General features: G+C 53.1%; 102 protein-coding genes (1 of these 102 running past the window's edge). 63 read left to right on the plus strand and 39 right to left on the minus strand.

The features are described 5' to 3' along the window. Positions 1-540 precede the first annotated feature (540 nt). Complete coding sequence (gene ilvA / locus QT230_RS17545; protein WP_308323453.1) at positions 541-2,055, minus strand: threonine ammonia-lyase, biosynthetic; 1,515 nt, start codon at positions 2,053-2,055, stop codon at positions 541-543. Positions 2,056-2,221: 166 nt separating this feature from the next. Between ilvA and rpiA the strand changes: the two genes are divergently transcribed. Further along, complete coding sequence (gene rpiA / locus QT230_RS17550; protein ID WP_308323454.1) at positions 2,222-2,896, plus strand: ribose-5-phosphate isomerase RpiA; 675 nt, start codon at positions 2,222-2,224, stop codon at positions 2,894-2,896. A gap of 13 nt (positions 2,897-2,909) precedes the next feature. Here the strand turns inward: rpiA and waaA are convergent, their stop codons facing one another. From waaA to QT230_RS17565, 3 genes are read right to left on the minus strand one after another with little or no spacing between them, the layout of a single operon-like run. Next, positions 2,910-4,202, minus strand: a complete 1,293-nt coding sequence (gene waaA / locus QT230_RS17555) for a lipid IV(A) 3-deoxy-D-manno-octulosonic acid transferase (RefSeq protein WP_308323455.1) — start codon at positions 4,200-4,202, stop codon at positions 2,910-2,912. Then, complete coding sequence (gene hldE, locus QT230_RS17560; RefSeq protein ID WP_308323456.1) at positions 4,202-5,632, minus strand: bifunctional D-glycero-beta-D-manno-heptose-7-phosphate kinase/D-glycero-beta-D-manno-heptose 1-phosphate adenylyltransferase HldE; 1,431 nt, start codon at positions 5,630-5,632, stop codon at positions 4,202-4,204. Before hldE ends, waaA begins: the two co-directional genes overlap by 1 nt. Beyond that, the gene (locus tag QT230_RS17565; RefSeq protein WP_308323457.1) at positions 5,622-6,719 is read right to left on the minus strand and encodes a glycosyltransferase family 9 protein; all 1,098 of its coding nucleotides are present in this window, start codon (positions 6,717-6,719) and stop codon (positions 5,622-5,624) included. The genes hldE and QT230_RS17565 overlap by 11 nt, the downstream gene beginning before the upstream one ends. Between QT230_RS17565 and QT230_RS17570 the strand changes: the two genes are divergently transcribed. Together QT230_RS17570 and QT230_RS17575 are read left to right on the plus strand one after the other, a co-directional pair. Further along, complete coding sequence (locus QT230_RS17570; protein ID WP_308323458.1) at positions 6,718-7,431, plus strand: 3-deoxy-D-manno-octulosonic acid kinase; 714 nt, start codon at positions 6,718-6,720, stop codon at positions 7,429-7,431. The genes QT230_RS17565 and QT230_RS17570 overlap by 2 nt on opposite strands. A 99-nt stretch (positions 7,432-7,530) precedes the next feature. Further along, entirely contained in the window at positions 7,531-7,935 is a 405-nt protein-coding gene (locus QT230_RS17575) for a DUF6165 family protein (RefSeq protein WP_308323459.1), read from the plus strand. Between the two features lie 9 nt (positions 7,936-7,944). Here QT230_RS17575 and QT230_RS17580 read toward each other — a convergent pair whose 3' ends face one another. The 3 genes from QT230_RS17580 to QT230_RS17590 all read right to left on the minus strand — a co-directional run bounded on the left by QT230_RS17580 (position 7,945) and on the right by QT230_RS17590 (position 11,152). Then, on the minus strand, positions 7,945-9,009 hold the full coding sequence (locus tag QT230_RS17580; RefSeq protein ID WP_308323461.1) for a glycosyltransferase family 9 protein: 1,065 nt from the start codon (positions 9,007-9,009) through the stop codon (positions 7,945-7,947). A 108-nt stretch (positions 9,010-9,117) separates the two neighbouring features. Then, a complete protein-coding gene (locus QT230_RS17585; protein WP_308323462.1) occupies positions 9,118-10,107 on the minus strand; it encodes a glycosyl transferase family 90 in 990 nt (329 codons plus the stop codon). A gap of 16 nt (positions 10,108-10,123) precedes the next feature. After that, positions 10,124-11,152 carry a glycosyltransferase family 4 protein gene (locus QT230_RS17590; protein ID WP_308323463.1) on the minus strand — a complete coding sequence of 343 codons (1,029 nt, stop codon included), beginning with the start codon at positions 11,150-11,152 and terminating at the stop codon, positions 10,124-10,126. A gap of 81 nt (positions 11,153-11,233) precedes the next feature. Here QT230_RS17590 and QT230_RS17595 point away from each other — a divergent pair, with 81 nt between their 5' ends. The 3 genes from QT230_RS17595 (at position 11,234) to QT230_RS17605 (ending at position 15,296) form a co-directional block, all read left to right on the plus strand. Next, positions 11,234-11,986, plus strand: a complete 753-nt coding sequence (locus tag QT230_RS17595; RefSeq protein ID WP_308323464.1) for a glycosyltransferase family 2 protein — start codon at positions 11,234-11,236, stop codon at positions 11,984-11,986. 18 nt (positions 11,987-12,004) lie between these two features. Further along, positions 12,005-13,123 (plus strand): glycosyltransferase family 4 protein, encoded by a 1,119-nt coding sequence (locus QT230_RS17600; RefSeq protein ID WP_308323465.1) that lies wholly within the window; start codon positions 12,005-12,007, stop codon positions 13,121-13,123. Between the two features lie 520 nt (positions 13,124-13,643). Further along, on the plus strand, positions 13,644-15,296 hold the full coding sequence (locus QT230_RS17605) for a sulfatase-like hydrolase/transferase (protein WP_308323466.1): 1,653 nt from the start codon (positions 13,644-13,646) through the stop codon (positions 15,294-15,296). Here the strand turns inward: QT230_RS17605 and waaF are convergent. Both waaF and rfaD read right to left on the minus strand, forming a co-directional pair. Then, positions 15,286-16,329 (minus strand): lipopolysaccharide heptosyltransferase II, encoded by a 1,044-nt coding sequence (waaF, locus tag QT230_RS17610; protein WP_308323467.1) that lies wholly within the window; start codon positions 16,327-16,329, stop codon positions 15,286-15,288. The two genes, QT230_RS17605 and waaF, sit on opposite strands and share 11 nt — an antisense overlap. Then, on the minus strand, positions 16,322-17,278 hold the full coding sequence (rfaD, locus tag QT230_RS17615) for an ADP-glyceromanno-heptose 6-epimerase (protein ID WP_308323468.1): 957 nt from the start codon (positions 17,276-17,278) through the stop codon (positions 16,322-16,324). Before rfaD ends, waaF begins: the two co-directional genes overlap by 8 nt. Positions 17,279-17,387: 109 nt before the next feature. Between rfaD and glyQ the strand changes: the two genes are divergently transcribed. The 3 genes from glyQ to gmhB all read left to right on the plus strand — a co-directional run bounded on the left by glyQ (position 17,388) and on the right by gmhB (position 21,119). Beyond that, on the plus strand, positions 17,388-18,359 hold the full coding sequence (glyQ, locus tag QT230_RS17620; RefSeq protein WP_308323469.1) for a glycine--tRNA ligase subunit alpha: 972 nt from the start codon (positions 17,388-17,390) through the stop codon (positions 18,357-18,359). After that, entirely contained in the window at positions 18,359-20,425 is a 2,067-nt protein-coding gene (glyS, locus tag QT230_RS17625) for a glycine--tRNA ligase subunit beta (RefSeq protein WP_308323470.1), read from the plus strand. The genes glyQ and glyS overlap by 1 nt, the downstream gene beginning before the upstream one ends. A 142-nt stretch (positions 20,426-20,567) precedes the next feature. After that, complete coding sequence (gene gmhB / locus QT230_RS17630) at positions 20,568-21,119, plus strand: D-glycero-beta-D-manno-heptose 1,7-bisphosphate 7-phosphatase (protein WP_308323471.1); 552 nt, start codon at positions 20,568-20,570, stop codon at positions 21,117-21,119. A 209-nt stretch (positions 21,120-21,328) separates the two neighbouring features. Here the strand turns inward: gmhB and gyrB are convergent, their stop codons facing one another. The 4 genes from gyrB to dnaA all read right to left on the minus strand — a co-directional run bounded on the left by gyrB (position 21,329) and on the right by dnaA (position 27,703). Beyond that, positions 21,329-23,749, minus strand: coding sequence for a DNA topoisomerase (ATP-hydrolyzing) subunit B (gene gyrB / locus QT230_RS17635; RefSeq protein ID WP_308323472.1), 2,421 nt, complete (start codon positions 23,747-23,749; stop codon positions 21,329-21,331). Between the two features lie 97 nt (positions 23,750-23,846). Further along, complete coding sequence (recF, locus tag QT230_RS17640) at positions 23,847-24,950, minus strand: DNA replication/repair protein RecF (protein ID WP_308323473.1); 1,104 nt, start codon at positions 24,948-24,950, stop codon at positions 23,847-23,849. Between the two features lie 122 nt (positions 24,951-25,072). Beyond that, the gene (dnaN, locus tag QT230_RS17645) at positions 25,073-26,176 is read right to left on the minus strand and encodes a DNA polymerase III subunit beta (protein WP_308323474.1); all 1,104 of its coding nucleotides are present in this window, start codon (positions 26,174-26,176) and stop codon (positions 25,073-25,075) included. A 60-nt stretch (positions 26,177-26,236) separates the two neighbouring features. Further along, a complete protein-coding gene (dnaA, locus tag QT230_RS17650) occupies positions 26,237-27,703 on the minus strand; it encodes a chromosomal replication initiator protein DnaA (protein ID WP_308323475.1) in 1,467 nt (488 codons plus the stop codon). A 534-nt stretch (positions 27,704-28,237) separates the two neighbouring features. Between dnaA and rpmH the strand changes: the two genes are divergently transcribed. The 4 genes from rpmH to mnmE all read left to right on the plus strand — a co-directional run bounded on the left by rpmH (position 28,238) and on the right by mnmE (position 32,127). After that, positions 28,238-28,372, plus strand: coding sequence for a 50S ribosomal protein L34 (rpmH, locus tag QT230_RS17655; RefSeq protein ID WP_008959105.1), 135 nt, complete (start codon positions 28,238-28,240; stop codon positions 28,370-28,372). A 13-nt stretch (positions 28,373-28,385) separates the two neighbouring features. Then, positions 28,386-28,778 carry a ribonuclease P protein component gene (gene rnpA / locus QT230_RS17660; RefSeq protein WP_308323476.1) on the plus strand — a complete coding sequence of 131 codons (393 nt, stop codon included), beginning with the start codon at positions 28,386-28,388 and terminating at the stop codon, positions 28,776-28,778. A gap of 121 nt (positions 28,779-28,899) precedes the next feature. Then, positions 28,900-30,591 (plus strand): membrane protein insertase YidC, encoded by a 1,692-nt coding sequence (gene yidC / locus QT230_RS17665; protein WP_308323477.1) that lies wholly within the window; start codon positions 28,900-28,902, stop codon positions 30,589-30,591. A gap of 165 nt (positions 30,592-30,756) precedes the next feature. Continuing rightward, positions 30,757-32,127 (plus strand): tRNA uridine-5-carboxymethylaminomethyl(34) synthesis GTPase MnmE, encoded by a 1,371-nt coding sequence (mnmE, locus tag QT230_RS17670; protein WP_308323478.1) that lies wholly within the window; start codon positions 30,757-30,759, stop codon positions 32,125-32,127. Positions 32,128-32,135: 8 nt separating this feature from the next. On the opposite strand, the gene QT230_RS17675 is transcribed toward mnmE, so the two are convergent. The 4 genes from QT230_RS17675 to rdgB all read right to left on the minus strand — a co-directional run bounded on the left by QT230_RS17675 (position 32,136) and on the right by rdgB (position 35,646). Further along, positions 32,136-32,987: a 23S rRNA (adenine(2030)-N(6))-methyltransferase RlmJ gene (locus QT230_RS17675; RefSeq protein WP_308323479.1), complete on the minus strand. Its 852-nt coding sequence runs from the start codon at positions 32,985-32,987 to the stop codon at positions 32,136-32,138. 89 nt (positions 32,988-33,076) lie between these two features. After that, positions 33,077-33,757: an OmpA family protein gene (locus tag QT230_RS17680; RefSeq protein ID WP_308323480.1), complete on the minus strand. Its 681-nt coding sequence runs from the start codon at positions 33,755-33,757 to the stop codon at positions 33,077-33,079. A gap of 82 nt (positions 33,758-33,839) precedes the next feature. After that, complete coding sequence (gene hemW / locus QT230_RS17685) at positions 33,840-35,045, minus strand: radical SAM family heme chaperone HemW (RefSeq protein ID WP_308323481.1); 1,206 nt, start codon at positions 35,043-35,045, stop codon at positions 33,840-33,842. Next, complete coding sequence (rdgB, locus tag QT230_RS17690) at positions 35,038-35,646, minus strand: RdgB/HAM1 family non-canonical purine NTP pyrophosphatase (protein ID WP_308323482.1); 609 nt, start codon at positions 35,644-35,646, stop codon at positions 35,038-35,040. Before rdgB ends, hemW begins: the two co-directional genes overlap by 8 nt. Positions 35,647-35,927: 281 nt before the next feature. Here rdgB and QT230_RS17695 point away from each other — a divergent pair, with 281 nt between their 5' ends. The 6 genes from QT230_RS17695 to QT230_RS17720 all read left to right on the plus strand — a co-directional run bounded on the left by QT230_RS17695 (position 35,928) and on the right by QT230_RS17720 (position 40,084). Further along, on the plus strand, positions 35,928-36,620 hold the full coding sequence (locus QT230_RS17695; protein ID WP_308323483.1) for a response regulator transcription factor: 693 nt from the start codon (positions 35,928-35,930) through the stop codon (positions 36,618-36,620). A 24-nt stretch (positions 36,621-36,644) separates the two neighbouring features. Further along, the gene (locus tag QT230_RS17700) at positions 36,645-37,166 is read left to right on the plus strand and encodes a CsgE family curli-type amyloid fiber assembly protein (RefSeq protein ID WP_308323484.1); all 522 of its coding nucleotides are present in this window, start codon (positions 36,645-36,647) and stop codon (positions 37,164-37,166) included. Next, on the plus strand, positions 37,166-37,594 hold the full coding sequence (locus QT230_RS17705) for a curli assembly protein CsgF (protein ID WP_308323485.1): 429 nt from the start codon (positions 37,166-37,168) through the stop codon (positions 37,592-37,594). Before QT230_RS17700 ends, QT230_RS17705 begins: the two co-directional genes overlap by 1 nt. A gap of 86 nt (positions 37,595-37,680) precedes the next feature. Beyond that, positions 37,681-38,511 (plus strand): CsgG/HfaB family protein, encoded by an 831-nt coding sequence (locus QT230_RS17710; RefSeq protein ID WP_308323486.1) that lies wholly within the window; start codon positions 37,681-37,683, stop codon positions 38,509-38,511. A gap of 312 nt (positions 38,512-38,823) precedes the next feature. Continuing rightward, positions 38,824-39,324, plus strand: a complete 501-nt coding sequence (locus QT230_RS17715; protein ID WP_308323487.1) for a hypothetical protein — start codon at positions 38,824-38,826, stop codon at positions 39,322-39,324. Positions 39,325-39,376: 52 nt separating this feature from the next. After that, complete coding sequence (locus QT230_RS17720; protein WP_308323488.1) at positions 39,377-40,084, plus strand: curlin subunit CsgB; 708 nt, start codon at positions 39,377-39,379, stop codon at positions 40,082-40,084. A gap of 69 nt (positions 40,085-40,153) precedes the next feature. Here QT230_RS17720 and QT230_RS17725 read toward each other — a convergent pair whose 3' ends face one another. The 5 genes from QT230_RS17725 to QT230_RS17745 form a co-directional block, all read right to left on the minus strand. Continuing rightward, positions 40,154-40,423, minus strand: coding sequence for a hypothetical protein (locus QT230_RS17725; RefSeq protein ID WP_308323489.1), 270 nt, complete (start codon positions 40,421-40,423; stop codon positions 40,154-40,156). 172 nt (positions 40,424-40,595) lie between these two features. Continuing rightward, the gene (gene hemL / locus QT230_RS17730; protein ID WP_308323490.1) at positions 40,596-41,876 is read right to left on the minus strand and encodes a glutamate-1-semialdehyde 2,1-aminomutase; all 1,281 of its coding nucleotides are present in this window, start codon (positions 41,874-41,876) and stop codon (positions 40,596-40,598) included. A 36-nt stretch (positions 41,877-41,912) separates the two neighbouring features. Continuing rightward, positions 41,913-42,722 carry a hydroxymethylpyrimidine/phosphomethylpyrimidine kinase gene (locus tag QT230_RS17735; protein WP_308323491.1) on the minus strand — a complete coding sequence of 270 codons (810 nt, stop codon included), beginning with the start codon at positions 42,720-42,722 and terminating at the stop codon, positions 41,913-41,915. Further along, positions 42,722-43,153 (minus strand): protoporphyrinogen oxidase HemJ, encoded by a 432-nt coding sequence (gene hemJ / locus QT230_RS17740; protein WP_308323492.1) that lies wholly within the window; start codon positions 43,151-43,153, stop codon positions 42,722-42,724. Before hemJ ends, QT230_RS17735 begins: the two co-directional genes overlap by 1 nt. 9 nt (positions 43,154-43,162) lie before the next feature. Next, entirely contained in the window at positions 43,163-44,983 is a 1,821-nt protein-coding gene (locus QT230_RS17745; protein ID WP_308323493.1) for a chloride channel protein, read from the minus strand. 146 nt (positions 44,984-45,129) lie between these two features. Between QT230_RS17745 and argC the strand changes: the two genes are divergently transcribed. The 19 genes from argC (at position 45,130) to mgtE (ending at position 63,002) form a co-directional block, all read left to right on the plus strand. Next, positions 45,130-46,164 carry an N-acetyl-gamma-glutamyl-phosphate reductase gene (gene argC, locus QT230_RS17750; RefSeq protein ID WP_308323494.1) on the plus strand — a complete coding sequence of 345 codons (1,035 nt, stop codon included), beginning with the start codon at positions 45,130-45,132 and terminating at the stop codon, positions 46,162-46,164. 216 nt (positions 46,165-46,380) lie between these two features. Continuing rightward, on the plus strand, positions 46,381-46,734 hold the full coding sequence (gene erpA / locus QT230_RS17755; protein WP_144810096.1) for an iron-sulfur cluster insertion protein ErpA: 354 nt from the start codon (positions 46,381-46,383) through the stop codon (positions 46,732-46,734). 152 nt (positions 46,735-46,886) lie between these two features. Continuing rightward, positions 46,887-47,663 carry a transporter substrate-binding domain-containing protein gene (locus QT230_RS17760; protein ID WP_308323495.1) on the plus strand — a complete coding sequence of 259 codons (777 nt, stop codon included), beginning with the start codon at positions 46,887-46,889 and terminating at the stop codon, positions 47,661-47,663. 117 nt (positions 47,664-47,780) lie between these two features. After that, a complete protein-coding gene (locus tag QT230_RS17765; protein WP_308323496.1) occupies positions 47,781-48,452 on the plus strand; it encodes an amino acid ABC transporter permease in 672 nt (223 codons plus the stop codon). Between the two features lie 23 nt (positions 48,453-48,475). Continuing rightward, the gene (locus tag QT230_RS17770; protein ID WP_308323497.1) at positions 48,476-49,234 is read left to right on the plus strand and encodes an amino acid ABC transporter ATP-binding protein; all 759 of its coding nucleotides are present in this window, start codon (positions 48,476-48,478) and stop codon (positions 49,232-49,234) included. Between the two features lie 594 nt (positions 49,235-49,828). Next, positions 49,829-51,733, plus strand: coding sequence for a tRNA uridine-5-carboxymethylaminomethyl(34) synthesis enzyme MnmG (gene mnmG / locus QT230_RS17775; protein WP_308323498.1), 1,905 nt, complete (start codon positions 49,829-49,831; stop codon positions 51,731-51,733). Beyond that, a complete protein-coding gene (gene rsmG / locus QT230_RS17780) occupies positions 51,730-52,389 on the plus strand; it encodes a 16S rRNA (guanine(527)-N(7))-methyltransferase RsmG (RefSeq protein ID WP_308323499.1) in 660 nt (219 codons plus the stop codon). The genes mnmG and rsmG overlap by 4 nt, the downstream gene beginning before the upstream one ends. 48 nt (positions 52,390-52,437) lie before the next feature. After that, the gene (locus QT230_RS17785) at positions 52,438-53,205 is read left to right on the plus strand and encodes a ParA family protein (RefSeq protein WP_308323500.1); all 768 of its coding nucleotides are present in this window, start codon (positions 52,438-52,440) and stop codon (positions 53,203-53,205) included. A 52-nt stretch (positions 53,206-53,257) separates the two neighbouring features. Then, on the plus strand, positions 53,258-54,181 hold the full coding sequence (locus tag QT230_RS17790; RefSeq protein WP_308323501.1) for a ParB/RepB/Spo0J family partition protein: 924 nt from the start codon (positions 53,258-53,260) through the stop codon (positions 54,179-54,181). A 230-nt stretch (positions 54,182-54,411) separates the two neighbouring features. Further along, positions 54,412-54,804, plus strand: coding sequence for an ATP synthase subunit I (locus QT230_RS17795; RefSeq protein ID WP_308323502.1), 393 nt, complete (start codon positions 54,412-54,414; stop codon positions 54,802-54,804). Between the two features lie 32 nt (positions 54,805-54,836). Next, positions 54,837-55,664, plus strand: a complete 828-nt coding sequence (gene atpB / locus QT230_RS17800) for a F0F1 ATP synthase subunit A (protein WP_308323503.1) — start codon at positions 54,837-54,839, stop codon at positions 55,662-55,664. Positions 55,665-55,740: 76 nt separating this feature from the next. Beyond that, complete coding sequence (atpE, locus tag QT230_RS17805) at positions 55,741-55,968, plus strand: F0F1 ATP synthase subunit C (RefSeq protein ID WP_022521051.1); 228 nt, start codon at positions 55,741-55,743, stop codon at positions 55,966-55,968. 76 nt (positions 55,969-56,044) lie between these two features. After that, on the plus strand, positions 56,045-56,515 hold the full coding sequence (locus tag QT230_RS17810) for a F0F1 ATP synthase subunit B (RefSeq protein WP_308323504.1): 471 nt from the start codon (positions 56,045-56,047) through the stop codon (positions 56,513-56,515). An 11-nt stretch (positions 56,516-56,526) separates the two neighbouring features. Then, positions 56,527-57,063 carry a F0F1 ATP synthase subunit delta gene (locus QT230_RS17815; RefSeq protein ID WP_308323505.1) on the plus strand — a complete coding sequence of 179 codons (537 nt, stop codon included), beginning with the start codon at positions 56,527-56,529 and terminating at the stop codon, positions 57,061-57,063. A 16-nt stretch (positions 57,064-57,079) separates the two neighbouring features. Then, the gene (gene atpA, locus QT230_RS17820; protein ID WP_308323506.1) at positions 57,080-58,624 is read left to right on the plus strand and encodes a F0F1 ATP synthase subunit alpha; all 1,545 of its coding nucleotides are present in this window, start codon (positions 57,080-57,082) and stop codon (positions 58,622-58,624) included. 65 nt (positions 58,625-58,689) lie between these two features. After that, entirely contained in the window at positions 58,690-59,577 is an 888-nt protein-coding gene (gene atpG / locus QT230_RS17825; protein ID WP_308323507.1) for a F0F1 ATP synthase subunit gamma, read from the plus strand. A gap of 75 nt (positions 59,578-59,652) precedes the next feature. Continuing rightward, positions 59,653-61,032 (plus strand): F0F1 ATP synthase subunit beta, encoded by a 1,380-nt coding sequence (gene atpD, locus QT230_RS17830; RefSeq protein ID WP_308323508.1) that lies wholly within the window; start codon positions 59,653-59,655, stop codon positions 61,030-61,032. A 24-nt stretch (positions 61,033-61,056) separates the two neighbouring features. Further along, positions 61,057-61,485 carry a F0F1 ATP synthase subunit epsilon gene (locus tag QT230_RS17835; protein WP_308323509.1) on the plus strand — a complete coding sequence of 143 codons (429 nt, stop codon included), beginning with the start codon at positions 61,057-61,059 and terminating at the stop codon, positions 61,483-61,485. Between the two features lie 134 nt (positions 61,486-61,619). Continuing rightward, positions 61,620-63,002 (plus strand): magnesium transporter, encoded by a 1,383-nt coding sequence (gene mgtE, locus QT230_RS17840; protein WP_308323510.1) that lies wholly within the window; start codon positions 61,620-61,622, stop codon positions 63,000-63,002. A gap of 21 nt (positions 63,003-63,023) precedes the next feature. Here the strand turns inward: mgtE and QT230_RS17845 are convergent, their stop codons facing one another. Then, complete coding sequence (locus QT230_RS17845; protein WP_308323511.1) at positions 63,024-64,217, minus strand: cation diffusion facilitator family transporter; 1,194 nt, start codon at positions 64,215-64,217, stop codon at positions 63,024-63,026. A gap of 175 nt (positions 64,218-64,392) precedes the next feature. Between QT230_RS17845 and QT230_RS17850 the strand changes: the two genes are divergently transcribed. The 5 genes from QT230_RS17850 (at position 64,393) to nhaD (ending at position 71,435) form a co-directional block, all read left to right on the plus strand. Continuing rightward, on the plus strand, positions 64,393-65,193 hold the full coding sequence (locus QT230_RS17850; protein WP_308323512.1) for an undecaprenyl-diphosphate phosphatase: 801 nt from the start codon (positions 64,393-64,395) through the stop codon (positions 65,191-65,193). A 107-nt stretch (positions 65,194-65,300) separates the two neighbouring features. Further along, positions 65,301-66,494 (plus strand): FAD:protein FMN transferase, encoded by a 1,194-nt coding sequence (locus QT230_RS17855; RefSeq protein WP_374694481.1) that lies wholly within the window; start codon positions 65,301-65,303, stop codon positions 66,492-66,494. A 1-nt stretch (position 66,495) separates the two neighbouring features. Next, positions 66,496-67,866: a bifunctional UDP-N-acetylglucosamine diphosphorylase/glucosamine-1-phosphate N-acetyltransferase GlmU gene (gene glmU / locus QT230_RS17860; RefSeq protein ID WP_308323513.1), complete on the plus strand. Its 1,371-nt coding sequence runs from the start codon at positions 66,496-66,498 to the stop codon at positions 67,864-67,866. A gap of 118 nt (positions 67,867-67,984) precedes the next feature. Further along, positions 67,985-69,811 (plus strand): glutamine--fructose-6-phosphate transaminase (isomerizing), encoded by a 1,827-nt coding sequence (gene glmS / locus QT230_RS17865; RefSeq protein ID WP_308323514.1) that lies wholly within the window; start codon positions 67,985-67,987, stop codon positions 69,809-69,811. Positions 69,812-69,968: 157 nt separating this feature from the next. Further along, on the plus strand, positions 69,969-71,435 hold the full coding sequence (gene nhaD / locus QT230_RS17870) for a sodium:proton antiporter NhaD (protein ID WP_308323515.1): 1,467 nt from the start codon (positions 69,969-69,971) through the stop codon (positions 71,433-71,435). A gap of 124 nt (positions 71,436-71,559) precedes the next feature. On the opposite strand, the gene QT230_RS17875 is transcribed toward nhaD, so the two are convergent. The 3 genes from QT230_RS17875 to QT230_RS17885 form a co-directional block, all read right to left on the minus strand. After that, positions 71,560-72,159 carry a CBS domain-containing protein gene (locus QT230_RS17875; RefSeq protein WP_308323516.1) on the minus strand — a complete coding sequence of 200 codons (600 nt, stop codon included), beginning with the start codon at positions 72,157-72,159 and terminating at the stop codon, positions 71,560-71,562. A 129-nt stretch (positions 72,160-72,288) separates the two neighbouring features. After that, positions 72,289-73,674 carry an ATP-binding protein gene (locus QT230_RS17880; RefSeq protein WP_308323517.1) on the minus strand — a complete coding sequence of 462 codons (1,386 nt, stop codon included), beginning with the start codon at positions 73,672-73,674 and terminating at the stop codon, positions 72,289-72,291. Next, positions 73,671-74,351, minus strand: coding sequence for a response regulator transcription factor (locus QT230_RS17885; protein ID WP_308323518.1), 681 nt, complete (start codon positions 74,349-74,351; stop codon positions 73,671-73,673). The genes QT230_RS17880 and QT230_RS17885 overlap by 4 nt, the downstream gene beginning before the upstream one ends. Before the next feature lie 406 nt (positions 74,352-74,757). On the opposite strand from QT230_RS17885, the gene QT230_RS17890 reads away from it, so the two are divergent. Then, positions 74,758-75,624 carry a c-type cytochrome gene (locus QT230_RS17890; protein ID WP_308323519.1) on the plus strand — a complete coding sequence of 289 codons (867 nt, stop codon included), beginning with the start codon at positions 74,758-74,760 and terminating at the stop codon, positions 75,622-75,624. 108 nt (positions 75,625-75,732) lie between these two features. On the opposite strand, the gene rep is transcribed toward QT230_RS17890, so the two are convergent. Next, entirely contained in the window at positions 75,733-77,802 is a 2,070-nt protein-coding gene (rep, locus tag QT230_RS17895; RefSeq protein ID WP_308323520.1) for a DNA helicase Rep, read from the minus strand. A 99-nt stretch (positions 77,803-77,901) separates the two neighbouring features. On the opposite strand from rep, the gene QT230_RS17900 reads away from it, so the two are divergent. Then, positions 77,902-78,372: a tRNA (cytidine(34)-2'-O)-methyltransferase gene (locus QT230_RS17900; protein WP_308323573.1), complete on the plus strand. Its 471-nt coding sequence runs from the start codon at positions 77,902-77,904 to the stop codon at positions 78,370-78,372. Here the strand turns inward: QT230_RS17900 and pyrE are convergent, their stop codons facing one another. After that, the gene (gene pyrE, locus QT230_RS17905) at positions 78,373-79,038 is read right to left on the minus strand and encodes an orotate phosphoribosyltransferase (RefSeq protein ID WP_308323521.1); all 666 of its coding nucleotides are present in this window, start codon (positions 79,036-79,038) and stop codon (positions 78,373-78,375) included. A gap of 141 nt (positions 79,039-79,179) precedes the next feature. Here pyrE and QT230_RS17910 point away from each other — a divergent pair, with 141 nt between their 5' ends. Then, entirely contained in the window at positions 79,180-79,947 is a 768-nt protein-coding gene (locus QT230_RS17910) for an exodeoxyribonuclease III (protein WP_308323522.1), read from the plus strand. A gap of 125 nt (positions 79,948-80,072) precedes the next feature. Here the strand turns inward: QT230_RS17910 and rph are convergent, their stop codons facing one another. Further along, complete coding sequence (rph, locus tag QT230_RS17915; RefSeq protein WP_308323574.1) at positions 80,073-80,795, minus strand: ribonuclease PH; 723 nt, start codon at positions 80,793-80,795, stop codon at positions 80,073-80,075. 159 nt (positions 80,796-80,954) lie between these two features. On the opposite strand from rph, the gene QT230_RS17920 reads away from it, so the two are divergent. The 4 genes from QT230_RS17920 to QT230_RS17935 all read left to right on the plus strand — a co-directional run bounded on the left by QT230_RS17920 (position 80,955) and on the right by QT230_RS17935 (position 87,337). Continuing rightward, positions 80,955-81,833 (plus strand): YicC/YloC family endoribonuclease, encoded by an 879-nt coding sequence (locus tag QT230_RS17920; RefSeq protein WP_308323523.1) that lies wholly within the window; start codon positions 80,955-80,957, stop codon positions 81,831-81,833. Positions 81,834-82,161: 328 nt separating this feature from the next. Further along, positions 82,162-83,148: an ATP-binding protein gene (locus QT230_RS17925; RefSeq protein WP_308323524.1), complete on the plus strand. Its 987-nt coding sequence runs from the start codon at positions 82,162-82,164 to the stop codon at positions 83,146-83,148. A 9-nt stretch (positions 83,149-83,157) separates the two neighbouring features. Next, positions 83,158-85,677, plus strand: coding sequence for a S8 family peptidase (locus QT230_RS17930; RefSeq protein ID WP_308323525.1), 2,520 nt, complete (start codon positions 83,158-83,160; stop codon positions 85,675-85,677). 448 nt (positions 85,678-86,125) lie between these two features. Then, the gene (locus QT230_RS17935; RefSeq protein WP_308323526.1) at positions 86,126-87,337 is read left to right on the plus strand and encodes an XRE family transcriptional regulator; all 1,212 of its coding nucleotides are present in this window, start codon (positions 86,126-86,128) and stop codon (positions 87,335-87,337) included. 63 nt (positions 87,338-87,400) lie between these two features. Here QT230_RS17935 and QT230_RS17940 read toward each other — a convergent pair whose 3' ends face one another. The 6 genes from QT230_RS17940 to hsdR form a co-directional block, all read right to left on the minus strand. Beyond that, positions 87,401-90,619 (minus strand): AAA domain-containing protein, encoded by a 3,219-nt coding sequence (locus tag QT230_RS17940; RefSeq protein ID WP_308323527.1) that lies wholly within the window; start codon positions 90,617-90,619, stop codon positions 87,401-87,403. After that, complete coding sequence (locus QT230_RS17945; RefSeq protein WP_308323528.1) at positions 90,616-92,004, minus strand: restriction endonuclease subunit S; 1,389 nt, start codon at positions 92,002-92,004, stop codon at positions 90,616-90,618. The genes QT230_RS17940 and QT230_RS17945 overlap by 4 nt, the downstream gene beginning before the upstream one ends. Then, positions 92,004-93,629, minus strand: coding sequence for an N-6 DNA methylase (locus QT230_RS17950; protein ID WP_308323529.1), 1,626 nt, complete (start codon positions 93,627-93,629; stop codon positions 92,004-92,006). Before QT230_RS17950 ends, QT230_RS17945 begins: the two co-directional genes overlap by 1 nt. A 40-nt stretch (positions 93,630-93,669) precedes the next feature. Further along, positions 93,670-94,206 carry a hypothetical protein gene (locus QT230_RS17955; protein ID WP_308323530.1) on the minus strand — a complete coding sequence of 179 codons (537 nt, stop codon included), beginning with the start codon at positions 94,204-94,206 and terminating at the stop codon, positions 93,670-93,672. Between the two features lie 6 nt (positions 94,207-94,212). After that, complete coding sequence (locus QT230_RS17960; RefSeq protein WP_308323531.1) at positions 94,213-95,370, minus strand: ATP-binding protein; 1,158 nt, start codon at positions 95,368-95,370, stop codon at positions 94,213-94,215. Between the two features lie 65 nt (positions 95,371-95,435). Beyond that, the gene (hsdR, locus tag QT230_RS17965) at positions 95,436-98,966 is read right to left on the minus strand and encodes a type I restriction-modification system endonuclease (protein WP_308323532.1); all 3,531 of its coding nucleotides are present in this window, start codon (positions 98,964-98,966) and stop codon (positions 95,436-95,438) included. Positions 98,967-99,265: 299 nt separating this feature from the next. On the opposite strand from hsdR, the gene QT230_RS17970 reads away from it, so the two are divergent. The 3 genes from QT230_RS17970 to QT230_RS17980 all read left to right on the plus strand — a co-directional run bounded on the left by QT230_RS17970 (position 99,266) and on the right by QT230_RS17980 (position 101,936). After that, complete coding sequence (locus QT230_RS17970; RefSeq protein ID WP_308323533.1) at positions 99,266-99,841, plus strand: histidine phosphatase family protein; 576 nt, start codon at positions 99,266-99,268, stop codon at positions 99,839-99,841. A gap of 61 nt (positions 99,842-99,902) precedes the next feature. Beyond that, positions 99,903-100,943, plus strand: coding sequence for a zinc-dependent alcohol dehydrogenase family protein (locus QT230_RS17975; protein ID WP_308323534.1), 1,041 nt, complete (start codon positions 99,903-99,905; stop codon positions 100,941-100,943). A 117-nt stretch (positions 100,944-101,060) separates the two neighbouring features. Further along, positions 101,061-101,936, plus strand: a complete 876-nt coding sequence (locus tag QT230_RS17980; protein ID WP_308323535.1) for a pirin family protein — start codon at positions 101,061-101,063, stop codon at positions 101,934-101,936. Positions 101,937-101,991: 55 nt separating this feature from the next. Here QT230_RS17980 and QT230_RS17985 read toward each other — a convergent pair whose 3' ends face one another. Next, entirely contained in the window at positions 101,992-102,618 is a 627-nt protein-coding gene (locus QT230_RS17985) for a DNA-3-methyladenine glycosylase 2 family protein (protein ID WP_308323536.1), read from the minus strand. A gap of 151 nt (positions 102,619-102,769) precedes the next feature. On the opposite strand from QT230_RS17985, the gene QT230_RS17990 reads away from it, so the two are divergent. From QT230_RS17990 to QT230_RS18005, 4 genes are all read left to right on the plus strand, one after another. Next, entirely contained in the window at positions 102,770-104,113 is a 1,344-nt protein-coding gene (locus QT230_RS17990) for a HipA domain-containing protein (protein WP_308323537.1), read from the plus strand. Next, positions 104,110-104,430, plus strand: a complete 321-nt coding sequence (locus tag QT230_RS17995; protein ID WP_308323538.1) for a helix-turn-helix domain-containing protein — start codon at positions 104,110-104,112, stop codon at positions 104,428-104,430. Before QT230_RS17990 ends, QT230_RS17995 begins: the two co-directional genes overlap by 4 nt. A 152-nt stretch (positions 104,431-104,582) precedes the next feature. After that, positions 104,583-105,785: an MFS transporter gene (locus QT230_RS18000; protein WP_308323539.1), complete on the plus strand. Its 1,203-nt coding sequence runs from the start codon at positions 104,583-104,585 to the stop codon at positions 105,783-105,785. A gap of 102 nt (positions 105,786-105,887) precedes the next feature. Continuing rightward, positions 105,888-106,139 (plus strand): hypothetical protein, encoded by a 252-nt coding sequence (locus QT230_RS18005; RefSeq protein ID WP_064232368.1) that lies wholly within the window; start codon positions 105,888-105,890, stop codon positions 106,137-106,139. Positions 106,140-106,154: 15 nt separating this feature from the next. On the opposite strand, the gene QT230_RS18010 is transcribed toward QT230_RS18005, so the two are convergent. Continuing rightward, positions 106,155-106,850 (minus strand): extensin family protein, encoded by a 696-nt coding sequence (locus QT230_RS18010; RefSeq protein ID WP_308323540.1) that lies wholly within the window; start codon positions 106,848-106,850, stop codon positions 106,155-106,157. A 164-nt stretch (positions 106,851-107,014) separates the two neighbouring features. Here QT230_RS18010 and gmk point away from each other — a divergent pair, with 164 nt between their 5' ends. The 4 genes from gmk (at position 107,015) to QT230_RS18030 (ending at position 110,685) form a co-directional block, all read left to right on the plus strand. Continuing rightward, positions 107,015-107,647 carry a guanylate kinase gene (gmk, locus tag QT230_RS18015; protein ID WP_308323541.1) on the plus strand — a complete coding sequence of 211 codons (633 nt, stop codon included), beginning with the start codon at positions 107,015-107,017 and terminating at the stop codon, positions 107,645-107,647. Between the two features lie 115 nt (positions 107,648-107,762). Further along, on the plus strand, positions 107,763-108,020 hold the full coding sequence (gene rpoZ, locus QT230_RS18020) for a DNA-directed RNA polymerase subunit omega (protein WP_007112267.1): 258 nt from the start codon (positions 107,763-107,765) through the stop codon (positions 108,018-108,020). Between the two features lie 32 nt (positions 108,021-108,052). Further along, positions 108,053-110,197 (plus strand): RelA/SpoT family protein, encoded by a 2,145-nt coding sequence (locus QT230_RS18025; RefSeq protein WP_308323542.1) that lies wholly within the window; start codon positions 108,053-108,055, stop codon positions 110,195-110,197. 98 nt (positions 110,198-110,295) lie between these two features. Then, positions 110,296-110,685: a RidA family protein gene (locus tag QT230_RS18030; protein ID WP_308323543.1), complete on the plus strand. Its 390-nt coding sequence runs from the start codon at positions 110,296-110,298 to the stop codon at positions 110,683-110,685. Between the two features lie 8 nt (positions 110,686-110,693). On the opposite strand, the gene QT230_RS18035 is transcribed toward QT230_RS18030, so the two are convergent. Beyond that, positions 110,694-111,575 (minus strand): SDR family oxidoreductase, encoded by an 882-nt coding sequence (locus QT230_RS18035; protein ID WP_308323544.1) that lies wholly within the window; start codon positions 111,573-111,575, stop codon positions 110,694-110,696. Positions 111,576-111,741: 166 nt separating this feature from the next. Here QT230_RS18035 and QT230_RS18040 point away from each other — a divergent pair, with 166 nt between their 5' ends. Continuing rightward, positions 111,742-112,671 carry a hydrogen peroxide-inducible genes activator gene (locus QT230_RS18040; protein WP_308323545.1) on the plus strand — a complete coding sequence of 310 codons (930 nt, stop codon included), beginning with the start codon at positions 111,742-111,744 and terminating at the stop codon, positions 112,669-112,671. Beyond that, positions 112,668-114,743, plus strand: coding sequence for an ATP-dependent DNA helicase RecG (gene recG, locus QT230_RS18045; RefSeq protein ID WP_308323546.1), 2,076 nt, complete (start codon positions 112,668-112,670; stop codon positions 114,741-114,743). The genes QT230_RS18040 and recG overlap by 4 nt, the downstream gene beginning before the upstream one ends. On the opposite strand, the gene yccS is transcribed toward recG, so the two are convergent. Continuing rightward, positions 114,740-115,343, minus strand: the 3' portion of a protein-coding gene (gene yccS, locus QT230_RS18050; protein ID WP_308323547.1) for a YccS family putative transporter. Its footprint extends 1,604 nt past the window's final position; only the last 604 of its 2,208 coding nucleotides appear in the window; its start codon lies beyond the right edge, outside the window — the gene reads right to left on this strand; the stop codon is at positions 114,740-114,742. The two genes, recG and yccS, sit on opposite strands and share 4 nt — an antisense overlap.

Below are 115,343 nucleotides of genomic sequence, written 5' to 3' on the forward strand. Positions count from 1 at the left end.
GTCGGCTAGCACTTCCCCTTGCCGGGCGTGCAGGGGACTTTCACCCCCAAGTCATCCTGAGGCACCACCCCCAGGAACAGCGCCAGTCAAGGCGCTGCGCGCCATGCCTGGCGCACCATAAAAAAGGCTGATCCTTTAAAGGATCAGCCCCTCTCATCTGATATCTGTCAACCGGGTTAACAGCGTTACAGCAGTTCGTTGTAGGGATTAGCTCCCCGACAGCGCCTGCGCATAACCGGTGGCAAGCACGCCTAATGCAAACACCACCATTAACGCCATTACCATATCAGGCTTCTTACGCCGCATGCCGCTTCTCCAACACCTTGCCGTGACCAAATGTGTTAAACCTGCCCACCTTTGCTGGCTTAAACCGAATGGCAGATTTGCTTAATTTCGGTCACGACTATAGGACTATAAGGGCACTGCTTACAACTGCTCAGGCAATATTTTTTCCACCTTCTAATAACTTTTTAGTAACGATGCGTTACCATCAGTCCTAGCGCTCAAGGTAAGCAAGCACTTACATACAGTAGTGAATGATTAAGCCATGAAGAGCCGATACGCCGGATTATCGCTTTCACGCCAGTAACGATAGCCAATAGCGTCTAAATACTCAGCCACATGGGTGCGGTCGCCATTTGGCACCTGCATCCCCACCAATACTCGTCCATAGGCAGCTCCGTGATTACGGTAGTGAAATAGCGAGATATTCCAGTCGTGTGGCAACTGCGTTAAGAAATTCATCAACGCGCCCGGGCGTTCGGGAAACTCAAATCGATAGACTTCCTCTTCAAAACGCTCGCTCGGGCGGCCACCGCTCAGATGACGAATATGCAGCTTCGCCAGCTCATTATCGGTAAGGTCTTCCACTTGATAGCCGGCTTCACGGAGCTTATCGATCGCTGCTTGGCGATCTTCGCCACCCGGCTTTACCTGAATGCCCACGTAAATATGTGCTTCGCGGCTGTCGGCATAACGGTAACTAAATTCAGTCACCATGCGCTTACCCAGCGTGCGGCAGAACTTTTTAAAACTTCCTGGCTTTTCCGCAATGGTGACCGCCAAAATTGCTTCACGCTGCTCGCCAAGCTCTGTACGCTCAGCAATGTGCTGCAGGCGATCAAAATTAGTGTTGGCTCCAGAATTAATGCACAACAGCGTTTCATCTTCAGCGCCAGTTTGCTGAATATATTTTTTCAACCCTGCCAACGAGAGTGCACCAGAGGTTTCCGCTACCGCTCGGGTGTCCTCAAAAATATCTTTCACCGCTGCACACATTTCATCGGTGTTCACGGTAATCACATCATCAATCAGGTCTTTCACCAACGAAAATGGCACCTCACCAATTTGCGCTACTGCAACGCCTTCGGCAAACACACCTACTTGTTCGAGCACAACGCGCTCGCCCGCGTCTAGCGCGGCTTTTAGGCAGGCGCTGTCTTCGGCTTCTACACCGATCACTTTGATATCCGGGCGCAAATACTTAACGTACGCAGCCACCCCCGCAATCAAGCCCCCGCCACCAACCGGCACGAAAATGGCATCCAAGCGCCCAGCATGCTGGCGTAAAATCTCCACCCCGATAGTACCTTGGCCCGCGACCACGTCAATATCATCAAACGGTGGAATATAGGTGTAGCCGTGCTCTTTGATCAGCTCTTGAGCATGCTCGGCGGCAGCTGCGAAAGCGTCACCTTTCAGAATGACCTTGGCCCCTCGGGCGCGCACTGCCTGCACTTTGATCTCCGGTGTGATGCGAGGCATCACAATCACCGCTTTAACTCCCATTAACTTGGCAGCCATAGCCAGCCCTTGGGCATGGTTCCCGGCGGAAGCAGCAATCACGCCTTTATCTTTTTGCGCTTGGGTGAGCTGCGCCATTTTGTTATAAGCGCCGCGAATTTTGAACGAAAATACCGGCTGAAGATCTTCGCGCTTAATCAAAATCTGGTTGTTGAAACGACGCGACAAAAAGGGGGCAGGCGAAATTGGAGTCTCACAAGCGGCTTCATAAACGCGGGCCTGGAGGATCTTTTTGACGGTTGCTTCTAGCATGCGGGTATCCCAAAGGAAGAACGTGAACGGAAAAGCCTTTATTGGTAGCAGATTAAGCCTAGCGGCGTCTAGCAGTGCTGCCTCGGCAGGCAACGTTTAGATCGCTATACTAGCGCCACAAACTCTTTTCTCCCTCTCAATCACTAGGCTTACTATGAACCCAGCTATGAATCAGGATGAACTGAAGGCCGCCGTGGCAGACGCAGCCATTGCAGAAATTAAATCGCACTTGGAAAAGGATACCATTTTAGGGATTGGTACTGGCTCTACGGCCAATCTGTTTATCGATCGCTTAGGCCCACTGCGCGATAGCTTTAAAGGTGCGGTGGCTAGCTCAGAAGCAAGCGCCAAGCGTCTTGAGAAACTGGGTATTGAGGTGTTTGAGCTCAATAGCGTTGGCACAGTGCCTTTCTATATCGATGGCGCAGACGAAGTGAATGCTCACTTACATATGATCAAAGGCGGCGGCGCAGCGCTTACCCGTGAAAAAATTGTGGCGGCCTGCGCGGAGCGTTTTATCTGCATCGCGGATGGCTCAAAGTATGTATCTCAGCTAGGCGACTTTCCGCTACCCGTTGAAGTCATTCCCATGGCACGCTCCTATGTTGCCCGGGAGCTTGTCGCGCTTGGCGCTGAACCGGTTTATCGCCAGGGAGTGGTCACCGACAATGGCAACCAAATTATCGACTGCTTTGAATTTATGATCGCAGACCCAGTGGCCATGGAAGCGCGCATCAACGCGATTGTCGGTGTTGTCACTAACGGCTTGTTTGCTGCCCGCGGTGCCGACGTTCTGCTACTGGGCAAAGCAGATGGCGTGGAGCGGGTCGCGCTTGCATAAATAAACTCAAACGTTACCGAGGCAGCAGCCCCTCCAAGCCCTTCAGGGTACGGGCCAGAACGCCTTTGTGTGCCTCAATTGCCGTACGCCCTGCTTGACCATCGCGTTTGGCGCGCTCAGGGACAGCAAAGTAGCTCGCCAAGGCTTCTGCTAGCGCTTCGGTATTATCGACCAAAGTTAGCGCACCCGCAGCTAACAGCGGTTCGGCCACATCGGCAAAGTTCTCGATCGAGGGGCCGCAGAGAACCGGTTTGGCTAACGCCGCCGGTTCCAGCACGTTTTGCCCGCCCAGTGGCACTAAGCTACCGCCTACAAAGGCCACACTACCCACGGCATAAAGCGCTGATAGCTCACCAAGAGTGTCCCCCAGGTAAATCTGAGTTTGCGCCGTCACGGGCTGCTGCAAGCTGCGACGGCTTAACCTCCACCCCTCTGCTTGGCAAAGCCTCGCAACCTCTTCGAAACGCTGAGGGTGGCGAGGCACAAGTACCAACAGTGCATTCGGGTAGAGCCTGAGCAGTTGGCAATGTGCCTCAAGCAGCAACGCTTCTTCACCTTCGCGGGTAGAACCTGCTACCCAAACCGAACGTTCTCCATAATGAGAAAGTAAGCACTCACTTTCATTTATCGCGCTGCCCGGGCTGACTAGTTCAAATTTCAACGAGCCGACTATGCGAGTTATATCCTTACTGCAGCCTAGGTCATTAAAGCGTTCGGCGTCTGCCGATGATTTGGCGGCTAGCCAGCTAATTTCGGCGAGGGTGCTGGCCATTAGCGGGCGCAAACGTTGGTAACGCTTATAAGCACGGGGCGATAAACGCCCATTCACCACCGCCACGGGTATCCCCTGCTGATAGCAGGCATGAATCAGATTGGGCCATAGCTCGGTTTCAAACAGGATGGCAAGTTCAGGTTGAATGCGGCGCACGAAGCGCTTTGCGGCGCCAGGAAAGTCCAGCGGTAGGAAACGATGGGCAAGCCTTACTTGATCGGCCGCCGTTTGCTCGCTAATGAGCGTTTGGGCCTGCTGAGCACCGGTTGCGGTCATGGTAGTAAGCAGCAGGCTATGGCTTGGATAACGCGCTAATAATCCCTCAATCAGTGGTCGAGCGGCGCGCACTTCCCCCACCGAAGCACAGTGCAACCAAATGCGTGGCGCAGGAGGAAGCGGCTCAAGACGCAACCCCAGCCGCTGCAGGCGTGAGTATGTGAGCACTTGCTCACGCCATATGCGCCAGCCAATAAGCGGTGAGAGCACGTACAGCACCACCGAATAGGCAAGTCGAGGCCAAGCGGGAAAAGCCATTAGCGCTCGCGATCAATAATGGAGCTGATCATTGCTGTCGTCGAGACGCCGTCTTCAAAACCCAATACTTTAACCTCACCACCGTTGGCAATCACCGCCGCTCCACCGGCGATATCTTCGGGGCGGTAGTCACCTCCTTTGACCAAAAGATCTGGCAGCACCGCTTCAATCAGCGCTTGGGGAGTATCGTCGCTGAACGGTACTACCCAATCCACAGCGCCTAAACCTGCCAACACCTGCATACGGCGACCAAGCGGATTAATCGGCCGTTTAGGGCCTTTCAGGCGCCCAATCGAGGCGTCATCATTGACCGCAACGATTAAACGGTCGCCCAGACGCTTGGCCTGCTCCAAATAAGCGACGTGGCCCGCATGCAAAATATCGAAACAGCCGTTAGTCATTACTACCCGCTCGCCACGCAGTTGGGCGGCGCGCACGGCTTCAATCAGCACAGCAGGCTCAATCACGCCAAACTCGGCGAGGTTATCACCATGAAGCGCGGTATAAAGCTCTGCAATAGATAGCGTCGCAGTGCCTGGCTTCGCCACCACCAGCCCCGCGCCCAGATTGGCCAGCATCATGGCTTCTGGCAACGCATGATCTGCCGCTAGCGCTAGGCCCATCAAGCCAATGACAGTATCCCCCGCCCCGGTGACGTCGAACACTTCCTGGGCGCGAGTGGGCAGGTGTAACGTCGCTTGGCCTTTGCTAATCAAGGTCATGCCTTTTTCACTACGGGTGATGAGCAGCGCCTCCAGCTCAAGCTCAGCGCGCAGCGATTCACCGCGTTCCGCGAGCTCGGCATCAGTGGCGCAGGGGCCTACCACCGCTTCAAACTCCGTTAAGTTAGGGGTAATCAAGCTAGCCCCTCGGTACTTGCTGAAATCTTGTCCCTTGGGGTCAACCAGCACCCGCTTGCCATGGGCACGGGCCATTGCAATCACTTGTTCTACCTTGTTTAACGTTCCCTTGCCGTAGTCTGAAAGGATCACTACGTCGCACTCGGGCAGCGCTGTTTCGACTTGCGCTAGCAGCGCCGTAGTGTCCACGTTATCCAATCGCTGTTCAAAATCCAGGCGCAGCAACTGCTGGTTACGACTCATCACTCTCAGCTTGGTAATTGTTGGTATAAATGGGCTTCGCTGAAAGTAAGTGCTTACATTCGAGACTGCCAGTTGCGCCGAAAGCAGCTCAGCATTTTCATCCTCGCCGACAACGCCCGCTAGCGAAGCATGGCCCCCTAAAGATGCAACGTTAAGCGCCACGTTAGCAGCACCACCGGGACGATCATCAGTCTCTTCCACGCGCACCACGGGTACCGGTGCTTCTGGTGAAATACGCGAAGTACCCCCGTGCCAGTAGCGGTCGAGCATCACATCCCCTACCACCAGTACACGGGCATGTTCCAGAGCGGTTAAATCAACTTTCATCCTTGGATCCTGTGGTTGGCTGCGCTGTCGTATGAACGAGTAGCGCGTCTAGCTTGGCGATCACATCATCAGCTTTAATAAGGTTCATCGCCTCAGCATGGCGCACTCGTTGCCCCCAGCTCACTTCTTCTACTGACTTATTCAAGTATATGCGCACCGCCTCGGGGTATGCATTTACCACGAAATCGCGCCATAAGTAGGGAGCAGCCCGCTGAGGATTAGTCGATGCATAAAGGCCGAGGGCAGGCGTTCCCATGGCATTAGCCATATGAATAGGCCCCGTATCCGGTGCGATGACTGCTCGGGCGTTACCAATAAGTGCTAGCACGCCTTTTAGCGAAGTCCCGCCGATCGCATTAATCACGCTACCCGGTTGGCACAGGGCTTCGATTTGATCGCCGATTGCACGCTCTTGGGCGGTGCCGCCGCCTGTCAACACGCTTTTAAGACCGTGCTGCACCCAGGCGTGTTCAATCACGCTGGCATAACCCTCTATCGACCAGTTGCGAAAGTTACGCAGACGAGCATTGCTGCAAGGGTTAATCACCAGATAAGGGGCCTCACCGCTAATCACCCGCGCTTCGTTAAGTGCCGTCGTTAAAACGGGTAAATTCCACTCTAAACGATCATCCTCCACCCCAAGCAGACGAGCGAAGTCCATAAACGACTCCAGCACGTGAGCCTTAGGGTGAGGCGCGAGCTGGTGCTGGGTGAACCAGTGCTGAGCGTCTTTGGCGCGGGCTTTGTCATAGCCCACGCGAACGTTAGCTTTTAGACCCAGCGATAGCACGCTGGCGCGAATGGCCTGCTGCATATGTAGCAGCACATCAAAGCGGGTATGGGCTAATTCCCGCCACAGGGAGCGCATACCCGCAAAGCCAGTCGCTTTGTCATAAACAACGAACTCGACCCCAGAAAGCCCCGCCAGTAGACTGTGCTCGCCCTTACCGATAATCCAGGTAATGCGCGCGTTGGGCCAATGGCGCTGCAACGCCCGCACCGTGGGCACGAGATTGCATACGTCTCCCAATGCGGAGAGGCGCAAAATAGCAATATGGTTAGGTTGAGCAGGCAATGAGGGCTTCATGCGCTTAGCGGCACTCCGGCAAAAAAATTGTCTGATTTTACATGATGCAGACAGTTTATGTGACGCTGCCCCGTCGCACCAATTTCACCCCAAGTTGTTCAGTGCCGAGTATTGGCGCGAACGCGGTTTAGTGGTGGGCGAAGCGCCAGGCCGGGGAAGTAGCCTGTTTTTACAGACAACGCCGACCGAGCAGTGGGTGCTAAGGCCCTACCGGCGCGGCGGCATGGCGGCTAAACTAAGCGAGCAGCGCTATCTATGGCTCGGTGAAGAGCGCACCCGCGCCTTTCGCGAACTGCGCTTAACCGCTACGCTTTTTGATCGTGGGCTGCCCGTACCCCGCCCCGTGGCATGTTGTGTTAACCGCTATGGGCTTACTTACGAAGCCGCACTGATTACCGTACGCATTGCGGGGGCCAAAGCATTAGCAGATCTGCTGATCAACGACCAAGCTGATGAAGCGCTGTTGCAGCAGGTAGGTGGTATGATCAAGCGTTTTCATCAAGCGGGGCTTGATCATGTGGATCTTAACGCGCGTAATATCTTAATCGATTCCCATGGCCAACCCTGGCTAATCGACTTGGATCGCTGCCGACTGCGCGGGGCAGGAAAATGGCGGGAGGGGAATTTAGAGAGACTGGAACGGTCTATTTACAAGTTTCAGCCAGCGCTTTCATTCTCACCCATCCTTCATGGTTACCGCACTGAAAGCTGAATTAAACGTTAGCTCATAATCCCAATATTTATGTAGATCACGACTTTGTTAATAATTTATTAGTCTTGAAACCACAAACATTTAACCAAAGAGATATTAATGAAAGATACTATCGAAGTGCCTTTGTCATTTGGTGAAGTGCTCGACAAAATTACAATATTAGAAATTAAAGCTGAGCGCATTAAAAACGAGGAAAAAAACAGAAATGTACGCTTAGAGCTTGAGGCATTAAATCTTATCTGGGAGCACGCAATTCAAGATCCTTCTCTCATTGCGGATTTACGTCTTCAATTGAAAAACGTTAATGAAGAGCTTTGGGTCATTGAAGATGATATTCGCGCCCAGGAAGCAGTGCAGGATTTTGGGCCAAGATTTGTGTCCCTCGCACGGTCAGTCTATTTTACCAATGATCGACGTGCCGCCATCAAAAAAGAAGTCAACCTACTCCTGGGATCGCGGTTTATTGAAGAAAAGTCTTATCAAGACTATGCTTCAACGCAATGATGATCTTGGCTATTGCGAAGACTCTCTGTAATCAGTAACCCATCGATCTAGCGTGGCGGTAACATCATCGACAGAGATCATCTCCATAGCCCCTTCAAATTCTGCTTTTGCTCCCCAGCGAGCCTGTGCAACCGTTTTGCTGGTGAACTTGTGCAATGCTTCCGGGTAGCGGTTGACACACCAAGAGAGGGAGCCATAAGGGCCGGAACGATTAGGATTACTGGCGGCATACAGTCCGAGCACATCGGTTCCCATGGCATTGGCAATGTGGGCCGGTCCGGTATCCGGTGATACGAGAAGATCGGCTTTTTCCAGGAGAGCAGTCAGTTGCTTAAGCGTATCCTGACCGCAGATATTGGCGACCTTCTCGTGCATTAGTGCTTCAATTTCGCCGCAAACCTTCTTCTCAAAAGCGGCAGGGCTGCCAACCAAAATAACGTTGGCCCCATAGGTTGCCACGGCGTAGTCGGCTAGCTCAGCGTACCGCGATGATGACCAATTACGCAGTACATGACTAGCACAGGGGCTTATGACGAGGTTGATGCGGTCTTCCACAAGATATTGATTAGCCAATGAATAATCAGCATCTTTTAGTGGAATTTGCCACCTAGGCGGCGCTGGCATAAGTCCAAGCGGTTCGAGGAAACTGGCTAGACAGTCACGCACGTGCTGTTCGGGTTTGGCGGGAATGCGGCGGTTGATGAAAAAGCTATGGAGATCTTTACTGCGCGCCTTATCATAACCAATCTTTGTCGTTGCCGGAATCAATGCAGCGGCAATGTTGGCGCGTAATGATACTTGCATGTGCAGAAGCGCATCGAAATGCCTTCCCTGCATGACGCGACGTAATGCTCTGTAGCCTTCAAGTCCCGCTTTTTTATCGAAAATAATAAATTCTACGCCAGGTAGGTCTCCGATAAGTTTGGCTTCTAATTTACCGATTACCCAAGTAATTTCAATATCAGGAACTTGAGCCTGCAAACTCTTTATTACCGGTATAACATGAGTTACATCGCCTAAAGCAGAAAGCCTCATGATGCAAATTGAATTTAGACTTTGTGTTTTATCTTTCATGTCTTTAAGCTCCTATTATGTATCGTCTTATAATTTATTAAATACCCGTTCTATAAATTATTTTTCATTCTCCCATTTTTTAATATCAACTCACCAAACATGATCAAGTCAATCCCACAAACCCAAATTCAGCGGTTCCGCCTGCCCCGTTTTTTCAAAATATTTTTGTAGTACCAGTAAACCGATCAGGTACTCTTGTCGGGTATCCATAAAGGTTTTAACGTAAGCATTAGCATTGCGTATAATGGATTTCGCCTCTATAGGATGATCCGTATAGTACTGAACCTTCTCTTCCAGATCAGAGTAGTCATCTGCTAAAGCAACATAATGATAGCCAGGCCTCAGCGTACCCTCCATAAACCAAGTTTCATAATTAGGGCGCGTCATAAAACACAGTGAATTGGAACCCATAATCCATTTCAGATTAGTGGCAACATCGTTACCTTCAATACTTAAAATGAACTTATACTGAAGTTGTTCAGGTAAACTCATAAATCCTTTATGCCAAGGATGGTTCTTAAACTTTGGATGACTATCTCCCACATCGCACAATGGGTGATCATAAAATTGACTTACAAATGCCTGCCGATGGGGCCGGTGGCAAGCTCCGCGCCACACCACTAGGTTTTTTTTCTGTTCAAAGGGGACCGGATCATCAATAAAAAAATAGTGACGAATGCGGTTAAGCTTCAATAATACCGAGTGACTATTATTTCCCTCCACAGGTCGACTTTTGAGAAGCGTGGCATTATCAGGCACTGTGCGAATATCACCCGGCAAATAGAGAAATCGATACGCTGGATCAAACGCCAACAGGTACCTCTTCATGTCTATGTAGTAAGCCCAGCTTTTTCCCTTAGAGAATCCCTTAATCGATTGTGCATCGATAGGGAGTGCCTCTGGCGCCGAAAGCTTATTATAGTAGTTTACTCGCTGTGCAATTTCTTGCCGTAAAGACGTATTACCATATTCGTTTAACGACCGATAAAGCGTCGACTTTTGGGAGGAATAAAACCGCTTAGGCAGGCCTATTTCAGCAATACCTTTCAGGTAAAAAGCGGCTTTGTGTCGATTTTTTTTCCATTTTTCAACTAACAAAGTGACTCCTTGCATGCTACTGAGCAAGAGATTGGTAAACTTCGTGATAGCGCTGGGCCATAGTTTGAGGGCTAAAAGCGGCCAAACGCTGATAGGCGTTCTCCGCTAGTGTGGTGCGGTGATCATCACGCTCCACCATCCCTTCTATAGCTTCACTCAACGCGTTGGCATCATTAGCCTCAATCAGCATGCCCGTATCGTTATGTTTAATTAGGTCCGGAATCCCCCCCACCCGAGAAGCGATAATGGGTACTTTGGCTTGCATAACATCCAGCAGCACCGAGCCTAAACCTTCATTACGCGATGGAAAAACAAATAGATCTAGCGCCGGGATAAAATCACCGATGTTGGGTTTAAAGCCCGCCCATTCCACATTCGCTAAGTGCTGGCTTTCTTGACGTAGTGCATGCTCATCTTCTCCTTGACCAAAGAAAACGAATAGCACCTCTGGATAGCGATGCTGGAGTTGGCTTGCCGCTTCCAGAATCACTCGCTGCCCCTTATGACGATCTACAAGCGCACCAATGTGGCCGACAATAAAGCGCCCTGGATAGCGGGCACGAAACTGAAGCGAAACTTGGCTATTAGCCGTAAAGTTAGACGATGCACTCGGGATAATCGGAATATCATGGCGACTCCAACAAGCCAATTGTTTTTGAATAATCGATGAAATCGCCACGCAACAATCGGCATCTGCGTAAAACTGCCTGTTCGTCCACTTACGTTTAATAAGCGTATCGACGCGACGAGTCACCACATACGGCGTGCGATACAAACGTTTATGTAGCCATGCCCAGTGTACTGCCTTGGCCTCATGGGCGTGTACCACCGAAGCTTGGCCTGCCTGAGTATGTCCAGCCAACTGATGATTGGCATCTACCCATATCAGCGCGTCCACCCCTTTTAACTCGTCGTGTAATGGAGAATCACGCCGACATACAAGCGTTTGGCTCGTCACATGGCCCGCTAAGGCCTGAATTAGCAGTGCCGTCTGGCGCTCGCCACCACGAAACCCCTTTGCAAGATTGACATGAATAATATGCAAAAAACCCCCACCCCGGATACCGTTAGTGTCAGTCCTGGTATAGTACTGCATCAATGAACGACGAGAGTAGGGATTCACTGTATGCCCATCAACGTTAGTGTCGTTATCATCACCCGTAATGCAGCTAAAACATTGCGACGTACGCTCGATGCTGTGCAGGACTACGACGATGTGGTGGTGTATGACAATGGTTCCGAAGACGATACCTGCGACATTGTAAAGGCGTATCCCAACACGCAATTACACCAGGGCGAGTTTATGGGCTTTGGCCCCACCAAAAAGTATGCTGTATCCCTAGCTAAACACGACTGGATTTTTTCCCTAGATGCGGATGAAGCGCCCACAGCAGCGCTCAATGCGGCTGTGCAACAGTGGTCAGCTACTGCGACACCTCAACAAGCCGGTAGTATACGCCGTGAGAACTGGATGATGGGATCACCCGTCAAACACTCAGGATGGGGCAATGACTGGCTAATACGGCTGTTTAATCGCACCGTTTGCAATTTTAGTGATGCTGCGGTGCACGAGTCTGTGTTAACGCCAAAAGGTATTCATCTTATTCAGCTGAAAGGAAAAATTGAGCACCTTGCCGTTTCCAACTTAGCGCAATTTCTGGAAAAAATTAATCGTTACTCTAGTATTCGTGCCGAATCTGGAAAACTTAAAACTTATCCGGTACCCATCATTTTTTTTAAAGCAGTGTTTGCTTTTTTGCGTACTTATTTACTACAACATGGATGGCTAGATGGTTGGAGAGGGTTAGTGATTGCTGTTTCTAATGCTAATGGCGTCTTTTGGAAATATATGAAGGCATACTGGCTATCCAAGCACTAACTATCAATAGGTTTACTCATGGAAGAAATACCAACAGTCGTTATTGTCATTCGAAAATTGAACAAGACTACTGGTGCAGCAAGAATAGCGCTGCAGCAAATTTCAATCTTAAAAAACATAGGATATAACGTAACCGTAATATGCGAAAAAGCTAACAAAGAGATAATTAACTCGTACGGAGGAGAACTAAAAACGATATCAAAGCTTCCTTTAAATAGTTTTTTAAGACGGTTATGGTTTAATTTGCTTGCCAATCTATGGTGCTTTCGGCATAAACCCTCTCTTATTATCAGTCATGGTGATATGGATAATGCCGATATTATTTATATGCATAACTGTGTTGATCTAGCACAAGAAATAATTTATCCCAATTTAAAGCACCAACAACCAGATGTGTCTAAAATACATCATAGAATTCTAAACAAGAGCAACTACCGGCAGATCGTAGCCAACTCTCAATTAATGAGAAACGATTTTATTTCACGTTATGCTATACCAAGCGAGAAAATAAGCGTTTCTTACCCAGGTTACGATGCACTACAATTTAACACATCGGTGAAAACAAATTTTAGCCAAAAAAAGCGTGGCGAGCTTAACATTAAAGACCACGAAAAACTCATAGGCCTCATCACATCGGGTGATTTCAAAAAAAGAAATTTAAGTTTTTTTATTGAAATTGCCAACCAGTTGCTAAAAAATTCCGATATACAATATCGTTTCTTGATTATAGGTCAGGGCAATATAGCGCCCTACCAAGAGAAAACCACCAATTTAGGCATAGAGAAATATTTCACGTGGAAAAAAACAGTTCCTGATGTAGAGCATTATTATGTGGCTTTAGACCTTTTTGTATTACCTGCTCATATTGAAGAATTTGGCTGTGTGGTACTAGAAGCGATGGCATGCTCTACGCCGGTACTAATTTCTGAACGTGTTGGTGCAGGAGAGTTGCTTCAAGGAGATTTAAAGAACTTAATTGTAAAAGGCTACAACTCAGAAGACTGGGCCCACCGCATTGAACATATTGTTAACAACGATGTGAAAATGATTAATAATCAGTTAATTGAAACCTCTAGCCAATACACTTATAGCTATCAACATGAGAAACTTAAAGAGTTGATTCTAAAAAATATTTAAATAAACGTCAAGGATGAGTTATGTACTTACCCCACAAAATTAATTAAAACTGCTCGCCATTTAGAGATGTAAAAAAGTCACAAGCAAAGCTTCTCTGAATGGTATATCAAAAAGAAGTTGCCGTAGAGCGTGCTTTACATTTAGTTGAGAGTATCATTCTGAAATTTTCTTTATTGGGCATCCCCGCGCCTGACCTCAACATGGATAACTTTTCTATAGAAGGGGACCATTTCAATAACAACTTAATAATGGTAGATGGTTATTCTCCGAAAAAAAGAACTTAAAGACACGACTTCTTTTAAGTAGCACAATACTTGCAAATTACATCAGCCGAAAATGGAAACAAACAAAATCCAGATTTACCTACTGTGCACAAAAAGTTTATGCTGGTCATTATAGCTTTGCTACTGCCACTCCTATGCATAAAACTACAAACAGATCGATAGATGGCACGTCATGATGAAACGTGATAGTTAGTAAATGCAATGACCATAACCCCCCCTATGACAATAGGACATGTATGAATCCTCATGCTATTCGAAAAATAGCGATCACTCTTATTGGCCTATGCCTTGGTTACACCGTCACGGTCCTGACCCGACTGCCCTGGTGGACGCTATTTTTTATAGCCGCTGCATGGATCGGTGTAGGGCTTAAACTGCGCTGGGGCCAACCAGCTAACGCCCGTTACCGCAAAATGTGGCCATGGTCACTATTGCCGCTAATCCTTTGGGGTATCTACGTTTATTTGGCGGATAGCTTCGGCATTGTCGATCTTGGTGCGGTCTTCTTCCATCTTCAAGCTGGCATGGCGGAACACGGTGGCGCCAGTAAAATGATTGTCGCCGTACTTTATACACTGATAATGATCGGCGTGTTGGCATCGGTTACCTGGCTGTCACGTCACGACCAACGCTGGCGGTTAACTGAGCGCTTTTTCGCTATTTTGTTGCTGGCTAGCAACCCGTTGCTTTATGGCTTAGGCCAACGCAGCGCATCAATTGTTACCGATGATGGAGCTTGGCTGGATCGCCGCTATAAGCCGCCCCCCACTGAAGAGCTTAGAAATGCCCCCAACCTTCTCCTTCTGTATTTAGAGAGTATCGAGCGTACCTACGCTAACGAAATATTCGAGGATGCCTACGCTAACCTAACCGCACTGGGTGAACGAGGCGCAGTGTTTGAAGGTGTGCGCCAGATGGATAACACTGGATGGACAATGGCGGGCATGATTGCCAGTCAGTGTGGAGTGCCCTTAATGCCGGCAGGTTTACTCCATGACAGCCAGTTTGAACCCTTGTCTAAAGTCGTCCCCGGCGTCGATTGCCTTGGCGATATACTCGCAGCACAAGGCTACGAGCTGAGCTACTTAGGCGGTGCCAGCACTCAGTTTGCGGGGAAAGGGTTATTCTACCGCGGACACCATTTCAGTACGGTAAAAGGGCGCGAAGATTTAGAATCTCAGCTTGAAGACCCTGAATATGTGAATAGTTGGGGCCTGTATGACGATACGCTCTATGACATCACCGCTGATGAGATAAGGCGGTTAGATGAAGAGCATAACGGCCCCTGGGGCGTGGTTAGCCTTAACCTTGCTGGTCATGCGCCAAACGGCTACCCCTCCCAGTCTTGCGTTGAGCAACAGGGCGAGTTCGATGGCCAGGATATTCTTTATTCAGTCGAATGCTCTGCGTGGCTGGCCCGTAATTTGATCGAGCACTTGGAGTCTGAAGGGCTACTCGAAAACACGTTAGTGGTGATCCTTAGCGATCATCTAACCATGCGGGTTTCGGTGTGGGATCAGTTAACTGCTCTTGATCGCGATAACACGCTGATTATGTTGGGTGAGGATATAGAATCGCAGCGAATCCGCCGGGACGCCACCATGCTGGATGTATTTCCCACGCTGTTGGATGCTCTTGGGTTTCGTTTGGAGGGCCAGCGTGCTGGACTAGGTACTTCACTATTTAGCGACCAGCGTACGTTGGTAGAGTCACACAGCATAGAGGTGCTCAATGAACGCCTACGCGAAGAGACGGCCCTTCAGCACCGTCTCTGGGAAGGAATGTCTCCTCAGCGCAGCAGAACTGATGAGCTAGCTGAAGAGTCTCTTCAAGAGCAAACAGTTGAGACCCCGGCTGATATAGCCGATGAAGTTAAACTCATTCGTTAGCGATTAAGCTATCGCACTGATGAGCTGTTTGAATCTGCTCATAAACCTGATCAACGGTCAGCTGATTTAGGCAGTTGGTATGTCCCAACGGGCATGTGCGCTGAAAGCAGGGGGAACAAGAGAGCGCCAAGTAGTGAATGACCGCATTATCGGTCAATGGCGGCGTATAGGCGGGCGAAGAGGATCCATATAGCGCATGGATACGCACGCCTACCGCCGCGGCCACGTGCATCAAGCCTGAGTCGTTGGTGACCACCTGCCGACAGTCTGCCAGTAGATCAACCGCATCCGCCAGCTGTGTCTTGCCGCACAAATTATGGGCATGGGAAAGCCCTAGAGCGATCTCCTCTCCCGCCGGGTGGTCTTTTGCCCCACCTAATACACGTACTTCAAATCCATCTTCCACCAGCCGTTTTGCTAAACGATGGAAATAGCTGATCGGCCACTGTTTGGCGGGGCCGTACTCAGCGCCCGGCATCAAGCCGATTGCAGTGCGCGATGAAAGCGAGTGCGTTAGCCGTAAATTGACCAGATTATCGCGATCAATCTGCAGACGCGGCTTGGGCAAAGCAAAGTCACCGCTAGCCGCCTCTTCAAAGGGTAGGCCAAGCGAAACAAAGCGCTTTACCGTTTGATCCAACATCTGCTTATCAAGCTTACGACGCTCTTTGAGAAGCCCATAGCGATGCTCGCCTATAAAGCCGACGCGCTCAGGAATGCGTGCAAGAAAGGGCACTAGCGCCGCTTTCCAAGAGCGAGGCAAGACAATCGCGCGATCAAAGCGCCCCCGCAGACGACTTGCTAGTTCACGCCGACTAGCGAGACCAAATTCACCGTGGCCTACCGCCAGAGGCAGCACTTCATCCACTTCGGGCATGCGCTCTAAAATGGGCTGCGACCAAGCCGGGGCAACCACGCCGATCGTCGCACCTGGGCAGCGGGCTTTTAAGGTCATAAACAGACTTTGGGCCATGACCATATCGCCTACCCACGACGGGCCAATGACCAGCAGGCGCTGAGCTGATTTAGCCATTTAGCCACCCCAAGTAGGACTTGACCCCTTGAGCAACGGTCTTAAATTCAATATCGCAGCCGCTTTCGCGAAGGTTGCTAATATCAGCGCGGGTATAGCTCTGATAGCGGCCTTTCAGCTCTTCAGGAAAGGCAATGTAATCGATCTCGCCTTTACCATAAAAGTCGATGACGGCCTCGCCAATGGCTTTAAAAGGTTCAGCGCGGCCGGTACCCAGATTAAAAATACCTGACTGATCAGAGTGATCTAAAAACCAAAGATTCACATCGACCACATCGCCGACATAAACGAAGTCGCGGCTCTGCATACCTGCTTCATAGCCGCCGTAAGCACCAAATAGTTTCAATGTGTCGCCGTTACGAATTTGCAGATGATTATGATAGGCGACGCTTGCCATCTTGCCCTTATGCTGTTCACGCGGGCCATACACATTGAAGTAACGAAAGCCGACGACTTGCGTGGTTAACTCACTCCAGCGCGAACGTACGTGCTGATCAAACAGCAGCTTTGAGTAGCCGTATACGTTAAGCGGTTTCTCACACTCGGGCACTTCTTTAAATACTTCGCTGCCGCCATAGGTGGCGGCAGATGATGCGTATAAAAAGGGGATACCCTGCTGCTCGCAGTAATTAAGCAGCACTTTAGAGTACTCAAAGTTATTTTCCATCATGTAGTGACCATCCCATTCGGTAGTATCCGAACAGGCGCCCTCGTGGAAAATCGCCTCTATCTTGGGCAGATCGACGCTCTCCCCTTTTAAAGCGGCTTTTACCCTGGTGAGGAAATCGTCCTTATCAAGGTAATCTGCAAGTGTGCAGTCAGCCAAGTTGACGAATTTGGTGCCGTCGCGTAAATCGTCGACCACCATGACATCATTTCGGCCGCGGGCGTTCAGTGCTTTCACTATGTTGGCCCCGATAAAACCGGCACCGCCTGTTACCACAATCATGCTGTTCTCCTTACCTAAAGCGGCTTGTTGGCATACGTGCCTATAACCCATCTGCCTAGGATTGTATACTTGACGCCTTATGAATTCATGGCCAACGGTGCTTTCCGCGATGAGTGTCTCGACAAACCAATCGACACCCGATGTGTCGACCTTTCAGGGCTTGATCCTCGCTCTGCAGCAGTACTGGGCAGAACAGGGTTGTGTCATTCTCCAGCCGCTCGACATGGAAGTCGGCGCGGGCACTTTCCACCCCGCTACTTTTCTGCGGTCGATTGGCCCCGAAAGCTGGAACGCTGCCTACGTGCAGCCTTCCCGGCGGCCTACTGACGGCCGCTACGGTGAAAACCCTAACCGCCTTCAGCACTACTATCAGTTCCAAGTGGTGATGAAGCCATCGCCGAGCAATTTTCAGGATCTCTATCTGGGCTCACTTAAGCGGCTTGGCCTCGATCCGCTGATTCACGACGTACGCTTTGTCGAAGATAACTGGGAATCTCCTACGCTGGGCGCCTGGGGCCTAGGCTGGGAAATTTGGTTAAACGGCATGGAAGTCACCCAGTTTACCTACTTCCAGCAAGCCGGAGGCATAGAATGCTACCCAGTCACCGGCGAACTGACCTATGGGCTTGAGCGTATTGCCATGTACCTTCAGGACGTCGACAGTGTTTACGACCTCGTCTGGGCCATTGCCCCCGATGGCAGCAAAGTTACCTACGGCGATGTCTACCTGCAAAACGAGCGCGAACAGTCCGCCTACAATTTTGAGCACGCTGATGTCGACCAGCTGTTTGCTAACTTTGACCACCAGGAACAAGAGTGCGGCAAACTGCTTGCCGCCAGCCTGCCGCTACCAGCCTACGAACAAGTACTGAAAGCATCGCACACGTTCAACTTGTTAGACGCCCGTCACGCTATTTCGGTCACCGAACGTCAGCGTTTTATTTTACGCGTTCGCACCATGGCGCGAGACGTTGCCACTGCTTACTTTGAGTCACGTAAGGCAGAAGGTTTCCCTATGGCGCCAGAAATACTTCGCCGAGAACTGTTACAAGAGCTACTCGCCGATCAGGGAGACGACTAATGGCTGTTAATACACTTTTACTAGAACTGGGTGCTGAAGAGTTACCTCCCACGGCCCTGGATGCGCTTTCCGATGCGTTCGCCGCAGGCATTGAGAAAGGCCTGCAAGAAGCCGATGTTCCCTTCGCCAGCGTTAGCGCATTTGCGACCCCTCGGCGCTTGGCGGTACAGGTGACTGAACTGGCCGATAAGCAGCCTGACCGTGACGTTGAGCGCCGTGGCCCAGCGTTGGCGGCTGCCTTTAAGGATGGCGTTGCTACTAAAGCTGCGGAAGGCTTCGCCCGTTCCTGTGGTGTCAGCGTTGACGAACTGATTCACCTGGAAACCGATAAAGGCACCTGGCTAGGTTTCCGCGAGCAGCAGCAAGGTGAAACTATTCAGGCGCTGCTGCCCGAGATTCTGCGCAAAACCATCGCTACCCTCCCCGTGCCCAAAAATATGCGTTGGGGCGCCTCCCGGGTTGAGTTTTCACGCCCGGTTCACTGGCTGGTGGCACTATACGGTAGCGACGTCGTGGCCGCTGAGGCGCTTGGCCTAGAGGCGAGTTGCACCACCTACGGCCACCGTTTCCACGCGCCTGATGCTATTCAGTTAGCCCACGCCGATGAGTATGTGGCTGCCCTGGAAAATGCCTATGTACTGGTCGATAGAGAGCAGCGCCGTGAGCGCATTCGTGAGCAAGTGCTTGCTGAAGCCGAAGTTCAAGAAGCCAGTGCGGTTATCGACGAAGACCTGCTGGTAGAAGTAAGCGGCTTGGTTGAATGGCCGGTAGCTCTGACCGGTAGCTTCGATGAGCGTTTTCTGGAAGTGCCCGCCGAGTGCTTGATCTCCTCAATGAAGGCTAACCAGAAATACTTTCACCTGTTAGATGATGCTGGCAAGCTAAAACCACTGTTTATCACCATTGCCAATATCGACAGTGCTGACCCCGATCAGGTCATTGCCGGCAATGAAAAAGTCATTCGTCCACGCTTAGCCGATGCGGCTTTTTTCTACGACACCGACCGCAAACGCACCCTTGCTTCGCGTATCCCTCAATTGGAAAGCGTGGTCTTCCAGCAGCAATTAGGCACCCTGGCAGATAAAGCTCGCCGCAGCACGGTTATTGCGACCTTCATTGCCGAGCAGATCAACGGCGATGTGGCTCACGCCCAGCGCGCCGTAGCACTAGCCAAATGTGATCTCGTAACGGAGATGGTGCTCGAGTTCCCTGAGCTACAGGGCATTATGGGGCGTTACTATGCCGTTCAGGATGGCGAACCAGCAGAGGTTGCCCAAGCGCTGGAAGAGCAGTACCTGCCGCGCTTTGCTACCGATGCTATTCCCCAGAGTGCCACAGGCAAGGCATTGGCCCTGGCTGATCGCCTGGATACGCTGGTCGGCATTTTCGGGATTGGCCAGCGCCCTACCGGCGCTAAAGATCCCTTCGCTCTTCGTCGAGCCTCAATTGGTGTGCTTAACATCCTGGTTAAAGGCGAATTGAATCTTGATCTGCGTAAGCTGCTCACGGTTGCCGCTGAACAGCATCAGGGCCTCCCTAATGCCGATGGGCTGGTTGAGGATGTGCTGACCTACATGCTTGATCGCTTCCGCGCCTGGGGCCAGGAAGAGGGCATCAGCGCGGAAATGTACCTTGCCGTGCGTGCACGCCCGGTGACTAACCCGCTCGACTTCGCTCGCCGCCTGCGCGCGGTTAAGGCCTTTGCACAGCGTGATGAAGCCGCAGCGTTAGCGGCTGCTAATAAGCGGGTCTCAAACATTTTGAGCAAACAAGCCCATGATGGCAGCACCCAGGTCGATCAAAACTTGCTCCAGGAAGATGCCGAGCGAGCGCTGTACGATGCTGTGACGGGTAGCCAGGCTCAGGTTGCACCGCTATTTGCTGCGGGTGACTATCAGCAAGCGCTCGACGCACTTGCCACATTACGGGATCCAGTGGATGCCTTCTTTGACCAAGTAATGGTGATGGCGGACGACCCGGCTATTCAGCGTAACCGGTTAGCGTTACTAGCTAGCCTTCAAGCGCTGTTTTTGGAAGTGGCAGATATTTCACTGCTTCCTCAGTAGCCATCTCGTTTTTACCCCATTCAAGCCCAACAGCCTTAGCTGCTGGGCTTTTTTACGATCCGCGGAAAGACGTGTTTCACGTGAAACATTCATCGCTGGTCAGCTAATATAGTCTGACGGTATTTCAGGATATAGGGTTGTTATGCTAAGAGCTGCGAAGCTGGTTATTTTGGATCGAGACGGCGTCATCAACCATGATTCCGATAACTACATCAAATCCCTCGATGAGTGGGTGCCCTACCCCGCTTCAATCACCGCCATTGCCAGCCTCACTCGTGCGGGATACAGCGTTGCAGTAGCGACGAATCAGTCGGGTATTGCCCGTGGTTATTACAGTGAAGCAACGCTCCATGCTATGCATGATCACTTAAAAGCATTGGTTGAGGCTGAAGGCGGGCGTATCGTCCATATTGCTTTCTGCCCGCATGGTCCAGATGACGAGTGCCAATGCCGTAAACCGCTGCCTGGGATGCTGCTACAGATCCAGCAGGTACTAGGGCTAGAAGATTTAACAGGGAGTTGGATGGTCGGTGATAGCCTGCGGGACCTACAGGCGGGCGAAGCGCTAGGTTGCAAAACAGCGCTGGTCAGAACCGGAAAAGGGCTTAAAACTGAACAAAAAGGCACGGGTCTTGAAAAAGCTGAGATCTTCGATGATTTAGCGCAGTTTGTTGAGTGGTTAATGAATAGATAAGCGGCATAAAGTGGAGAGTCTTGATCGCTCTTCTTTATATGAGAAGCTTCGGCTGAAAGCCCCCTGCCACAACTCTTCTAACTATCGACCAATAAAAAGCGCCGCTATGGAATTCATAGCGGCGCTTTCGTAGTGACATTAAGCCATGTCGAGGTTAGGCTCGTTAAGGGAATGTTTCACGTGAAACAGCTTAACGAACACAATCCATCTTACACATCCAGATTCGCCACCAGCGCATTGGTTTCAATAAAGTCACGACGGGGCTCAACGTCGTCACCCATCAGGGTGTTGAACATCATGTCGGCGCCCACGGCATCTTCGATCGTTACCCGCAGCATACGGCGGCTATCGGGATCCATAGTGGTGTCCCAAAGCTGATCCGGGTTCATTTCACCCAGCCCTTTGTAGCGCTGCACAGATAGGCCACGCTGACCTTCCTGCATTAGCCATGCCAGCACTTCTGAGAAGTGCGATACAGGCTTCTGACGCTCGCCACGGGCGATAAAGGCGCCCTCTTCCAGAAAGCCATCCAGGGTTTCGCCCAGTTCAGCAATACCGCGGTAGTCGGCGCTTTCAAAGAAGTCGAGACCCCACATGTACTCTGTCGTCACCCCATGAGCAACCAGCGATACCGTAGGTAAAAACAGTCCGCGCTCTGAATCTTCTTGAAGATGGAAGTGATAACGTGGCCCGCCTTCATAAGCCACCATATCGTCCATAATCTTCTGTAGCTCGGCTATCCAGTTCTCCATGGTCACACGGTCTTTCAAACTCTCCTCGCCTTTGAGCGCAGAGGCATGAATGATTTGCTTAAGCACTTCATTGGGATAAACCCGCGACAAACGATCAATCCGCTTCATTACGTTGCGGTACTGATTCACCAGCGCTTCAAGCTGAGACCCCGAAATGCCTGGTGCATTGGCGTTAACATGCAGGCCTGCTCCATCTAAGGCTGTGGTGGTTAAGTAATCCACCATCGCCTGCTCATCTTTCAAATAGAGCTCCTGCTTACCGCGTTTGATTTTATATAGCGGCGGCTGCGCGATAAAGATATGCCCACGCTCTATTAGTTCCGGCATTTGACGGAAGAAGAACGTCAACAGCAACGTACGAATGTGCGAGCCGTCGACATCGGCATCGGTCATTATAATGACCGAGTGGTAGCGCAGCTTATCGGGGTTAAATTCTTCCCGGCCGATACCGCAACCAAGCGCAGTGATTAACGTGCCCACTTCTGCTGAGGAGAGCATTTTATCGAAACGCGCTTTTTCGACGTTAAGGATTTTACCCTTAAGGGGCAGAATAGCCTGGGTACGACGATCACGCCCCTGTTTGGCACTACCGCCTGCTGAGTCACCCTCCACCAGGTACAACTCTGACTGGCTTGGGTCTTTTTCTTGGCAATCTGCTAATTTACCCGGCAAACCGGCAATATCCAACGCGCCTTTACGGCGGGTCATATCCCGTGCTTTGCGGGCAGCTTCACGGGCACGCGCGGCATCCAGCATCTTATTAACAATTGCCTTGGCTTCATTAGGCTTTTCAACAAGATACTCGGAAAACAAGCGGCTCATTTCCTGCTCAACCGCGGTCTTCACTTCGCTGGAGACTAGCTTGTCTTTGGTTTGAGACGAAAATTTCGGATCCGGCACTTTGACCGAAATAATCGCGGTGAGTCCTTCACGGGCGTCATCGCCGGTAGTATTTACTTTGGCTTTTTTAAGCAGATTTTCAGCTTCAATATAGTTATTAAGCGTGCGGGTAAGACCTGCACGGAAACCAGCCAAGTGAGCACCACCATCTCGCTGCGGAATATTGTTGGTGTAGCAGAAAATATTCTCGGTGAAGGCTTCGCTCCATTGCATGGCCACCTCAACTTCAACGCCATCATCTCGAGCAGCGTTAAAGTGGAATACCGGATTGATCACGCTCTTATTGGTATTCAGGTGGTCAACAAAGGCGCGCAAACCGCCTTCGTAGTGGAAGAGTTCCTCTTTACCGCTGCGCTCATCCATTAAGCGGATAGCAACGCCTGAATTCAAGAAAGAGAGTTCACGCAACCGTTTAGCTAGAATATCGAAATGAAATTCAATATTACCAAAGGTCTCAGGCGATGGGCGGAAATGAACGCGGGTACCGCTCTTTTCGGTTTTGCCTACAACGCCTAATGGTGCCTGAGGCACACCGTGGCGATACATTTGCTCAAATACTTCACCCTGGCGCCAAATCGTTAAACGCAGTTCAGCGGAAAGCGCATTAACAACGGAAACGCCAACGCCATGCAGGCCACCGGAAACCTTGTAGGAGTTATCGTCGAATTTACCGCCGGCGTGCAGAACCGTCATGATAACTTCCGCAGCGGAAACCCCCTCACCCTCGTGTAGCTCGGTGGGTACCCCTCGGCCATTATCGCTAACCGTCACCGACTCATCCGGGTGAATGACAACGCGAATCTCGCTGCAATGCCCCGCCAACGCCTCGTCGATGGAGTTATCCACCAATTCGAAGACCATGTGGTGCAGCCCAGTACCGTCGTCGGTGTCACCAATATACATACCTGGTCGCTTGCGCACCGCGTCCAGTCCCTTGAGCACCTTGATGCTTGATGAATCGTAAGCCTGCTCGCTCATTGACCACTCCGTCGTGAAGTCTGTCTCATCCCGTATCGTCTACCCTTCCGGCGCTAACCTAACCGGCTAGGCTGACCTTTCTAACTATTCATCAGCTCTAGCTGGTTGGCTCTAAATAGCTAAGCCCCTGTTCGCCATGTTTCACGTGAAACATCTTCACTGAGGTCTCAGGGCGCCAGGTATTTCTCAACGCGGAAGGTTCGACACTGGTAATAAATGCTTGGCACTGCATATCTTCGAGTAGTCCACAAAACTGATGGCGATTATGCTCGTCAAGCTCCGCAGGTAAATCATCGATAAGATAAATACAGTGCCGCTGTGCTGTCCTTTCCAGAAACCGGCCTTGGGCAAGTTTTAAAGCGCTCACCACTAACTTTTGCTGGCCTCTGGAAAGTACTTCTACAGCAGGTTGCTTGTTTATCCTAATACGCAGGTCAGCACGCTGCGGGCCTTGTTGAGTGAAACCCATCTGTTGATCAGTTTGCCGACTGTCGTGTAACACTGACGCAAGTGTTCGCTCTTTATCCCAGCCTCTGGCGTAATGGAGCGACAAACCCGGTAAAGGAAGTAGCACCTTAAGCGTCTCTTCAAAGACTGGCAGAAAATCACTAAACCAAGCACGGCGCAAGATATCCATCTGTTCGCCCCAAGTGGCTAGCTCCTGCTCCCACACCGCCATTTCTTGAGGTTGTATTCTACCACGCCTGAGCAGTGCATTCCGATGTTTCAACGCACGTCGAGAGCGCTTCCAGGTAACTAAAAAATCATGTTCCACGTGAAACACTCCCCAGTCGAGAAACTCGCGGCGACCGGCTGGAGAACCCTCAAGCAATCGGAAAGCATCTGGGTTAATTAACTGCAGAGGCATCGCCTCCACCAATTCAGCTAGACGAGCGTTTTTTTCTCCCTTTAATCGGAGCTCTAGCTCCCTCTGAGCACGCAAACGGCGCACGCCCAGGGCAACCTCAGGCTCACCACTTAAACGCCCGTAAAGCGTCATATAGGGCTCATTCGTCTGAATCGCGTTCTTTAGTTGGCGCGTTCGGAAAGAGCGCCCCATACCCAGAATATGTACTCCCTCCAACAGGCTGGTTTTTCCACTGCCATTAGCACCACTAATAACATTGATACGCGAAGATGGGGCCATCTCAACCGACTGAAGATTACGCAAGGCGTGGAAATTAAGCAGTGTCAAGCTCATCCTATTATCACCACTTAAAATATCCTCAGAAAAAGAGAGTATTCAAACGTACTAGCGGCGCTTCTGCTACCAGAAGCGCCGCTCAACAGCCTGCAGATATAACGCTAAGCCCAAAAACCGTTTTACAGGCGCATCGGCATAACGACATAGAGTGCATCACCGCCGCCGGGCTCTTCAAGCAACGCACTACTATTCGGGTCGGCCAAAGTGATCTGTACGCGATCTTCATTAAGCACTGTCAACACATCAACCAAGTAGCCAACGTTAAAACCGACCTCCATCGCACCGCCGTTATACTCAACGGCGATATTCTCCTCCGCTTCTTCCTGCTCCGGATTATTAGCCATCACTTTGAGGTTGTTCTCCTCAAGGTATAGACGAACACCACGGTACTTCTCATTAGAAAGGATGGCCGTACGTGATAGCACCTGACGAAGCTCTGCGCGCTCGGCAATCAGCACCTTGTCGCCATTGCGCGGCACGACACGTTCATAGTCTGGAAATTTGCCGTCGATTAACTTTGAGGTAAAGGTAAAATCTCCAGTGTGAGCGCGTACATGGCTGGATCCAAGCGTTAGACTAACGGGCTCATCGCTGTCATCTAGCAGTCGCGACAGCTCTAAAATCCCCTTACGAGGCACAATCAGCTTTTGAGACTGGCTAACGGTAATCTCAATGGGGCGTGAGCACATCGCCAAACGGTGGCCATCCGTTGCGACTGTACGTAATAGGTTGCTTTGAATTTCCAGTAGCATGCCATTGAGGTAATAGCGTACATCCTGCTGCGCCATGGCAAATGAAGTAGCTTCAATCAGATGTTTCAACGTACCGCGAGGTACGCTAATTTCCTGACTACCGTCTGCATCTTCGATATTGGGAAACTCAGCTACCGGTAGAGTTGAAAGCGTAAAGCGTGAGCGACCACTGCGCAGTACGGCGCGCCCTTCTTCAACGGCAAGCTGGATATCAGACTGATCGGGCAGCGATTTACAAATATCCATCAGCTTACGAGCGGGTACGGTGGCGGCTCCCGGCTGATCGACTTGACTGGCTACAGTACGCCCAACGAGCTCGACCTCAAGGTCCGTGCCGGTAAGCGACACTTGGTCACCCTCGACTTGAATCAGTACGTTAGAGAGCACGGGCAATGTTTGGCGGCGCTCAACTACACCTGCGACCAGAGTCAGCGGACGTAGCAGCGCCTCTCGGGAAATCGAAAATTTCATCAATACTCCGGTTCTATATCCTGAAAGACCTGTACGTAACAGGCCCGTCCCATGGGATGATTAACTGGTCAACAGGCGCAGTAAATTCTTGTAATCCTCACGAATATCCGCGCTTTCTTCCTGCAATGATTTAACTTTTCGGCAAGCGTGGAGCACCGTTGTGTGGTCACGCCCCCCAAAGGCATCACCTATCTCAGGCAAACTATGATTAGTTAGCTCTTTAGCAAGCGCCATCGCCACTTGGCGAGGTCGGGCAACCGAACGTGAGCGGCGCTTGGAAAGCAAATCAGCCACCTTGATTTTGTAATATTCAGCTACCGTACGCTGAATATTATCCACGCCAACCTGCTTATCCTGAAGGGCCAAGAGGTCTTTTAGCGACTCACGAATAAAGTCTTGGGTAATGGTTTTACCCATAAAGTGCGAGTCAGCGATGACTTTTTTCAATGCGCCTTCCAACTCGCGCACGTTGGAGCGAATTTTCTGGGCAATAAAGAAAGCCGCATCGTGGGGCAAATCGACCTTAGCTTGATCGGCCTTTTTCATCAAGATCGCCACGCGGGTTTCAAGCTCAGGCGGCTCAATGGCCACCGTAAGCCCCCAACCAAAGCGTGATTTGAGCCGCTCTTCCACGCCGCTGATCTCCTTCGGATAGCGATCAGAAGTGAGGATCATCTGCTGACCACCCTCTAAAAGCGCGTTAAACGTATGAAAAAACTCTTCTTGCGAACGCTCTTTTCCGGCAAAAAATTGAATATCATCAATAAGCAACGCATCGACGCTACGGTAAAAGCGTTTGAAATCATTAATTGCATTTAGCTGGAGTGCTTTAACCATATCGGCGACAAACCGCTCCGAGTGAAGGTACACCACCCGGGCGTTTTCACGCCGGGTCGCCAGAGCGTTGCCTACCGCATGCATTAAGTGGGTTTTACCAAGCCCCACACCGCCGTATAAAAACAGAGGGTTGTATGCGCCGCCAGGGTTTTCAGACACTTGTCGGGAGGCGGCGCGGGCCAACTGGTTCGACTTACCTTCAACAAAGGTGTCGAAAGTAAAATTCGGATTAAGCCCACTACCATGCTTGAGACTGCCTTCTACCTGAACCTGCCGCTCGTTAGGGCGCCGCCCTGATGAATCATCGCGCAGCTTGTCTATTTCCCGCTCGTCGGCGATATCCCCACGTGGCGGCGTGTGTACCGCAGGCGATGCGGGTCGAGACGGTGAAGCCGATACAGGATTGCCTAAGTCGCGATGCTGGGGAGCCTGTGTTGCCAAACTGCGGCTGCCCACTGTCAAACTTACCTTGGGTGGTTTGGCCGGCGCGAGCTCGCGCATCAGTTCGCTGATCCGCTTGGCGTACTTATCACTCACCCAATCGCGCACAAAGCGATTCGGCGCTAATAAGCGCAGCTCGTTGGACTCTCCCTCTTCTGCCTGCAGCGGCCGTATCCAGGTGTTGAACTGCTGTGAATTCAGCTCATCCTGCAGGTTGTCCAGGCACTGTTGCCAAAGCGTCAGTGGCACTCATCTCACCATCGGTTGAAAACGGCCGACCATTGTAGCGCTCAAAGCCTCGGTTATCCACACGGGTTTAGGCCTTAACTCTGACCTGTGGACAACTCACAATGAGCCCACAGGAAAACCCTGTGGAGAAATGTGGACCGTGTTAAAAAAGGGGGCTTACAAACCGCTTAACCACATCTAACCAACAGCTTATAGCCTGCTTATACGTCACTTACACACAGATTTTTTATTACTATAAAGCACTGATAAGTAACAATTTAAATGACTTATCCACAAATAGTATCCCCACTATTAATAACAACAGGTTTAGAAATACCTATTAGTAATAATAGTGACTTCAATGATGGCTACTCTGTCTATATCGAACAAGCTGCTGGTGGCGTGATAAAGCTTTTTATGCAAGGAAAAATTGCACCTAGCAGAGGAAGTCTCTACAATTTCCGGTCTTGAATTGAATCTCCCCGGCTAGTTCCTCACTGGACCGGGCTTTTTGGAATTCACTTTCCGTCCTAAACCACGTGGGAATAACGAGTTATGAAACGCACATTTCAACCTAGCGTTCTCAAGCGCAAGCGCGCGCATGGCTTCCGTGCTCGTATGGCAACCAAAAATGGTCGCGCCGTCCTCGCACGTCGCCGTGCCAAGGGCCGCAAGCGTCTGAGCGCCTGATCTCGGATTGCGTGTGCCGCAGCAAGGCTTTCCCCGGCAATTACGGTTACTAAATGCTGGGGATTTTAGTCACGTGTTTGAGCAAGCTGACCTAAAAGTGCACGGCAAAGGTATGATGGCGTTAGTTCGCTTGAGTACTCGGGGGCATCCCCGCCTTGGGCTGGTGGTTAGCAAAAAAAATGTCAAACGCGCCGTAGATCGCAACCGTTTCAAGCGTCTCGTTCGAGAGTCCGTTCGTCTTCGCCAGGATCACTTACCCTCTGTGGATATAGTGGTACTCGCTCGGCGTGGTGTTCAGGATATTGATAACGATACCTTGCATCGCCAGTTACATGGCATGTGGAAGCGACTTCAGCGTGACGCACAGGCGGTGATCGCAGCACCAACGCCTAAGCGTGACACGTGACCTTTGGTGCACACCTCGCCGCTCGACCTCGGCCTGCCGCCTGGCAGGCTTTCGTGTGTCAAGGGTCGAGTAAAAGATACTGCGCCATTAGCATGTTCACCACCCAGCGGGCAGAACCCTCATGGACGTAAAACGACTTTTATTACTGATTCCACTAGCCGTACTTGCATACCTGTTAGTCGTCCAGTGGAATCAGGATTACGGGCAACCGAATTACGATTCAGTGCCTGAAACGACGCAACGCAGCAACGCGGCCACACCTAGTAACATTGAAGATGAAGAAGGTGGCTTAGCCGTTCCAAACACCTCTTCACAGCAAAGTTCAGTGGGTGAAGGTATACCCGACGATAGCGAAAGCGAAACGTCTAGCCGCGATTTCATTGCTGTGACCACCGATGTGCTCGATGTGCGCATCGATCCGCACGGCGGCGATATTGTTTATGCCGCGTTACCGCAGCACAAACTATCCCTCGATTCAGACCGTAACTATGTGCTGTTGTCCGATAATAGCAGCCGAAGCTACGTGGCTCGTTCCGGACTCCAGCTTGATGGCCAGGCAAGCCGCATAACCTTCACGCCGGGAAACTCAGAGTATCGCCTGGGCGATAACGATGAGGAGCTAAGCGTTGACCTAACCGCCGACGTCAATGGCGTTGAGGTTATTAAGCGTCTCACCTTTGAGCGCGGCAGCTATGCGGTCAACGTCGACTACTATCTGGCCAATAACACCGACGCACCGGTGAGTGCGCGCTTTATTGGCCAGTTGGCACGCGACAATAGCCCTGACCCGTCAAGCGGTGTCTCGATGGGGATGAAATCCTATTTGGGGGCTGCCTACTCAACCCCGGATGCGCGTTACGAGAAAGTCGACTTTGAAGACATTCAAAACCATAACTTTGAAAACCGTGAAGCGCAGGGCGGCTGGATAGCCATCATTCAACACTACTTTGTGTCGGCATGGGCGCCCCAGCAGGATCAACAGAACCTTTACTACGTCACCACAGACTCCAGTGACCGTAACGTCGTTGCCTTTGCTGGTCCCACCAGCACCGTTGCAGCCGATAGTGAAGCCACCTTGGGTGCCACCCTTTATATGGGGCCAAAGGTGCAGGATTACCTGGAGCAAGTCGCTCCCAATCTGCGCTTAACCGTTGATTACGGCTGGCTGTGGTTTATTGCTAACCCACTGTTTTGGCTGCTTGATCACATCCATGACATCGTCGGTAACTGGGGTTGGTCGATTGTCCTATTAACCGTACTGGTCAAGACGGTGCTATTCCCGCTTTCCGCCAAAGCTTACAAATCCATGGGTCGGATGCGTAAACTCGGCCCGGAAATGCAGCGTCTGAAAGAGATGTACGGCGACGATCGGCAAAAAATGTCGCAAGAGATGATGAAGTTCTACCAGAAGGAGAAGATTAATCCTCTGGGGGGCTGTCTTCCTATTGTGGTCCAGATGCCCGTTTTTATCGCGCTCTACTGGATGCTGCTGGAGTCGGTTGAACTACGGCACGCCCCGTTTATCTTCTGGATTCAGGATCTATCGGTGAAGGATCCGTACTTCATTCTGCCGATTCTGATGGGCATTTCGATGTTCGTTCAGCAGATGTTAAACCCGACACCACCAGATCCGATGCAGGCGAAGATTATGAAGATGTTACCTATCATCTTTACCTTCTTCTTCCTGTGGTTTCCGGCTGGTCTGGTTATCTACTGGGTGGTCAACAACATCATTTCGGTGGCGCAGCAGTATTACATTACGCGCAAAATCGAAAATGATCCCAGTATCGGCAAAGGCATGAAGACCAAGTAGTTAAAACTGGTAGTTTAAAACCAGGTAGTTAAAAACCAGTAGTCCGCCTTTTGATCGACGCTTTCAGACCCCCGCCCTGTGCGGGGGTCTGGCGTTTTAAGGTCGACAAATTCACACTATAAAGACTGATCAATTGTTACTTCAGCCTTTCAAAAGAGATTCACCATGGCCGAACGCCTCTATACGCCTGACACCATTGCGGCATTAGCAACGCCACCGGGACGCGGGGGCGTCGGTATTATTCGTGTCTCTGGGCCCGCCTGCCGTAACATCGCCGAAGCCATGATTGGGCACTGCCCTGCTCCGCGTAATGCCCATTACGGCCCTTTCCAGGGCGCTGAGGGCAGCATTGATGAAGGTATCGCCCTGTTCTTCAACGGTCCTCACTCATTCACCGGTGAAGACGTACTGGAACTGCAGGGGCATGGCGGTCCAATTATCATGGACATACTGTTGGAACGCTGCGTGGCCTTGGGTGCCCGCTTGGCGCGTCCAGGTGAGTTTTCCGAGCGGGCATTTTTAAACGATAAGCTCGACCTGGCCCAGGCCGAAGCGATTGCCGACCTCATCGATGCCACTTCTCGCTCGGCAGCAGAAAACGCCGTGCGCTCGCTACAGGGCGAGTTCTCGAAGCGCGTCTCTGCGTTGGTCACACGGCTCATAGAGCTTCGCGTCTACGTAGAAGCGGCCATCGACTTTCCCGAAGAGGAGATCGATTTTCTTGCCGACGGCCATGTGGCACAACATTTAAACAGCGTACAGCAGGCGCTGAGCGACGTTCGCCAGGCGGCAGGCCAAGGTGCGCTGCTGCGCGAAGGAATGAGCGTGGTCATCGCAGGGCGGCCCAATGCGGGTAAATCTAGCCTGCTAAATGCTCTCACCGAGCAGGATACCGCCATTGTGACGGATATTGCGGGCACGACACGGGACGTACTCCGCGAGCATATCCATATCGACGGTATGCCGCTGCATATCATCGACACTGCCGGACTACGCGATACGCCCGATGCGGTTGAGAAAATTGGCGTTGCCCGCGCCTGGGCTGAAATAGAAAAAGCTGACCGCGTGCTGCTGCTCGTGGATGCCAACACCACCGCCACTACCGATCCCATGGCCATCTGGCCAGAATTTGTGGCTCGCCTCCCCGACCCGCAGCGCTTAACGCTCGTCCGTAATAAAATAGACACCAGCGCTGAACCTGCCGGCCTCGATTTATCCACCTCCCCGCCGACACTTCGTTTATCCGCCAAAACGGGTGAGGGTGTGGATAACTTAAAGGCGCACCTAAAAGATGTGATGGGCTTTGCCGCCAACACCGAGGGCCGCTTTTCTGCCCGTCGCCGCCACCTGGATGCGCTTGATCGCGCTATGGCCGCGCTGAATACCGGCTGTGCCCAGCTTGATGGCTACGGTGCAGGGGAGCTGCTAGCAGAAGATCTACGCGACGCTCAACAGGCCTTAGGCGAAATCACCGGCGAATTCAGCGCCGATGATTTGCTGGGTGAGATTTTCGGTAGTTTCTGTATCGGTAAATAACGATTCTCTTACTGCGACTCTTCCACCCACCACTCCGCCTGGTAGTAACTCTCTGCACCGAGCAGCGGTGTGATTTTTTCCATCGCTGCAGCTAGACGTTGATCCAATCCCCAAGGCGGATTAATGACCAGCATACCGCTACCATACATCCCATGAGCTTGCTCTCCAGGGGCACGCAGTAGTAGCTCGCTGCGCCATATTTTGCGTACGCCGCTCTCTTTCAAAGCAGTTAATAGAGTGTGGTGGTGGCCAGCGGGCAGCAACGGGTACCAAATCAAGACCACTCCGTGGCGAACTTTTGCCAGTGTATACGCCACCGTCTCAGCAACCTCCTGGTACTCCACTTTGCGTTCATAGCTGGGGTCGATCAGAACGCATAGCCGCGGCGATGAAACGGGCAGCATCGCTGTTAATCCTGTCAGACCGTTACCAAATACGCGTTGTGCGTGAGGCGATAACCCCTGAGCGTTTAGCTGCTCATGCTCGCCGGGATGCAGCTCAAACAACCGCAACTGATCCTGCTCGCGTAGAATATGACTCAGCCACCAAGGAGAGCCTGGATAGTGAGTCAGTGCCTCTGGCATGGGTTGAGCGCTCGTTAGCGCTGCTTGCCACCTGTTTAGCAACTCATCGGTAAACCCGAGGCGGGCTTGCCAAAGCGGCCATATACCCTGGCGATACTCTTGCAAGCGCTGGGTCTCTTGAGCAACCAGCGGATAGAGCCCTCGCCCAGCATGAGTGTCGACATATGTAATAGCCGTTTTTTTACGTAATAAATAATCGATCACCGCGTAAAGGGTCAGATGTTTATGTACATCGGCAAAATTACCGGCATGGTAAGCATGTTGGTAAGACAGCATAGCGACTCATCAGCAGGTGAATGAAAAAAGCCCGCTATGGGAGCATAGCGGGCTTTAGGCGGCAATAGCCAGATTAAAGCAATTGCGGGTTAACCTTGGCTTTGACCATTACCCGTTGGGGTGAGGGTAATTTCTACCCGGCGGTTCTGGGCGCGCCCTTGCTCGTTGTCGTTACTGGCGACGGGCTGAGTAGCGCCGTAACCAGAAGTATTCAAGCGCATGGATGAAACGCCGTTCTGAGATAAGTAGCTGGAGACGGCTTGAGCGCGGCGTTCAGACAGCCGCTGGTTATAGCTCGCGTCACCGGTACTATCGGTATGGCCAGCGATACTAACGCGGGTATCCTGGTACTGCGAAAGTACGTTAGCCACTTCATTGAGGGAGCTGCGCGCTTCACTGGTCAAATCAGCTGAGTCAAAACCAAAGGTAACGCCACTCGGCATATTGAGCACGATATCGTCGCCACGGCGATCAATTTCAATGCGTGACCCTTGCAGATTGTCACGCAGTTGTTGTTCCTGACGATCCATATATACGCCCACACCGGCACCTGCAGCGGCACCCACGGCCGCGCCAATCAAAGCACGATCGCGGCGGCTGGTACTGCCATCGCCTGATAGCGCTCCAGCAGCTGCACCGACCACGGCCCCAATACCAGAGCCCAACGCCGTGCTTGAGCGCTGCGTTTGGCCACCGTAAGGATCCGAACTAGCACAACCTGCTAATAAAATAGCGGCTGCCACCGGTGTCAATAGTCGAGAAATACGCATCACTCACTCCTTGTTTGTCTTCGGGAAATCTTTTTATTCAGCGCTGGTCACTTTTCACTCAGCTTTCTTCAAAGAGTTTTCTTCAAAGAACTCTCGTCACTGAGCTTTCGTCACTGATAGATGCCAGCAACTCGTTCAAGAATAATAGACCTTGAGGCGATGCACGCAGTTTTTCAGGCATTTGCATCAAAAGTCCTTTTTTCTGAGCAGATTGTAAACGCGCTAATAGCATAGCATCGGGCTGGCCTGTATGAGTACGCCATGTATTCAGCGGGACTCCTTCGGTGAGCCGCAGTGCATTCATGGCAAACTCCAGTGGTAGCTCGTCGACACTTATGAGCTGTTTGCCCGCGACGAAGCCGCGCAGGTCATTTATACGCTTTAAATAAGCATCAGGCTGGCGTGTCTTCCAGCGCCGTTCAATACGCCATTCACCGTTTTGATCAATGTGACTAAGCTTGCCATGGGCTCCAGCGCCAATCCCAAGATAGTCACCAAACTGCCAATAGTTAAGGTTATGCCGACTCCGATGACCCGCGCGAGCGTAGGCCGAAATCTCGTAGCGTCTAAACCCTGCCTGCTCCAAAAGCTGGTGCCCGCTATCCTGTATATCCCAGAGCGACTCCTCCTCAGGCAATATCGGCGGGTGGGAGTGAAAGGCGGTATTCGGTTCTAGCGTAAGCTGGTACCAGGAGAGGTGTTCGGGTGCCAATGCGAGTGCTTGCTCGATATCATCCATCGCCAGTTGAGGCGTCTGCTCGGGCAAGCCATGCATAAGATCAACGTTAATATTGGTAAAGCCCGCCTGGCGCGCCTGCGTTATAGCGGTGACCGCCTCTTGTCCGCTATGAATACGCCCTAGTGCGTGTAATTGAGCTGGCTGAAAGCTTTGAATACCGAGCGAGAGACGATTAATCCCGGCCTCTCGATAGCCGATAAATCGCTTCTGTTCGGTGGTGCCTGGATTAGCCTCTAAGGTAATTTCGATAGCGTTGGCAAAAGGCAAGCGCGCTTCAATTTCTGTGAGTAACCGCGCATAAAATGCTGGCGAAAGCAGGCTGGGCGTACCACCTCCGATAAAGATGGTTTGAATATCGCGCCCGGCAGCTAATCCCAGGTCATCGTCTAAATCTTGTAACAGTGCATCAAGGTAGGCCGCTTCGGGTAAATCCCGAGGCGTAAAGCCATGAGTGCCCGGTTCGTGAGAATTGAAATCACAGTAAGGACATTTACGGACACACCATGGTGTGTGGATATAAACAGAAAGCGGCGGTAGCTTATCAGCCATGCGCCACCTGCAGTAACTCGACCAAGCCTTGCAGTGCCCGCCCTCGATGGCTGAGACGATTTTTACTTTCGCTGGGCAGCTCGGCAACGCTCATGCCTTGATCTGGCAGCCAAAATAGTGGGTCATAACCAAATCCTTCATTGCCGCGAGGATGAGCAAGAATTTCGCCTTCCCAGCTACGTTGCACAATGATCGGCACCGGATCTTTAGGGTGACGTAAATATACCAATACGCACCAATAGCGCCCGCTTCGCTGGCCTTCCGCGCAGCCACTAAGCGCTTCTAACAACATTTGATTATTTTTCTCATCACTTTTAGGTTCGCCACCGTAACGCGCCGAGTAAATACCCGGCGCGCCGTGCAGAGCGTCCACTTCCAGTCCTGAATCATCTGCCAATGCAGGTAATCCACTGATTAGGCTCGCTTCACGAGCTTTCAACAGCGCATTTTCAACGAATGTCAGACCAGTCTCTTCAACCTCATTGACACCAAAATCCGCTTGAGGGCGAACGTCAAAGCCCAATGGTGAAAGTAATTGTTTGAATTCTCTTAATTTTCCTGCATTTCCACTGGCCAGAACAAGGGTATCGACTGCTGCCATGGTGCGTCCTCCAAGCTTTAGAGCGTCAGTTTACGCGCTCATGAAACGTATCAAAAGCAGGCAAAATGTTACTCAATGTGTTTTTAACAAAGACTACTAAACATAAAGCTAATTAAATATTAAATATTGTTTTTAAACATAATTTAAAAATATGAAAACATTTCCCGTAAAGATGGAAAAGTTTTTATTATTTTTTTAGTAACATTATTTTACAAAAATTATCTTTTAGGCAACAATTCAGAAGTTGCCTGCTCACTCTTTCTTTCCATGAGGGCCTCCCAATGTCGCAGGAAAAGTCTACCGGTTCAGTGTATATCGTTACCGAAAAAAGTCCCCAAGCTCAGCTGTTCGCTGAATATTTGAACAAGCATACCGGCTGTCAAATAAGTGTTCACTCACCCAACTCAACACTACCTATTTCAGCATCTGGTAACTTGTTGATACTGATAGATAGTGACCATATTGGCGTTGATACTTTACCGGAATGGCAAGATAAACTCCCGGAGTCATTAACTAAAACGCCTCTAGCCGCTTTCAATATCCATGATATGGATCATGCATTGGAAGCACTGTCATGTGCACAGCTGAAAGGGGTTTTTTATCGTAACGAAAGCCTTGAGGTCATTTGTAAAGGCATCCACGCACTACTAGAAGGGGAGCTATGGATGTCACGGGATTTAATGGCCCGCTTGATTCTGTTTTATCGCAAATACCAAAGTAATGCCTTCCGCCCAGCCTGTGGGTTAACCAACCGAGAAATGGAAATCATTTCACTACTTAGTGCTGGATCATCCAATCAGCAAATCGCTGAAAAGCTATTTGTTAGCGAACATACTGTTAAGTCCCACCTATACAACATTTTTCGCAAGATCAATGTGCATAACCGTATTCAAGCGCTCAATTGGATTCATCAAAATCTGGGTCCCATTTTGCCCAATATTGAAACGGCAAGAAGCCTTCAGCGCCACCGTTAGTGCTTACGTAGAAGGTAATTAGACATGTCTCTAGTCCATCGTTTACTCATAACCGTGTTCACCTTGGCGGTGTGGATAATGGCGCCAATGACATTAGCCAACGAGCCAGCCCTCCCCGCGGAAACATTGCCAGCCAATGAGCAAGCGGCCATTGACGCTATCAACCAGCTTTCAAGCCCTGATGGCCCTGAGGTGCAGGGCAGCACTAATGGCGGTAGTGAGCTAACCGGTGTGATGGTGGATCGCACGATCACCATGGCCGGAAAAACGTTCTACCGCGCCTTTAGCCAACGAGCTATGGATAACTTAATTATTGGAAACGCCACCATCACTATCAACGAGCGACCAGATGCACGCTGGGGTAGCCAAATTTGGGTAATGGAAGGCAACCAAATGTATTTCCGTACACAGCTCTCCCCAAGAATTAGCGAAGCCGACCGCGCCGCGGGGGAAGCCGTAAAAACCGTCGAAGAAGAGTTGCTGCGTCAACAATTGACCTCAGCGCTTACCTCAGACAAAGACTTGGGAAGAGAGGAGCTACGATAATGAAAAACATATTCAAAACCACAGCAGCTAGCGCCATGGCCACCGCCATCTTAGCAAGCACACTGACCCTTCAAGCGAATGCTGGCGAGCTAATTTACACACCGCTTAACCCGTCGTTTGGTGGTGATCCTTTTATGGGCAGTTATCTGCTGGGCAAAGCCCAATCGCAAGATACCAACACCGATCCCAACGCCAGAGGGATTGAATCACTCTCTTCTACCGAACGACTGATTCAAAGCCTCGAGAGTCGACTGATATCGCAGCTAATCAGCGACGTTGGCGCTGGCCAAATTGACGAGGGTGCGTTCGATAGCGGTGAGTTCAGCGTAGTGGTACGCGATGAAGGCGGACAGCTAATCGTAAGAGTCGTCGATAAAGTTACCGGCGATGTTACCAACATCAGTGTTGGTGGCTTGTTTAACCCCTGATTTATTGTTGCTTTAAATACTAAGAAAAATTAACAAGACTGCTTGTCAGTCTTAAAAACAGCTACGTGTTATTCACGGGGATCATCATGAAAATTATCGCTACTCTACTCATGGCTAGTTTACTCAGCGGCTGTGCTGGGATGGTTGCGACATCTGAGAATTTGGAAGGGGCAAAAGCAACGCTCACACCTCGCGGCGCCACCTATCAAGATTTAGTCTCTCTACCGCCACCAGCAGGACGCATTTTTGTCTCCGTGTATGATTTTCGCGATCAAACCGGCCAATACCGTCCCGCTCCCGCCAGTACGTTCTCTACTGCGGTAACACAGGGTGCTGCAGCAATGCTTACCGGTGCACTGGCAGATTCTGGCTGGTTTATACCGCTTGAGCGTGTAGGGTTACAAAATCTACTTACCGAAAGGCGCATCATCCGTGCTGAATTTGAGCGTTTTGGCCAAGCCGATACGCTGCCTTCGCTTAGAGCTGCCTCAGTCATGCTAGAGGGCGGTATTATCGCCTATGAATCTAACGTGCGAACCGGTGGGGCTGGCGCTGAGTACTTTGGTATTGGCGCCTCGGGGCAGTATCAGGTTGACCAAGTAACGATAAATTTACGTGCTGTTGAAATATCGACCGGGGAAGTACTGGCTAATGTGACTACGACCAAAACGATTTATTCTAAAGAGATGAGGGCGGGTGTTTATCGCTTTATCGATTTTCGTCGGTTGTTAGAGGCAGAAGTAGGCCTGACAACGAACGAACCTGTCCAACTCGCCGTGATGTCAGCCATTGAATCTGCTGTTATTCATCTAGTAGCGCGCGGAGTAGAAGACAATCTCTGGAATTTGGCCAATAACGTTAATTTTCAAGACACCATATTGGCAGACTATCTAGATGCGCCTATTCCTTTACTATAACTTTTTCACCTAATAGCGTTAGGGACAATGAAACATTAACTGCTGATTAGCTGATTAGCTGATTAGCTGATTAGCTGATTAGCTGATTAAATAGTATATTATAGTTAAAATCCTATCAGTAACGGCCATGCATGAGCGCATGGCCGTTTTTTTTGTTATAAAAACTTATTTTTCGTATTAAAAATCTAATTAATTCTGCCATTAATAGCATTATAAATTGCACCTAACAAATAATAAAACATCTGATAGCGGAAATTTTTAATTGGTTCAAACTCTACATAAGAAATACAAATTGTTTCAAAGGGAAATATCATGAAGCGGAAGTGTACATCAACCATACGGGCAGTCAGAGTAATAGCACTGCTAACGGCAACGCTTTCAGTTTCAATGACAATTAGTGCTGACAACAATCGGGTTGAGCAATTCGCTAAGCAATCAGCCGACCAAAATAACCAAGGCAACTACAGCATTATTGCACAAATTGGTAATAATAACCGTACCCATATTTCGCAATCTGCTAGTTACCAAGCCGGTAATTTTTCCAGTGTCTATCAACTAGGAAATTACAACACGGCCAACATCAGCCAAACGGGCGGAAATAACGTTAGTAACGTCTTGCAAATGGGTAAAAATCACATAGTAGATATTAATCAGACTGGTAGCGCATATAGAGAATTAAACGCTAATGTGCGCCAAATTGGCAACCAGAGTGACATACAGATTTCACAATCGGGGAGTGGCTATCGCGGCATTAGTGTTGAACAACAAGCGTTTTCAAACAGTGCACGTCCAGTCACCGTCGAAACCTACTGAGCAACATACGTTGCCTCAGTAACAACTAAAGCAAGCATGAAGGGGAAACACCATGAAAACACAAATTACCACTATCGCTGCAGCCATTGCTTTCGCTATAAGCACTGGTGCTTCCGCACAGTTCTTTACAGGTGGAAGCGACTCTTCCATTTATCAGAGCGGCGATAACAACACTAACTCAGTTACCCAGTGGGGTACGCAGACGTCGCGTATCCATCAAGAGGGTAGCAACAATGCAGGTACGGTTACCCAGGATGAAATTTCTGGTGTTGCTACTACCCAGCCCGGACGCAACAAATCTGGCATTGAACAGTTTGGTTATAACAATGCGGCCACGGTTTCTCAGTTGGATAAATACAACGATTCTTATGTTCTGCAATCAGGTTCTGGCAACATGGCAACCGTTGACCAGACCGGAACCAAAAACGTTTCCGTAGTAGAGCAGAACGGTAGCTCCAACGACGCTGACATCACTCAGAACGGTAGCTATAACGACAGCTATAGCTATGTAAGCGGCAACAACAATGCTGATACCGTTAATCAGGATGGCTCTAATCTTGATAGCACTATCCTGACCTATGGCGGTTACAACGTCAGCAACGTTGACCAGTCTGGCTTTGGTCATGACTCCTATATCAAGACAAGCGGTAGCTACAACCAACAGAACGTTACCCAAAGCGGTGCTTTCTGGGGTAGCCATACTTCAAGCATCGTGACTTACGGCAACGGCAACATTAACACGGTTAGCCAAGCCAACTAATTCTCAGTTTTAAAAGATAGATACAAACCGCCCTTAGAGGGCGGTTTTTTGGCTGAATGCCTGAAAAAACTAACGAATCATTAGCGTTAACGTTCCACCCACTCCTTGGGTTGACGAACTGGAATGATTACTGCCTTTTTGAATATCCACTTTTAAGCGCTCATCGTCACTTAACAGTTTGACGGTACCTTCAAGTTCTGTGCCGGTGAAGGTGTACTCAGCAGGAACCGTTCCGCTCTCTTCAACGTGCTCGGTGGTTTCACCTTCATGAGTAATGCGCCAGTGAGCGGAAAATTCCGCACCAGGTGAACCGCTCATGGTGATATGGATCTGGGTCATGTCCTGCTCCTGAGGCGTCTGTGCAGCCAGTGGGAAGCAAGCTGCCAGCCCCACTGCGCAAAACACGTATCGCCAAGCCGTTGTTCGTATCATAGGTGTAGATCTCAACTAACCAAAGAGCCGCTCAAAATGAGCGGCTCTTGCAGTATAGCGGGCTTTAAGTTACTTGCCGTTACATTACTGCAAAGGCTTTTTCTGCCGCGTCTAGCGTGAACTGAATATCTTCCGGGGTATGGGCGCTGGACATAAAGCCCGCTTCATAGGCTGAAGGCGCTAGGTAAACGCCGTGATCGAGCATTGCACCAAAGAAGCGACGGAAAGCATCCGGATTGCACGCCGTGGCTTGGGCAAAATTATCCACCCGGCTTTGCGAGGTAAAGAAAAGCCCGAACATGCCGCCTGCCGACTGCGTCATCATCGGCACGCGAGCGGCGTTAGCCCGCTCCTGTAGGCCGGTACATAGAGTATTCACGCGCTGAGTTAACGCATCGTGAAACCCGGGTACCTGTAGCTTCGTAAGCAGTGCAACACCCGCCGCCATGGCCAATGGATTACCCGAAAGCGTACCCGCTTGATAAATCGGCCCTAGCGGTGAAATATTTTGCATAATGTCGCGCTTGCCACCAAATGCGCCCACCGGCATACCACCACCAACAATTTTTCCTAGGCAGGTTAGATCGGGCACTATTCCGTAGTGCGCCTGTGCACCGCCCAGCGCAACACGAAAACCAGTCATCACTTCGTCAAAAATCAGCACGCTACCGTGCTCATTACACACCCGACGCAGGGTTTCCAAAAAGCCCGGCTGCGGCGGGATACAGTTCATATTGCCGGCAACAGGTTCAACGATTATGCAGGCAATTTGATCGCCAATCTCGCTAAAACACGCTTCAACCCCTTCGGGGTCGTTAAATGACAGGGTAATAGTATGTTCGGCCAGCGAGGCGGGTACGCCCGGTGAGCTAGGCTCGCCGTGAGTGAGTGCGCCTGACCCTGCTTTTACCAATAGAGAATCAGAGTGACCATGATAGTTACCTTCAAACTTGACGATCTTGTCGCGGCCGGTGGTGCCTCGCGCCAAGCGTATCGCCGACATGGTGGCTTCAGTACCCGAGCTGGTCATGCGCACCATATCCATGGAAGGAATCATCTCACAGATCAAATCTGCCATGGTGGTTTCGACGGCGGTAGGGGTACCAAATGAAAGGCCGTTATCCAGTCGTGCTCGCACCGCAGCCAGTACGTCTTGGTCGGCATGCCCGGTGATCATTGGTCCCCAAGAACCGACATAATCCACGTAGCGATTGCCTTCTACGTCAAACAGAAAGGCGCCCTGGGCACGCTCCATAAAAACCGGCGGGCGATGCAGGCCTTTGAATGCCCGCACAGGTGAGTTTACACCGCCCGGAATATGGCGACTGGCGAGATCAAACAGTTCAGCAGATGTGGTCATGGCATCCTCTCGGTCAATGGCGTATAGAAGATAGGATTAAAAGCGGACAGCCCGTGAAATGCGGTTGGGTAAACACTGACCGCTGGGTGGCTGAAACCCCTGTGACAAGCTTTGCCAAGTGAAGTGCTGCGCTTGCTCGCATGACGTTGGTAAGCGCTCACCAACCGCCAAGCGTGCGGCAATAGCTGATGCTAGCGTACATCCAGAACCGTGAAACTGTTCTGGCAAACGCGGCCACTGCCACTGCCGGGTGTTATCTGGTGAGTGCAACGTATTCACTACCTGCTGATCGTTGCCCGGCAGCGGTTCATCGGTGGCAGTCACGAGAATCGCTTGGCACCCCTGAGACATCAGCGCCACCGCGCGAGCGGTATCATCGAAAGGAGCGATGAGATCTGGCGTAAGCTGAACCAACTCTGCGCGATTAGGCGTTAAGATATCCACAAGGGGTAGCAAGCGATCGACGAAAAGCTGACGCAGTTGAGGTGTGGATAACTCAGTTCCACCACCGGCCTTAAACACTGGGTCCGCCACGACCGGAATACCTGGAAAGCGGCGGATAATTTGCTCCGCTGCACGCAGCGTGGCTTCGTCAGCGAGCAAACCAACTTTGATCGCCGCGACTTGCATCTCACCAATCGCTTCGGCCATCTGTCGCATTGCAGTGGGATCAGCAGGGATCACCCTAGTCACATTGTGGCAATTTTGTATCGTCAGCGCAGTGGGGATTGTGACCGCCCAGCCACCGCAGGCGGCAATTGCTTCACTATCCGCAATTATCCCAGCACCGCCAGTCGGGTCATGCCCAGCGAGTACCAACACGACAGCGGGAAGCGGTTGGCGCATCAAAAGGGCTTCACAACGGCGAGCAGAATAATCGCCACCAATGCAATCACCGGCGCTTCGTTAAACCAGCGGAAAAATACATGGCCTTTAGTGCAACGGTCCTGGGCGAACTGCTTTAAATAAATTAAACAGACATGATGATAGGCGATCAATGCAGCCACTAGCGCCAGCTTGACGTGCATCCAGCCCTGGCTGAACCATTCGGGTACCAAGAAGAGCATCCAGCCGCCAAAGAGCAGAACCAAAATCATCGATGGCGTCATAATGCCACGATAGAGCTTACGCTCCATGGTTTTGAAATAGGTTATTGCTTGATGATCGCCGTTATCCCGCGCGGTGGCATGATACACATATAGCCTCGGTAAATAGAACAGCGCCGCAAACCAGGTCACCACGGCCATTAAGTGAATAGCCTTCACCCATAGATACATTGTTACTCCTTAAGCTGACGAATCCCTCTCTCGAGCATCACCATCTCTAGGGTTGGTGCCGCGGGGGTCAGTATAATGATAATAACGCTCAATAGCGCCACGGGTAATAATACCTGAAATCCGCTGCTGCTTTGGGCGATACCCGTGCACCACATAGAGCGCTCCCAAGGCATCATCCTGAAGCTTTAAAAAAGCTTCTGAGAGTGTCGCCTGCAAGCCAATCGGCGCCAGCTCCAAACGCTGCCCAGGAATCTCCAGCAGATCAATCAATTCATCCACAGGGGGCGCTTTACCTTCCAGCGCTTCATCATGCTCAAGTAGCCAGCGAGCCAGCTCAGCAGCTTTGAGCGCCAGCACCGGCTTTTGTTCGCTCGAACGTTCGATCACCAGCCATACAGGGTTAGTTTCGAGCAACTGCCGGGCCTTTTCAGGGGTGATCATTCGTTCGGTGCGCACCAACTGGCGCTCCATCACCGCTGGCACCGAGACCCGCGAAAGTGCCTGCATCAACGGCTGCTGAAGTGGATGCAGCCCGTAGCGCACCGTGCTAATAAAAAAGCCTTCGCAGCCGGTCAATTGGCGCGAAGTTAAACACGCCACTACGACCACCAACATGCCAGGCAGCATAATACTCGGCGTATGGGTTAACTCCAAAAGCGCCATTAGCGCTGCTAGCGGCGCTTGCAGCACAGCCCCCATCATCGCGGCCATGCCCAACATCGCGTAAATTCCCGGGTCGGCGGCTTTCGCTGGCCAAAGCCAACCACCCAGCAAACCAAACAGCGCGCCCGTGGCTGCCCCTACTACCAGTACTGGGCCAATAATTCCAATGGGGACGCCGCCCGCCACGGTGAGTGCAGTAATCAATAGTTTGGCAATCATCAGCGCCAGCAGTACTTTAATTTCCAACTGGTTATTCAGCGCCGCCGCCACGCTGTCATAGCCAATCCCCTGCACTTGAGGGAACCACCAGGCAACCGCCCCTGTGGTTATCCCTATCAACCCTAAACGCAGCCAGAGGGGCCACGCTTGTATCTGCTGACTGCGCGAAATATGAATAAACAGACCGGCTAACAGCCCAATCACCAACCCGGTGAGAACAATCCATGGCAGGTTAAACAACGACCCCAGGGCTATCTCAGGAATACGAAAAGCCGGTTCATTGCCATAAGCCAATTGCGCTACCAGCGCCCCCATGGTGGAAGCCAAAATGACGGGCATAAAGCTCATCAGAGTGTACTCCATCATCACCACTTCCATAGCGAAAATCACCCCCGCAATCGGGGTATTAAAAGAGGCCGATACCCCCGCTGCGGTACCGCACGCCACCAGTACTCTCAGGCTATTATTAGGTAGCCGCAGTTGCTGACCTAACCCGCTAGACGCAGCCGCGCCTAAATGAATTGCCGGGCCCTCACGACCTGCAGATAACCCACCCAGTACCACTACCACCCCAACCCACCACTGGTTAAGCCAGTTACGTAACGGAAAACGGCCTTGATGATAGGTCAGCCGCTCAATCACATGGCCAACGCCTAATTTACGGGCCGCTGGTTTTTGCCGATACAGCAGTATGCCTACAAGGGTAACTGCCAGCATTGGTAGCAGCGCGCGTAGCCACGGTGCCATACTTTCAAACGCTTCAGGGTTGGAGTCCGTCATGTACAGCGCGGCGCCCGCTTCTAGTAGCAGCCGAAACGCCACCATGACAGCCCCGGTAATAATCCCCGAGACAAGGCCCAGCAAACAGAGTTGCGGCAGGGCATCGACATTGGCTAACTGGCGACGAAAACTCTCTAAGGTAAAGTCCGAACGGGAAAAACGCGCCACAGCGACCTTCCTGGTTATTAGTTCTAGTATTCTTGTGTCTCCACTCCCTTGTGTATCATAGACTGCTAAGCTTCGACAGCGCGCAACAATCCGCTTAGGCTGTAATAATGTGAAAACTGTTCTGCGTAACCCGCAAGGAGTGATTTGTGATTAAGGTCGGCATTGTTGGTGGTACCGGGTATACCGGCGTTGAATTACTACGGCTACTCGCCCAACACCCTCACGTTAACGTCGCCGCGATTACCTCGCGCTCGGAAACCGGCGTCAAGGTGTGCGAGATGTACCCCAACCTACGCGGCCATTACGACACCCTGGCGTTTAGTGAGCCGGATGCCAAACAGTTAGGTGCCATGGATGCGGTATTTTTCGCTACCCCACACGGCGTTGCCCACGCCCTGGCGGGGGAGCTACTCGAAAACGGCACTCGGGTGATTGATCTGTCGGCTGACTTCCGGCTGCGCGATGCCGAAGAGTGGAGCCGCTGGTACGGTCAAGCCCACGGCGCCCCGGAACTGTTGCAAGAGGCGGTCTACGGGCTGCCGGAAATGCATCGGGAGAAAATCAAAAGCGCACGCTTGATTGCGGTCCCCGGCTGCTACCCCACCAGCGTTCAGTTGGGCTACCTGCCGCTTCTGGAAGCGGGTTTGATCGACCCAAACCAACTGATTGCTGACTGCAAATCCGGCGTTACCGGCGCAGGCCGCGGCGCTAAAGTGGGCTCACTGCTCGCCGAAGCCAGCGAGTCGATGAAAGCCTATGGCGCAAGCGGCCACCGCCATCTGCCGGAAATTAGCCAGGGGCTTAGGGATATCCAGCAATCCACGGTGGGGTTAACCTTCGTGCCCCACCTAACGCCGATGATTCGCGGTATCCACGCCACGCTCTACGGCCAGTTAACCGCTGAACCGGGCGACCTGCAGGCCCTTTTTGAGCAGCGCTACGCCGATGAGCCGTTTGTCGATGTAATGCCCGCAGGAAGCCACCCCGAAACGCGCAGCGTCAAAGGTATCAACACCTGCCGCCTGGCAGTCCACCGGCCTAACAATGGCAACACGGTGGTCGTGCTATCAGTGATCGATAACCTGGTCAAAGGCGCTTCGGGCCAAGCGATCCAAAACCTCAACCTGATGTTTGGTTTTGACGAGAACACAGGACTCACCGCTCCAGCACTGATGCCTTAAACCAAACAAAACACCAGCATGCAGAGGGCAGCTCAGAGAGGAGGTCATTTGCCATGGATGGCAAATGTAGCGTCCATGGAAGGATTCACAGCGCCTCCTCGGCGAGCTGCCCTCTGCTTGATATACCAACACAATAGTTGACCAATTTGCTGGGAATTACCCATAATCACCCCCCAATGCCGATTTATTCGTTCTTAAAGCTCGCGGGAGGTACCCATGAGCGGTGCAGAAGCCTTTGTTCCTACTCCTCTGCTGCTGTCAGATAGCGCACGTAAACGCATTAATGCGCTAATTGCAGAAGAAAATAACCCATCCCTAAAACTGCGGGTCTATGTGACCGGTGGCGGCTGCTCTGGTTTCCAGTACGGCTTCGACTTTGCTGATAACGTCGCCGACGATGATACCGTTATTGAGTTCGGTAACGCCGCCCTAGTGGTTGACCCCCTCTCCTACCAATATTTGGTTGGCTCCACCGTCGATTACGAAGAGGGCCTAGCTGGCGCGCGTTTTCGCGTGCAAAACCCCAACGCCACCACCACCTGCGGCTGCGGCGCCTCCTTTATGGTCTAAACAGCGTTGGCCCGCAGCACTCCCCGTGACTTGACGCCCTGGCGGTTTCTCGCCAAGGTTGATAGGTCAATAACGGCTTTAAGGTTTTTTCAACTGGCGTATATATATCGCTTTGAAACCCTCAAAAAGCCACATAAAGCACGGGGAAACTTATGAAAGTAACACTACCACTCAGCCTAACCAAAACCACACTGGCTCTCGCACTGGGATTGGGCAGCGCCACTGCCGCCATGGCCCAAATGCCATCGGTGAACGTGGCCACTGACCCAAGCTTTGTGCCGTTTGAAATGATGGATCAAGAAACCGGCGAAATGGTCGGCTTCGATATGGATATCATCAACGAAGTCGCTGAACGCGCAGGTTTTGAAGTCAACCTCACCACCATGGAATTCTCCGGCATTATTCCCGCCGTGCAAACCGGCAGTCAAGAGATCGCCATTGCGGGTACTACCATTACCGAAGAGCGTGCGGAAGTCGTCGACTTTTCTGATCCCTATTACGACTCGGGTTTGAGAATTATCGTGCGTGCGGATAATGACGATGTTGAAACCCTGGAAGATCTCGAAGGCCTTAGCGTTGCCACTAAGATCGGCTCCACCAGCTACGACTTCCTTCAGCAAGAGCTAGGCGATGATGCTGACATCACTCCTTACCCCGCCACCGCCGACATGTACATGGCGCTGTTAGGCCGTAACGTCGACGCGGTGCTCTATGACGCACCTAACGTCGCCTACTTTTCGCAAACCCGTGGTGAAGGCCGTACCAAGGTCGTTGGCCCGCTTTACGAAGGCCAACAGTACGGTATTGTTTTCCACAAAGGCAGCGAGTGGGTAGAGCCCACCAACGAAGCACTGGCCGCTATGCGTGAAGATGGCACCTACAATGAGATCTACACCAAGTGGTTTGGTGAAGCGCCCAGCGAAGAGTGAGTGTAAACACTCAATAATAGCGTAACGCCGTTACAGGGCCGGGTGGCCACAACCCCCGGCCCTGCTGCGTTTCTTATCTGCTTTTTGTCAGCTGTTTTCTGTTTCAGGAGTCTACGCGTGGACGTCAATTTTCAATTTGATTGGTCGGCGGCATTTGGGTCTATCCCTTACCTGCTGCCTGGTATTCCCTGGACGCTACTGATTTCGTTTGGCGGCTTGGCCATAGGCTTCTTTATCGGCATATTCTTTGGCCTATTACGCATCAGCCCACTACGCTGGCTGCGTTGGCCAGCCATTGTCTATGTCGAGGTGTTCCGCGGCACACCTATTCTGGTTCAAGTGCTGTTTATCTTTTACGGCTTACCGCAACTGTTGGGCGGTCCCATTAACGCTCTAGTTGCAGGCATTGCCGCCATTGCGGTGAACTCCGGCGCCTATATCTCGGAAATTGTCCGCGGCGGTGTACAGTCGATTGAACGCGGCCAAGGTGAAGCTTCGCTCTCCCTAGGGCTCTCCCGCACCCAGGCGTTTCGTTACGTTATCTGGCCCCAGGCGTTTCGGCGCATGATTCCACCACTCGGCAACCAGGGCATTATCAGCATCAAAGACACATCACTGTTTTCAGTGATCGGCGTCGGTGAACTGGTGCGTCAGGGACAAATCTACATAGCCACCACCTTCACCGCCCTTGAGGTCTACTTTATGGTCGCCCTGATGTATCTGGCGATCACCTGGACGCTCTCCATCATCCTGCGCCAACTTGAGCGCAGAGGCCTGGCCGGACAATAAGGACACGCGCAATGAGCGATACAATGAACAGCCCAACGCAGCCAATTGTGCGTATGCAGCAGCTCAATAAACACTTTGGCAGCCTGCACGTGCTCAACGGCATTGACCTTACCATTGTGCCCGGCGAAGTGGTGGTGATTATCGGAGCCAGCGGCTCAGGAAAATCGACGCTAATTCGCTGTATTAACGGCTTGGAAGAGTTTCAATCCGGCAGCCTGGTCGTCGACAACAATGAGCTACTGCCCCATGGCAAGAGCACCCAAGCGCTGCAAACCATCCGCACCGAAGTGGGCATGGTCTTTCAGCAGTTCAACCTCTTTCCTCATCTCAGCGTCATCGATAACGTCACCCTGGCACCGATGAAAGTGCGCGGTTTAAACCGTGACGACGCGGTCAGCAATGCCAAACGCTTGCTTGACCGGGTAGGTATCGCCGACCAGGCCGACAAATACCCCAGCCAGCTCTCAGGGGGCCAGCAGCAGCGTGTGGCGCTGGCCCGCGCCTTGGCCATGGAACCGCGCCTAATGCTGTTTGACGAACCCACATCGGCGCTAGATCCGGAAATGATCGGTGAAGTACTGGATGCCATGCGCGAGCTGGCCAAAGAAGGCATGACAATGGTGATTGTCACCCATGAAATGAGCTTTGCCCGGGAGGTTGCCGATCGGGTCATTTTTATCCACAAAGGCGAAATTACCGAGCAGGGTCACCCGGAAAAACTGTTCGATTCACCGCAACACGAACGCACCCAGTCCTTCCTGGCTCGGGTGCTTAAACATTAAATTGCCCTTTCTTTCGAGCTTAAAAATAACCGCTAATTCTCGCTGAATGACGCTTTTTTACCGGCCTGTCGGCATGACAGGCCATTTTTTTGGCTGTGGATAAACTATTTTTATATTGACCGGTTTTATCTCTGCAATGCCTGCCATGGGCATCTCTTAGCGTTATCTCCACATCAAACGGTGGTTGTTCACAGCTGCGGTAACAACCCAGGTACTAGCCGGTGGATAAACAGTGCTCAAACATATCTGTGGATAAAGTACTATTTCATCCACAGGCTTATCACCCTTTCTGCCCAGGCACTCCCGCTTTCAATCATGTAGAAGTCAACAATTTAAGTTTCTGAAAAAATTGGAGATAAATCGCTTATACACAGAAATTGTCCACACTAGTAGTTACAACATTTACAGAACTTCTCTTATTTTATATTTATGTTGTTATTAATAGAGGCTGTTTAATGCTTTGGGGTGTGGAAAAACCTGACGGTTACTCACAGGGGGTTTATACTTGTCGCCTCATTGATCTAAGGTGGCTACGTCTAAACCGACTGCACTGGCCACATAATCCGTGCCAATGGGCACAAGACGAGGTGTCTCTTGAATTACCCCGACCGCTTTGACGTGATTGTCATCGGCGGTGGCCATGCGGGAACTGAAGCCGCACTGGCCTCTGCTCGCATGGGCTGTCAGACCCTGCTGCTCACCCATAACATCGAAACTCTGGGCCAAATGTCGTGTAATCCCGCTATTGGCGGCATCGGCAAAAGTCACTTGGTCAAGGAAATTGATGCACTGGGCGGTGCCATGGGGCTTGCCACGGACTTGGGTGGCATCCAGTTTCGCGTGCTCAATGCCAGCAAAGGACCCGCCGTTCGGGCCACTCGTGCCCAGGCTGACCGCATCCGTTACAAGGCAGCTATCCGCGGAATGCTGGAAAACCAGCCCAACTTAACGATCTTCCAGCAAGCCGCTGGCGATCTGATTGTGGATAACGACACCGTACGAGGCGTCGTCACGGAAACCGGCATCCGATTTCATGCCGACAGCGTCGTGCTGTGTACCGGGACATTTTTGGGTGGCGTGATTCACATTGGTTTGGATCAAAGCAAAGGTGGCCGAGCAGGTGATCCCCCCTCCAACGCGCTGGCCGAACGTCTGCGCGCACTGCCGTTTCGCGTTGATCGCCTAAAAACCGGCACACCGCCGCGCATTGATGCCAAAACGGTCGATTTTTCTCAGTTGGAAGAGCAGCCTGGCGATACCCCAACGCCGGTAATGTCCTACCTGGGATCACGGGAAATGCATCCTGAGCAGGTGAGCTGCCATATTGCCCACACCAATCAGCACACCCATGATCTGATCCTGGCGAACCTTGACCGCTCGCCGATGTACTCCGGCGTTATTGAAGGGATTGGGCCGCGTTACTGCCCATCGATTGAAGACAAAGTCCACCGCTTTGCCGATAAATCCAGCCACCAGGTGTTTATCGAACCCGAAGGTTTAGATACCCACGAGCTTTACCCCAACGGCATTTCGACCTCGCTACCGTTTGACGTACAGATTCAGGTGGTGCGGTCGATTAAAGGCTTGGAAAACGCCCATATCACCCGCCCTGGCTACGCGATTGAGTACGACTTTTTTGATCCGCGGGATTTAAAACACTCGCTGGAAACAAAATTTATCCACAACCTGTTTTTTGCTGGCCAGATCAACGGCACTACCGGTTACGAAGAAGCCGGTGCCCAAGGGTTGCTAGCAGGCCTGAATGCTGCCCGTCGTGCACAACAGCTAGACGCCTGGTATCCCCGCCGCGATGAGGCCTATCTCGGTGTATTGGTCGATGACCTGATCACTATGGGAACCAAAGAACCCTACCGGATGTTCACTTCCCGTGCGGAGTATCGCTTGCTGCTGCGTGAAGATAATGCCGATCTACGCCTAACGGAAACCGGCCGCAAGCTGGGTTTGGTTGACGACACCCGCTGGACCGCGTTTAGTCAAAAACGCGAAGCCATTGAGCAAGAAACTGCGCGGCTGAGCACACTCTGGATTCAGCCAGGCACTCCTGCGGCTAAACAGGTAGCTGAAAAAACCGGTGCACCGCTATCGCGGGAATATTGCCTGAGTGATCTACTAAAACGGCCCGAGCTGACCTACAGCGATTTAACCAACCTGCCCGGTATCGAGGGCACGCTGGTGACTGATCCCGCGGTGGCCGAGCAGGTGCAAATTCAGGCCAAGTATCAAGGCTATATTAACCGTCAGCAGGATGAGATCGACAAGCTCAAACGTCATGAAGCGACGCCGCTACCGGCAGAGTTGGACTATTTAAAAGTGGAAGGCTTGTCTAACGAAATTCGCCAGAAGCTTGCCGAAGCGCGGCCGGAAACCCTCGCCCATGCGGCGCGAATTTCGGGCGTCACCCCAGCGGCTGTGTCTATTTTGCTTGTGCATCTGAAAAAGCGCCGCTTGGTAGCCTCAGCAGAGGTCGTTAACGGATGAGTTCGTTGACCCCACTGTTAAAAACGCTTCCAGCCAGCGTCGCAACTCGCCTCGATCAAGGGCTGGGCCAATTATCTATCAGCATTGACGACCGTCAGCGCGAACAGCTGCTAGGCTTACTGGCACTGTTGCACAAGTGGAACCGGGCTTATAACCTCACAGCGGTGCGCGACATTGACGATATGGTGTCGCGCCATGTGCTCGATAGCGCCGTCGTAATGCCCTATGTACACGGGCCCCGGCTGCTGGATGTCGGCGCTGGCCCAGGGCTACCCGGAATCGTATTGGCTATTTTAGCGCCCGAGCTTGAGGTGACGCTGCTGGACAGTAATGGCAAAAAAGTGCGTTTTCAGCGCCAGGCGGTAATGGAGCTTGGTCTTAAAAACGTCACCCCTGTGCAAGCACGAGTAGAGCAGTTTGAAGCCGCCGCTTTTGATCAGGTGATTTCGAGAGCGTTTGCCAGCTTGGTTGATTTTGTCACCTTGACCCGCCAGCTACCCAGCGCGGATGGCCAGTGGCTAGCGATGAAAGGCCCGGGTGCGGACGATGAACTGCGCGATCTGCCCCCCGATATACGTTTACACAAGCGTTATCTGCTGGAAGTACCCTTTGAAGCGGCCCAGCGGCAGCTGTTGGTTCTAAATAGTGAAAGCTGAATATTAAAAGCTGAACGTTGATTCTGACCCCAAGAAGGAGTTGAGTAAGTGAGCCAGATCATTGCCCTGACCAACCAAAAAGGCGGCGTGGGCAAGACCACTTCAGCCGTTAATCTGGCAGCCAGTCTCGCAGCGCTCGACCGTCGCGTACTGTTGGTGGATCTTGACCCCCAAGGTCATGCCAGCATGGGCAGCGGCATTGATAAATATGCGCTCGATAAAAGCGTGCTCGACGTCTTGCTGGGTGAAGCAACGGCAGCTGAAACCATCGTCAAAAAGCTAGCGGTAAAATACGACGTTCTGCCGGGTAACGGTGATCTCACCGCCGCCGAAGTCGAGCTATTGGATCGTGATAAAAGTGAAAGCTGCCTGACCACGGCGCTTGGGTCAGTCGCGGATGAGTATGATGTGGTGCTGATTGACTGCCCACCGTCTTTGAATATGCTCACCGTCAATGCGTTAACGGCTTCTGATAGCGTATTGATCCCACTGCAGTGTGAGTTCTACGCACTAGAAGGGTTATCGGCACTGCTTGATACCGTTGAACAGATTAAGCAAAACGTGAATTCCGATTTAGCGATTGCCGGCATTCTGCGCACTATGTACGACAAGCGCACCAGCTTAACGCGGGAAGTAGACAAGCAGTTGCGCGACTACTTTGGCGATATGCTGTTAAAAACCACTATACCGCGCAACGTTAAAGTTGCCGAAGCGCCGAGCCACGGGCTACCCGTGACGCAATATGCCCGGTTCTCCCGGGGCAGTCAGGCCTATCGTGTATTGGCGAAAGAGATCATTCGTCGTCTTGCACTGTGAACATGATTTGCACTCTAAACGCTACGCGCTGTAAAAAAATGAGGGAAAGCGAATGACGCGTAAACCTGCGCTGGGACGTGGCCTGGATGCCCTGATTGGAGCCGGTGCCCGTCGTCGTGACAGCTTAGAACTTGCCGGTAGTAAGCCACAAGCGCTTACCGATCCAGCGCTGGTCACTGCTGACGAGGCCACCGAAGATCGCCTTGAGCGCCTGCCGCTAGGACAACTAACCCGTGGTAAATATCAGCCGCGTCGTGATATTCAACCCGAAGCGTTAGAAGAGCTGGCGGATTCTATTCGCGCTCAGGGCGTGATGCAGCCGATCGTGGTGCGCCCCATCGGTGTGGATCGTTACGAAATCATTGCCGGTGAACGTCGCTGGCGCGCGGCACAGCTTGCTGAGTTAGATGTCATCCCCGCGGTGATCCGTGAAGTCAGCGACGAAGTCGCGCTGGCCCTCGCGCTAATTGAAAATATTCAGCGTGAAAATCTTAACGCCATTGAAGAAGCCATGGCACTCAAGCGGCTGGGCGAAGAGTTTGAGCTTACTCAGCAGCAAATAGCCGATGCGGTAGGTAAATCACGTACCCAGGTGGCCAATTTACTGCGCCTGCTGGCGCTAGACCCCGAAGTACAAACGCTGCTCGAAAGGGGCGACCTTGATATGGGCCATGCCCGGGCGTTGTTAACGCTAAACAGTGCCCAGCAGCGCCAGGTCGCCCATGAAGTGGTTAATAACGATATGACCGTTCGGGCCACCGAAGCGCTGGTGAAAAAAGTGCAAACCAGCCAAGCTGCGGTGCAAACACCCCAGCGTCAAAGCAAACAGCCCGATGTTGCGAAGCTTGAAACCCACCTGGGTGAACTACTGGGTGCCCCGGTTTCGATTGATCATGGTCAAAGGGGCAAAGGAAAATTAACAATACGCTATACAAGCCTGGAAGAACTGGACGGCATCTTAAACCATATTAAATAGCAGGCTATTCAATATCGCGTAAGAAGCGAACACGTTTTCCCCCTTTGGTCGCAAATAAGCCCTTAAGCGTGCAAAATCGGTGCGACTTCGGTTGAAGGTGTGATAGCGCTTCCCTATAATCGCGCAAGATTTGTGCAAGATGAATGTGATTGTCTAGGAATACGCCTGACGATGTATGGCAATTTTGTTCAGCGAGCTGGGTGTTTATCCAAAGGGTTATTTAGAAAGCTATGCAGCGATACGAAACCCAGCGGCGAAGAGCCTATATCGTTCGACTGATCATCGCCCAATTGATCGTAACGCTGGTGGGCATGATCGCAGGTTACTTATTCGGTCAAGCGGCAGGGCTGTTATCGGTATTGCTGGGGGCATTAGTGGCTTTTTTGCCGCAGGTTTTTTTTATCCAGCGAATGGGCGTCTTGCGCTCGACTAGGCCTTCACAGGCGGCGATGCGCTTGTTTCGCGCAGAAGCAGGCAAGTTTGGTTTGACGGTGGCACTGTTTGTGGCAGTTTTTGTGATAGTGCCTCCCTCAAACCCTACTTTCTTTTTTTATGCTTATGTTGCGGTTGTTCTAACGCATTGGTTGACACCTTGGTTAATTCCAAAAAAGGCTAATGTCTAGAAAATTGCACAACTGATTGAGGTGAAACATCTATGGCCGCAGGAAACGAAGTCTCAACGACTTACTATATCCAGCACCACTTGCAGAATTTGACCTTTGGTAACCATCCCCAAAACGGTTGGTCGTTGGCACATACAGCAGAAGAAGCAAGTGAAATGGGCTTTTGGGCCATTCATTTAGATACCATGGGTTGGTCAATCGCCATGGGGCTTTTGTTTATCTGGATATTCCGCAAAGCGGGAAAAATGGCCACTACGGGTGTGCCCAGTGGATTTCAAAATGCCGTAGAAATGGTGGTTGAATTTGTTGAGGACATGATCAAGGGAACATTCAAAGGGCATAATCCGATTATTGCTCCCCTGGCCTTGACGCTGTTTGTATGGATTCTCTTTATGAATACGCTAAAGATTATCCCGGTCGACTATTTCCCTGTGCTGTTCAGTAAGCTGGGCGTGGATTACATGAAAATTGTACCCACCACCGATGTAAACGCCACGCTGGGTCTGGCGTTGGGCGTATTTGGGCTAATCCTCTATTACAGCTTCAAAGTAAAGGGTGTCGGTGGTTTTGCCAAAGAGCTGTCACTCACACCGTTTAATCATTGGGCGTTGATTCCCTTCAACCTGTTGTTGGAAATCGTCGCTTTGTTAGTTAAACCGTTTAGTTTGGCGATGCGTTTGTTCGGTAACATGTTTGCCGGGGAGGTCATCTTTATTTTGATCGCCATGCTGCCGTTCTGGGCCATTTGGGTGCTGGATGTGCCGTGGGCCATTTTCCATATTTTGATAGTCGTACTACAGGCTTTCATTTTTACCGTGCTATCCGTGGTGTATCTGAGCGCTGCCCACGAACATCACTAATCCGAGCAATGCTTGAAACACATTAACCCTTAACCTCAACCCTCGACCTTTAACTTGAAAAACTAGGAGCTTTACCATGGAACTTATCTACATTGCCGCTTCCATCATGATCGGTCTCGGCGCGCTAGGTACCGGCATTGGCTTCGCCATTTTAGGTGGTAAGCTGTTGGAATCTACAGCACGTCAGCCAGAATTGGGCGACCAACTGCAAACTAAAACCTTCCTAATGGCAGGTCTGTTGGATGCCGTTCCGATGATTGGTGTTGGTATCGCAATGTACCTGATCTTCGTTGTTGCCGGTTAATGACAGCTCAGCCGGGTGCTAAACGCTCGGCTTTGTTTCACTCCGGTCGCCACGAACTTGTCAGAGGTACATTCCTGTGAATATCAACATGACGCTAATCGGGCAAACGATCGCCTTCGCGATCTTTGTCTGGTTTTGCACAAAGTATGTGTGGCCTCCGATCAGCAACGCTCTTCATGAGCGTCAGAAAAAAATTGCTGATGGCTTGGATGCAGCCAGCCGTGCTAACCGTGATCTTGAGCTTGCTCAAGAGCGGGCAGAACAGATGCTGCGTGAAAGCAAGGAGCAAGCTTCGCAAATACTTGAGCAGGCCAATAAGCGCTCTGCCCAGATAGTTGAAGAAGCCCGCGAGCAAGCCCGCGCCGAAGGCGAACGCCTAGTCGCGAGCGCACGTTCCGAGATCGAGCAAGAAGTTAATCGCGCAAAAGATGAGCTTCGTGCCCAGGTTTCTTATCTCGCCGTTTTAGGTGCCGAGCGTGTTCTTGAAGCGTCGGTCGACGAACAAGCCCATCGCAAGTTACTTGATGAGCTTGCTGCTGAACTGTAGGGAGGTGAATTATGGCGGAATTACTGACCGTCGCTCGTCCTTACGCTAAGGCAGCGTTTGAATACGCGCGTGATCATGAGACGCTTGATAGCTGGTCACAAGCACTGAGTTTTTTAAGCTTTGCGGTAGCAGATGATGTCGTGCGTCACCGATTAAACAGTCCAAAATTGAACAGCGATCAGAAAGTGTCGCTGCTCGTTGAGCTGATTCCAGAACAACAGGATGATGCTTTACAACGGTTTTTGGCTGTTTTAGCAGATCAGGGTCGCTTGATGGCGCTAAAACCAATCGCTGATCAGTTCGAGCACCTACGTGCCGAGCACGAAAAGCGTGTTGAAGTGAGCGTCACCTCTGCTTATAAGCTAACGGCCGCGCAGAAGACCAAGCTAGCAAGTGCGCTTAAGAAACGTCTGAATCGCGAAATCTCCATTACTACTCAAGTGGATAAGTCGCTTATTGGTGGTGTGATCCTACGTGCTGGGGATACCGTTATTGACGGGTCCGTACGTGGTCGATTGAACCGCCTTTCCGAAGCACTAACCGCTTGAGTCTGAGGGACATGGCATGCAGCAACTGAATCCTTCCGAGATCAGCGACATCATCAAGCAGCGAATTGAAAAGCTTGACGTCGCATCCGAAGCCCATAATCAGGGCACCATCGTCACTGTTTCCGACGGTATCGTGAAAATTCACGGCCTCGAAGACGCGATGTTCGGTGAAATGATTGAATTTCCCAACAGCATTTTTGGCATGGTACTTAACCTGGAGCGCGACTCCGTAGGTGCCGTTGTGCTGGGTGACTACCTACAGCTAGAAGAGGGCATGACCGCCAAGTGTACCGGTCGTATTCTCGAAGTGCCGGTAGGCCCTGAGCTGATTGGTCGTGTGGTCGATGCGCTGGGTAACCCCATCGATGGTAAAGGCGATATTAACGCTAAAATGACCGACGCCGTCGAGAAAGTAGCGCCGGGCGTTATTACCCGTCAATCGGTTGATGAGCCGATCCAAACCGGTTTGAAGTCTATCGACTCTATGGTACCGATCGGCCGCGGCCAGCGTGAGCTGATCATCGGTGACCGTCAGATTGGTAAGTCCGCCATTGCCATTGATGCGATCATCAACCAAAAAGGCAAAGGCGTGACCTGTGTCTACGTTGCCATTGGTCAGAAGCAGTCGACCATTGCCAACGTGGTGCGCAAGCTCGAAGAGCACGGCGCTATGGAGCACACTATTGTGGTTGCGGCCGGTGCTGCTGACCCGGCGCCGATGCAGTTCTTAGCACCTTACTCTGGCTGCACCATGGGCGAATACTTCCGTGACCGCGGCGAGAACGCGCTGATTGTGTATGACGATCTCTCTAAGCAGGCCGTTGCGTACCGTCAGGTATCGCTGCTGCTGCGTCGTCCGCCAGGCCGCGAAGCTTATCCCGGTGATGTGTTCTATCTCCACTCACGTCTACTTGAGCGTGCGGCAAGGGTTAACGTCGACTACGTTGAGAAATTCACCAACGGCGAAGTGAAAGGCAAAACCGGTTCCTTAACCGCACTGCCAATCATCGAAACCCAAGGTGGCGACGTTTCTGCGTTCGTACCGACCAACGTGATTTCGATCACCGATGGTCAGATCTTCCTGGAAACTAACCTGTTTAACTCCGGTATTCGTCCGGCGATTAACGCCGGTCTGTCAGTTTCTCGTGTGGGTGGTTCGGCGCAGACCAAAATTATCAAAAAGCTTGGCGGTAGCGTACGTCTGGCCCTGGCTCAGTACCGTGAGCTGGCGGCGTTCTCGCAGTTCGCCTCTGACCTTGATGAAGCCACGCGTAAGCAGCTTGAGCACGGTCAGCGTGTCACCGAGTTGATGAAGCAGAATCAGTACTCGCCGATGTCGGTAGCTGAAATGGCGCTTTCACTGTATGCCGCCAACGAAGGCTTCCTGGATGATGTTGAAGTCAACAAAGTGTTGGACTTTGAGCGTGCCCTGCACGACTACATGAAGTCTGAACACGTTGATTTGCTCGACAAAATCAATCAGACCGGCGACTACAACGGTGAGATTCAAGACGGCTTGAAGTCGGGTCTCGAGAAGTTCAAGGCGACTCAGAGCTGGTAATGTCTGGCCCGCCTGCGGGTGGGTTTGCATGCTTTCTGAGAGCCACGAACGAAGGGTAGATCGCTATGGCAGCTGCAAAAGAGATACGCACCCAGATCGGGAGCATTAAAAATACGCAGAAGATTACCAGCGCCATGGAAATGGTGGCTGCATCGAAAATGCGTAAAGCGCAAGATCTGATGAGAGCTGGTCAGCCTTACGCTCGGCAGATCCGTAATGTGGTCGGCCACATGGCTGACGCGAACCCCGAATACAAGCACGACTATATGGTCGAGCGTAGCGAGGTGAAGCGCGTTGGTTACATTGTGGTTTCCACGGATCGTGGTCTGTGCGGTGGCTTGAACCACAATCTTTTCAAAGCGTTACTCAAAGAAGCCGTGATTTGGAAAAAGCAGGGCGCTGAGCAGGATTTTTGCGCCCTTGGCGCCAAGGCCAGCACGTTTTTCCGTAACTACGGCGGCAATTTGGTCGCGGCGAAAAGTGGTTTAGGCGAAGCCCCCACGGTTGAGGGGTTGATCGGCAGTATCAAGGTCATGCTTGAAGCGTACGATGAAGGACGTCTTGACCGGCTTTACGTGGTGTACAACGAGTTTGTGAACACCATGACGCAAAAGCCAGTCGTTCGTCAGCTTCTTCCACTGTCGCCAGATATGGGCGCAGACGCTGAGCAAGACGACGAAAACGCCCGTCCCGGAAGTTGGGACTACCTGTATGAACCGGATGCCAAGGCGTTGCTTGATAGCCTGCTGGTTCGTTTCATCGAATCGCAGGTGTATCAGGCGGTAGTGGAAAACGGCGCTTGTGAGCAAGCTGCCCGAATGATCGCTATGAAAAGTGCCACTGACAACGCGGGCGGCCTGATCGACGATCTGGAGATGGTGTACAACAAGGCCCGTCAGGCCGCCATCACCCAGGAAATTTCTGAGATCGTCGGCGGCGCTGCTGCCGTATAACGCCTAGGGAGCCTATCTATTTAAAGAGGCTCCCGGCAGACAGGTTTCATTTGCAGGTTTTAGAGAGGAACCAAGATGAGCGGACGTATCGTACAAATCATCGGCGCGGTGATTGACGTAGAGTTTCCGCGGGACTCTGTGCCCAAGGTCTACGACGCGCTAAAGGTCTCTGATGTAGAGACGATCCTCGAAGTCCAGCAGCAGCTGGGCGACGGCGTGGTGCGCACCATTGCCATGGGCTCCACTGAGGGCTTGAAGCGTGGCATGGACACGACCAGCACAGGTGCCGCGATTTCCGTACCGGTAGGTAAGGAAACGCTGGGCCGTATTATGAACGTACTCGGTGAGCCGATTGACGAAGCGGGACCGATTGGCGAGCAAGAGCGTATGCCGATCCACCGTAAAGCGCCTGGCTATGCTGACCAAGCGGCGTCTAACGAGCTGCTGGAAACTGGTATTAAGGTTATCGACCTGGTCTGCCCGTTTGCTAAGGGTGGTAAAGTTGGTCTGTTTGGCGGCGCCGGTGTGGGTAAAACCGTTAATATGATGGAGCTTATCCGCAACATCGCCACCGAGCACAGCGGCTACTCAGTATTCGCCGGTGTAGGTGAGCGTACGCGTGAGGGTAACGACTTCTATCACGAAATGACCGAATCCAACGTTATCGATAAGGTATCGCTGGTATATGGTCAGATGAACGAGCCTCCGGGTAACCGTTTGCGCGTTGCGTTGACTGGCTTGACCATCGCTGAGAAATTCCGTGATGAAGGCCGCGACGTTCTGCTGTTCGTCGATAACATCTACCGTTACACCTTGGCCGGTACTGAAGTATCTGCACTGTTGGGACGTATGCCGTCAGCAGTAGGTTATCAGCCGACCCTGGCCGAAGAGATGGGCGTTCTGCAGGAGCGTATTACCTCGACGAAAACCGGTTCAATCACCTCTGTACAGGCCGTTTACGTGCCTGCGGATGACTTGACCGACCCGTCGCCGGCAACTACCTTCTCGCACCTGGACGCCACCGTGGTACTGGCGCGTTCTATCGCGGAATTGGGTATTTATCCTGCGATTGATCCGCTGGATTCTACGTCGCGTCAGCTAGATCCGCTGGTCGTCGGTGAAGAGCACTACGCCACTGCGCGCGGTGTGCAGAACGTGCTTCAGCGCTACAAAGAGCTTAAGGATATTATCGCCATTCTGGGTATGGATGAGCTGTCTGATGAAGATAAGCTGGCCGTATCTCGCGCGCGTAAAATCCAGCGCTTCTTGTCGCAGCCGTTCTTCGTGGCCGAAGTATTTACCGGTTCACCCGGTAAGTATGTCTCACTGAAAGACACGATCAGTGGCTTCCAGGGCATTCTTGCTGGCGAATACGACGAACTGCCGGAACAGGCCTTCTATATGGTCGGCTCCATCGACGAAGCCGTCGAGAAAGCCAATCAGATGAAGAAGTAATCCCGTCCATTAGGGGAATTCGCTATGGCGAATAGCTTTACTTGCAATATCGTCAGCGCTGAAGCATCGATCTTCTCAGGTACCGTTGAGCAGGTGATTGCTTCCGGGATTATGGGTGATCTGGGCATTTTGCCGGGTCACGCCCCGCTGCTGACCGAGCTTAAGCCGGGTCCGGTTCGCGTGATTCAAGATGGTGGCAAGGAAGAGAATTTCTATGTCTCGGGTGGCTTCATGGAAGTCCAGCCGGATGTGGTGACGATTCTGGCCGATGCTGCCTCGCGCGCCAGCGACCTCAATGAAGCTGCTGCCGAAGAAGCGCGTCAGCAGGCGCTGAAAGCCTTTAATGAGAAGTCAACGGAGCTTGATTATACTCGGGCTGCCGCTGAACTCGCCGAAGCCGTTGCTCAGTTGCGAACGATCCAGCAGCTGCGTAAAAAGGCGGGTAAAGGCTAACACTCACGCGTTTGGCGTGTGTCTAACGCCCCTTAAACCTGTCAGCAAAGGTTTAAGGGGCGTTTTTTGTTTGTCAGTACCTTACGTCAATATGATGGTTAGCAGCACGACGTTGTTTCGTGAAGGGGAGCGCCATGGCACTGAATGAAGAAAGCCTGCAGGAATTAAAAGCCGAACTACTTGAGGAGTTGGCCAAGGAAGCGCCGAGTAAATCGGTACTCTCTTTGCGTTTGGCCGAAACTCGCTCAGCGGATATCGGTGAAGTGCTTGAGGAGATGATTGAAGACGATGAAGAGCTGCCTGCTGCGCTCTCTCTGTTAGATATTTTGTCTGCTGAGCGTGCCGCTAACGTGCTGGGCTATTTACCCGGCGAGAGCCAGCTTGAGGTAGTCGGGCAACTGGATGACAGCCAGGTGCTCAAGCTGCTGGAAGAGATGGGCTCGGACGAACGCGCCGACCTATTCAATCTCCTCAATGAAGATCGCCGCGAAGCGCTGCTACGGCGTATGGCCCACCAAGAGCGCGAAGACCTAAAGCGGCTTGCCAGTTACGAAGAGGGTACCGCAGGCGCCATCATGACCTCTGACTATGTCTCCATAGCCAGTGGCATGACGGTGTCGCAAGCGATGATGCGGGTCCGTCAAACCGCGCCGGACGCGGAAACGGTCTACCAGCTGTATATCCTCGATAGTGACGGTCAACTGATCGGCACCATGTCACTGCGCCAACTGATGGTGGCGCGCCCCGGCGCCCTTGTCGATGACATTATGATCAAAGATGTTATCAGCGCTCGCGTGGATAAAGCTCAGGAAGATGTCGCGCGCATTGTCGCCAAGTACGATCTATTAGCCCTGCCGGTGATCGATGTCGAAGACCGTATGGTAGGGATCGTGACCCACGATGATGCCATGGACGTAGCTGAATCCGAGGCCACCGAGGATTTCCACAAGGGGATGTCGATCGGCCAGTTGGAAGATGGTGTGAGCCGGGTGAAGCTTTGGAGTCTCTATCGTAAACGGGTGTTTTGGCTGGTACTGCTGGTATTTGCCAACCTGTTTTCGGGCGCCGGGATTGCCTATTTCGAAGAGACGATTGCGGCGCAAGTGGCCCTGGTATTCTTTCTACCGCTATTGATCGGTAGTGGTGGTAATGCTGGCGCCCAGGCCGCTACGTTGATGGTGCGTGGCATGGCAACGGGCGATGTAGGCGTCAAAGATTGGGGCAAATTACTGGGCCGCGAGCTGCTGGTGGCGGGGGCGTTGGGTATTACCATGGCCATTGCAGTCACGCCGATTGGCATCATGCGCGGAGGTGAGGCGCTAGCGATGGTGGTTGCCTTGAGTATGGTCACCATCGTGCTGTTTGGTAGCCTGCTGGGGATGTGCCTGCCGTTTGTGCTCGAGCGTTTCAAAGTCGATCCTGCTACAGCGTCGGCGCCGCTGGTGACCACGCTGATCGATGCCTCTGGGGTAGTGATTTATTTCAGTATTGCCACCGCATTTTTATCGGGTATGTAAGACCGCTTTTTTGTATAAAACCTAGCGCATTGAGCTGCTGGCGGCGCGGGTGATGAACAGCACCTCGACATGGCCAAGCCACTCGATATCGCTAGCGAGCGCTTTTAGCTGGCTAGCGAGACACTGGGGTGGCTGGTTAACCGCGTCATCGATGATCAGCGAGACGGATACTTTGTCATCTAAATAGTGCAGCTGAAGCTCCTTCAAGGTGCGCCAAACAGGGTGCTTATACCAGCGTGCATCCAGGGCGGCTTCTACTTCTGGGCGCAGCGGCAGGCCGGGAAGGCGGCTGGGGTCGCCTGCACCGGCGTCGTCTTCGGGGTCAACGTGGAAGATCACATCGGTGAGCGCAGGAAATTCGTGACGCAGCCGGCGGCTGACTTCGTTACCAATTTCATGGGCTTCCGAGACGGTAATTTTAGGCCCAACCACCACGTGAAGATCGACCATCACCCAGCCGGCCGATTGGCGCGTGCGCAGGTCGTGGACGCTATCTACGCCGGGTACGCTGCATGCAACGTCATGCATTTGATCCTGTACATCTTCCGGCAGCGCGGTATCCACTAGTTCCCGGGCGGACTCCCACAACAAGTCCAAACCAACCTTGCCGACCAATAAGCCGACGATGATGGCGGCCACGGCGTCCAGCCAACCCAAACCAAACTGGGCGCCCACCAATGCCACCAGCACCACGGCGGTAGATAGTGCATCGCTGCGCGAGTGCCAGGCGTTGGCTTCGAGTAATTTAGACCTTACCCGCTTGGCGACGCGCATGGTGTAGCGAAAAATCCACTCTTTGCTAAACAACGCAATCACGGTAATCACGATTGCCAGTGCGCCAGGGGCGTTAACGTCGGCACCACTAAACAGGCGATCCAGGCTCGACCAGGCAATCGCGCCAGCCACGAAAATCAGCACGCTACCCAGTAGCAGCGTGGTCAGAGTTTCTATGCGCCCATGCCCATAATGGTGGTCTTTATCGGGTTCCTGGCGCCCATAGTGAATGGCCGCCAGAACAAAACCGTCGGTGACTAAATCAGACAGGGAGTGAATGCCATCGGCTATCAGTGCGGCGGAGCCAACCATAAAACCAATGGTGACTTTAACGATGCTCAGCAGGGCGTCCAACCACGCACCTATGTAGGTGACACGCTTGGCTTCCTGGCTAAGTCGCGCTTGGTCGTGAACCACTGGCGTTTCGATGGTCTGAGTCATGGGTACCTTGCAAGGGCGCACGCTTTTAATAGACGACCTATTGTAGCGCACTCCTTATGCTCCTCTACAGTCTTGACTGTTCTTCGTCAAAGCAATGGCGGACAATGAATTAGCGGATGTGTATCCTTTAGCGCCATTGCAAACTATCAAATTGTTTCTATGCACAGGGTTTTTTATGGATTGGCTCCAGGTGGTGGTGTTAGCGGTTGTTCAGGGAGTTTCAGAATTTTTGCCCGTTTCAAGCTCTGCTCACCTGATTTTGGTTCCCGTTCTGACAGATTGGCAAGATCAAGGCTTAGCTTTTGACGTGGCACTACACTTAGGCAGCCTCTCCGCGGTGATTATCTATTTCCGCCAGGAAATTTGGCAGATGGTGGTAAGCAGCTTGGCTGCAATCAGCGGTAAAGGGGTGAATGAAGACGCGCGGCTTGCCTTTTGGGTAACGCTGGCGACCATCCCCGTGGGGGTTGTTGGCTTGCTGCTGCACGACGTTATTTCTGGCTATATGCGTTCTACATTGATTATCGGCGTTAGCTTAATTGGTTTCGGTCTATTGTTAGGCTACGCCGACTGGCGCAAACGGGGAACGCGCAGCGAATACCAGTTGCGATTAAAGGATGTGCTGATTATTGGTGGTGCTCAAGCATTGGCGCTGATTCCCGGCACGTCGCGCTCGGGGATTACCATTACGGCGGCGCTCATGGTCGGGATGAGCCGAGAAGGGGCTTCGCGCTTCTCTTTCTTGTTATCGATTCCGGTGATTGTGCTGGCCGGTGGTTTGGAAGCCATAGGCCTTTTTAATGCGCCGCAGTCGGTCGACTGGGCCGCGATGCTATTGGGTACGCTACTGTCAGGGGTAAGTGCGTATTTATGTATTCACTACTTCCTGGTGATTATAAAAAAATTAGGCATGCAGCCCTTTGTGATTTATCGCGTGCTGTTTGGCGCCTGGCTGCTGTGGTTCTTTCATTTTTAAGAGCTCCGCTTTTAAGGGCTTCATTTTTAGGCAAGGCAACGATGAAAAAAATGATCGGTAAATTGCGTCATGGGCGCACGGCAAGGTGGGGGCGTGCTCTAGTCGTGATGGGCTCGCTGGTGGGGGCTGTGATGGGGATGACAGGCTGCTCAGAGAGCGATCGCCCGTTGGAACCACCGGTACGCTTTGAAGGAGATATTTTTGGTACCTTCTATCAGGTGACCATTATGGATCCGCTTACACAAGGCGAGTCCCTTGACCTGGAGGCGGGTTTCAAAGCAGAGCTGGAAGATGTTGATCAAGCGATGTCGACTTACCGGGATGATTCTGAGCTTATCGCGTTTAACGAGGCTCCGTTAGAGGAGTGGCAACCGCTCTCTAACGAACTTATTGAGGTGTTGGCGATTAGTCAGTCGGTGGCTGAAGCCAGTCACGGTGCCTTTGATATCACGGTGGGGGATCTGGTTAATCTATGGAGCTTTGGCCCTGGTGCACGGCCTGAAGAGGTGCCCGCTGATGATGTCCTGGCCGAGCAGCTTGCCCAGGTAGGCTTTGATGCAGTGGAGGTCGATACGCAAAATATGCAGGCACGGCGTACCCGCGATGTGTTTGTCGATCTTTCCGGCGTGGCAAAAGGCCATGCCACCGACCGGGTGGCGGCTTATTTAGATCAGCAAGGCATTGAGCACTATTTGGTCAATTTGGGTGGCGACCTGATCGCCCGCGGCCTGCGTGATGAAGAAGAGCAGACGCCCTGGCGCATTGGCATTGAAGTGCCTGAAGATGGCCAGCAGCGGGCACAGCATATTATTCCGCTGGAGAGTATGTCGGTGGCCACGTCGGGCGATTACCGACACTATTTTGAAGTCGACGGTAAGCGTTTCTCGCATACCATTGACCCGCGTACCGGGCGTCCAGTAACCCATCAAGTAGCGTCAACGTCTGTTTTCCACCCTTCCAACGCTTGGGCGGATGCCTGGGCGACGGCGTTGCTGGTCGTCGGCGAGCAAGATGCTATGCAGATGGCCATTGAGAATAATCTCAAGGCGCTCCTGCTGGTACGCGAAGGCGACCATTGGCGCAGCGTAGCGAGCCCTGAATTTGTAAATTATTTTGGTGAAGCGCTGGTTGAGGAGTTGGGCATTGATCAACTGCCAGGTTCTCAATTAACAGGTTCTCCATTACCAGGCTCTCCATTACCAGGCTCTCCATTACCAGGCTCTCCATTACCAGGCTCTCCATTACCAGCCTCGTCTCTGCAAACGAGCATGCCCGGCGAACAACCCGTAACAGGTGAATAATATGCAAGAACTGGATATCGTCATTCTCGCAGCGGGTAAAGGAACCCGCATGCGTTCGCAAACCCCCAAAGTATTGCACACCTTGGCGGGCAAGCCGATGGTACAGCACGTGCTGGAGACCGCTTCAGGCTTGCGCCCAGACCGCACCCATGTGGTTATTGGCCATGGCGCAGAACAGCTGCGTGAAGCGCTGGCTGAAAGTGGAGTGAACTTTGCCATTCAGACCGAGCAGAAAGGCACCGGGCACGCGGTGGCCCAAGCGCTTGAGCATCTGGGGAACGGCAAGGTCGCGATCCTTTACGGCGATGTACCGCTGTTACAGCGCGAATCGTTGCGCGAGCTGTTATCCCATGTGGATGAGCAACATATGGGGCTGCTGACGGTAACCCTTGATAACCCCACGGGCTATGGCCGGATTGTGCGCAACGACGCTGGTGATGCAGTAGCGATTGTTGAGCAAAAAGATGCCAACAGCGCTCAGCTTGCCATTACCGAGTGCAATACCGGCATTATGGCCATGACCAGCGCCCAGCTTAAGCGCTGGCTACCGCAGCTTTCCGCTGAAAATGCTCAGGGCGAGTACTATCTGACCGACGTCATTGCCATGGCGGCGGAGGAGGGAATTAAGGTATGTACCGCCCAGCCATCTACCGCCGTTGAGGTAGAAGGTGTGAACAATCGAGCGCAAATGGCTCGCCTTGAGCGCGCTTATCAACAGCAGCTAGCCGATAAACTGATGGAGCAGGGCGTCGCTCTTGCCGACCCTGCACGGCTCGATGTACGCGGGCGCTTAAGCTGTGGTCACGATGTATTTATCGATGTCGGCTGTGTGTTTGAAGGTGATGTTGAGCTAGGCGAAGGCGTGCGTATCGGCCCTTATTGCGTCATTAAAAATAGCACCATTGGGGCAGAAAGCGTGGTAGATACCCATAGCGTAATAGACGGCACGGTGGCAGCAGGTCTTAACCAGATTGGCCCGTTTGCGCGACTACGTCCGGGTACGCGGTTGGCGATAAAAGCCAAGGTGGGTAATTTTGTCGAAACCAAAAACGCCGATGTGGGCGAAGGTAGCAAAATTAATCACCTAAGCTACGTTGGCGATGCACGCTTAGGGCGAGATGTGAACGTGGGTGCTGGCACGATTACCTGTAATTACGATGGTGCCAATAAGCACCTGACTGAAATTGGTGATAATGCCTTCATCGGCTCTAACACCGCTCTGGTAGCTCCCGTTACGGTAGGTAAAGGTGCCACCGTAGGTGCCGGTTCTACGATTGCTAAAGATGTCACTGACTACGCCCTGGCGGTGACACGTGGTCGCCAGCTAGAAAAAATTGATTGGCTGCGGCCCAGCAAACGCTCAAAAGTGTAATGCTAAGAATTATTGAAAAGGTGTATTCATATTTTGTTGGTGCCGATTTACCGTTTTGCCAATGCTTGGTTGATCAGGCGTAGTAAGAAACACTAGTTAGTAACTCAGGAGAGTTGTTATGTGTGGCATCGTGGCCGCCGTTGCCCAGCGCAACGTCCAAGAAATTCTGTTAGAAGGACTGAAACGCCTGGAGTATCGCGGCTACGATTCGGCCGGTATGACAGTGTTCAGTGACGGCGTACTAACTCGCCACCGGGCGCTTGGCAAAGTCGCGGCGTTGGCGGCACAGCTGGAGGCCTCTGCACTACCGGGTTTTTCGGGTATCGCTCACACCCGCTGGGCCACTCACGGCAAACCCTCTGAGGCCAATGCCCATCCGCACCACAGTCGTGATCAGGTGGCCGTTGTCCATAACGGTATTATTGAGAACTACGAGCACATAAAAGATAGCTTGCAGCATAATGGTTACGCGTTCAGCTCCGAAACCGACACCGAGGTGATCGCTCACTTACTCGCTGAGAAGCTGAACGGTGGGCTTACTCTGTTTGCTGCTACACAGCAGATCGTTAACGGCTTAGGCGGTGCCTACGCGCTGGGGATAATGAGTGCTCAAGAGCCCGGCGTGGTGGTCGGTGCTCGCCAGGGCAGCCCGCTGGTCGTCGGTGTAGGTATTAACGAAGCCTTTTTAGCCTCCGATCCGCTGGCGCTGCTACCGGTAACAGATCGCTTTATTTACCTTGAAGAGGGCGATCTGGTCGAGCTGCGCGAGCAAGGTGCGATTCGCATTGTTGATCATCGTGGTAACGACGTTGAGCGTCCTATTCATACCTTTGAACACGGCGATGGTGCGGCGAGTAAAGGCGAATATCGCCACTATATGCTCAAGGAGATTTTTGAGCAGCCGAAAGTTATTGAGGCAGCACTAGAAGGCCGCTTAAGCGCCCAGAGCGTGTTAGTGGAGAGCTTTGGCCCAGAGGCTCAGGCGCTTTTCCAACGCACTCGGCAAGTGCATATTATCGCCTGTGGCACCAGCTACCATGCAGGGCTGGTGGCGCGATACTGGCTAGAGCGTTACGCAGGCGTACCGGTGCAGGTTGAGGTTGCCTCTGAATATCGCTATCGCCATCCGGTGGTGCCTGAAGGCACGCTCTTTGTCAGTCTCTCTCAGTCGGGTGAAACCGCCGATACGCTGGCCGCGCTACGCTTTGCGAAAACGCTGAACTATGTGGGATCGCTGGCGATCTGCAACGTGCCGGGGAGTTCGCTGGTCCGTGAGTCGGATATTACTCTAATGACCCGCGCAGGCCCCGAAATTGGTGTCGCCTCCACCAAAGCCTTTACCACTCAGTTGGTAGCGCTAATGCTGCTAACGCTATCCGTGAGTAAAGCCAAAGGCCACGCCGAATACCCAGATATCATTGCCGCGCTGCGCACGCTGCCTGAGGTGTGTCAGCGAGTGCTGGCGCTGGATAGCCAGATTGAAACGCTTTCCCAAGCATTTGCTGAAAAACAGCACGCGCTGTTTCTGGGGCGCGGTGCCCACTACCCGATTGCCCTGGAAGGGGCGCTTAAGCTTAAAGAGATCTCCTATATCCACGCCGAGGCCTATCCTGCCGGAGAACTAAAGCACGGTCCGCTGGCGCTGGTGGATAGCGAAATGCCGGTGATTTCGGTCGCACCCAACGATGATCTACTTGAAAAGCTGAAATCTAACCTTCAGGAAGTCCGCGCCCGCGGCGGCCAGTTGTTTGTGTTTGCTGATGAGAGTGTGGGTATCGATGCTCAGGAGGATATTCGCGTACTGACCCTGCCTCACGTTCACGAAGCGCTGGCACCGCTGCTGTATACGCTGCCGCTTCAGCTATTGAGTTACCACGTGGCGGTGCTGAAAGGCACCGATGTTGACCAGCCGCGCAATTTGGCCAAAAGCGTGACGGTGGAGTAATTAACGCGTTTACGCTTCAGCACGATTGAGCTCATAAAATTACTTTACAAGGTGCGGCAATAAGTCGCATCTTATGCGCAGCCGTTGCGTTGCAGCATGTCATTAGGGTGCTTATGATCGTGGCGGTCTTTCACTTCTCTGCCAGGATGACTCCATTATGAAACCACCAAACGTCCTCGCAACCCGGCATCCTGCTTGCCGGGTCGCTTGGCTGTTGATCGCCTGCTGTCTTTTTGTCTTTCCTTCCCTCTCTTATGCCGACGCTGGATCGCTTGATCTGACCCTTTCGCTTGCCGGTATCTCTTCTGTCGTGATCTTCGTTCTCGCCTATGCGTTGGTGATGAGTGAAGAGATACTGCATATGCGAAAATCTAAGCCCGTGCTGGTGGCCGCTGGGCTTATCTGGGGGATCGTCGCTTGGGTTTATGTGCAAGCGGGTTTGCCGCAAGAGTCGGAAATCGCCTTCCGTGAAACGCTGCTTGAATACGCCGAGCTGTTACTATTTTTGCTGGTTGCGATGACCTACATCAACGCCATGGAAGAGCGGCGGGTATTTGATGCGCTGCGCTCTTGGCTTGTGCGTAAAGGCTTCAGCTATCGCACTTTATTCTGGATTACCGGTGTCATGGCGTTTGGTATTTCAGCCATCGCTAACAATATGACCACCGCCATGCTGATGTGCGCTGTAGTGCTAAAAGTTGCAGAAGGCGATAAGAAGTTTATCGGCCTTTGCTGCGTCAACGTGGTGGTCGCCTCCAATGCGGGTGGTGCCTTCAGCCCATTTGGCGATATCACCACGCTAATGGTATGGCAGGCGGGCCAAATACCGTTTACCGGCTTCTTTGCGCTGCTGATTCCTGCGATCATTAATTTCATGGTGCCTTCAGTGATCATGAATTTCTTCATCGTTAATCGTCAGCCTGCCTCGCTGAAAGAGAACGTCTGGCTCAAGCGTGGCGCGCGGCGGATTATTGCGCTGTTTTTGATCACGGTGGCGATCTCGGTACTGTGTCACTCGGTTCTCTACTTACCACCTGCCATGGGCATGATGTTTGGTTTAGGTCTTCTGCAATTCTTTGGTTACTACCTACGCCGCAGCCTTCCGCGCTCGCTTGAACGTAAGCGGGAGCGCTACTCGCGCCGGGGCGATTGGAAGAAGCTGGAGCAATTGGGTAGCGTCGTGCCGTTTGATATTTTCAGTCGTATTGCGCGTTCGGAGTGGGACACGCTGTTATTCTTTTACGGGGTCGTTATGTGCGTGGGTGGGCTCGGGTTTATGGGTTATCTTAGCCTGCTTTCCGAAACGCTCTACGGTAGCTGGAATCCGGTGTGGGCGAACGTAGTGCTGGGGCTTATTTCAGCAGTAGTCGATAACATTCCGGTAATGTTTGCGGTGCTTTCCATGGCGCCGGATATGTCGGAAGGTAACTGGTTACTGATTACCTTAACCGCCGGCGTGGGGGGTAGTTTGCTTTCCATGGGCTCCGCTGCTGGGGTTGCGCTGATGGGCCAGGCCCGGGGGATCTATACCTTTGCCGTTCACCTTCGTTGGGTACCGGCGATATTGTTGGGCTATGCCGCTAGCATCGGGGCACACCTGTGGATCAATGCTTCTTTGTTCTAGAAAAATTTAGACGACCTGGGCTGCACAGTATCAGGTGAGCAAAACCTAAAACGCCCTTCACCGAGGAATCGGTGAAGGGCGTTGTTATGAATAGGCTAAGATTTTGAACGCTAAAGTTAAAGCGCTACAGGTCGTGGCCGGTAATGACTTGACAAATCTCCGCAAAGCTCTTCGCCCTGGGCACTACACTAATCTCTTTATCTACGGCACTCTGTATTTCGCTTGCTGAGATGAGGCCGCGAATTCTAAGTTCTTGGGTATCGTTTTGTTCAGTGATTAGAAGGTGTTGCTCGGTGAAGGCTTCCATCGATAACACTAAGTCTTCAATCGTCAGTGAGGCCAGTTGGGCGATGGGCATGGCGCTAAGCTTGTGCCACGGGGTCATGATCATTTCCGCCGTTATATCTTCACGAGAGAGATTGCGCTGCTGCATGGCTAAATTAATCCGCCGAGTGCCAATCATTTCTTTTGAAGTAATAATGCCAATACAGTGCGCCTGTTTATCCATAACGAACAGCATACGAACACCGCCGTGGCGCATCTTAAGGTGTGCCTCGTCGATGGGCGTGTCGGCTTTAACGGATTGTGGCATTACCTGTGAAAAGTCGGTAAGCACGGTCATTGCAGGGCTAGTCGGCAGCAGCCGCTTGGGTGCTGGCATGGCCAGTAGTGGCGTTGAGCTTAAATGAATTAATGGCTTCGGTGAAAAATTTACTTGGTTCATCGGGGGACCTCCTTGTGGAGAAAGGGTGAACCGTGGCTATCTGGTTCACTGTGTGACTCCACAGTTGCACGTAATTCTTATCGCAACCTTAAGAGATCTAAAAACGCTGCTTAAGAAGCTAATAAAATGCTATTCCTCTTGAAGTCGCTGCAGATAAATACATACCCGCAACCCGCCATTGGGGGCATCTTCAAGCTGAAGCTTGCCTTTGTGCCGTGTGACCAACCGCTCAACGATCGAAAGCCCTAACCCGGAACCTGCACTGGGGCCTGCACGCTGAAAGCGCTCAACCACTTTTTTGCGTTCGCTGATCGGTATACCTGGGCCTTGATCATCCACCGTTAATTGAAAACCTGATGACGTCGCCGTTAGCGTGATACTGATCGCGCTTTGATGGGGGGAGTGCTGAATGGCATTGCCGACCAGATTTTGTATTAGGGTTTCTATGCCGCCGGGTTCTTCCAGCATTAACCAATCAGTCTGCTCATCTGCATTTAGCAGTAGCTGTTGGTCCCGCTCTGCAGCCAGTGGTGAAAGCTTGGCCAACGTCTCACGTACCTCACTGAGTAGGTTGCTGGTGCGGTACTCAGGCTGCGACTCCTCTTCGGGCTCCAGGCGCGCCAACGTTAATAGCTGGGTAACTAAACGCGTAGAGCGGGCAACGCCGCCGCGAAGATGGCTTAACGCTTCGCGACGATCGTCAGGGTTATCGGCGGTTAAGGCATTCTGTGCGTGTAGATCAAGTACCGCTAGGGGGGTGCGTAGTTCATGGGCGGCATCGGCAATAAAGCGCTTTTCGCGTATCCGCATCAGCCTAATTCGCTCTAATAACCGGTTGAGCGCGCCGGCGATGGTGCCTAACTCCTGAGGCAGCGGGCTAAGGGTTAAGGGCTGTAAATTGTGTGGATCGCGACTTCGAATCTGCTCCGCCATACGCGAAAGCGGGGCCAAGCCCCAGCCAATCGACCACCATAGCAGGGCGGTGAGTAGCGGTAGGCCTATCAGATCGGGCATCAGAGTACGCAGAGCCACTGCTCTTATAACGTCGCCGCGCACATCTTCACGCTCGCTGACGATAATTCGCTGGCTGGAATCAGTGACGTTGAGTACGTATATACGCCATTCGTGCCCGCCAATATGTTGACTAGTAAAGCCGGAAGGGAGCTCTGCCATTGGTGCGACGGGGGCGTTGGCAGAGCGCAGCAGCAGGTGATCCTGTTGCCATAGTTGAAAGGCCAGTTTGCTGTCATCACGGTGTTGTGCAAAGCGCTGGTCGGATTGCACGGCCCGCTCTAACGCGTTTTCCACACTGTTGATCAGCACGCTGCGCGCCTCTTCCGGGATAGGCGCTTGCAGTATGCCCTCGAGTAGACGTGCGTTCTGGGCCAAGCTGGCATCGTATAACGTTTCAATTTCATGGGCTGCATAGCGGTAGCTGATAAAACCAATCACCAGCATACTAATGCCAAACACTAGCAGCGCTAGTCCAAGCGTGCGTTGGCGGATAGAGGTCATGAGTGCTCATCCTGATCGGCTTTATCCATTACGTAACCGATGCCGCGCAGCGTACGAATAAGCTGAGGAAAAAATTTGCGCCGTAGATGGTGCACGTGAACCTCAATCGCGTTGCTCTCTACATCTTCATCCCAGCCATAAACCAAGCGCGTTAATGTATCGCGGGTAAACACGCGCCCCGGGTGACTCATAAACTCTTGTAATAGGGTCAGTTCACGCCGTGACAGTTCAACAGGCTGATGCTGATAGGTGACCCGCATGGTTAGTGGATCCAGCCGTATACCGCGACACTCCAGAGCACTGCTCACTTGATCACTACTGCGTCGCAATAGAGCGCGCAGGCGTGCTTTTAATTCGGCGACTTCAAATGGCTTGGTTAAATAGTCATCGGCCCCCGCGTCTAACCCGTCAATGCGTTCATCGACCGCGTCGCGAGCGGTTAACACGAGAATAGGCACACGATTACCCTGTCGCCGCACAGCCTCAAGTACCTGCATTCCATCCATACGCGGCAGTCCCAAATCGAGAATGACCGCATCAAACGGCTCGCCTTCCTTCAATGTCGCCAAGGCGGTGATACCATCGCTCAAATGATCCACCGTGTAATGTTCGGGTTTTAAGGCTAGGCGAATGCCTGAGGCTAAGCTGGGGTCGTCTTCTACCAACAGAATACGCATGTCGTCGTGGGCTCTCCGCTGGGCTAATGGTCGTCACGTCACTTAAAAGAGTGGCGTGCAAAGGTTTAGGCCGTCAGGATGGTGGTTATAAATTATAGGCCAATAACGTAGCACGCTTTGTTACTCCGCTGAGTTCTGGAGGTGGTTGAACCGCATCGGTACTCCATAGCTGTGTTTATTAGTGTGGAAAGGCGATAACAACAAGTGAAGAGCCAAAATAAGGCATCAATAGTCGCGGTTATATGCAATAGGCGCGCTTAGTAGCATTTTCTTGCGCTTTGCGTTGCCGTTATACTAGCCCTAATTCGCACGTCTTGGCGTCTCGGCTGCGCATCGTCGTTGGTGGCGCTGCCGCGAACAGGGGTTAAGAACAAACGTTTAATGACAATACTAAGAGGTGGTGAGAGTGAAAGCTAAGCTGATCATGAGCGGGCTGGCGGCCCTCGGCATCATGGCGGGCACATCCAGTGTTTATGCCCAAGATGATGCCGCACGTGATGCGATTGCCGAGCGTTTAGCGCCGGTAGGGCAACTCTGTTTACAAGGCGAGGACTGTGGCACCGCAGCGGCACCGGCAGGCGATAGCGCTAGCAGTGGCGGTGATATCGACGGCGAAGGCATTTACGGTAATGTGTGTAGCGCCTGCCACGACTCTGGTGCTGCTGGTGCGCCTATTCGCGGCGATGAAGCGGCCTGGGCCGAGCGAACTGAACAAGGTTTTGCCACGCTGCTAGAGCACTCTATTAACGGTATTGGCGCAATGCCCGCTCGTGGCGGTAACCCCAACCTCTCAGATGAAGAGATGGAAGCGGCAACTGCCTATATGGTTGAGCCGGTTATGGATGTCCCTGAACTGGAAGGTGGCGACGAGGCAACGGCTGAAGACGAAGAAGCCACTGATGAAGCCGCTACTGCAGAGACAGCGGCCTCTGAAGATGAAGCGGCTAGCGAAGAAGAAACCGCTGCTAATGATGACGCTGCCGGTGGAGAAGACGCGGCGGCTAGTGAAGACGAGAGTGGTGGTAGCGATTTAGATGGTGCATCACTCTATGCAAGCTCTGGCTGTGCAGCATGCCACGATAGCGGCGTTGCAGGAGCACCGGCGATGGGCGATGCGGATGCCTGGGCTGAGCGTTTAGAAAAAGGTGCTGATGAGCTCTACGCCAGCGCCATTAACGGCATCGGTGCCATGCCCGCGAAAGGCGGTAACCCTAACCTTTCAGATGAAAAAGTCGTGGCGATTGTCGATCACATGATGGCTGAAGCTGAATAAGTCAAAACCTTATTTGCTCAGCTAATAGAGATGTTGAACTATCTTATCCACAGGGAGTTTTTACTGGCACCCTGTGGATACTATTTTTTATAGCCTCAGTTCTGCCCTTTATCCCAATAGCGAACGCAGCCCCGCAATGGCATCTTTGCCGCGGGCCTGTTTCTTATCCGGATCCTCTTTATCCGCACGACCTTCCCACTCCAAATCCCCCCCAGGCAGTTCGTCCAAAAAACGGCTCGGCTGGCAGTCCATCAGTTCACCGTAGGCTTTACGCTGGCGGGCGAGCGTCAGCGTTAGCGTGCGCCGCGCCCGGGTAATGCCCACATAGGCCAAGCGTCGCTCCTCCTCCACGGTGCCTACTTCAATGGCGTTGCGGTGAGGCAGTAGGTCTTCCTCAAGTCCCATCAAATAAACGTGGGGGAACTCGAGACCTTTAGAGGCGTGCATGGTGAGCAGCTGCACTCTATCCGAGTCATCCTCTTCCGCCTGCTGTTCCAGAATATCGCGCAGTACCAGGCGTGAAATCGCCGCTTCCACACCGTCGGTTTCCGTATCGGTGGAGTCAGTATCGTCTTCTGGTTCGCGGTTAAGCGATTTTTCTAACTGATCGATCAAAATCCACACATTGGCCATACGCCGTTCAGCAACGGTGGGCGCGCTGGCGTTTTGGTACAGCCAGGCCTCGTAATCCATATCCCGCAGCATGTCGCGTATGGCGGCAATCGCATCGCCCTGATCCATGCGCTTGCGCACGCCGTCGATAAAATGGGTAAAGCGGCTTAAGCGCTCAGTCGCTCGGGTTGGCAATACTTGCTCTAATCCAAGTTCGTGGCAGGCGGCAAACAGTGAAATTGAGCGCTCAGTCGCATAGTTGGCAAGCTTTTCGACGGTGCCGGGGCCCACTTCCCTGCGCGGCACGTTCACTATGCGCAAAAAGGCGTTGTCGTCGGCGGGGTTAATCAGCAGACGCAGGTAAGCCATGGTGTCTTTAATCTCGTTGCGCGAGAAAAACGACGTACCGCCGGAGAGCTTGTAAGGAATCTGATAGTGCTGCAGCTTGAGCTCTAACAGTCGCGCCTGGAAGTTGCCGCGATAAAGCACCGCAAAGTCGCGCCACTCGGACTTTTCCTTGATCCGCCGGGTGAGCATTTCGCTGGCCACCCGCTCGGACTCCGCCTCTTCGTGACGATTGACGATCACCCGGATGGGCGCGCCGTCGCCCATATCGGACCACAGCGTTTTCTCATAGACGTGGGGGTTATTGGCGATCAGCGTGTTGGCGGCGCGCAATATGGTGGCAGTAGAGCGGTAGTTCTGCTCCAGCTTGATCACTTTCAGGCGCGGAAAATCTTCCCCCAGGGTAATCAGGTTTTCAGGCCGCGCGCCACGCCAGGCGTAAATCGACTGGTCATCGTCACCCACCACGGTAAAGGTGGAGCGCTCCGCCATCAGCAGCTTCACCAGCAGGTACTGGGAAACGTTGGTGTCCTGATACTCATCCACCAGCATATAGTGGATTTTGCGCCGCCAGCGCTCTAGCGCCTCAGTATCATTTTGTAGCAATACCACGGGTAGCAGAATCAGATCGTCAAAATCCACCGCGTTGTAAGCTTTTAAGTGGCGCACGTAGGCTTCGTATACCCGAGCGGCGAAGTGCTCATCGTCATCCGAGGCAAACGAAAGCGCATCGCTGGGCAGTACTAAATCGTTCTTCCAGGTGGAGATTTTGCTCTGCACGGCGTTGATCTGCTCGGCATCCACCTGGGCGTCTTTGTTCATCAAATCCCGCAGCAGCGCCTTGGCGTCTTCCGGATCAAACAGCGAAAAGCCCGGCTTGTAGCCAAGGGTTTTAAGCTCGCCGCGGATAATATTCAGCCCTAAGGTGTGGAAGGTGGAGACCGTCAGCCCGTGGCCCTCTTTGCCGTGGAGCATCTGGCCGACGCGCTCTTTCATCTCCCTGGCGGCTTTGTTGGTAAAGGTCACTGCGGCGATCCTGCGTGCGCTCATTCCACACTCTTGAACCAGGTAGGCAATTTTGGTGGTAATCACGCTGGTTTTACCCGAACCTGCGCCCGCTAATACCAGGCAAGGGCCATCGATATAGCGCACCGCTTCCTGCTGGCGCGGGTTTAGCCCTTTAATGCGGCTAAGAATGCTCTTGGGCGTGGCAGGCGTCATGGCGTGGGTGATCCTCTGCGAGTGTTGCTAGTCGGTTTCAAGTACGGTTTCAAGTACAATCAGCCGCTTGGCGAATGCATGATAAACAGGCAGGTGGCGATGTTTGAAGTAGCGCTTTTTGAACCGCGTATGGCGCCCAATACGGGCAATATCATGCGCTTGGTAGCCAATAACGGCTGTCGTTTGCACCTGATTGAACCGCTGGGCTTCGACCTGGAAGAGAAAAAACTGCGTCGCGCCGGGCTCGATTATCGCGACTTGGCCAACGTCACTCGCCACGCGGATTTTAGTGCCTTTCAACAGGCGATGCAGGGGCGGCGCATCTGGGCAATCACCACTAAAGGTACGCGCAGCTACAGCGATGCCGACTTCGCCCCCGGCGATGTGCTGCTGTTTGGCTCGGAAACCGCCGGGCTTTCACCCCAGGTGCATGAAGCGCTCCCAGCAGAGCACAAACTGCGCCTGCCCATGCAGCCCAACAACCGTAGCTTGAACCTCTCCAACGCTGTGGCTATTGTGAGCTACGAGGCGTGGCGCCAGCAAGGTTTTGCTGGCGCAGGTTCGATCTAATCAGTTAGCAATCCCGTAGCGGTCTCGATACGCCCTGATCGCTTCGGCATAGGCGAGCATTTCGCCACCGGCATGCTCTTCAAGGTAAGTGAGCACTTGCTCTAAGGTGACGATACTGACCACCGGCATACCGTACTGGGCCTGTACTTCCTGAATGGCGCTCTGCTCGCCCTGACCGCGCTCCTGACGATCTAGGGCGATAATAACGCCCGCGGCGCGGGCACCGCTCTGTTCAATCAATGTCATCACTTCGCGAATCGCGGTGCCCGCAGTGATGACGTCATCAATAATCAGAATATCGCCAGAAAGCGGTGCACCAACAATATTGCCGCCTTCACCGTGGGTTTTGGCCTCTTTGCGGTTAAAGGCGTAGGGCATATCCCGGTCGTGATGGTCGGCCAAGGCCGCCGCCGTGACAGCTGCCAGCGGAATGCCCTTGTACGCCGGGCCAAACAGCACATCGGCATTTAAGTCGCTATCGACAATCGCCTGAGCGTAAAAACGCCCGAGCTTGGCCAGTGCGCGCCCGGTTTGAAACAGCCCGGCGTTGAAAAAGTAGGGGCTAACGCGGCCAGATTTCAGCGTAAACTCGCCAAACTTAAGCACGCCTTGCTCAATGGCAAAGGCAATGAAATCGCGCTGGTAGGGTTGTAGAGTGGTGGCCACGGCTTTCCTCACTAGGCGGTAGGTTTAAATCTGTACAAAAGCAACAATATAAGCAGGGTAAATAGCAAGTTTTAGTCGCTGCCTTTACCCAAACGTCTAAACGTCGGGTATCATACAGCAGCGACGCAAAAGGGACGATTTATGAAAATTGCCAGCATCAATGTCAATGGTATTCGTGATGCCGTCGATCGTGGCTTCCTGGACTGGCTGGCTCAGCAGGATGTCGACGTAGTCTGCGTGCAGAACATCAAGGCAAAAAGTTTTGAACTGGGTGACCACATTCTGTATCCGGAAGGCTATGAAGGCTACTTCCTGGATGCTGAAGAGGATGGTTTCTCCGGTGTGGCACTCTATTGCCGAAAAATTCCCAAGGCGATTATGTATGGCCTTGGGTTTCCTCAGTGTGACCATGAAGGACGTTTTCTGCAGGCGGATTATGAACGCTTCAGTATCGTCTCCTTCCTGATGCCTGACGGAAGTGATCAAAAAGCTAAGCAGTCCTTTATGGACCAGTATCAAGAGTACCTGACGAAGATGTCGCGCAAACGCCGCGAATACATCCTCTGCGGTACTTGGCATATTGCTCATAAAACCGTCGACTTGGCTAACTGGTCGGACAACCAGCTCACGTCGGGCTTCCGCCCGGAAGAGCGCGCCTGGATGGATCAGGTGCTTGGCCCCACCGGGTTTATCGATACCTTCCGCGAAATCAATCGCGATGCAGGTGAATATACCTGGTGGCCGAAGCTCGACCAAGACGTACCCCGTGAGCGCCAGGAAGGCTGGCGGATCGACTATCAATTAGTCGGCCCCAATTTCCGCCGCCACGTGGTCGACGCGTGGATTGATTACGATGCGACCTTCTCCGAGTTCGCACCGCTGATCATTGAGTACGACCTAGCGCTGTAGGCGTTAGACAACGCACTTTTCCCGCGTCGCCCGTCACCCTTGCTGATTAGCCGGGGTGACAAACAACAGGCCAGCATTTAGCTGGCCTGTTGTTTTTATGCTTTACTCCTCACGCCTCACCTTCATTACTCGCGAATACCCAGCGCTTCGCGCTGTTTCTCACGCAGTTCATCACCGGCTTTTTCAGCCAGATCAAGCATCGCGTTCAACTCGGTGCGAGTAAACGCACCTGCCTCGGCGGTACCCTGTACTTCGATCAGCTCGCCGCTTTCGGTCATCACCACGTTCAGGTCAGTATCGGCTTTGCTGTCTTCCGGGTAGTCCAGATCCAGCACCGGCACGCCTTTATAAATGCCTACGGAAATGGCGCTTACCAACTGCTTGAAGGGGTCGCTTTTAATTTTCTTCTCACGCTGCAGATAACGGATCGCATCCATTAGCGCCACGCAGCCACCGGTAATCGCCGCGGTGCGAGTACCACCATCGGCCTGAATCACATCGCAATCCACGGTAATAGTGAACTCACCCAGCTTCTTCAAATTAACCGCGGCGCGCAGGCTGCGGCCAATCAAGCGCTGAATTTCCAGCGTTCGACCGCCTTGCTTGCCCTGGGTTGCTTCGCGGTTGCTGCGCGAGTGCGTCGCGCGGGGCAGCATGCCGTACTCTGCGGTTACCCAGCCCTGATTTTTGCCGCGCAGCCAGCGCGGTACAGTGGCTTCTACACTGGCATTACACAGCACTTTGGTATCGCCAAACTCCACCAGTACCGAGCCTTCCGCATGGCGGGTGTAATCGCGGGTTATGCGAATATCACGCAACTGGTCGGCCTCGCGACCGCTGGGGCGCACAACATCAGGACGCTTAGCACTGCTCACAAATAGTACCTCTCAATAAACACGTAACTAGGAAAAGCCCTCCATTGTACACGTCTAGGCGTGCGCTGATTGGCCTATCGGGTAGACTGGTGGCAATGCTTTATAAACCGCTATTTATTAATAGGATAAACAATGGCCGCTTCCAGCCGCGTACACAGCATGACCGCTTTTGCCCGCACCGAGCAGGCTGCGCCTTTCGGTACCCTTCAGGTGGAAATTCGCTCGGTGAATCAGCGCTACTTAGAGCCGCATTTTCGCCTACATGAAAGCCTGCGCGATTTAGAGCCGATCCTGCGCGAAGCGCTGCGCACCCGTTTGGCCCGCGGCAAAGTCGAGTGCAGCGTTCGCTTTGAGAGCGCCGAAACCACTCAGACCCCCGCCGTTAATAGCGTTCGCTTAGCCGCCATTGCAGATGCGCTAAGTGCCATTCAGCAGCAGGTGCCCAGCGCCGTTTCACCGACAACTCTGGAGCTATTCAATCAGCCCGGCGTGATGGAAACCCGGCACTTCGATCAAGACGCCATCAAAGCCGCCGCCAAGGCGCTGTTTGACCAAGCGCTGGATGAGCTGATTGACGCCCGGGCCCGAGAAGGCGACAAGCTCGCCGAGATGATCACCACCCGCCTAACGGCCGTTAGCGAGCAGGTGGCCACCGTACGCAGCCTGCTACCGCAGATTTTAGAGCGCCAGCGAGCGCAGCTCTTAGAGCGTTTGGAGATCGCCAAAACCGAACTCGACCCACAACGCCTGGAAGCCGAACTGGTGCTCGTGGCGCAAAAAGCTGACGTAGATGAAGAGCTGGATCGCCTAACGGCGCATATCGAAGAAGTCAGCCACCAGCTTGCCCAGAAAGGCCCCAAAGGCCGCCGTTTGGACTTTCTAATGCAGGAACTCAACCGAGAAGCCAACACGCTTTCATCAAAATCCGTGGTGGCTGAGACGACCCGTTGCGCGGTGGAGCTGAAGGTGCTGATCGAGCAGATGCGGGAGCAGATTCAGAATATTGAGTGATGTTCATGATGATTTCTTTAGTTCTATAAATTACTGTTTATAAATATTTTATTGCAATTTTTTCCTACGCCAGTCTGCCAATATCCAGTGTAGTGGGCAATGGCAGTCAGCTCGACCTTATCGACTTCATCCTGGAAAAAGAGAATTATTCTTTGTCATACTTTTCGCTCAGCTTATATGCTACCGCCAGCGATTCAGCCGTTTACGACCTTAACGGCGGTATCTCGCAGCAAGTAGTTGTGAAGCACCTCAGTGAACGCGTTATACTTTATTCAACCAAAAAGCCAGCCCAACTTGGGCATTTTTTCACAGACGCATCCGGTAACTTATGGCGACGGCAGAGCAAATCAAAGCTTTATTGAAGAGCCACGCTGATCACGATGATCAGCGGTTCTACTCTATTGCCCTGCAAGTCGCGGCCAAAGAGGCTCGCAAAGGCCACCACAAATTGGCCAGCGAACTCAAGGAAACCATCGAGCGTTCACAGAAATCGTCCCAAAGCCTTAGCGTTACGCCTTCAAAGCCGACCCCCCTCGCCCAGCATCCCAAGGGCGATTTGAAAGGGCTTCTGGAGCTGACGCACTCCACCGCTCGCAAAAATGAGCTAGTGCTGTCGAGTGAGGTGAGTGAACGGCTGGATAAGGTGCTACTTGAGCAACGGCAAAAAAGCCGCTTGGCTCAGTTTGGCCTTTCTCCAAGGCGTAAACTGTTATTTACTGGCTCTCCGGGCACGGGTAAAACCCTATCGGCCGCTGTATTGGCTTCAGAGCTGAAGCTTCCGCTTTACACCATCGTTCTGGACAACTTGATCACCCGCTTTATGGGAGAGACCGCAGCGAAGCTTCGGTTGATTTTTGATCACATCAAGCAAACGCGAGCGGTATACCTGTTTGACGAATTTGACGCTATCGGCACCCAGCGGGGCGCGACAAACGACGTCGGAGAGATACGCCGTGTGTTGAACTCGTTTCTCATGTTTGTCGAGCAGGACACCTCTGAAAGCATCATTTTGGCAGCGACCAATCACCCAGAGCTTTTGGATAAAGCGCTTTACCGGCGTTTTGACGACATTATTCAGTTCGAAAAACCGGGTCAGGCGCAAATCAAGCAGCTGATTGAAAATCGCCTCTCAGCTTTTGAGACAGGCAACCTCGGCTGGGAAGAAATCACCCAGGCAGCATTCGGGTTAAGTTCAGCTGACGTCACCCGCGCCTGTGAAGATGCTGCTAAAGAGGCGGTCTTGCACCATGATGCCAAAATCACCACTGCAATGATTACCAAGGCTGTGCAACGCCGACAAAACGGAAAACAATAAGGGTGCTTCATGGCGGATCAGAAACCGCATTTACTGTTAAGCGGTATTGGCCGCAACGAAGATTTTCAGTCCCGTAATCAAGTTAGAGGTGTCGGTGTTCCCCGTAGAGACCGTCATACGCACGGTATCGCTTTAAGGCAGCAATACGCCGATGCACTTGCTAGGCATCAGACTCGCCAATCTGAGCCCCTGGTTCCCATTACTGACGAAACGGGTATTTACGTTGAAATCGTAGGGTTTGCGGATGTCGAGCTTCCACTTGATAAGCTCGATAACCGTGCTTTTAAGCTTCGGTCGTGCCGTAAAGTGGGTGGGAGAGAAGTAGCAACGGTATTTATTCCCGACCCTCAGCGAGACGCTTTTCAAAAAAAGGTTCATGAGTATCTCAACAAAGATAGAGCGAAGGGAAAGCCTGCTAATCAAGCCCTTATCGACAGTATCGCTGAAATCAAGCTGGCAGATTTGCGTTCCTTCTGGACAGATGACCTAGCGCTATTCCCCGAAGTGACTGATCAGCCCGTGTGGTGGGAGCTATGGTTGAAAAAGCGGGCTACAGCTCTATCCGCTAGAGAAGTTGCTGAGCAGCTTGCGGAGCGGCTTAACGCTGAGCTAAGCAACACCTCAATTAGCTTCTTCGATAATTTTGTTATCCTCATCAAAGCGTCCGTTGAACAGCTTGAGTCAGCACCCGAACTTATTGCCAACCTTGAAGAGTTGCGTCGCGCCAAGCAAACCCCTAATGCGTTCATTTCCATGCCTGCCAAAGAGCAACACGAGTGGGCTAGTGAGCTAGCAGATCGGATACGGCTAGACGAAAATACCACCACGGCTATTACGGTGCTGGATACAGGGATAAATTACCACCATCCACTGTTAAGCCAAGTGACTACGCAGCAATTAGCACAAGCGTGGGAGCCCAGGTGGCCTCCCTATGATGACTACCAGCCTACCTACCCCCTTGCGCCCTATAATGATCATGGCTCCAGGCAAGCGGGGCTGGCAGCGCTAGGCGAGCTAGATAAGTCGTTACTCGCTACCCACGAAATTTGGCTCGCTTACAGAATTGAGTCTGGACGCATACTGCCACCAGCTGGCAATAACGATCCTGAACTTTACGGTGCTATTACCGTAGGTACCGCTGCGAAGCTTGAAATTAACAACCCCGAATTTTCCCGAGTTTATTCTCTGGCTGTTACCTCGCCTGCTGACTCAATCAGTGGGCAGCCTTCGTCCTGGTCTGCTGAAATTGATCAGTTCGCCTTTGGCCTGGAAGACGACTTACAGCGGCTGTTTGTGATTTCGGCTGGTAACAACCAGGCGTTATACGCGACGGTGGATTACTGGGATCAGGTACACCTCGCAGACATAGAAGACCCGGCCCAAGCATGGAACGCCTTAACAGTAGGTGCTTATACAGAAAAAACAATCAATGACGACCCAAGCTTTGCAGGCTGGGCACCCTTTGCTAAATCAGGGGATGTTGCTCCCGCTAGTCGGTCATCAGTTAATTGGGGCTGGAAAAAACAAGCGCCTTATAAACCAGATGTGGTGGCAGAAGGCGGAAACCGGTTGCTCTCGCCTGACGGCACGGAAGTGTCGGATGCTGACGTGGTATCGCTATTAACAACCTCAGGCAGAACGAGCGGGCAGTTATTTGAAACCACCAAGGATACCAGCGCTGCCTGTGCCCTGGTTTCCAGGCAAGCCGCGCTTTTAATGAAGGAATACCCTGGTTACTGGCCGGAAACAATACGTGGGCTAGTTGTTCATTCAGCTGAATGGACTTCAAGGATGCAAAAACGCTTTGAGGAGTTACGCAGAGATCAATCGTATACAAATGCCACCAAAGTGATGCTTAGATGCGTGGGACACGGTGTGCCAAGCTTGGAGCGTGCAAGGTATAGCGCGAACCATGCCTTGACGCTGATTGTTCAGGATACCCTGCAGCCCTTTAACAAGCCGAGTGCCAAGGCTTCTGACGATCCCAAGCTGAATGAGATGCAGCTTTACCAGTTGCCTTGGCCTGTTGAAGAGTTACGCAAACTGCCGCCAGAATTGAATATTAAATTACGCGTGACGCTTTCGTACTTTATTGAGCCGAATCCGGGCCGTAGAGGCTACCGCCAGCGCTATAGTTATCAATCCCACGGGCTGCGTTTCAATGTCATTCGCCCTGGCCAGCCGTTAGAAAACTTTCGTGCTGCGATTAATCGTGTAGCTAACGACGCTGTAGAGGACTACCAAGGTGTCGAAGGTGATAGCAGTGGTTGGTTATTAGGCCCCCAGATTAGAACACGCGGCTCGCTTCACTCCGATACATGGACAGGTTCAGCGGCGGATCTAGCCGATATGCACACGCTGGCGGTCTATCCCGTGGGTGGCTGGTGGAAATACCGTGCAGGGGAAGAGCGTTGGCAAAACCGTGTTCGCTTTAGCCTGATCGTCAGCATTGACGTGCCGGATAGCGAAGTAGATATCTACTCCGAGGTCGAGAACCTGATTGAAACCAAAGTGGAAGTAGATATCTGAATAAACCCTATCTCCGTAAACGGTGCATCAGCAGTCGCCCCCATCTATCTGGGCAGGAATCAAGGAACGCACGGAAGTTGCGCGCGTCTGCGCGTCATTATTGGACTGATCTCCCGAAAACAGCTGCAGCTCAGGGTCAATCTGTACAGCAAACGGAAAGTCGAGCCACGTCGTTGGGTACGAGAAACGGTACACTTCTCGCTGCCCCAGACTAAATCTACTTCCAGCCTCCTGAGCAACTCAGGCTGCTGCGAGGCAAACCAATCAGCATAGACCCATATCGATTACTCATGATGAATGCCTGCCTTCAGAGGTAGAGCGATAAACCAATTGTGGCAGTACTACAGCGAAGCCGGTGATGGGATAGAAGATATTGCCTATCCGACCCTGCGTGATAGGATGCGTCGCGCAGAGAAACGCGATCAAAACGAAGGTGGAAACGAGTGATATGAGAACAGGGGTTGATGGCTTTCAAGGCCAGCGGTTGAGCCAACTGCGCATGGCCCAAAATCTGACCCTCGCGGAGTTGGGAGAGCTAGTAGGTCGCTCTTCCAGTACGGTTTCGGCCTGGGAAAAAGGCACCCAGCTACCTGAGGTCGAGTCATTTGATCGTCTTTGCAACGTGTTTCACGTCTCTCGCATGTGGTTTTTGAAGCCTGTTCCTCCTGTTATTCAGGAAAGCCAGCGACCTTACTTTTTCCGTTCACAAGCCTCTGTTCACAAGCAGGCACGTGAAAGGTCACAACTCTATTTAGCGTGGCTGCAAGAAATCTCTGACTTCTTCCAGGAGGCGATGGAGTGGCCAGAAGTCAATGTGCCGATGCTGGACGCTAACGACTGCCGATTGATCAGCGATGAGGAAATTGAAGACATCGCCAGAGAGTGCCGTGAAGCTTGGAAGTTGGGTTCTGCACCAATCCCAAACGTGATTCAAGTAATGGAAAATGCGGGGATTATTTGCACTCGCGCCACCCTGGGGCACGTCAAAATGGACGGTGTTTCTCATGTCTCCGTTTTGGATGGTCGCCCCTATGTGTTGATCGCTGAAGACAAAGCAAATGCCATTCGTAACCGCTTTGATGCCGCGCATGAGCTTGGGCACGTAGTGCTGCACTCCAAAATACCGGCAGCGCAATACACTAAAAAAGAGCTGTATGACCTGTTAGAAGGGCAGGCACACCGCTTTGCCAGCGCTTTCTTAATGCCGCCCGAGAGCTTTGCTCAAGAGGTTGTCTGGCCAACGCTGGATAACCTGCTTTCGCTTAAGTCGCGCTGGAAAGTCTCGGTGGCGTCGATGATCGTTCGCTGCCGAGATTTATCGCTGCTGACTGAGCAGTTAGAGCTAAGGCTGTGGAAAGGGCGCTCGGCTCGTAAATGGACGAAAGGTGAGCCAGGTGATGATGTCCTGGCTTTCGAGCAACCCAAGCTGATGATGCGCGGCGCGCACCTCTTGGTAGATAACGGCATCTTTGAACGCACTGAGCTGGTTCACCAGATTGGCCTGCCGCCAGAGACGATTGAAATGCTGTGTAATTTACGCCCAGGTTACCTAAGTGTTCAGCCTGACACTGCAGACAACGTAGTGCCTCTCAAGCTCAAGCGTGATACGGCAAGGTCCGGCCGGGCGAGGCGAGCGGATGTGTTGCCATTCCCGCAGTAAGATGATCGTAGCTACTCGAAGAGGCGGCATTGCAGGTGTCCAATAGAGTTTCGCCCTGAGCGTTTATGCCGTTTCTTGGGCAAGTAGCTCCTTAGCATCGGAAAAGTACTTCTTACCTGCCCATATATCGGTACTGCCTACTACGTATACACGCTTTTTGGCGCGTGTCACGGCTACATTCAGCAAATTGGGCTTGCTGGATGCCCACTCTGCGGCGCCAGGTGCTTCCTCGGAGAGCCCCAGTACCATGATGACGTTATCTTCCTCCTTGCCCTGGAAGGTATGCACCGTACCCACGCGCTCTTTCAGCCACTCCCTTAGCGCGCCATGGCCGCCGAAAGCATCGGCATCAAGATTTTTGGATAAGTGGTCTTGAAGACCTCGGGCAACCGCTTTGAATGGGGAGATGATGTAGACGCTGGGCAGTTCATTTTTATCTTTAATATGCCGATTTAACATGCGCGCGACCCGCTCTGCTTGGGTGGGTACAAAGTGCTTGCCTTGAACGTTGCCCTCAACATCAAACCAGCGACTGTCGCCTGGGCCGGGCGATAGACTGTCATTGCCGTGAAGCATTTTGTCGTTATAGGCGATGCGGTTGGCAATACTAAACATCGGCTCATCGCAGCGCCGGTGTACGCGCAGCGGGCTGCCTACCCAGAACTCTTCAGATATCTCATTAGTGCCATAAGGGTTGGCACGATCTGCCACGACTTGAACTGACGACACCGTGGGCGACCACTTGTACCAGTCACGGTCAAATTCGCCCTTCGCCATCGCTTCGACTAGGCCCGCTGGTACGGTAAACACCGGCTCGATCTGGAGTGGGTCGCCTACCACCACGGCGCGCTTGGCTCGCCATAGTGCCCCAACCGCCTGTTGCGGCGTTGCTTGCCCCGCTTCATCGATAAACAGCCAGCCTATCTCACCTTCATTGAGGGCTTTAAATTGATTGGCCACCGAAGCAAAAGTCGACGACACCACCGGCACGATCATGAAAAGCATCTGCCACACGGCTTTGGCCGCCTCGCGATCCTTAACGCCGCCGTTGAGTACCGGCATTAGCGATTTCAACGTTGGCCAAAGCTTGTTACCACCATCATAGGCGGCAACGAGCCAAGCTTCGTGTAGCTCAAATGCTCGTGCTGTTAGCTGCGCACGGGCTTGGTTTAATACGTAGCAGTGACCAAACGAGATGCGTTGCACGTCGGGGACTTCCAAATCCTGCGTGTCATCCGCTAACCGTACGTCGCGGTACTGCTCTTTCAGCGGGGCGCACTCGCGATGTTCTGTCGCCCGGCGGCGTTCCAATGAATCAAGACGCTGCTGGCTTACGGCCAACTGTTGTTCGGCTCGCTGTACACGCTGCTTGATCTGCTTAATGCGTTCTCGGTTCGCGCAGTAGCCGTTTAGCGGCCATAAGGGCACGCGCTTGGCCTGCCGGTTGCTCAACCAAAGCGATAAGCGGGCGGCGATGCCTTTATGAAAGTGGGTTTGGCGTTGGGCTGCTTTGGTTTCCGCTTCTAGCCGGTGTAAAGCCTGCAAGCGTTTAAGGTCGGCTTGAATGGCCTTAACGCCTTTTGACGCCTCTTGGAAAGCACGCTGCGCTGCACGGAAATCCTGTTGGGTATCCCGCCCTTCGGCACGTGCCTTGAGCGTAGGCACTAACGTTGAGTAGTTCGCCGCTTCGCCTTCCGCCACGCATTGATCAATCTTCTTGAAAAAGACGCGCTCGCCAAACGTATTGCGATTGCGCTTCTTGCCCAGTGATGTGGCGATCAGTCCCCAGCAATCTTTCTCCGGCGGAAGTGTTTTAACATACAACTCAGTCCCCGCTTTTTGCGTGTGGGGGGCTGCAAGCTTCTGTCCCACCGGCTTCAAAAAGGCTAAGTCCCGATATGCCTCGCCCAACGCCTTGGTTTGCGGCAATTCTCGCGTAACGTTCTCCACCGCCGCGTTATTGCTGGAAGCCACCACCATTTCGAAGCCGGTCAACTCGGGGATCAGCGTTTTAATAATGGTATCGCCATCAATGTTGGCATGCAGATTCTCGCCGAACGCTGCCTCTGGTGACGAAAGCGAGGCCAGTACCTCGGCACGCTTGACCATGTTACGGGCGACCAGATCGCGCAGCATGGTAGTCTTGCCGGTGCCAGGTGGGCCGTTAACGGAGTAGAGCCCGGTCTTTGCCAGCGTGTCATCGATAGTGTTGATGGCGAACTGTTGCATCAGGCTCATCGAATGCTCGTCTTTATCCGGCCAACGGCCATCAGGCATGCGCTCGGGAGCCAATGTGCGCATCAGCAGCTCACGTCCTTCTGGCCGCAGCAGGTCTGGGTGGCGCTGGCTCTCCCCTGTCAGATAGCACGCCAGGGGCGAACCGGGTGCGAGCCCCTGAGTCTTCATATGTTTCATGACCGCTTCCAGGTCACGAATAAAGAAACTGTTGAGAACGGCGATCTCGTTGATCGACACCGTTGTGTCGTCAGGCTCGGCTGACGCTTCTGCAGCAATGGCAGCGTCGTGAGTTGGCGTTTCCAGCCGATGGGTAAGATCGCCCAGTGCAGACCACTCTAAAACCTCGCTCTGGGGCGGGTCTTCGGTGACGTTCTTGGTGGATGAAAACAGCTGCACGACTAACGCTGGCGACTCGCTTTCCGGCTCAAAGGCAGTCCAGCTCTGCATCGCCTTGAGTATTTCGATCAGTTCGAACGTAGTGAGTTTGGGCGGTAGACCGTGCTCGCGTTTGAGGTTATCGGCCACGGTGAGAATCGTGGTTAGTCGCTCGCGAAACAGCTCAGTTGCCGTTTCAAACGCATCCAGCGTGGCATCATCCAGCGTGCCTTGCTGCAATGCGCCTAGCATCCAGGGGGCGGTAGATATCTCAAAGCTTTCTTGATCGATGCGGCCATCTTCCTTAACCTCTACGCTCATCGAGCAGGTCAGCCCCTCATCGCGGCTGCGCTCCACCCAGGCGTCGGTTTTCTCCGGGTACGCTTCACGGGCAACGCGGAAAATTTCGCTGCGCGCAAACACGCCCAGGTAGAGTCTGAAGCGATACGCTTTCCCGGGCCAGTAATCCTTACCTGCACGCCTAATCATCTCCGCGTCCAGCCACGGCACACAGTCCGGCGTTTCCAGCAGCTCGTCGCTGCGATAGTGAATTGAGCCTTTGCCGTGATCGATATCCTTGAGCTCGGCGGATTCGAAAAACTCGACCTTGTGCCAGAACGAAAGTATGCGCTCGGCCTGCGTAGTTGAAGCCGTAGAGTGGGACGTCATGTCGTGGCCTTCTTCCTTGTCCGTTTTGCTGGCGTTTTCGCCGCCCGTTCTGCTTTGATCCTTTCCAGTAGGGCGGAGGCAGAGTTCTCGCCGCTGATTAGTTCAGGGTTATCTTTACGCCACTGCTCGGTGAGTTCGCCGCGGAAGGCTTTGGCGAGGATGGATTGGGTGAGGTTATTGACCCGCGCCAATGCCTGATTGACCTGATGCTCGATGTGGTCGGCGTGGGCGAAGAGCTGGTCAACGCGGCGGACGATTTCGGTTTGTTCTTCTATTGGAGGTATCCTGAGAGGATATTTTTTCAGAGCCTTGCCAGTTAAATGCTTGATTGTTGTGCCGGTAAATAGCTGTTCTAAAGTCAAACTGTCAGCATCATGCTTCAGGTTGAAGGCGAGCCATTCGGGAATTAAAAATTCCGAAACTCTGGCGCGATGAATGGCTTTTTGAAAGACAATTTTCTCGTTAACACGCCCATCCCAAATGGCACATCTTCCGGGCTCTCCCCCTTCACAGATCAAGACATCACCAGGTCTGATAGTGAGCTCAGTTCTCTCGGCCTCTGATACCAGAATTTCCTGAGCTTCAGATAGATTGAAATCGAACCAACGCACATTGATATTGCCAAGGTACTTGGTTGGGATACCTCTGTTCTTGTCTTTATCAAGCATTTTTCCAAGCCGACTCTCGACTAGATCAGAGTAGTGCTTAACGCTCCAACTTCCGGGAATAGGCGGCCATTTCCAGTCAACTGCATTTGGATAAATGTAAGAATCAGAGTTCGAACGCCACTCCGCCGTCAATCGCCCACTCACCGCCGCTGCCAGGACAGACTGGCGGAAGCGTTTGAGGATTTGCGGGATGCGCTCAAGGCGGACTTTGGTGTTTTCCACCTGGGCCAGCAGGGTGTCGAGTTTGTCGGCAATGACTTTTTGTTCGGCGAGGGGGGGGAGCAAAAAATCAAATGTTTCTAGGTCACTCTTATTGAAACCATTTTGTGCTGAACGAGAAAGCAGGCGAAGCGCTCCCTGGAAATGCTCTGAATTCAGATAACCATGTAGAAACCTGGAATCTATAAAAGAAGGCGTAATTACTTTTGCCAAAGCTACGTTGTAAGCGCCCTCCATTCCAGTGCAAATTCGGCCCAAAGATGCACCGTATCGACCAATCAAGAGGTCATTTTTTTTGCATTTCTTAAGTTTCGGCGTGTCCGGGATATATGTGGGAACGGGTTTTTTCCCAAAGTCTCGAATCTGCAAAAGCCTTATGTAGCCAACGCAGGCCTCATCAATAAACTGAGATTTTGGCGGCTGAGTTCCTCCTTGTATATCGAGAACTTCAGTGAATTTTAGATATAGCCACTCAGCAGGTTTTTTGTGATCGGCCATTACTTAACCTCACCCAACACTTCCTGCAAAAGCACGCGAGCCCCATCAGCTTCTTCCTCAGCGCCCAATTCCCGCATCAAGCTATCAAGCTCACCCATCGCCTGAACTAGCTCGCTCATAGCCTCATCCGCCAGCACGCTGGGTTCCGGCAGGTTGGCGGCATCCACGCTGTCGCTGTCTTTTAGCCAGCTGATATCCAGCGAGTCGCTCTTAGTGTCGCGAATCCACTCTCGCGAGAAACAGCGCCAGCGGGATTTGGAAAGGCGGTCGTCGGTTACGCCCTGGTTTTCTTCCGTAGCTTCAAGATCAACGGCGATCTCTTCGGCGTTGAACGACCACTCTCCTTCTTGGCGTTTACTTTGGCCGTTAGAGTTATCGCCAAACGCCGCTTCGAATGGCTTCAGATGCGGCTCACCAAAGGGCGTGCGCTTACCAAAGCTAGGCATATTGGTGCGCAGATCGTAGACCCAGACGTTCTCGGTGCAGCCGGTATCCTGGTATTTATCCGTGGCGCTTCCTTTGGTGAAGAACAGCACGTTAGTCTTCACGCCTTGGGCGTAAAAAATACCGGTGGGCAGGCGCAGAATGGTGTGCAGGTTGCACTTATCCATCAGGTCGCGGCGCACATCGGTGCCCACGCCCGCTTCAAACAGCACGTTATCGGGTAGAACCACGGCGGCGCGGCCACCGGGTTTTAGGTTGCGGTAAATATGCTGCAGAAAGGCAAGCTGCTTGTTGTTGGTTTTAAACGTCAGGTCGTCTCGGGTAATGCTGGCGTCGCCGCCTTTGCTGGTGCCAAAGGGCGGGTTGGCCAGTATTACATCGGCTTTGTCGAGGCTTGTGCCCGCTTGGCCCAGGGCGTTGCCGAGATGCACCACGCCTTCGTCATCGCCTTCCATGCCGTGTAGCAGGCAGTTCATTAACGCCAGGCGGCGGGTGCCGGGCACCAGCTCAATGCCCACAAAGGCTTTGTTCTGCTGAAACAGCTGCTGCTGGGCGTCTAGGTCTGCCAAGTCATCGGTGTGCTCTTTAATGTACTGGTCGGCGGCGGTCAAAAAGCCTGCCGTGCCCGCCGCTGGGTCTTGAATGAGTTCGCCATGCTGGGGCTTTAGGCAGCGCACCATACTGTTGATCAGCGCCCGGGGCGTAAAGTACTGGCCCGCGCCGGATTTGGTTTCGCTGGCGTTCTTCTCCAACAGGCCTTCGTATAAATCGCCCAGGCCATCTTGTTGCGCGCTGAACCAGTCAATCTGATCCAGGGTTTTGATCATCTGTTCTAAATGGCGCGGCTCCCGCAGGTTGGTTTGCGCATCGGCGTATACGGCGCTAATAAGCGAGTCGGTATGAATCAAGCGGCCGGTGCCATCGCGGCCGCTGGAGAGGCTGAGCAGAATGCGCTTGTAGTCGTCCAACAGATTAATACCGGATTTATTGTTCAGATCCGTCCAGCGACACCCTTCTGGCAGCGGGTGCTTTTTCAGGGTGCCCGCTTCGGTATTCTCATGCACCATTTTGATAAACAGTAGCAGCACTAACTCGGTGACGTAGTCGGAGTAGTTGATGCCTTCATCGCGCAGTACGTCACACAGATTCCAGAGTTTTTGAACGATGTCGTTATTGGTCATGGAGGCGCCTTTTAACCCGCTTTAATGATGAGCGGGGAGATTAAATGAGTTGCCCGGCTAGGGCGTTACGGACTGTATTGACCGAGATATTTTCTGATGTCTGAAGCACGGCTCTGGGAAATAGCACCGCGTAGGCTGCTGGCGGGGTGTGATTGCCAGCCAATCGAGGGTGTAAACGATTTTTTAGCTGCTGAGCGGTTTCATGGCTGATGACTCTCTCTCCCAGTACCTCTAGCAGGGCTCCTTCAAGGCAGGTGGGCGACCAGAGGATAATCTGGTAGCCGTATTTTAAGGCCTTGTCGTGATCCTGCTGGGTAGGCGGCACATCGGCATCCAGCACAAGAAAGCGTTGGTCGAATGCCAGGTGTCCATATTTTCGGGTGGCATTGGTAATGATATTACCGGGCGAGCCCCCTGACTGCTTCTCTATCGTCGTCTTCACGTCTGAATAGTCGGATCGAAACAGCTGATGCATATGTTTGATAAAGGCTTGATCGTCTGGGCCTTCGCCGACAATCAACAGGGCTGTTTTACTTGCCTGACGATGGCGCCGCTGGGGAGTATGTTTCCTTGCCATGATCAGTTACAGCTCCGGGGTGGCACCAAGGCCCCCGGCCATGTATTTGGCGTAGAGATTATCGTCGGCACGGAGCCCCGTCATGTCGTCTAATCGCCAAGCTTCGCTGTTTTGGTTGCGTTTCTCGACCAAGTAGACCTGATGCTTTTGCAGCAGATTCAATACTTCTGGCGTGTGGCAGGTAAAGATCAACTGCGCTTGATGAGGATTAGTGTGGTCAAATTCAAACCACCCCAGTAGATGCGGTACCAAGTGCGGATGTAGGTCATTGTCGATTTCATCGATAACGGCAATGCCACCTTTGTGTAGGGCGTTCAAAATGGGCTGAAGCAGCACAAACGCAGACTGAGTGCCACTGGACTCCTCGAAGAAAGGCAGTTCAAACGCTTGGCCATCATCCGTTTTGTGCAGGCCAAAAGGGACAAACACGTTTTCTTCCTTACGTATCTCGACACTGCTTAAGCCGAGATCAAACGTACTCATGGCATCGGACATGCGCTGGAGCAATTCGGGGGCTTTCTGAAAATTGGTGGCGGCCCCTATCACCTCACCGTGCTGAAAATGTCGTCGTCCAGTGCTTACAACATTGGTTTCAAGATGGTCAAAAAAAACGATGAAGGGCTTTGCTTCAGCGATATCGTAGCTGTGGGCAGCGCTGATCAGTGACGTATTGCCTCGGAGCTTCTCGGCCTGGGCTTTAGGAAACGGAAAGCCTTTTTGTTTAAAGCTATATCCTTGCTGTGTTTTTTCACGCTTAAATAAATAGCTGTATTGAGCACTCGTTTTTTCATAGAGCGCCTCGAAAATGACCTCTTGTGGCGTCAGTTCCAATTGGTAACGGTAGTCGATGCCACCGATCATAAACTCAAGCTCAAAGCGGCATGGTTCGTTAGCATGTAACCGATGGACAGCGAAAGGAATATCAAGATCAGGGTCGTTGCCTAAAAAAGACTCGGAGGCAAACCAGCTCAGAAATGCCAACGGCTTAAGGAATTGCGTTTTACCTGAGCCGTTGGCGCCTACTACCGCAATGGCTTTGTTGTAGCGTTCGCCATTGATATCGATATCGTAGCCAGACGGCGTGGGCTTTTTGCCCAAGGCAAAGTCGATGACGGTATCATCAGCAAAGCTGTAAAAATTTTTGAAGCTCAGGTTTTTGATCATATTCTTCAGTTTTCAACAATATTTTGTTGATTCTGCGCTCTTGATGGTGTGGTTTCAAGGTGAGATCAGCCGGTTTCTGGCCACATGGCCTCATTTAGCTCTTCCAATACATTATCCAACTGCTCCCCCAGCACTTTATCCAGCTGCTTTGCGCCCCCTTGGAAGGCGGGAAGCTGGTTGACCGTCTCACGGTCGAGAATGACTTCTTTGGTGAGTTGTTTGGCCAGTTTTCCCAGCCACTTACGTTGGTTGGGCGTCCAGTCATGTTGGGTGTAGAGGCGATCCATGGCGTCAGCCACGCGCTGTTCAAACGGCTTTAATGGCTCGCCCAGGGCGGCGCGGCGGATATGGCCGATGATGCTGGCGGCAATATCCTGATTGGTGTGGTTGCGCACGGCGCTTTGCAGGTTGGCTTCCGAGTAGCCGTGGTTATCCAGCAGCACTTTGACGTCTTTCAACTGTTGGCGGGTCAGGTCGCGGGGTTGGTTAACCACCACGGCTAAGGCAGCAGATTGGTTGATCTGCTCTTTGATAAATGCATTGAAGCTATCCAGGTAATCTTCGGGGCGTTTATGCACGCCGTAGCTCTGGCTGCGCTCGCGAATCTCATCGTCGTGGTCGGAAATCACTGGCATACGTTCACTACCCACCAAGTGCTTTACCTCGGCTAGCTGGTGTATCAAGCCGCTGTGCTGGCGAAGAAATGCGGATGCCTGCCTTGGCCCCAGCTTATGTAAATGCTCGTGGAGCTTGTTGGGCTCCACGCCCCACAGGCTATGTAGGTCATCAAGCTTTTGCTTTAGCGCGGGTTTGTTTTCTGCTTTTGTGTCGGCTTTGCGTAGTACACGCATGACTTTTTGACTGAGCTGGCTTAACACGACATCGGCTTGGCTTTCGCCCTGCTGTTCGCCGGGGCTATTCAGGGCGTTTTCCAGCTGGTGCTCATCGGTCAACTCATCGACTAGCTGTGCAAGGCTGATGTTGGGGTCTCGCACCAGCGGCTTCATGGTGTTGACCTCCGCCAGGGCGGCGTAGATATCCACCGGGTCGTAGATGGTGAATACGGTCTTGCCGATTTCATCGCAGCGGCGGGTGGCGCGGCCAATCATCTGTTCAAAAAGAATCCGCGAGCGCACCTGACGCATAAATACTAGATGGCAGATTTTTGGCACGTCGATACCGGTGGTGAGAAGATCCACGGTAATCGCAATATTGGGGTAGCGCTCGTTTTTATAGCGGCGGATCAGTTGGTCGATCTTGTCGCTTTTGCCGGTGATTTTAGCCACCGCGGCTTGGTGATAGCTGCCGTTATACAGCGCTTTGAAGGCGTCATCCAGCAGCCGTTTGACCATATCCGCATGGAGATCGGTGGCGCAGAAAATCAGCGTTTTTTCGTCGCCAAACGGGTCTAACTCTTCGGCCAACTGCTCGCAGATTACGCGATTAAAGTTTTCGTTGATGACCTGGCGATTGAAGGCGTCGACGTCGAAGCGCAGCTCGTCTTCTAGCTCGGTGGTATCCACTTCGCCGGTCTGGGTGTTGACCACCTCGATGGGCTTACCCTTCTCAAACTGGATGCCTTCTTGAGTCAGCAGGGTTTCATAGCGGATGGGCGGCTCGTGGTCGATCAGCCAGTCGTCCGCCACCGCTTCCCGGTAGGAGTAGGTGTACACCGGCTTACCAAAAATCTCGCTGGTGTGCTTGGCCGGGGTGGCGGTGAGCGCGATTTTGACCGCATCAAAGTAGTCGAGCACCCGACGGTAGCTGGAGAGGTACTGGCTGGCATCGCGGGTGGCCAGCTCGCCTTCGGTCATCTCCTGGTCGAGCGTGTAGCCGCGGTGGGCTTCGTCGATAATGATGCAGTCGAATTGATCAATCGGCGGCGGCGCATCGCTGGCAAAAATGCGCTTCACCATGGCCTGCACGGTGGCGACCTGCACGCGGGTTTCGGCTTCTGCCGCCATATCGCCCAGTTCGGCCACATTGTAGATTTTGCTTAGGGTTTGGTTCTGCTCTAACGGGGCTTCGTTGAAGGCATCAATGGCTTGATCGCCGAGAGCGGTACGATCGACCAGAAACAGAATGCGGTGAAAGCGTTCGGTTTTTAGAAACCGATACATAAGACCGATGATAGTACGGGTTTTACCGGTACCCGTGGCCATGGCGAGCAGGGCCGCGCGGCTGCCGTGGGCCAGGGCGTGCTCGGTAGCCAGAATCGCCTTTTGCTGATACTCCCTAAGCCGTAGGTAACCGAAAGGCTCGTATTTGAGCAGCTTGTCAGCGTTTTCTCTATCGCGCTCCAGCAGGCTTAATAGGCCACCAGGGGTATGAAAGCGGGGCAGGGCGCGGCGAGTGTTGCTGGGTTCTCGTGTATCGCGAAACCAGGTGCCCGACTGTTCGGCTAGCTGGGGCAGATAGGGGCGGCCATTGCAGGAGTACACAAAGGGGACTTTAAAGTGGCCCTCTTCATCGGCGGGCCAGGCGATGGTGCGCCCGGCAAGCTCCCAGGCGCTCACCAGCGGTGGTTCAACGCTTAGGCCTTTGCTGTAGCGCTCCGATTGATCAATCTTGCCCGCGACATTGGTGTTCTCTTTTTTTGCTTCGACCACGGCAATCGGCATTAAGCCGCAAAACAGCACGTAGTCTGCTCGTTCTTTTTGGCCATTGGTTTGTTGTGCGGGCTGAGTGGGCCATTCGGCAATGGCGCGGTAGGTACCTTTCTCGGGGCGGGCGCCTTTTTGATAGCTGATCTCTTGGCTGTCTGCTTCCCACCCCGCTTCATTGAGCTGCTGGTCAATCAGTATTCGTGTTAACTCTTCACTCAGCACTAATGTGTCGCTGGCGGCTTTGGTTTTGTTGACTATCTGCTGGCGCTGCTGATTAACGCTGCTTTCACCTTTGGTGGTGAGCTGTGTTTGTAGAGCGCGAATTTTGGCTTCGTAAGCCTGTTGCTGCTGGGTTAACGCTTGTTCGTGGCTTTGCGCCTGTTTGGCCAGGGCGCGGGTCTCCTCATCCATGGCCAACGCCAGCGCCTCATACTCCTGCTTCTCTTGCTCGACCAGTTGGCTAAGCTGCTGGCTACTGTCCAGCGCCTTGTTGGCGTGTTGAAGTTCATGGCGGAGCTTTTCGATATCGGCCTGAAGCTGGCGAGACTGCGCGCTGGGATCAGCGGGTGGTACAAACGGGCCGGGGTTGAAGGTAGTGCCTGCCTTTCCAAACGAGCGGTGAAACCAGATGGCCAGTGCGCGGGCCAGTTTTAGGCCATCCATCGCTTCTTTGTGGCGGGTGCGAAACTGGTGAGTCGCTTTATTACCTTCAATGCGCAGGGTGTGGAACAGCTCTTTTACCTGGGGTTCCAAGCGCAGCTCGCGGTTTAAGCGGTAGAGAAGGTCGGCTTGGCTGGTTTGGTTATCAAACTCTACCCCAGAGAGCGCCGCCATATGCTGGGCCAGCGCTTCTCCCAATTGGCGCAGCTTGATCAAGGTGGTGTTGGGATCGCTGACAAAGGCGTGTTCGGCGGCGGCGGTCAGTTCGACAAACAGCGCGTCATGCTCTGCTAAAAAGCCAAAGTTGCTGGGAGGATAGGGCGATGTCATTACATTTACTCTCCACATCTTTGCAAATTGGCTATTCCGCCGCTGTTATATATAAAACTCATACTAATAGAACAGAGGCTGAGTAGTTAAGTCTACTTTTGAGGGTTGGCAATATAGGGAGGCTGCAAACACTTTTGATAGCGGTGGTTCCATCTCAATTCGAGAGACACTGTCTCCCGAATTGAAAAGTGCTGGTAAAACTGCTGCATATTGCACAAATTGGTGACATTGAATCCCTTTCCCAGCCTCTCGGTTGTTGCACTCGCTGCTGCTTACCTTTAACTGATTGAGGATGGCCCATGCCCACCCTACGCCACATCACCTTAACCCTACTACTTGCTGTGCTGAGCATGCTCCCCATCAGCACCCAGGCAAACGAAGCCACCTGGCAAGCACTTAAAGAAGGCGGCTTAGTAATTCTAATGCGCCACTCCCTGGCCCCTGGTATCGGCGACCCGCCGGGCTTTGAGCTTTCTGAGTGCGATACCCAGCGCAATCTTTCTGCTCAGGGTCGTTCCCAGGCGGAAGCCGCTGGTCGCGTGTTGCGTGAGCGGGCTATTCCTATTGCGGCGGTGTATTCGTCGCGCTGGTGTCGGGCGCTGGATACCGCCGAGCTGATGGCTTTGGGCAGTGTTGAACCTGCGCCGTGGCTGGACTCCTTCTTTCGTGGGTGGGGTGATCAGGCGTCAATCACTCAAACCGCCCAGGAACAGATCGCTACATGGCAGGGGCCGGGCAATTTACTGCTAGTTACCCATCAGGTGAATATCACCGCGCTGGTTAACAGCGGTGTGGGTTCCGGCGAGATGATTGTGGTGCGTCCCACGGATAATTCTTTTCAAGTCGTGGGGCGGTTAAACGTTAGCGGTGACTAATTCGCTTGTTATCCACTTGAGCCGTTATAAAGAAAAAAGCGATATAGTTTAGGAGTTATCAATGAAAGCGGTTGTTTTTGAGCAGTTTTCCGCCCCGCCGAGTATCCAGCAGTTGCCCGATCCTACGCCCGAACCCCACGGCGTGGTGGTAAAAGTGATGGCGACCGGAGTTTGCCGCAGCGATTGGCACGGCTGGGTAGGGCACGATACTGATATCCAGCTCCCTCATGTGCCGGGGCATGAGTTGGCAGGCGTTGTGGAAGCCGTGGGCAAAGATGTAAAGCAGTGGCGCATTGGCGATCGCGTCACGGTGCCGTTCGTGGGTGGTTGCGGCACTTGCCCTGAGTGCCACTCTGGCAATCACCAGGTGTGCGATAGCCAGTTTCAGCCCGGCTTCACTCACTGGGGCTCATTTGCCGAGTATGTGAGTATTCACTACGCCGATGTGAATTTGGTCGCGCTGCCAGAGACACTCGACTTTGCGACGGCGGCGAGCTTGGGTTGCCGGTTCGTTACCTCTTTTCGGGCAGTGGTGGATCAGGGCAAAACAGCGGCAGGCCAGTGGGTGGCCGTCCACGGCTGCGGTGGGGTTGGGCTTTCTGCTGTAATGATTGCTAACGCCATCGGCGCCAACGTGGTGGTCATCGATATTTCGGAAGAGGCGCTTACTCTGGCTCGTCAATTGGGCGCTACGGCCACCGTGAATGCCGCTAAGGTCGCCAATGTGGTGGACGTGGTGGGGGAAATCACCCGGGGAGGTGCTCACGTGTCGCTGGATGCGCTAGGGCACCCGACGACCTGCTTTAACTCCATCAGCAACCTGCGTAAACGGGGCAAGCATATTCAGGTCGGGCTGATGTTGGCCGAGAACAGCACTCCGGCTATTCCCATGAGTAAGGTGATTGCCAACGAGCTTGAGATACTCGGCAGCCATGGCATGCAGGCCCACCGTTATGGCGCCATGCTGGCGATGATCCAGTCTGGAAAGCTGGCGCCTGAGCAGCTTATCGGCAAGCGGATCACTCTTGAGCAGTCGATTGATGCGCTGATGAGCATGGATAAATTTGGAGGAGCGGGGGTGACGGTGGTGACGGAGTTCTAAATAGGGGATAGCTGCGATGGCACGTAACAATTTCCTGCAATGAAACGGGGCAAATTATTCGCTCTTCATCCGCCGCTGCAGGTTTTACGCTGTACGGTATTGATAAGGAGTACGTTTATGTCATCAGACACTACCCAATCCGTGCGCCGCGTCATCGCCCAGCACCCGGCCAAGCGCGATGATATTGGTGATTTGATCACCCGGCGGCCGCTGCCGGGGCCTGGTTTGGATCAGCTTGACCCGTTTCTGTTTTTGAACCATCACGGCCCGCAGACCTATCCGGCCAACAACCGTGGCCTGCCGTTTGGCCCGCACCCGCACCGCGGCTTTGAAACGGTGACGTTTATCCTGGAAGGGTCGCTTGCCCACGCTGATAGCGCTAGCCATCAAAGCGTCATCCACAAAGGGGGCGTGCAGTGGATGACCGCGGGCAGCGGCATTGTGCATGCGGAAATTTCGCCGCCGGAGTTTCTGCGCGACGGTGGCCCACTGGAGATTCTGCAGCTATGGGTTAATCTACCGGCGCGTTTGAAGATGAGCGAGCCGTGCTACGTTGGGCTGCAGCAGGAATCAATTCCCGCCATTGCGCTGCCGGGCGGCGGTGAGCTGAACCTGATTGCTGGGCAGTGGCAGGGTGGCACTGGCCCTATTGACACGCTGACGGGGATATTTATGTCAACGCTGCGGCTGCCTGCCGGATCGCGGGAGCAGTTACCGGTAGCGCCTGGGCGACAGGTATTTCTCTACGTGGTGGAGGGAAACGTTGAGATAGGCGGCGAACCCGTTCAGCCGCACCATTTGATCGAAGTAGACCGCGAAGGCGGGCGCCTAGAAATCGAAGCCAGCAGCGATACACGTCTGCTGTTTGGTCATGGCGATGTCATCGACGAACCCGTCTACTCCCATGGCCCCTTTGTGATGAACACCCGCGAAGAGATTGTCCAGGCGGTTGATGACTACCAGAATGGCAAATTTGGCGGGCTCGACGGCTAAGATTATTTAAAGACAGGGGCTGTTTAAAGACAGGGGTATTGGGTAAAGAGAGTCGCTATAACGGCTCGCCGCGGTAGTAGTGCCACAGAAACAGCGAACCCACGCTGCGCCAGGGCGCCCAGTGTTCGACTAGCTGGCGGGCTTGCTTGGGCGTGGGTTTGTCATCCATACCCTTAAGGCGGCCAAGCGCTACTCGCAGGGCAAGATCATCGGCGGGGAAAATGTCTGGGCGCTTCAGCGAGAACATCAGATAGATCTCGGCGCTCCAGCGGCCAAACCCACGCAGCTGGGTAATCGCGGCAATCGCCTCGTCGTCGCTTAGCTGCTCAAGCCCATCGGCGCTAAAGGTGCCCGCCAGTTCCGCTTCTGCTAGCCCCTTGGCGTACTCGATCTTGCGCCAGGAGAGCCCAGCATCGCGCAGCGCTTGGCCCTCTACCTCCATAACTGCTTTGGCATGTAGTTCAGGCAGCAGCGTATTGACGCGCGCCATAATGGCACGGGCGGCTTCGGTGGAGAGTTGCTGGCTAACGATGGTACTGAAAAATGTCGCAAAACCCTGGTCGCGCTGGCGTGGGGCAGGCGCGCCTACCAATGGATAGGCGCGGGCGATATCGGGGTCTGCCTTGGCGAGTGCCGCCATGGCATGCTCGATCATGTCAAAGGACGCGTTATCAGATGTCATGACGGCTCCTGGCTAAAAATGAGTGTTTTGTTGCTCATTAATTGAGCTTTTAGCTATTTTTGAGTATTAAAATGCACATTACTGTGCTTCGGGCTATACTATTGAGCATTAAGCTGCTCAGTTATTAACTGCTCAATTAAGGTGGTCCACGTTGCTAACCATCCAGGCATTTCATCATGGCCAGTGGCACGATGCCGCCGAGCTGGTGATTGAACACCCAGAGCAGGGCCGGTGCGGGCCTGCGCGTTTGGGCTATATCACCGATTATGCCCTTGAATGGCTGGATCGCGATGATGAGCATACTTGCAGCATGCGTTTGCCCATTGAGCTAATGAATACCCATCAGTCGAAACGCTGGTTCGCTTTTTTAGACGATATCATGCCTGCCGGGGCCAGCCGTCGTTACTGGGTCACGCAGTTGGGGGTAGCGGCGCTTACTGAGGCTGAACAAGATTACGCCCTATTGGCTAAAGGGACGATTGCTCCGGTGGGTAATTTACGTATTAAAGAAGCGCTTCCCGAGCGTCCAGCAGGCAGCACGCTAGAGCAGCAGCGCTTTGCCTTACGTGATGTTGCGGATCGGGATAGCGATTTTCTGGCTTATGCGCAGCAAATGGGCGCCGCTGGAGGCGGTGCGACCGGCGCTGGCGGTGAAGCGCCTAAGCTACTGCTACGCTGTTCGCCAGACGATCAGGTCTGGATTGATACCTATCAGGATGATGCGGCGAATACCGATCAGCACTATCTGGTGAAATTTCCTCGCGGCCAGCGCACCGAGCTTGATAACAACATACTCCGCGCGGAGTACCATTTCTATCACGAGTTAGCGTCAATGGGCGTCGCGACCATCGACACGCAAGAAATGCGGTTAATAGAAGGCGAGCGTTATCCATCGCTGTGGTTGCCCCGCTTTGATGTTGATTACCACGAAGGGAAGCGAACGCTGCATGGGTTGGAGTCGGTTTATTCCGCGATGGAGTGTCAGCCAGGAAGCTTCTTAAACCATTTTGATGTGATTGAGGCATTGGTTGGACTGTTGAGCCAGCAATACCGCGTTCGCGAGTTAGGAGGTCATTTTGATACGGCGCGTTTCGTGAGCGAGTGGGTGAAACGCGATCTGCTTAATGTCGCTTTTGCTAATAGCGATAACCATGGCCGCAATACGGCACTGTTGAAAACGCCTCAAGGAATCTGGCTGGCGCCAGTCTACGATTTTGCGCCCATGAAAGCTGACCCAGAAGGCATTATTCGTACCACCACTTGGGGCTCGCCGTTTGAAGAGAGCCCTGAATACAACTGGTTAGCCATTGCGGAGAACTTAAATGCCTATGTGCCAGTCGAGCAGTTGATGGCAGAGCTAAAAGCGCTGGGGAGTCAGTTAGTTGGGTTAAAAGAGCGGCTAGCGGCCCGGGGCGTACCAGAAACGTTATTAGCTTCAAAAGCAGTAGGGTTTGATTATCTAGACGCTAAGCTGCGTCGCTGGGGGCTGGTATGAAACGCAAAGAACTCTCTAGCATTGAGCGCGAGGCGTTACTGATGGAATTATTGACCCAGCTATTGCGTGAGGAGATCAGCTCAGGGCAGGTGCTGCGTCAACTACGCCGCGAGGTGCTGGGAATGTCGCAGACACAGTATGCTGAGCTGGTGAGTATTAGTCGCCGCTCCTTGTCTGATCTGGAAGCCGATAAATCCAGTTCTACAGTGGCTCTACTAAACCAAGTATTCCGCCCGTTGGGACTGCAGATGGGGTTAGTGCCGCGTAACCGTGAGCTACGTGAGCGTTTGCTTTCAGTCGATCCCCCTAGCGCCTGAACGCCTTTACCCCAACATTACCTATTCAGCCCAACGTAACGATTGAGTTCGCCCGCTAACTTTTTAAACGCGGCGTGTTTCTACTTTCGTCTAATCCTGCGATCATTTGCGCCATCGTGATACCAACAGGGCGGTATCCCAAGGAGATAAGCATGCAGGATTCGTCGTCTCAAGGGCTGGCGCGTAACCCGCGGCTGGCCGAATTTGTGTTGGCGCTGGGTGGCTTTGGAATCGGCACCAGCGAGTTCGTCATTATGGGCTTGATGAACCGCGTGGCGGGTGATTTAGCCGTAACCGTGCCCCAGGTGGGCTATGCGATTAGCAGCTACGCCCTGGGCGTGGTAGTGGGTGCGCCGCTGATTTCGGCACTGGCTGCGCGGGTGCCCAGGCGGACGCTATTGATCGTACTGATGCTGGTGTTTGCGGTGGGCAATATTGCCAGCGCCATGGCGCCGGGATTCTGGTCATTTGTTGGCCTGCGTTTTCTGGCTGGTCTGCCCCACGGTGCCTATTTTGGCATCGCCGCGCTGGTGGCCGCGGGGGCAGTGCCGGTAGATCAACGGGCGCGGGCTATCTCCCGGGTGATGATGGGCTTAACCGTGGCGATTCTGATTGGGGCACCGTTAGGTACCTGGACGGGTAACCTGTTTGGTTGGCAGATCGCCTTTGCGGGCGTGGGGGGCATTGCGCTGCTCACCGCGCTGTTAATCCGCTTGCATGTGCCGGTTCAGCCTATTGATAACTTGGCAAGCCCCGTTAGAGAGCTGTCAGCGCTGCTTAAACAGCGGGTGCTGGTCACCCTGGCGCTCGCCTGCATTGGCTGCGGCGGCATGTTCGCTATTTTTAGCTACGTGATGCCGACATTGACCCAGCAGGCGGGTATGAGCGAAGCGTTGGGGCCTTTGGTACTAGTGATCTTCGGGCTGGGCTCGATTGCCGGTAATTTAATCGGTGGGCGCATGGCGGATAGAAACCTGATGCGCGCCATACCGACCATTTTGCTCTGGTGTGGGGTGGTTCAGGGGCTGTTTTACTTTGCCGCCAATAACGTTTGGACGGGGCTGCTATGCGTTGGCCTAGTAGGCACCAGTATGGCGCTGGCGCCGTCGCTGCAAACCCGCTTAATGGATGTGGCTGAAGACGCTCAAACCATGGCTGCCTCGCTCAACCACGCGGCTTTTAACGGTGCTAATGCATTAGGCGCATGGTTGGCGGGAATGGCAATCAGTGCAGGCTTTAGCTGGTCAAGCACCGGCTTAGTAGGCGCTAGCTTGGCGCTCTGCGGGCTGGTGATTTTCGCCGCTGGGCGCTGGCTGGAAAAGCGTACTTATGGCACCGTAACCCAGCGTGCCTAGTGTTGCCTGACTGTTCATCGTTATCGAACAGTGATAATTAATATGGCTAAAACGTTGAATCCTTTCTAATGTGTAAGAGCAGTAACCCATAAGGAGATGACCATGCATATTCAGGTATTGAATTCGACGCGTATAGTGACCCTTGGCGCGGTAATGGCGTTAACCATTGGCTTGGCAGGCTGCGGAACCTCCACCGGAGAGCGTGCCACTAGCGGCGCCGGTATCGGTGCTGCCGTTGGCGCGGGAGCTGCAGCCGTAACGGGTGGTAGCGTCGTCCAAGGCGCTGTTATCGGCGGTGGCGTTGGTGCTGCTACCGGTGCCGCCACGGACGAAGATGACATCAACCTCGAGTAAGTAGTCGTTGATCCATTAGCGACACAGCCGAAACCCGCGCATGCCCATATGAAAATGATCGGCATGCGCGGCGTTGTAGTCTGGCCCTAGTACATTGCCAAAGGTGTCACAGGCACCATCACGGGCAGCGCGTAAAAACTCTCCTACCTCGTCTTCATCATCCCAATTGTTGATCAGCGTAATGCGCTGGCCGCTCTCGAACTGAAAGCCCACTACATCCAGTGCCTCAGCGGTGGCATGTTCGCTGCGCCTGCCGGTTTCGCGGCCATACACGTTACGGCAGGCAAAGCTGCCCACATGATTAACCTGGCTCACTCGGCTACCCATGAACTCCTCGGCGGCGGGTTGTAACGCATGCCGCTCATACATCACCCATGCCAGCGCCATGGGGCAAGAAGCCACGAAACTCTGGTTAAACGTGACACCGCTTGATTGCATGCGCACGATATTGGTTAACGGACAGCTTGCCGTGGGGGAGTAATCGGCCAGCGGCGTGTAGCTCAGTTCTCCCTCAGGCACCGTATCTAACGCGGCTAAACAGCCATCGCGATCATCTGCTAAACGGCTTAATTTAAGCTGGGTAACCGGGGTGAGGGGATCGTCGATGTACAGCGGTGCCCAGGGCGCCCAGTGGCGTGGAATTTCGATAATGCCTTTTTGCAGGGCTACGCCCAGTACAATCAGACCTAGAATAAACAGCGTACTGCGCATACCGACCTCCCTGTATGTCACCACCAACGCTACAGTCGCAGCGATGGGTGTGCGATACTGCGCAGCCTTGCTACTCTGCTGCAGTCGCTCTAGCTATTGGGCACTTATTTTATTGGTACTCAATTTTCGCTAACTGTTTTCGCTAACTGAAGGGAAAGCGCTTCATGCCCCAAGGTACGCTGTTTATCGTTTCTGCCCCGTCGGGTGCTGGCAAGACTAGCTTGGTACGTGAGCTAATTGAAAGCCTGGATGGCATTCAGGTCTCTGTGTCGCACACCACGCGCGCCAAGCGCGAAGGCGAAGTGGATGGAGTGAATTATCATTTCACCGATGCGGCTGAGTTTGAAGCGATGATCGCGCGCGGTGAGTTCTTTGAGTATGCCCGAGTGTTTGATAATTACTACGGTACCTCGCGCCGGGCGGTAGAGGTATTGCTGGCAGCAGGGCAGGACGTCATCCTGGAAATCGATTGGCAAGGCGCCCAGCAGGTGCGCGAGCAAATGCCTGGTGCGGTGTCGATTTTTATTCTACCGCCGTCGCGCAACGAGCTTGAGCGCCGTCTTTCAAGTCGTGGTACCGATGAGCATGCAGTGATTGCCCGTCGCATGCGCGATGCGGTGAGTGAGATGTCCCATTACCACGAATATGATTATCTGGTGGTTAACGATGACTTCACCACGGCGCTGCAGGAATTACAGTCGCTGGTGATCAGTCGCCGTTTGAGTCGACCGGTAATGGGCGAGCGCCACGCGCCACTGTTGGCTGCGCTCTTGTCACAGGCGCCCGCGGTCGAGTAATCTATCCGGTTCTACTGCTCTTTAACTGCAGTTTTAAATGTTTTTCCGCTGGGTCGACGCCGTTTTTAACGTTTAAACGGCGTCGACCCGGTTCCGTCATAACAGGAAGGCTCCCATGGCTCGCGTAACCGTTGAAGATTGTCTTGAAAATGTTGAAAACCGTTTCAAGCTGGTAATGATTTCCACCCAGCGTGCTCGCCAGCTGGCGCGCGGCTCCCGCGATGCGCTGCTACCCTGGGAAAACGACAAGCCCACGGTTATGGCGCTGCGTGAAATTGCCGCAGGTTTGGTGGATCACACGGTACTGGATGAACCTGTTGAAGCCGCTGTTCGTCCGCGCCCGGCGATGGCGCCTACTCATATCGACGACTAGCGTTTACAACGAAACCGATAGAGGCGCGGTAGATGTTCACCATTGATGACCTGGCCGATCGACTCGGCGGCTATTTACCCCCGGATGAGATCCAGCAGGTCAAACGCGCTTTTTATTACGCTGAGCAAGCCCACGATGGCCAGCGGCGGCGCTCTGGCGAGCCTTACGTTACCCATCCGTTAGCGGTGGCGAACATTCTTGCCAATATGCACATGGACCATCAAAGCCTGATGGCCGCCATGCTGCATGACGTTATCGAAGATACGGGCGTTTCCAAAAAGGCCCTGGTGGCTCAGTTTGGCAAGCCGGTGGCCGAACTGGTGGATGGGGTCTCCAAACTCACCCAGATCACCTTCGAAGACAAAGCCGTCGCCCAGGCGGAAAACTTCCAGAAAATGGTGCTGGCGATGTCGCGAGATATTCGCGTCATCATCGTTAAGTTGGCCGACCGGCTGCATAACATGCGTACCCTGGGCGCGCTACGCCCAGATAAAAAGCGCCGCATTGCCCGCGAAACCTTGGAAATTTATTCCCGCATTGCCGGGCGGCTGGGCATTAATACGATTCGTATCGAGCTTGAAGACCTCTCCTTCCAAGCCATTCATCCCATGCGTGCGGAGCGTATCAAGCGTGCGGTGGCTAAAGCGCGCGGCCATCGGCGTAGCGCCATGCGCGAACTTCAGTCATCGTTGCAAAAAAGTCTGGATGAAGATGGGCTTAACGGCACGGTGATTGGTCGGCAAAAGCACCTACTGTCGATTTATAAAAAGATGCGCGACCAGCGAAAGCCGTTCGCCGAAATCATGGATGTGTTTGGGTTTCGCATTATTACCGAAGATGTGGCCAGCTGTTACCGTATTTTAGGCGTGGTGCATAACCTCTATAAGCCAGTGCCAGGGCGCTTTAAAGACTACATAGCGATACCTAAAGCCAACGGCTATCAGAGCCTGCATACCACGCTGTTTGGCTCCCGGGGTATGCCCATCGAAGTGCAGATACGCACTCGTGAAATGGAGGCCATGGCTAATAACGGCATCGCCGCTCACTGGCTTTATAAGGCAGGGCAAACCGCGCATCCGATTGCCGAAGGCAGCCACGCTCGTGCGCGTGCATGGGTTAAAGGTCTGCTGGAAATGCAGCGCCACGCTGGCGATTCATTAGAATTTATCGAGCACGTTAAAAACGATCTGTTTCCCGACGATATCTACGTGTTCACGCCCAAGGGCGACATTATGGAGCTACCCCAGGGCGCGACCGTCATTGACTTCGCCTATACCGTGCACACGGATATCGGCAATAACTGCATTGCTTGCCGTATTGACCGTCACTTGGCACCGCTCTCGACGCGTTTAGAGAGCGGCCAGACGCTGGAGATTATTACCGCCCCAGGCGCACGGCCTAATCTGGCCTGGCTTAATTTTGTGACCACGGCCAAGGCGCGTTCAGCAATTCGCCACGCGCTTAAATATCAGCAGCAAACCGAAGCGGTCATGCTTGGCCGGCGACTGCTCAATAAGGCATTGGCGCCGTTCGAGACTAGCCTGGAAGAGCTGGATGAGAGTACCCTCGAGCGCGCCTTCAAAGAGTTGGACGTATCCTCGGAAGAGTCGCTACTGGAGTCGCTGGGCTTAGGTAACCGCATGACCCACGTAGTGGCACGGCGCTTAGTGGATGCCGCCCACGGCGATAACTATCAGTATCCTGCGAGTGTCGAAGGCGGTAAGGCCGTGATGATCAGCGGTAGTGAAGGCATGGTGATTAACTATGCACGCTGCTGCCATCCGCTACCAGGAGACCCAGTGGTGGGCCATCTTTCCACTGGCAAAGGCTTGGTGGTTCATCGCGCCGAGTGTAAAAACGTCGTTGAGAAGAATTTTGCCGATAAAAACGACCCTGATAAGCTTTTTACTCTTGAGTGGTCAGACGCGATTGATGAAGACTTCCCGGTCGTGCTGCGCATCGAGATTGAGAGCCGCCGAGGGTTAGTCGCTGAGCTCGCCGGGTTGGTCACCGACGCCGATGCTAATATTGAAGGGATCGGCATTGAAGAGCGTGACGCCCGTCTTTCGACGGTAAACCTAACTTTGTCGGTGAAAGGCCGCGTGCATCTAGCGCGTATTATCAAACGTATCCGTAATCTTCCCAATGTTGGCAAAATAACCCGACTCGCCAATTAACACCCTATTAAACGTCATGCTGGTAACTCATCGGCATTAAACGCTATTTTCAGCTTTGAATAACGTAAGTATTACCCATTACAGGAGCGAAACATCGTATGAGCAATAAAGCTGTTATCAATACGAGCAAAGCCCCGGCGGCTATTGGGCCTTACTCCCAGGCCATTAAAGCGGGAAATACGGTTTACTTTTCCGGCCAGATTCCGCTCGATCCAGTGTCCATGGCGATTGTTTCAGAGGATTTTGAAGCCCAGGCACGCCAAGTCTTCGCCAACTTGCAAGCAGTGTGTGAAGAAGCGGCGGGCTCGCTAAGCGACATCGTCAAGCTGAATCTGTATCTCGTGGACTTGGATAACTTTGCGATTGTTAACCAAGTCATGGAAGAGTTCTTTACCGCTCCTTTCCCCGCCCGCGCCGCCGTCGGCGTAAAAGCGCTGCCCAAGGGCAGCCAGGTGGAAGCCGAAGCGGTTATGATTATCGGCGATTAATCAGCTGATTAGACGTTGTTAACCGCTAAGAAGCCGCCCTCTTTCAGCACCTGCGCATAGCCTTCACGGTAGCTGGGGAAACGGAATTGATAGCCAGTGCTCAATAGGCGCTGGTTATCGCAGCGCTTGCTGGTGCGACGGCGTAAAGGCGACTGCATGGTCTCGGTAGCCTCTACTTTCAACTGCTTGGCCAGCCACATCATGACGTTGTGCATGGTCACCGGCTCACAGTCGCTGCCCAGATAAATATCCGCCAGCGTCTCGCCGCTCTCCTGATAGCGAATCAGGTGGGCAATAATGCCTGTACAGTCGTCGCGATGAATGCGGTTGGAGTAAACCACCGGAGTGATCGCCGCCACACGGCCTTCAGCCACCTGATGAATCAGCCGGTCACGCCCTGGGCCGTAAATGCCTGAGAAGCGAATGACCGTGCCCGGCAGGACATGATTGATCAACGCCTGTTCAGCTTCGCACATCAGCGTGCCAGAGAAGCTAGTTGAATCAGGCGGGGTATCCTCGTTAACGACTTCGCCTTCCTGCTGTCCATGCACGCTGGTCGAAGAGACAAAAAATACCCGACGCGGCGGCGTTTTGTGCTGCTCCATCACGCTCAGCACTCGCTTTAGACCCTCCGGGTAAGCACTTTGATAGGCGCTCTCTTCAAACCGGTCAGCGCTGACGGTGTAGACCACATAGTCAGCCTGAGGAAGGCTTGCGGCATCGGCGTCTTCAATATCGTTTAAATCCAGCTTGAGCGGTTCAATACCGGTGTCTTTCAAAGCCTCGACATTGCGGCGCAGGCCGATCACCTTATGCCCCTCGTCCAGCAATTCGCGCCCAAGGTTGATCCCAATATCGCCACAGCCGATAATCAGTACGGTTAGCTTCACCGTGCACTCCTCTTGATTAATATTCCCTATTAGATGCAAAGTCTCTACTAAATATGAGATTGTCGAATGAGAAGACCGACAGCAGAGCTTGCTTGTCCTTTTCCATCCCGCTGACTGTCACTTTGTTAGTCACAAGCTGCTACGAGAGGATGCCACTGGCACCGCTATGACTTTAACAGAACTTCGCTACATCGTAACCCTTGCCCAGGAGCGCCACTTTGGCCGCGCGGCAGAGCGCTGCCACGTTTCGCAGCCCACGCTATCGGTGGCGGTGAAAAAGCTGGAAGAAGAGCTCGAAACGCCGCTCTTTGAGCGATCCAAATCCACCGTACAGGTTACCCCGCTGGGTGAAAAGATCGTCGCCCAGGCCCAGCGTGTGCTGGAGCAGAGCAGCTTGATTTTTGAGCTGGCCAGCACCGGTAAAGATCAGTTGGCCAACCCGCTGCGCATTGGCGCGATTTACACCATCGGGCCGTATCTGTTTCCCCATCTAGTGCCTGCCCTGGCTAACGCGGCGCCGCAAATGCCGCTATATATCGAAGAGGGTATGACCGGTACGCTGCGCGCTAAGCTAAGAAGTGGCGAGCTGGATGTGATCATCGTAGCGCTGCCGTTTACCGAAACCGATGTGGTCACCAAGGCAATCTATGATGAAGCCTTTGAAGTGCTCATGCCGGCCAATCACCCATGGGGCGAGCGGGAAGCGATCAATAAAGAGGACTTGCTGGAAGAGCGACTGCTGCTGCTCGGCGAAGGCCACTGTTTTCGCGATCAAATTCTGGAAGCCTGCCCGGCGATTACCCAAAAGCTCAACAGCCCCAATAACACGCTGATTGCCGAAGGCGGCTCGCTGGAAACCATTCGCCATATGGTCGCTTCCCGGCTGGGCATTACGGTGTTGCCGCAGTCCGCGCTGGGCACCGACCAGTATGAAAACGCCATGCTGGTCAGCCGCCCCTTCATGGATCCGGCGCCATCGCGCACCGTGGCGATTGCTTGGCGAGCGAGCTTTCCCCGACCTAAAGCCATTGAGGCGCTGATTCAGGCGATTAGCCACTGCCGCCAACCTGCCAAAGCCGTGAAAAGCGCCCCATGAGTGAACTCTCCGCGCCAATCACTACGCTGAAGGGCGTCGGCGAGGCACTGTCGCTAAAGCTTGGCCGCTTGGGGATTGAGCGTGTTAGTGACCTGCTGTTCCACTTACCGCTGCGTTATCAGGATCGCACGCGGCTGACGCCGATAGGCCTGCTGCGCGCCGGCCAAGAGGCGGTAATAGAGGGCGAAGTGACCGCCTGTGACGTGGTCAAAGGGCGTCGCCGCAGCCTGTTGGTGCGCCTACGCGATGCCAGCGGTATTTTGAGTCTGCGCTTTTTTCACTTCTCACCCGCCCAGCAGCAACAGCTGCGCCCTGGCGCCACGGTGCGCGCCTTTGGCGAAGCGCGTGCCGGGGCAACCGGGTTAGAGATTTATCACCCCGAGTATCGTCTAAGCGGCAGTGAAACCCCGGTGGAAGAGTACTTCACGCCGATCTACCCCACCACCGAAGGTTTGAACCAACCGCGACTGCGCGCCCTGGCCCAGCAAGCGTTGGGACTACTGGACAACGCCCCTGAAGCGCTGCCCGATGTGATTCCCGATGCGCTACTCCAGCGTTTTGCGCTACCGGGGCTACACGCCAGCTTGCATTTGCTGCACCAGCCACCGCCTGATGTGAATATAGAGCAGTTGTCCTTAGGCCAGCACCCGGCTACACGCCGGTTGGCGCTGGAAGAGCTGCTCGCGCACCAACTAAGCCTGCGCGAGGTGCGTCTGCGCATTCAGGCGGATGGCGCGCCAACACTACCTTCTGGACGCAGCCTCCAGGCGCGCTTTTTAGCCCAGTTGCCGTTTGCGCTAACCAGCGCCCAGCGCCGCGTGCTTGAAGAGATCAGCCACGATTTAAGCCGCCCGGCGCCGATGCTGAGACTGATTCAAGGCGATGTCGGCTCGGGCAAAACAGTGGTCGCCGCCATGGCCGCGTTGAGCGCCCTGGCGGGTAATTGCCAAGCGGCGATCATGGCGCCCACGGAGATCCTCGCCGAGCAGCACTACCGCTCGTTTAAAGCTTGGTTTGAGCCGCTCGGCATCGAAGTGGCGTGGCTGGCGGGCAAGCTCAAAGGCAAGGGGCGCCTGGATGCCAAGGCGGCGATTGCCGACGGTCGCGCGCGCATGGTGGTGGGTACCCATGCGCTGTTCCAGGACGACGTACACTTCCAGTGCTTAGGACTGGCGATTATCGATGAGCAGCACCGTTTTGGCGTGCATCAGCGCCTAGCGCTGCGCGAGAAGGGTGAAGCCGGTGGGTTGACCCCGCACCAACTGATCATGACCGCCACGCCAATTCCGCGCACCCTGGCCATGAGCGCCTACGCTGATCTGGATGTCTCGGTAATCGATGAGCTGCCCCCCGGTCGCACACCGGTGAAAACCGTGGTGGTGCCCGACGAGCGCCGCCCGGAAGTGGTCGAGCGCATTCGACTGGCTTGTAGCGAAGGTCGCCAGGCCTACTGGGTGTGTACGCTGATCGATGAATCCGAGGTATTGCAGTGCCAGGCCGCCGAAGTCACCCGCGATGAGCTAACCGAAGCGCTGCCCGAGCTAACGGTGGGGTTAGTTCATGGGCGCATGAAATCGAGTGAAAAAGCCGACGTCATGACCGCGTTCAAAGCGGGCGAGCTGGATCTACTGGTCGCCACCACGGTGATTGAGGTGGGGGTCGATGTCCCCAACGCCAGCCTGATGATTATCGAAAACCCCGAGCGCCTGGGGCTTTCCCAGCTTCACCAGCTTCGCGGCCGAGTAGGGCGTGGCAGCACGGAAAGCTTCTGCGTGCTGCTCTACCATCCGCCGCTGTCGAAAAGCTCTCGCCAGCGCTTGGCGGTGATGCGCGAGACCACTGATGGCTTTCGCATCGCCGAGAAAGACTTGGAAATCCGCGGCCCCGGTGAAGTGCTCGGCACCCGTCAAACCGGCCTGGCGCAGATGAAAATCGCCGATTTGGAGCGCGATGCCGACTTGTTAGAGCGAGTAACGGCCATGGCCCAAACGCTGCAAGGCAACTCCGACATCACCGCCGTCCTGGTGCGCCGCTGGCTGGGAGAGGCTGCGGGGCGGTATGGGCAGGTTTAAGCGTTAGCACTGCTGGAGGCGAGTAGCTCGCTGCTGCCTACCAATCGATTTGCCGCTTCACCCAGCGGTGCCAGCTGTTCTGCGATCAGGCGCAGCTGGCTCTGGATGGGGCGATAGAGCGTGGTCGCCTGCTCATCAGTGCTGACGACTTTACGTACCTCTAATTGGGCTAACAGCTCAGCGGTTTGGTCCGTGAGTGCTTCAACCGGCTGGCGCTTATATAGCTGCTCCGCGATTTGGCCGAGTAGCTCACCGATACGTTTCGCTACCGGTACCAGCGTTGCGTCGTCTTCATCGTCGGTCAACTGATGGCGATGGGCGCCCAGCGCTGAAAGGTGGCTTAAAAGGGTGTTGGAGAGCACCAGAAAGCGCAGGCCGTTATCCGCATCCTGTTTACGGTAATGCCCTGGCTCATGAAGCATATTGGTGAGCAGGGTGGAAAACGCCGCGTCGGCATTATGGGCATTGCGCCGCGCTAGGCGGTAGGCCAAATCATCCTGCTTGCCCTCTTCGTACTGGTGAATGATCTCTTCTAAGTAGCGGCGGTGGTTATTCAGTGCGTTGGAAGCCTCGCGGTAAAGCCTGCGCCCTTGCCAGTCG

The organism is Halomonas sp. SpR8 (assembly GCF_031010195.1).
Lineage (GTDB): Bacteria > Pseudomonadota > Gammaproteobacteria > Pseudomonadales > Halomonadaceae > Vreelandella.

Bases quoted from the DNA above. Each gene is read 5' to 3' on its own strand.
- hemL (WP_308323490.1), bottom strand. From the start codon at position 41,876: ATGACCACATCTGCTGAACTGTTTGATCTCGCCAGTCGCCATATTCCG.
- QT230_RS17925 (WP_308323524.1), top strand. From the start codon at position 82,162: ATGGCGACGGCAGAGCAAATCAAAGCTTTATTGAAGAGCCACGCTGAT.
- waaF (WP_308323467.1), bottom strand. From the start codon at position 16,329: ATGGCTAAATCAGCTCAGCGCCTGCTGGTCATTGGCCCGTCGTGGGTA.
- rfaD (WP_308323468.1), bottom strand. From the start codon at position 17,278: ATGATTGTGGTAACAGGCGGTGCCGGTTTTATCGGGGCCAACATAGTG.
- QT230_RS17735 (WP_308323491.1), bottom strand. From the start codon at position 42,722: ATGCGCCAACCGCTTCCCGCTGTCGTGTTGGTACTCGCTGGGCATGAC.
- QT230_RS17940 (WP_308323527.1), bottom strand. From the start codon at position 90,619: ATGACGTCCCACTCTACGGCTTCAACTACGCAGGCCGAGCGCATACTT.
- gyrB (WP_308323472.1), bottom strand. From the start codon at position 23,749: ATGAGCGAGCAGGCTTACGATTCATCAAGCATCAAGGTGCTCAAGGGA.
- QT230_RS17770 (WP_308323497.1), top strand. From the start codon at position 48,476: ATGAACAGCCCAACGCAGCCAATTGTGCGTATGCAGCAGCTCAATAAA.
- QT230_RS17935 (WP_308323526.1), top strand. From the start codon at position 86,126: ATGAGAACAGGGGTTGATGGCTTTCAAGGCCAGCGGTTGAGCCAACTG.
- QT230_RS17680 (WP_308323480.1), bottom strand. From the start codon at position 33,757: ATGCGTATTTCTCGACTATTGACACCGGTGGCAGCCGCTATTTTATTA.
- QT230_RS17910 (WP_308323522.1), top strand. From the start codon at position 79,180: ATGAAAATTGCCAGCATCAATGTCAATGGTATTCGTGATGCCGTCGAT.
- QT230_RS17875 (WP_308323516.1), bottom strand. From the start codon at position 72,159: ATGAACCAAGTAAATTTTTCACCGAAGCCATTAATTCATTTAAGCTCA.
- QT230_RS17720 (WP_308323488.1), top strand. From the start codon at position 39,377: ATGAAAACACAAATTACCACTATCGCTGCAGCCATTGCTTTCGCTATA.
- QT230_RS17850 (WP_308323512.1), top strand. From the start codon at position 64,393: ATGGATTGGCTCCAGGTGGTGGTGTTAGCGGTTGTTCAGGGAGTTTCA.
- QT230_RS17710 (WP_308323486.1), top strand. From the start codon at position 37,681: ATGAAAATTATCGCTACTCTACTCATGGCTAGTTTACTCAGCGGCTGT.
- QT230_RS17815 (WP_308323505.1), top strand. From the start codon at position 56,527: ATGGCGGAATTACTGACCGTCGCTCGTCCTTACGCTAAGGCAGCGTTT.
- QT230_RS17600 (WP_308323465.1), top strand. From the start codon at position 12,005: ATGGAAGAAATACCAACAGTCGTTATTGTCATTCGAAAATTGAACAAG.
- QT230_RS17960 (WP_308323531.1), bottom strand. From the start codon at position 95,370: ATGATCAAAAACCTGAGCTTCAAAAATTTTTACAGCTTTGCTGATGAT.
- QT230_RS17980 (WP_308323535.1), top strand. From the start codon at position 101,061: ATGTCATCAGACACTACCCAATCCGTGCGCCGCGTCATCGCCCAGCAC.
- QT230_RS17570 (WP_308323458.1), top strand. From the start codon at position 6,718: ATGCGCTTAGCGGCACTCCGGCAAAAAAATTGTCTGATTTTACATGAT.
- atpA (WP_308323506.1), top strand. From the start codon at position 57,080: ATGCAGCAACTGAATCCTTCCGAGATCAGCGACATCATCAAGCAGCGA.
- QT230_RS17565 (WP_308323457.1), bottom strand. From the start codon at position 6,719: ATGAAGCCCTCATTGCCTGCTCAACCTAACCATATTGCTATTTTGCGC.
- QT230_RS17930 (WP_308323525.1), top strand. From the start codon at position 83,158: ATGGCGGATCAGAAACCGCATTTACTGTTAAGCGGTATTGGCCGCAAC.
- dnaN (WP_308323474.1), bottom strand. From the start codon at position 26,176: ATGAAATTTTCGATTTCCCGAGAGGCGCTGCTACGTCCGCTGACTCTG.
- QT230_RS18040 (WP_308323545.1), top strand. From the start codon at position 111,742: ATGACTTTAACAGAACTTCGCTACATCGTAACCCTTGCCCAGGAGCGC.
- rsmG (WP_308323499.1), top strand. From the start codon at position 51,730: ATGAGTTCGTTGACCCCACTGTTAAAAACGCTTCCAGCCAGCGTCGCA.
- hsdR (WP_308323532.1), bottom strand. From the start codon at position 98,966: ATGACATCGCCCTATCCTCCCAGCAACTTTGGCTTTTTAGCAGAGCAT.
- QT230_RS17725 (WP_308323489.1), bottom strand. From the start codon at position 40,423: ATGACCCAGATCCATATCACCATGAGCGGTTCACCTGGTGCGGAATTT.
- rpiA (WP_308323454.1), top strand. From the start codon at position 2,222: ATGAATCAGGATGAACTGAAGGCCGCCGTGGCAGACGCAGCCATTGCA.
- hemJ (WP_308323492.1), bottom strand. From the start codon at position 43,153: ATGTATCTATGGGTGAAGGCTATTCACTTAATGGCCGTGGTGACCTGG.
- QT230_RS18025 (WP_308323542.1), top strand. From the start codon at position 108,053: ATGTTCACCATTGATGACCTGGCCGATCGACTCGGCGGCTATTTACCC.
- QT230_RS17845 (WP_308323511.1), bottom strand. From the start codon at position 64,217: ATGACTCAGACCATCGAAACGCCAGTGGTTCACGACCAAGCGCGACTT.
- nhaD (WP_308323515.1), top strand. From the start codon at position 69,969: ATGAAACCACCAAACGTCCTCGCAACCCGGCATCCTGCTTGCCGGGTC.
- glyS (WP_308323470.1), top strand. From the start codon at position 18,359: ATGGCTGTTAATACACTTTTACTAGAACTGGGTGCTGAAGAGTTACCT.
- QT230_RS17955 (WP_308323530.1), bottom strand. From the start codon at position 94,206: ATGGCAAGGAAACATACTCCCCAGCGGCGCCATCGTCAGGCAAGTAAA.
- QT230_RS17760 (WP_308323495.1), top strand. From the start codon at position 46,887: ATGAAAGTAACACTACCACTCAGCCTAACCAAAACCACACTGGCTCTC.
- QT230_RS17705 (WP_308323485.1), top strand. From the start codon at position 37,166: ATGAAAAACATATTCAAAACCACAGCAGCTAGCGCCATGGCCACCGCC.
- waaA (WP_308323455.1), bottom strand. From the start codon at position 4,202: ATGGCTTTTCCCGCTTGGCCTCGACTTGCCTATTCGGTGGTGCTGTAC.
- mnmE (WP_308323478.1), top strand. From the start codon at position 30,757: ATGGCCGAACGCCTCTATACGCCTGACACCATTGCGGCATTAGCAACG.
- glmU (WP_308323513.1), top strand. From the start codon at position 66,496: ATGCAAGAACTGGATATCGTCATTCTCGCAGCGGGTAAAGGAACCCGC.
- atpD (WP_308323508.1), top strand. From the start codon at position 59,653: ATGAGCGGACGTATCGTACAAATCATCGGCGCGGTGATTGACGTAGAG.
- QT230_RS18010 (WP_308323540.1), bottom strand. From the start codon at position 106,850: ATGCGCAGTACGCTGTTTATTCTAGGTCTGATTGTACTGGGCGTAGCC.
- QT230_RS17950 (WP_308323529.1), bottom strand. From the start codon at position 93,629: ATGACCAATAACGACATCGTTCAAAAACTCTGGAATCTGTGTGACGTA.
- QT230_RS17700 (WP_308323484.1), top strand. From the start codon at position 36,645: ATGTCTCTAGTCCATCGTTTACTCATAACCGTGTTCACCTTGGCGGTG.
- QT230_RS17715 (WP_308323487.1), top strand. From the start codon at position 38,824: ATGAAGCGGAAGTGTACATCAACCATACGGGCAGTCAGAGTAATAGCA.
- atpE (WP_022521051.1), top strand. From the start codon at position 55,741: ATGGAACTTATCTACATTGCCGCTTCCATCATGATCGGTCTCGGCGCG.
- QT230_RS17580 (WP_308323461.1), bottom strand. From the start codon at position 9,009: ATGAAAGATAAAACACAAAGTCTAAATTCAATTTGCATCATGAGGCTT.
- QT230_RS17975 (WP_308323534.1), top strand. From the start codon at position 99,903: ATGAAAGCGGTTGTTTTTGAGCAGTTTTCCGCCCCGCCGAGTATCCAG.
- QT230_RS17885 (WP_308323518.1), bottom strand. From the start codon at position 74,351: ATGCGTATTCTGTTGGTAGAAGACGACCCCAGCTTAGCCTCAGGCATT.
- QT230_RS17855 (WP_374694481.1), top strand. From the start codon at position 65,301: ATGGGCTCGCTGGTGGGGGCTGTGATGGGGATGACAGGCTGCTCAGAG.
- QT230_RS17575 (WP_308323459.1), top strand. From the start codon at position 7,531: ATGAAAGATACTATCGAAGTGCCTTTGTCATTTGGTGAAGTGCTCGAC.
- yidC (WP_308323477.1), top strand. From the start codon at position 28,900: ATGGACGTAAAACGACTTTTATTACTGATTCCACTAGCCGTACTTGCA.
- rpmH (WP_008959105.1), top strand. From the start codon at position 28,238: ATGAAACGCACATTTCAACCTAGCGTTCTCAAGCGCAAGCGCGCGCAT.
- hldE (WP_308323456.1), bottom strand. From the start codon at position 5,632: ATGAAAGTTGATTTAACCGCTCTGGAACATGCCCGTGTACTGGTGGTA.
- QT230_RS17595 (WP_308323464.1), top strand. From the start codon at position 11,234: ATGCCCATCAACGTTAGTGTCGTTATCATCACCCGTAATGCAGCTAAA.
- mgtE (WP_308323510.1), top strand. From the start codon at position 61,620: ATGGCACTGAATGAAGAAAGCCTGCAGGAATTAAAAGCCGAACTACTT.
- QT230_RS18030 (WP_308323543.1), top strand. From the start codon at position 110,296: ATGAGCAATAAAGCTGTTATCAATACGAGCAAAGCCCCGGCGGCTATT.
- recF (WP_308323473.1), bottom strand. From the start codon at position 24,950: ATGAGCTTGACACTGCTTAATTTCCACGCCTTGCGTAATCTTCAGTCG.
- QT230_RS17985 (WP_308323536.1), bottom strand. From the start codon at position 102,618: ATGACATCTGATAACGCGTCCTTTGACATGATCGAGCATGCCATGGCG.
- QT230_RS18005 (WP_064232368.1), top strand. From the start codon at position 105,888: ATGCATATTCAGGTATTGAATTCGACGCGTATAGTGACCCTTGGCGCG.
- glmS (WP_308323514.1), top strand. From the start codon at position 67,985: ATGTGTGGCATCGTGGCCGCCGTTGCCCAGCGCAACGTCCAAGAAATT.
- gmk (WP_308323541.1), top strand. From the start codon at position 107,015: ATGCCCCAAGGTACGCTGTTTATCGTTTCTGCCCCGTCGGGTGCTGGC.
- QT230_RS17900 (WP_308323573.1), top strand. From the start codon at position 77,902: ATGTTTGAAGTAGCGCTTTTTGAACCGCGTATGGCGCCCAATACGGGC.
- QT230_RS17675 (WP_308323479.1), bottom strand. From the start codon at position 32,987: ATGCTGTCTTACCAACATGCTTACCATGCCGGTAATTTTGCCGATGTA.
- QT230_RS17835 (WP_308323509.1), top strand. From the start codon at position 61,057: ATGGCGAATAGCTTTACTTGCAATATCGTCAGCGCTGAAGCATCGATC.
- QT230_RS17970 (WP_308323533.1), top strand. From the start codon at position 99,266: ATGCCCACCCTACGCCACATCACCTTAACCCTACTACTTGCTGTGCTG.
- rep (WP_308323520.1), bottom strand. From the start codon at position 77,802: ATGACGCCTGCCACGCCCAAGAGCATTCTTAGCCGCATTAAAGGGCTA.
- QT230_RS17605 (WP_308323466.1), top strand. From the start codon at position 13,644: ATGAATCCTCATGCTATTCGAAAAATAGCGATCACTCTTATTGGCCTA.
- gmhB (WP_308323471.1), top strand. From the start codon at position 20,568: ATGCTAAGAGCTGCGAAGCTGGTTATTTTGGATCGAGACGGCGTCATC.
- QT230_RS17920 (WP_308323523.1), top strand. From the start codon at position 80,955: ATGGCCGCTTCCAGCCGCGTACACAGCATGACCGCTTTTGCCCGCACC.
- QT230_RS17995 (WP_308323538.1), top strand. From the start codon at position 104,110: ATGAAACGCAAAGAACTCTCTAGCATTGAGCGCGAGGCGTTACTGATG.
- erpA (WP_144810096.1), top strand. From the start codon at position 46,381: ATGAGCGGTGCAGAAGCCTTTGTTCCTACTCCTCTGCTGCTGTCAGAT.
- QT230_RS17945 (WP_308323528.1), bottom strand. From the start codon at position 92,004: ATGGCCGATCACAAAAAACCTGCTGAGTGGCTATATCTAAAATTCACT.
- rdgB (WP_308323482.1), bottom strand. From the start codon at position 35,646: ATGGCAGCAGTCGATACCCTTGTTCTGGCCAGTGGAAATGCAGGAAAA.
- glyQ (WP_308323469.1), top strand. From the start codon at position 17,388: ATGAGTGTCTCGACAAACCAATCGACACCCGATGTGTCGACCTTTCAG.
- QT230_RS17695 (WP_308323483.1), top strand. From the start codon at position 35,928: ATGTCGCAGGAAAAGTCTACCGGTTCAGTGTATATCGTTACCGAAAAA.
- rpoZ (WP_007112267.1), top strand. From the start codon at position 107,763: ATGGCTCGCGTAACCGTTGAAGATTGTCTTGAAAATGTTGAAAACCGT.
- QT230_RS17790 (WP_308323501.1), top strand. From the start codon at position 53,258: ATGACGCGTAAACCTGCGCTGGGACGTGGCCTGGATGCCCTGATTGGA.
- atpG (WP_308323507.1), top strand. From the start codon at position 58,690: ATGGCAGCTGCAAAAGAGATACGCACCCAGATCGGGAGCATTAAAAAT.
- ilvA (WP_308323453.1), bottom strand. From the start codon at position 2,055: ATGCTAGAAGCAACCGTCAAAAAGATCCTCCAGGCCCGCGTTTATGAA.
- recG (WP_308323546.1), top strand. From the start codon at position 112,668: ATGAGTGAACTCTCCGCGCCAATCACTACGCTGAAGGGCGTCGGCGAG.
- QT230_RS17880 (WP_308323517.1), bottom strand. From the start codon at position 73,674: ATGACCTCTATCCGCCAACGCACGCTTGGACTAGCGCTGCTAGTGTTT.
- QT230_RS17795 (WP_308323502.1), top strand. From the start codon at position 54,412: ATGCAGCGATACGAAACCCAGCGGCGAAGAGCCTATATCGTTCGACTG.
- hemW (WP_308323481.1), bottom strand. From the start codon at position 35,045: ATGGCTGATAAGCTACCGCCGCTTTCTGTTTATATCCACACACCATGG.
- QT230_RS18000 (WP_308323539.1), top strand. From the start codon at position 104,583: ATGCAGGATTCGTCGTCTCAAGGGCTGGCGCGTAACCCGCGGCTGGCC.
- atpB (WP_308323503.1), top strand. From the start codon at position 54,837: ATGGCCGCAGGAAACGAAGTCTCAACGACTTACTATATCCAGCACCAC.